At 59.2% G+C, this 114547-nt stretch carries 102 protein-coding genes and 4 pseudogenes (2 of these 106 cut by a window edge); 47 read left to right on the plus strand and 59 right to left on the minus strand.

Annotated elements, in window-relative coordinates; translation table 11 throughout:
• The 4 genes in view from ACZRJ6_RS17595 to ACZRJ6_RS17610 are tightly spaced (at most 50 nt apart) and all read left to right on the plus strand, a layout consistent with a single transcriptional unit that may run on beyond the window.
• On the plus strand, positions 1-567 hold the 3' portion of the coding sequence (locus tag ACZRJ6_RS17595) for an amidohydrolase family protein (RefSeq protein ID WP_463969322.1). It extends 294 nt beyond the left edge of the window; the window shows 567 of its 861 coding nt (coding positions 295-861); its start codon lies beyond the left edge, outside the window; it ends in the stop codon at positions 565-567.
• Positions 564-1337, plus strand: coding sequence for an L-fucose dehydrogenase (locus ACZRJ6_RS17600; RefSeq protein WP_463969321.1), 774 nt, complete (start codon positions 564-566; stop codon positions 1335-1337). Before ACZRJ6_RS17595 ends, ACZRJ6_RS17600 begins: the two co-directional genes overlap by 4 nt.
• Positions 1334-1681: an L-rhamnose mutarotase gene (locus ACZRJ6_RS17605; RefSeq protein WP_463969320.1), complete on the plus strand. Its 348-nt coding sequence runs from the start codon at positions 1334-1336 to the stop codon at positions 1679-1681. Before ACZRJ6_RS17600 ends, ACZRJ6_RS17605 begins: the two co-directional genes overlap by 4 nt.
• Positions 1682-1731: 50 nt before the next feature.
• Positions 1732-2955 carry a sugar MFS transporter gene (locus tag ACZRJ6_RS17610; protein ID WP_463969319.1) on the plus strand — a complete coding sequence of 408 codons (1224 nt, stop codon included), beginning with the start codon at positions 1732-1734 and terminating at the stop codon, positions 2953-2955.
• A gap of 50 nt (positions 2956-3005) precedes the next feature.
• Here ACZRJ6_RS17610 and ACZRJ6_RS17615 read toward each other — a convergent pair whose 3' ends face one another.
• Positions 3006-3257: a hypothetical protein gene (locus tag ACZRJ6_RS17615; RefSeq protein WP_463969318.1), complete on the minus strand. Its 252-nt coding sequence runs from the start codon at positions 3255-3257 to the stop codon at positions 3006-3008.
• Here ACZRJ6_RS17615 and ACZRJ6_RS17620 point away from each other — a divergent pair.
• Complete coding sequence (locus ACZRJ6_RS17620; RefSeq protein WP_463969317.1) at positions 3247-4398, plus strand: MFS transporter; 1152 nt, start codon at positions 3247-3249, stop codon at positions 4396-4398. The two genes, ACZRJ6_RS17615 and ACZRJ6_RS17620, sit on opposite strands and share 11 nt — an antisense overlap.
• A 54-nt stretch (positions 4399-4452) precedes the next feature.
• Here ACZRJ6_RS17620 and ACZRJ6_RS17625 read toward each other — a convergent pair whose 3' ends face one another.
• The 9 genes from ACZRJ6_RS17625 to ACZRJ6_RS17665 all read right to left on the minus strand — a co-directional run bounded on the left by ACZRJ6_RS17625 (position 4453) and on the right by ACZRJ6_RS17665 (position 16242).
• Positions 4453-5415, minus strand: coding sequence for a hypothetical protein (locus ACZRJ6_RS17625; protein WP_463969316.1), 963 nt, complete (start codon positions 5413-5415; stop codon positions 4453-4455).
• Positions 5416-5656: 241 nt separating this feature from the next.
• Positions 5657-6529: a hypothetical protein gene (locus ACZRJ6_RS17630; RefSeq protein WP_463969315.1), complete on the minus strand. Its 873-nt coding sequence runs from the start codon at positions 6527-6529 to the stop codon at positions 5657-5659.
• Between the two features lie 354 nt (positions 6530-6883).
• Positions 6884-9289, minus strand: a complete 2406-nt coding sequence (locus tag ACZRJ6_RS17635) for a TonB-dependent siderophore receptor (RefSeq protein ID WP_463969314.1) — start codon at positions 9287-9289, stop codon at positions 6884-6886.
• A gap of 96 nt (positions 9290-9385) precedes the next feature.
• The gene (locus ACZRJ6_RS17640; protein ID WP_463969593.1) at positions 9386-10357 is read right to left on the minus strand and encodes a FecR family protein; all 972 of its coding nucleotides are present in this window, start codon (positions 10355-10357) and stop codon (positions 9386-9388) included.
• 32 nt (positions 10358-10389) lie between these two features.
• A complete protein-coding gene (locus ACZRJ6_RS17645) occupies positions 10390-10890 on the minus strand; it encodes a sigma-70 family RNA polymerase sigma factor (RefSeq protein ID WP_149413147.1) in 501 nt (166 codons plus the stop codon).
• Between the two features lie 80 nt (positions 10891-10970).
• A complete protein-coding gene (locus ACZRJ6_RS17650) occupies positions 10971-12326 on the minus strand; it encodes an MATE family efflux transporter (protein WP_463969313.1) in 1356 nt (451 codons plus the stop codon).
• 94 nt (positions 12327-12420) lie between these two features.
• Positions 12421-13719 (minus strand): NAD(P)/FAD-dependent oxidoreductase, encoded by a 1299-nt coding sequence (locus ACZRJ6_RS17655; protein WP_463969312.1) that lies wholly within the window; start codon positions 13717-13719, stop codon positions 12421-12423.
• Entirely contained in the window at positions 13716-14804 is a 1089-nt protein-coding gene (locus tag ACZRJ6_RS17660) for a polyamine ABC transporter substrate-binding protein (RefSeq protein ID WP_463969311.1), read from the minus strand. The genes ACZRJ6_RS17655 and ACZRJ6_RS17660 overlap by 4 nt, the downstream gene beginning before the upstream one ends.
• 79 nt (positions 14805-14883) lie before the next feature.
• Positions 14884-16242, minus strand: a complete 1359-nt coding sequence (locus ACZRJ6_RS17665) for a glutamine synthetase family protein (protein ID WP_463969310.1) — start codon at positions 16240-16242, stop codon at positions 14884-14886.
• Between the two features lie 162 nt (positions 16243-16404).
• Here ACZRJ6_RS17665 and ACZRJ6_RS17670 point away from each other — a divergent pair, with 162 nt between their 5' ends.
• On the plus strand, positions 16405-17316 hold the full coding sequence (locus tag ACZRJ6_RS17670; RefSeq protein WP_463969309.1) for a helix-turn-helix domain-containing protein: 912 nt from the start codon (positions 16405-16407) through the stop codon (positions 17314-17316).
• 63 nt (positions 17317-17379) lie between these two features.
• Here ACZRJ6_RS17670 and ACZRJ6_RS17675 read toward each other — a convergent pair whose 3' ends face one another.
• Genes ACZRJ6_RS17675 through ACZRJ6_RS17685 form a run of 3 tightly spaced genes read right to left on the minus strand, consistent with a single transcriptional unit; the run spans position 17380 to position 20522 of the window.
• On the minus strand, positions 17380-18489 hold the full coding sequence (locus ACZRJ6_RS17675; RefSeq protein ID WP_463969308.1) for an acetoin dehydrogenase dihydrolipoyllysine-residue acetyltransferase subunit: 1110 nt from the start codon (positions 18487-18489) through the stop codon (positions 17380-17382).
• Entirely contained in the window at positions 18486-19505 is a 1020-nt protein-coding gene (locus ACZRJ6_RS17680; RefSeq protein ID WP_463969307.1) for an alpha-ketoacid dehydrogenase subunit beta, read from the minus strand. The genes ACZRJ6_RS17675 and ACZRJ6_RS17680 overlap by 4 nt, the downstream gene beginning before the upstream one ends.
• 39 nt (positions 19506-19544) lie before the next feature.
• Positions 19545-20522: a thiamine pyrophosphate-dependent dehydrogenase E1 component subunit alpha gene (locus tag ACZRJ6_RS17685; RefSeq protein WP_463969306.1), complete on the minus strand. Its 978-nt coding sequence runs from the start codon at positions 20520-20522 to the stop codon at positions 19545-19547.
• Positions 20523-20831: 309 nt separating this feature from the next.
• Between ACZRJ6_RS17685 and ACZRJ6_RS17690 the strand changes: the two genes are divergently transcribed.
• The gene (locus tag ACZRJ6_RS17690; RefSeq protein WP_463969305.1) at positions 20832-22697 is read left to right on the plus strand and encodes a sigma-54-dependent Fis family transcriptional regulator; all 1866 of its coding nucleotides are present in this window, start codon (positions 20832-20834) and stop codon (positions 22695-22697) included.
• Between the two features lie 119 nt (positions 22698-22816).
• Here ACZRJ6_RS17690 and ACZRJ6_RS17695 read toward each other — a convergent pair whose 3' ends face one another.
• Positions 22817-23596, minus strand: a complete 780-nt coding sequence (locus ACZRJ6_RS17695) for an acetoin reductase (protein WP_463969304.1) — start codon at positions 23594-23596, stop codon at positions 22817-22819.
• Between the two features lie 203 nt (positions 23597-23799).
• On the opposite strand from ACZRJ6_RS17695, the gene ACZRJ6_RS17700 reads away from it, so the two are divergent.
• Positions 23800-25959 (plus strand): TonB-dependent siderophore receptor, encoded by a 2160-nt coding sequence (locus ACZRJ6_RS17700; protein ID WP_463969303.1) that lies wholly within the window; start codon positions 23800-23802, stop codon positions 25957-25959.
• Here ACZRJ6_RS17700 and ACZRJ6_RS17705 read toward each other — a convergent pair.
• Positions 25949-27088, minus strand: a complete 1140-nt coding sequence (locus tag ACZRJ6_RS17705) for an MFS transporter (protein WP_463969302.1) — start codon at positions 27086-27088, stop codon at positions 25949-25951. The two genes, ACZRJ6_RS17700 and ACZRJ6_RS17705, sit on opposite strands and share 11 nt — an antisense overlap.
• Before the next feature lie 99 nt (positions 27089-27187).
• On the opposite strand from ACZRJ6_RS17705, the gene ACZRJ6_RS17710 reads away from it, so the two are divergent.
• On the plus strand, positions 27188-27952 hold the full coding sequence (locus ACZRJ6_RS17710; protein WP_463969301.1) for an AraC family transcriptional regulator: 765 nt from the start codon (positions 27188-27190) through the stop codon (positions 27950-27952).
• 59 nt (positions 27953-28011) lie between these two features.
• Here the strand turns inward: ACZRJ6_RS17710 and ACZRJ6_RS17715 are convergent, their stop codons facing one another.
• The 3 genes from ACZRJ6_RS17715 to ACZRJ6_RS17725 form a co-directional block, all read right to left on the minus strand.
• A complete protein-coding gene (locus ACZRJ6_RS17715) occupies positions 28012-29454 on the minus strand; it encodes a mechanosensitive ion channel domain-containing protein (RefSeq protein ID WP_463969300.1) in 1443 nt (480 codons plus the stop codon).
• Positions 29455-29665: 211 nt separating this feature from the next.
• On the minus strand, positions 29666-30292 hold the full coding sequence (gene ycaC, locus ACZRJ6_RS17720) for an isochorismate family cysteine hydrolase YcaC (RefSeq protein WP_133100476.1): 627 nt from the start codon (positions 30290-30292) through the stop codon (positions 29666-29668).
• Positions 30293-30427: 135 nt separating this feature from the next.
• Positions 30428-31294, minus strand: coding sequence for a pirin family protein (locus ACZRJ6_RS17725; protein WP_463969299.1), 867 nt, complete (start codon positions 31292-31294; stop codon positions 30428-30430).
• A 106-nt stretch (positions 31295-31400) separates the two neighbouring features.
• Here ACZRJ6_RS17725 and ACZRJ6_RS17730 point away from each other — a divergent pair, with 106 nt between their 5' ends.
• Positions 31401-32309: a LysR substrate-binding domain-containing protein gene (locus ACZRJ6_RS17730; protein WP_463969298.1), complete on the plus strand. Its 909-nt coding sequence runs from the start codon at positions 31401-31403 to the stop codon at positions 32307-32309.
• Positions 32310-32390: 81 nt separating this feature from the next.
• Here the strand turns inward: ACZRJ6_RS17730 and ACZRJ6_RS17735 are convergent, their stop codons facing one another.
• Positions 32391-33626 (minus strand): M20/M25/M40 family metallo-hydrolase, encoded by a 1236-nt coding sequence (locus tag ACZRJ6_RS17735; protein ID WP_463969297.1) that lies wholly within the window; start codon positions 33624-33626, stop codon positions 32391-32393.
• A 68-nt stretch (positions 33627-33694) separates the two neighbouring features.
• Positions 33695-34753, minus strand: coding sequence for a diguanylate cyclase (locus tag ACZRJ6_RS17740; protein WP_463969296.1), 1059 nt, complete (start codon positions 34751-34753; stop codon positions 33695-33697).
• Between the two features lie 240 nt (positions 34754-34993).
• On the opposite strand from ACZRJ6_RS17740, the gene ACZRJ6_RS17745 reads away from it, so the two are divergent.
• From ACZRJ6_RS17745 to ACZRJ6_RS17755, 3 genes are all read left to right on the plus strand, one after another.
• Positions 34994-36382, plus strand: coding sequence for an amidase (locus ACZRJ6_RS17745; RefSeq protein ID WP_463969295.1), 1389 nt, complete (start codon positions 34994-34996; stop codon positions 36380-36382).
• A gap of 95 nt (positions 36383-36477) precedes the next feature.
• Positions 36478-37830, plus strand: a complete 1353-nt coding sequence (locus tag ACZRJ6_RS17750; RefSeq protein WP_463969294.1) for a citrate-proton symporter — start codon at positions 36478-36480, stop codon at positions 37828-37830.
• 101 nt (positions 37831-37931) lie between these two features.
• Positions 37932-39278: an OprD family outer membrane porin gene (locus ACZRJ6_RS17755; RefSeq protein WP_463969293.1), complete on the plus strand. Its 1347-nt coding sequence runs from the start codon at positions 37932-37934 to the stop codon at positions 39276-39278.
• A gap of 60 nt (positions 39279-39338) precedes the next feature.
• Here ACZRJ6_RS17755 and ACZRJ6_RS17760 read toward each other — a convergent pair whose 3' ends face one another.
• Positions 39339-40244 carry a LysR family transcriptional regulator gene (locus tag ACZRJ6_RS17760; protein WP_463969292.1) on the minus strand — a complete coding sequence of 302 codons (906 nt, stop codon included), beginning with the start codon at positions 40242-40244 and terminating at the stop codon, positions 39339-39341.
• 210 nt (positions 40245-40454) lie between these two features.
• Here ACZRJ6_RS17760 and ACZRJ6_RS17765 point away from each other — a divergent pair, with 210 nt between their 5' ends.
• From ACZRJ6_RS17765 to ACZRJ6_RS17775, 3 genes are all read left to right on the plus strand, one after another.
• Complete coding sequence (locus ACZRJ6_RS17765; protein ID WP_350615855.1) at positions 40455-41318, plus strand: LysR family transcriptional regulator; 864 nt, start codon at positions 40455-40457, stop codon at positions 41316-41318.
• 108 nt (positions 41319-41426) lie between these two features.
• Positions 41427-42113, plus strand: coding sequence for a sterol desaturase family protein (locus ACZRJ6_RS17770; RefSeq protein WP_463969291.1), 687 nt, complete (start codon positions 41427-41429; stop codon positions 42111-42113).
• Positions 42110-43207, plus strand: coding sequence for an SMP-30/gluconolactonase/LRE family protein (locus tag ACZRJ6_RS17775; RefSeq protein WP_463969290.1), 1098 nt, complete (start codon positions 42110-42112; stop codon positions 43205-43207). The genes ACZRJ6_RS17770 and ACZRJ6_RS17775 overlap by 4 nt, the downstream gene beginning before the upstream one ends.
• Before the next feature lie 135 nt (positions 43208-43342).
• On the opposite strand, the gene ACZRJ6_RS17780 is transcribed toward ACZRJ6_RS17775, so the two are convergent.
• Genes ACZRJ6_RS17780 through ACZRJ6_RS17790 form a run of 3 tightly spaced genes read right to left on the minus strand, consistent with a single transcriptional unit; the run spans position 43343 to position 47547 of the window.
• Positions 43343-44410: a lipocalin-like domain-containing protein gene (locus ACZRJ6_RS17780; RefSeq protein ID WP_463969289.1), complete on the minus strand. Its 1068-nt coding sequence runs from the start codon at positions 44408-44410 to the stop codon at positions 43343-43345.
• Complete coding sequence (locus tag ACZRJ6_RS17785; protein ID WP_463969288.1) at positions 44400-46877, minus strand: ABC transporter permease; 2478 nt, start codon at positions 46875-46877, stop codon at positions 44400-44402. The genes ACZRJ6_RS17780 and ACZRJ6_RS17785 overlap by 11 nt, the downstream gene beginning before the upstream one ends.
• Position 46878: 1 nt before the next feature.
• A complete protein-coding gene (locus ACZRJ6_RS17790) occupies positions 46879-47547 on the minus strand; it encodes an ABC transporter ATP-binding protein (RefSeq protein WP_350615703.1) in 669 nt (222 codons plus the stop codon).
• A gap of 289 nt (positions 47548-47836) precedes the next feature.
• On the opposite strand from ACZRJ6_RS17790, the gene pmrG reads away from it, so the two are divergent.
• From pmrG to ACZRJ6_RS17805, 3 genes are all read left to right on the plus strand, one after another.
• A complete protein-coding gene (pmrG, locus tag ACZRJ6_RS17795) occupies positions 47837-48511 on the plus strand; it encodes a lipopolysaccharide core heptose(II)-phosphate phosphatase PmrG (RefSeq protein ID WP_463969287.1) in 675 nt (224 codons plus the stop codon).
• A gap of 158 nt (positions 48512-48669) precedes the next feature.
• Positions 48670-50349: a lipid IV(A) 4-amino-4-deoxy-L-arabinosyltransferase gene (gene arnT / locus ACZRJ6_RS17800; RefSeq protein ID WP_463969286.1), complete on the plus strand. Its 1680-nt coding sequence runs from the start codon at positions 48670-48672 to the stop codon at positions 50347-50349.
• Positions 50350-50406: 57 nt separating this feature from the next.
• The gene (locus tag ACZRJ6_RS17805; RefSeq protein ID WP_463969285.1) at positions 50407-51921 is read left to right on the plus strand and encodes an ArnT family glycosyltransferase; all 1515 of its coding nucleotides are present in this window, start codon (positions 50407-50409) and stop codon (positions 51919-51921) included.
• Positions 51922-51959: 38 nt separating this feature from the next.
• Here ACZRJ6_RS17805 and ACZRJ6_RS17810 read toward each other — a convergent pair whose 3' ends face one another.
• Entirely contained in the window at positions 51960-52430 is a 471-nt protein-coding gene (locus tag ACZRJ6_RS17810; protein WP_133100505.1) for an Lrp/AsnC family transcriptional regulator, read from the minus strand.
• A gap of 124 nt (positions 52431-52554) precedes the next feature.
• Between ACZRJ6_RS17810 and ACZRJ6_RS17815 the strand changes: the two genes are divergently transcribed.
• Positions 52555-53802 (plus strand): methionine gamma-lyase, encoded by a 1248-nt coding sequence (locus ACZRJ6_RS17815; RefSeq protein WP_463969283.1) that lies wholly within the window; start codon positions 52555-52557, stop codon positions 53800-53802.
• A gap of 27 nt (positions 53803-53829) precedes the next feature.
• Here ACZRJ6_RS17815 and ACZRJ6_RS17820 read toward each other — a convergent pair whose 3' ends face one another.
• The 3 genes from ACZRJ6_RS17820 to ACZRJ6_RS17830 all read right to left on the minus strand — a co-directional run bounded on the left by ACZRJ6_RS17820 (position 53830) and on the right by ACZRJ6_RS17830 (position 56370).
• On the minus strand, positions 53830-54813 hold the full coding sequence (locus ACZRJ6_RS17820; RefSeq protein WP_463969282.1) for a GlxA family transcriptional regulator: 984 nt from the start codon (positions 54811-54813) through the stop codon (positions 53830-53832).
• Between the two features lie 70 nt (positions 54814-54883).
• Entirely contained in the window at positions 54884-55678 is a 795-nt protein-coding gene (locus ACZRJ6_RS17825) for an ABC transporter permease (RefSeq protein WP_463969281.1), read from the minus strand.
• Entirely contained in the window at positions 55675-56370 is a 696-nt protein-coding gene (locus tag ACZRJ6_RS17830) for an ABC transporter ATP-binding protein (protein WP_463969280.1), read from the minus strand. Before ACZRJ6_RS17830 ends, ACZRJ6_RS17825 begins: the two co-directional genes overlap by 4 nt.
• 173 nt (positions 56371-56543) lie before the next feature.
• Here ACZRJ6_RS17830 and ACZRJ6_RS17835 point away from each other — a divergent pair, with 173 nt between their 5' ends.
• Together ACZRJ6_RS17835 and ACZRJ6_RS17840 are read left to right on the plus strand one after the other, a co-directional pair.
• On the plus strand, positions 56544-57791 hold the full coding sequence (locus ACZRJ6_RS17835) for a DUF1835 domain-containing protein (RefSeq protein ID WP_463969279.1): 1248 nt from the start codon (positions 56544-56546) through the stop codon (positions 57789-57791).
• 175 nt (positions 57792-57966) lie between these two features.
• Positions 57967-58506, plus strand: coding sequence for a DUF1523 family protein (locus ACZRJ6_RS17840; protein WP_463969278.1), 540 nt, complete (start codon positions 57967-57969; stop codon positions 58504-58506).
• A 180-nt stretch (positions 58507-58686) separates the two neighbouring features.
• Here the strand turns inward: ACZRJ6_RS17840 and ACZRJ6_RS17845 are convergent, their stop codons facing one another.
• The 13 genes from ACZRJ6_RS17845 to ACZRJ6_RS17905 all read right to left on the minus strand — a co-directional run bounded on the left by ACZRJ6_RS17845 (position 58687) and on the right by ACZRJ6_RS17905 (position 70193).
• A complete protein-coding gene (locus tag ACZRJ6_RS17845) occupies positions 58687-59265 on the minus strand; it encodes a TerD family protein (RefSeq protein ID WP_149415124.1) in 579 nt (192 codons plus the stop codon).
• A gap of 31 nt (positions 59266-59296) precedes the next feature.
• Positions 59297-59872 (minus strand): TerD family protein, encoded by a 576-nt coding sequence (locus ACZRJ6_RS17850; RefSeq protein ID WP_463969277.1) that lies wholly within the window; start codon positions 59870-59872, stop codon positions 59297-59299.
• A gap of 33 nt (positions 59873-59905) precedes the next feature.
• On the minus strand, positions 59906-60940 hold the full coding sequence (locus ACZRJ6_RS17855; protein WP_463969276.1) for a TerC/Alx family metal homeostasis membrane protein: 1035 nt from the start codon (positions 60938-60940) through the stop codon (positions 59906-59908).
• Positions 60941-60951: 11 nt separating this feature from the next.
• Positions 60952-61401: a tellurite resistance TerB family protein gene (locus ACZRJ6_RS17860; protein WP_133102781.1), complete on the minus strand. Its 450-nt coding sequence runs from the start codon at positions 61399-61401 to the stop codon at positions 60952-60954.
• A gap of 63 nt (positions 61402-61464) precedes the next feature.
• A complete protein-coding gene (locus ACZRJ6_RS17865; protein ID WP_463969275.1) occupies positions 61465-62640 on the minus strand; it encodes a TerD family protein in 1176 nt (391 codons plus the stop codon).
• Positions 62637-63227, minus strand: a complete 591-nt coding sequence (locus ACZRJ6_RS17870; RefSeq protein WP_149415121.1) for a TerD family protein — start codon at positions 63225-63227, stop codon at positions 62637-62639. Before ACZRJ6_RS17870 ends, ACZRJ6_RS17865 begins: the two co-directional genes overlap by 4 nt.
• Positions 63208-63987 (minus strand): HAD-IB family hydrolase, encoded by a 780-nt coding sequence (locus ACZRJ6_RS17875; RefSeq protein ID WP_133102784.1) that lies wholly within the window; start codon positions 63985-63987, stop codon positions 63208-63210. Before ACZRJ6_RS17875 ends, ACZRJ6_RS17870 begins: the two co-directional genes overlap by 20 nt.
• The gene (locus ACZRJ6_RS17880; RefSeq protein ID WP_463969274.1) at positions 63984-64934 is read right to left on the minus strand and encodes an HpcH/HpaI aldolase/citrate lyase family protein; all 951 of its coding nucleotides are present in this window, start codon (positions 64932-64934) and stop codon (positions 63984-63986) included. Before ACZRJ6_RS17880 ends, ACZRJ6_RS17875 begins: the two co-directional genes overlap by 4 nt.
• On the minus strand, positions 64934-66028 hold the full coding sequence (locus ACZRJ6_RS17885) for a cysteine protease StiP domain-containing protein (RefSeq protein ID WP_463969273.1): 1095 nt from the start codon (positions 66026-66028) through the stop codon (positions 64934-64936). Before ACZRJ6_RS17885 ends, ACZRJ6_RS17880 begins: the two co-directional genes overlap by 1 nt.
• Positions 66021-66779 (minus strand): HAD family hydrolase, encoded by a 759-nt coding sequence (locus tag ACZRJ6_RS17890; RefSeq protein WP_463969272.1) that lies wholly within the window; start codon positions 66777-66779, stop codon positions 66021-66023. The genes ACZRJ6_RS17885 and ACZRJ6_RS17890 overlap by 8 nt, the downstream gene beginning before the upstream one ends.
• Complete coding sequence (locus ACZRJ6_RS17895; protein ID WP_463969271.1) at positions 66769-67905, minus strand: phosphoribosyltransferase domain-containing protein; 1137 nt, start codon at positions 67903-67905, stop codon at positions 66769-66771. The genes ACZRJ6_RS17890 and ACZRJ6_RS17895 overlap by 11 nt, the downstream gene beginning before the upstream one ends.
• Before the next feature lie 70 nt (positions 67906-67975).
• Positions 67976-69115 carry a trypsin-like peptidase domain-containing protein gene (locus ACZRJ6_RS17900; protein ID WP_463969270.1) on the minus strand — a complete coding sequence of 380 codons (1140 nt, stop codon included), beginning with the start codon at positions 69113-69115 and terminating at the stop codon, positions 67976-67978.
• A 79-nt stretch (positions 69116-69194) separates the two neighbouring features.
• The gene (locus ACZRJ6_RS17905) at positions 69195-70193 is read right to left on the minus strand and encodes an ATP-grasp domain-containing protein (protein WP_463969269.1); all 999 of its coding nucleotides are present in this window, start codon (positions 70191-70193) and stop codon (positions 69195-69197) included.
• A gap of 146 nt (positions 70194-70339) precedes the next feature.
• On the opposite strand from ACZRJ6_RS17905, the pseudogene ACZRJ6_RS17910 reads away from it, so the two are divergent.
• Positions 70340-70471, plus strand: a pseudogene (locus ACZRJ6_RS17910) (tyrosine-type recombinase/integrase); the annotation flags it as partial.
• A 184-nt stretch (positions 70472-70655) separates the two neighbouring features.
• On the opposite strand, the gene ACZRJ6_RS17915 reads toward ACZRJ6_RS17910, so the two are convergent.
• Positions 70656-72044 carry an outer membrane beta-barrel protein gene (locus ACZRJ6_RS17915; RefSeq protein ID WP_463969268.1) on the minus strand — a complete coding sequence of 463 codons (1389 nt, stop codon included), beginning with the start codon at positions 72042-72044 and terminating at the stop codon, positions 70656-70658.
• A 54-nt stretch (positions 72045-72098) separates the two neighbouring features.
• Here ACZRJ6_RS17915 and glgX point away from each other — a divergent pair, with 54 nt between their 5' ends.
• Positions 72099-74228: a glycogen debranching protein GlgX gene (gene glgX / locus ACZRJ6_RS17920; protein WP_463969592.1), complete on the plus strand. Its 2130-nt coding sequence runs from the start codon at positions 72099-72101 to the stop codon at positions 74226-74228.
• Positions 74229-74282: 54 nt separating this feature from the next.
• Here the strand turns inward: glgX and chrA are convergent, their stop codons facing one another.
• From chrA to ACZRJ6_RS17940, 4 genes are all read right to left on the minus strand, one after another.
• Positions 74283-75488: a chromate efflux transporter gene (gene chrA / locus ACZRJ6_RS17925; protein ID WP_463969591.1), complete on the minus strand. Its 1206-nt coding sequence runs from the start codon at positions 75486-75488 to the stop codon at positions 74283-74285.
• Between the two features lie 227 nt (positions 75489-75715).
• Positions 75716-76768 carry a DUF2955 domain-containing protein gene (locus ACZRJ6_RS17930; RefSeq protein ID WP_463969267.1) on the minus strand — a complete coding sequence of 351 codons (1053 nt, stop codon included), beginning with the start codon at positions 76766-76768 and terminating at the stop codon, positions 75716-75718.
• Positions 76758-77906 (minus strand): HlyD family secretion protein, encoded by a 1149-nt coding sequence (locus ACZRJ6_RS17935; protein ID WP_463969266.1) that lies wholly within the window; start codon positions 77904-77906, stop codon positions 76758-76760. Before ACZRJ6_RS17935 ends, ACZRJ6_RS17930 begins: the two co-directional genes overlap by 11 nt.
• Positions 77899-79431 (minus strand): efflux transporter outer membrane subunit, encoded by a 1533-nt coding sequence (locus tag ACZRJ6_RS17940; protein WP_463969265.1) that lies wholly within the window; start codon positions 79429-79431, stop codon positions 77899-77901. Before ACZRJ6_RS17940 ends, ACZRJ6_RS17935 begins: the two co-directional genes overlap by 8 nt.
• 176 nt (positions 79432-79607) lie before the next feature.
• On the opposite strand from ACZRJ6_RS17940, the gene ACZRJ6_RS17945 reads away from it, so the two are divergent.
• On the plus strand, positions 79608-80117 hold the full coding sequence (locus ACZRJ6_RS17945; protein ID WP_133102813.1) for a transporter suffix domain-containing protein: 510 nt from the start codon (positions 79608-79610) through the stop codon (positions 80115-80117).
• Positions 80118-80244: 127 nt separating this feature from the next.
• On the opposite strand, the pseudogene ACZRJ6_RS17950 reads toward ACZRJ6_RS17945, so the two are convergent.
• Positions 80245-80690 (minus strand): annotated as a pseudogene (locus ACZRJ6_RS17950) (DUF3313 family protein).
• A 256-nt stretch (positions 80691-80946) separates the two neighbouring features.
• Between ACZRJ6_RS17950 and ACZRJ6_RS17955 the strand changes: the two are divergent.
• The 6 genes from ACZRJ6_RS17955 to ACZRJ6_RS17980 all read left to right on the plus strand — a co-directional run bounded on the left by ACZRJ6_RS17955 (position 80947) and on the right by ACZRJ6_RS17980 (position 85390).
• Positions 80947-81543, plus strand: a complete 597-nt coding sequence (locus ACZRJ6_RS17955; RefSeq protein ID WP_463969264.1) for a paraquat-inducible protein A — start codon at positions 80947-80949, stop codon at positions 81541-81543.
• Positions 81540-82196 (plus strand): paraquat-inducible protein A, encoded by a 657-nt coding sequence (locus ACZRJ6_RS17960; protein WP_463969263.1) that lies wholly within the window; start codon positions 81540-81542, stop codon positions 82194-82196. Before ACZRJ6_RS17955 ends, ACZRJ6_RS17960 begins: the two co-directional genes overlap by 4 nt.
• The gene (locus ACZRJ6_RS17965; RefSeq protein ID WP_463969262.1) at positions 82177-83832 is read left to right on the plus strand and encodes a PqiB family protein; all 1656 of its coding nucleotides are present in this window, start codon (positions 82177-82179) and stop codon (positions 83830-83832) included. Before ACZRJ6_RS17960 ends, ACZRJ6_RS17965 begins: the two co-directional genes overlap by 20 nt.
• A 17-nt stretch (positions 83833-83849) precedes the next feature.
• A complete protein-coding gene (locus tag ACZRJ6_RS17970; RefSeq protein ID WP_463969261.1) occupies positions 83850-84401 on the plus strand; it encodes a PqiC family protein in 552 nt (183 codons plus the stop codon).
• 109 nt (positions 84402-84510) lie between these two features.
• Positions 84511-84855 carry a hypothetical protein gene (locus tag ACZRJ6_RS17975; RefSeq protein ID WP_463969590.1) on the plus strand — a complete coding sequence of 115 codons (345 nt, stop codon included), beginning with the start codon at positions 84511-84513 and terminating at the stop codon, positions 84853-84855.
• A gap of 361 nt (positions 84856-85216) precedes the next feature.
• Entirely contained in the window at positions 85217-85390 is a 174-nt protein-coding gene (locus ACZRJ6_RS17980; RefSeq protein ID WP_463969260.1) for a DUF3987 domain-containing protein, read from the plus strand.
• A gap of 119 nt (positions 85391-85509) precedes the next feature.
• On the opposite strand, the gene ACZRJ6_RS17985 is transcribed toward ACZRJ6_RS17980, so the two are convergent.
• From ACZRJ6_RS17985 to ACZRJ6_RS17995, 3 genes are read right to left on the minus strand one after another with little or no spacing between them, the layout of a single operon-like run.
• Entirely contained in the window at positions 85510-86397 is an 888-nt protein-coding gene (locus ACZRJ6_RS17985; RefSeq protein WP_463969259.1) for a LysR substrate-binding domain-containing protein, read from the minus strand.
• Positions 86398-86402: 5 nt separating this feature from the next.
• The gene (locus ACZRJ6_RS17990) at positions 86403-88616 is read right to left on the minus strand and encodes a xanthine dehydrogenase family protein molybdopterin-binding subunit (protein ID WP_463969258.1); all 2214 of its coding nucleotides are present in this window, start codon (positions 88614-88616) and stop codon (positions 86403-86405) included.
• Positions 88616-89080 carry a 2Fe-2S iron-sulfur cluster-binding protein gene (locus ACZRJ6_RS17995; protein WP_133102821.1) on the minus strand — a complete coding sequence of 155 codons (465 nt, stop codon included), beginning with the start codon at positions 89078-89080 and terminating at the stop codon, positions 88616-88618. Before ACZRJ6_RS17995 ends, ACZRJ6_RS17990 begins: the two co-directional genes overlap by 1 nt.
• A gap of 118 nt (positions 89081-89198) precedes the next feature.
• Between ACZRJ6_RS17995 and ACZRJ6_RS18000 the strand changes: the two genes are divergently transcribed.
• The 10 genes from ACZRJ6_RS18000 (at position 89199) to ACZRJ6_RS18045 (ending at position 100519) form a co-directional block, all read left to right on the plus strand.
• Positions 89199-90089, plus strand: coding sequence for a LysR substrate-binding domain-containing protein (locus ACZRJ6_RS18000; protein WP_133102822.1), 891 nt, complete (start codon positions 89199-89201; stop codon positions 90087-90089).
• 338 nt (positions 90090-90427) lie between these two features.
• The gene (locus ACZRJ6_RS18005; RefSeq protein ID WP_090183042.1) at positions 90428-91357 is read left to right on the plus strand and encodes an amidohydrolase family protein; all 930 of its coding nucleotides are present in this window, start codon (positions 90428-90430) and stop codon (positions 91355-91357) included.
• 4 nt (positions 91358-91361) lie between these two features.
• Positions 91362-92267 (plus strand): amidohydrolase family protein, encoded by a 906-nt coding sequence (locus ACZRJ6_RS18010; protein ID WP_133102824.1) that lies wholly within the window; start codon positions 91362-91364, stop codon positions 92265-92267.
• 133 nt (positions 92268-92400) lie between these two features.
• Positions 92401-93786, plus strand: a complete 1386-nt coding sequence (locus tag ACZRJ6_RS18015) for a UbiD family decarboxylase (protein ID WP_463969257.1) — start codon at positions 92401-92403, stop codon at positions 93784-93786.
• Positions 93787-93797: 11 nt separating this feature from the next.
• The gene (locus tag ACZRJ6_RS18020; protein WP_463969589.1) at positions 93798-94394 is read left to right on the plus strand and encodes a UbiX family flavin prenyltransferase; all 597 of its coding nucleotides are present in this window, start codon (positions 93798-93800) and stop codon (positions 94392-94394) included.
• Positions 94391-95428, plus strand: coding sequence for a GTP-binding protein (locus tag ACZRJ6_RS18025; protein WP_133102827.1), 1038 nt, complete (start codon positions 94391-94393; stop codon positions 95426-95428). Before ACZRJ6_RS18020 ends, ACZRJ6_RS18025 begins: the two co-directional genes overlap by 4 nt.
• 92 nt (positions 95429-95520) lie before the next feature.
• Positions 95521-96876, plus strand: a complete 1356-nt coding sequence (locus ACZRJ6_RS18030; protein WP_133102828.1) for a solute carrier family 23 protein — start codon at positions 95521-95523, stop codon at positions 96874-96876.
• A gap of 12 nt (positions 96877-96888) precedes the next feature.
• Positions 96889-98277: an amidohydrolase family protein gene (locus tag ACZRJ6_RS18035; RefSeq protein WP_463969256.1), complete on the plus strand. Its 1389-nt coding sequence runs from the start codon at positions 96889-96891 to the stop codon at positions 98275-98277.
• Positions 98278-98410: 133 nt separating this feature from the next.
• Entirely contained in the window at positions 98411-99577 is a 1167-nt protein-coding gene (locus ACZRJ6_RS18040; protein ID WP_463969255.1) for an XdhC family protein, read from the plus strand.
• Between the two features lie 84 nt (positions 99578-99661).
• Positions 99662-100519 carry a hypothetical protein gene (locus ACZRJ6_RS18045; protein WP_463969254.1) on the plus strand — a complete coding sequence of 286 codons (858 nt, stop codon included), beginning with the start codon at positions 99662-99664 and terminating at the stop codon, positions 100517-100519.
• A 176-nt stretch (positions 100520-100695) separates the two neighbouring features.
• Here the strand turns inward: ACZRJ6_RS18045 and ACZRJ6_RS18050 are convergent, their stop codons facing one another.
• On the minus strand, positions 100696-101511 hold the full coding sequence (locus ACZRJ6_RS18050; protein WP_463969588.1) for an SDR family oxidoreductase: 816 nt from the start codon (positions 101509-101511) through the stop codon (positions 100696-100698).
• A 126-nt stretch (positions 101512-101637) separates the two neighbouring features.
• Entirely contained in the window at positions 101638-102108 is a 471-nt protein-coding gene (locus ACZRJ6_RS18055; RefSeq protein WP_133102831.1) for an FAD/FMN-containing dehydrogenase, read from the minus strand.
• A 230-nt stretch (positions 102109-102338) separates the two neighbouring features.
• On the opposite strand from ACZRJ6_RS18055, the pseudogene ACZRJ6_RS18060 reads away from it, so the two are divergent.
• The 3 genes and pseudogenes from ACZRJ6_RS18060 to ACZRJ6_RS18070 form a co-directional block, all read left to right on the plus strand.
• Positions 102339-102512 (plus strand): annotated as a pseudogene (locus ACZRJ6_RS18060) (hypothetical protein); the annotation flags it as partial.
• 432 nt (positions 102513-102944) lie between these two features.
• Positions 102945-103331: pseudogene (locus tag ACZRJ6_RS18065) on the plus strand (cache domain-containing protein); the annotation flags it as partial.
• A 162-nt stretch (positions 103332-103493) separates the two neighbouring features.
• On the plus strand, positions 103494-104723 hold the full coding sequence (locus ACZRJ6_RS18070) for a methyl-accepting chemotaxis protein (RefSeq protein ID WP_463993554.1): 1230 nt from the start codon (positions 103494-103496) through the stop codon (positions 104721-104723).
• 683 nt (positions 104724-105406) lie between these two features.
• On the opposite strand, the gene norW is transcribed toward ACZRJ6_RS18070, so the two are convergent.
• Together norW and norV are read right to left on the minus strand one after the other, a co-directional pair.
• Positions 105407-106540, minus strand: a complete 1134-nt coding sequence (gene norW, locus ACZRJ6_RS18075) for an NADH:flavorubredoxin reductase NorW (RefSeq protein WP_463969253.1) — start codon at positions 106538-106540, stop codon at positions 105407-105409.
• On the minus strand, positions 106537-107979 hold the full coding sequence (norV, locus tag ACZRJ6_RS18080) for an anaerobic nitric oxide reductase flavorubredoxin (RefSeq protein WP_463969252.1): 1443 nt from the start codon (positions 107977-107979) through the stop codon (positions 106537-106539). Before norV ends, norW begins: the two co-directional genes overlap by 4 nt.
• Positions 107980-108139: 160 nt before the next feature.
• Between norV and norR the strand changes: the two genes are divergently transcribed.
• The gene (norR, locus tag ACZRJ6_RS18085; RefSeq protein WP_463969251.1) at positions 108140-109663 is read left to right on the plus strand and encodes a nitric oxide reductase transcriptional regulator NorR; all 1524 of its coding nucleotides are present in this window, start codon (positions 108140-108142) and stop codon (positions 109661-109663) included.
• Positions 109664-109868: 205 nt separating this feature from the next.
• Here norR and ACZRJ6_RS18090 read toward each other — a convergent pair whose 3' ends face one another.
• The gene (locus ACZRJ6_RS18090; protein ID WP_463969250.1) at positions 109869-111071 is read right to left on the minus strand and encodes a cytochrome P450; all 1203 of its coding nucleotides are present in this window, start codon (positions 111069-111071) and stop codon (positions 109869-109871) included.
• Between the two features lie 200 nt (positions 111072-111271).
• Here ACZRJ6_RS18090 and ACZRJ6_RS18095 point away from each other — a divergent pair, with 200 nt between their 5' ends.
• Positions 111272-111517, plus strand: a complete 246-nt coding sequence (locus ACZRJ6_RS18095; protein ID WP_463969249.1) for a hypothetical protein — start codon at positions 111272-111274, stop codon at positions 111515-111517.
• Positions 111518-111611: 94 nt separating this feature from the next.
• Here ACZRJ6_RS18095 and ACZRJ6_RS18100 read toward each other — a convergent pair whose 3' ends face one another.
• A complete protein-coding gene (locus ACZRJ6_RS18100) occupies positions 111612-111863 on the minus strand; it encodes a hypothetical protein (protein ID WP_463969248.1) in 252 nt (83 codons plus the stop codon).
• 395 nt (positions 111864-112258) lie between these two features.
• Between ACZRJ6_RS18100 and ACZRJ6_RS18105 the strand changes: the two genes are divergently transcribed.
• Positions 112259-112573, plus strand: a complete 315-nt coding sequence (locus ACZRJ6_RS18105; RefSeq protein WP_463969586.1) for a c-type cytochrome — start codon at positions 112259-112261, stop codon at positions 112571-112573.
• A 69-nt stretch (positions 112574-112642) separates the two neighbouring features.
• On the opposite strand, the gene ACZRJ6_RS18110 is transcribed toward ACZRJ6_RS18105, so the two are convergent.
• The 3 genes in view from ACZRJ6_RS18110 to ACZRJ6_RS18120 are tightly spaced (at most 24 nt apart) and all read right to left on the minus strand, a layout consistent with a single transcriptional unit that may run on beyond the window.
• Positions 112643-113155, minus strand: a complete 513-nt coding sequence (locus ACZRJ6_RS18110; protein ID WP_133102844.1) for a nitrous oxide reductase accessory protein NosL — start codon at positions 113153-113155, stop codon at positions 112643-112645.
• A gap of 24 nt (positions 113156-113179) precedes the next feature.
• Positions 113180-114010, minus strand: a complete 831-nt coding sequence (locus tag ACZRJ6_RS18115) for an ABC transporter permease (protein ID WP_463969247.1) — start codon at positions 114008-114010, stop codon at positions 113180-113182.
• Positions 114007-114547, minus strand: the 3' portion of a protein-coding gene (locus ACZRJ6_RS18120; protein WP_463969246.1) for an ABC transporter ATP-binding protein. The gene runs 383 nt beyond the window's last position; the window shows 541 of its 924 coding nt (coding positions 384-924); its start codon lies beyond the right edge, outside the window; it ends in the stop codon at positions 114007-114009. Before ACZRJ6_RS18120 ends, ACZRJ6_RS18115 begins: the two co-directional genes overlap by 4 nt.

A 114547-nucleotide genomic window follows, 5' to 3' on the forward strand; every position in this document is an offset into this window, starting at 1 on the left:
CAGTGGCGTGACCAGCCCCCACTTAAAGGCTTTCGTCATCAGATCCAGGATGAGCCCAGACCGGCGACGTTCATGGCTGATCCAGCCTTTTCCCGCGGCCTGCAGCAGTTGCAACAGCAGGGCTACGTTTATGAAGTGCTGATCCGCTGCGCCGACCTAAGCGCCGCCACTGCCCTGTGCCAGTGCCACGACCAGCATCATCTGGTACTCGATCACCTGGGCAAGCCGGACATTGCCAAAGGCCCCGGCGCCTGGGCCGATCACCTGGCACCCTTGGCCGCCCTGCCCCATGTCAGTTGCAAACTGTCGGGCCTGCTGACCGAAGCCGGACCCGGTCAACGTAATGCCCAGACGCTGCGGCCGTTTATCGAACTGGCCCTGGAGCTGTTTGGCGCCGAGCGCCTGATGTTCGGTTCCGACTGGCCGGTGTGCCTGCTGGCCGGCGAGTACGAAGGCACCTGCCAATTGCTGGAGCAGACCCTCGACCAGTTGTCCCCCAGTGAACACCAGGCTATCTGGGGCGGCACCGCCCAACGGGTCTATCAACTTGAAGGAAACTGCCCATGAATCTGCACTTGCAGGACCGTGTTGTGATCGTCACCGGCGGTGGCTCGGGGATTGGCGCGGCCATTTCCCTGGGGCTGATCGCCGAAGGGGCGATTCCGGTGATTTTCGGCCATCAGCCTTTATCCTCCGCGTTTTGCGCACAACTTGAAGAGCAAGGCCAAAGTCATTTCGTGCGGGTCGAGTTGCGCAATGAAGAGGCTTGCCGTGGGGCAGTCAATGAAGTGTTGCAGCGCTTCGGGCGGATCGACGGGCTGGTCAATAACGCCGGAGTGAATGATGGCGTGGGCCTGGAAGCGGGCCGCGGGGCCTTCGTCGAGTCCCTGGAAAAGAACCTGATTCACTACTACTTGATGACCCACCTGTGCCTCGATGCGCTTAAGGCCAGTCGCGGGGCCATCGTCAATATCAGCTCCAAGACCGCCCTCACCGGCCAGGGCGGCACCAGCGGTTACACCGCCGCCAAGGGCGCGCAATTGTCCCTGACTCGGGAGTGGGCGGCATCGTTGCTGGAACACGGCATTCGGGTCAATGCGGTGGTACCCGCCGAAGTACTGACGCCGTTGTATCAGCGTTGGATCGACGGCTTCGACAACCCCGAGGACAAGCTGGCCGCCATCGTCGAAAAAATCCCGTTGGGCAAGCGGATGACCACGCCGGAGGAAATCGCCGACAGCGTGTTGTTCCTGCTCTCACCCCGCGCCTCCCACACCACCGGGCAATGGCTGGTGGTGGACGGCGGCTACACCCATCTGGACCGGGCGCTGACGTGAGCGGCCAACGCTACTGCCTGGCCCTGGACCTGATCGACGACCCGGTCCTGATCGCCGAATACCAACAGTTGCATCAACGCATCTGGCCAGCCGTGGCCGAGCATCTGCGCAGCCAACAGGTACTGGACATGCAGATCTGGCGCCTGGGTACGCGGCTGTTCATGGTCATGGGCACCGGGCCCGATTTCAGCTTCGACGGGATGGACAGGGCCGCCCGCGACAACCCCGAGGTGCAAGCCTGGGAAACCTTGATGTGGCGTTTCCAGACGCCCACGCCATGGACCGCTGCCGGCGAAAAATGGCAGCCCATGGAGCAGATCTTCAGCCTGATGGAACAACCGTAACCCCGCTGCATCGCACGCCTTGATCCAATAAAAACAACAGGAGAAGCGTCATGTTAAGCAAAGACACACAAGTGGCAGACGGCGCCCGCGCCGTGCCGACCTATCGCTGGGCGCTGATACTGGTGACCAGTCTGTTCTTCCTTTGGGGCTTGTCCTACGGGCTGCTGGATGTGTTGAACAAGCACTTCCAGGAAACCCTGCACGTCAGCAAAGCCCAGTCTGGGCTGTTGCAGAGCGCCTACTTCGGCGCCTATTTCCTGATCGCTCTGCCGGCGGGCCTGTTGATGGATCGCCATGGCTACAAGGCCGGGATCCTTCTGGGCTTGTGCCTGTATGCGGCCGGTGCGCTGCTGTTCATGCCGGCAGCGGCGGCGGCCAGTTTTCCGTTTTTCCTGCTGGCGCTGTTCGTCATCGCCTGCGGCCTGGGCTGCCTGGAAACTGCGGCCAATCCTTACGCCACGGTGCTGGGCGAACCCGAGGGTGCCGAGCGGCGGCTGAACCTGGCGCAATCGTTCAACGGCCTCGGCCAGTTCTTCGGGCCGCTGATTGGCGGTGCAATGTTTTTCAGTGCCGGCAGCACACCCGCCTCAGACATGAGTTCGCTGCAAACCACCTACGTGGTAATCGCGATTCTAGTGTTGCTGGTGGCGGTGCTGATTGCCCGCACGCCACTGCCGGACTTGCGCGCCCAGGAGCAGGCGCTGCAACCGGCTGCCGGCAAGGGACTGTGGCAGCATCGGGAGTTTGTTGGCGGCGTTATCACGCAGTTTTTCTACGTCGCGGCCCAGGTCGGTGTCGGTGCGTTTTTCATCAACTATGTCACTGAGCATTGGGCGCAAATGAGCAGTCAGCAGGCCGCGTATCTGCTGTCGATTGCCATGCTGGCCTTCATGTTTGGGCGTTTCTTCAGTACTTGGTTGATGGGGCGGGTCAGCGCCCAACGGTTGCTGCTGATTTACGCACTGATCAATATCGCCCTGTGCGCATTGGTGGTGATGGGGCTGGACGGTGTGTCAGTGATTGCGCTGATCGCGGTGTTCTTTTTCATGTCGATCATGTTCCCGACGCTGTTTGCCATGGGCGTGAAAAACCTCGGCCCTCATACCAAGCGTGGCAGTTCGTTCATGATCATGGCGATTGTCGGTGGCGCGTTGATGCCTTACCTGATGGGCAAGGTGGCCGATCACAGTTCGGTGGCCATGTCATACCTGTTGCCGCTGGGCTGTTTTGTGATTGTTGCGGTGTATGCCCGCAGCCGGTTGCGTCAGGGATAACGCAGAGGGTTCATCTGGAAGGTGGTAATCCACTGCAAGAAGCCCGGGGTTCACCAGTTCCCAAGCGGATTACGCACCTTCCAGATGACCTCATACAACAAGCGGGTAAGTGCCATACAGATCAGTGATACATGAGTGGCTGGGAAGCTGAATAGTGTTCCATCCCTATAAAAATAAAGATCCATTGCCCCCTGTCCCGGCAAACCGGGGGAACCCTGCTCGCTCGATACGGCCTGATATGCAAGGATGTTGCGCTGCACATCGTCGTTGAACGCAAAGCCAAGGATTTTCATGACCGCCATCAGCACCCCAGCACCCGTGCTCCCCGGGCGGTTGGAACAAATGTCGACCCGCATCGCCTTTTTCATCGCAGGCTTCAGCATTGCCGCCTGGGCGCCGCTGGTGCCTTACGCCAAGGCCCGCGCCCAGCTCGATGAAGGCACCCTCGGTTTGTTACTCCTGTGTCTGGGGGTAGGCTCAATCATCGCCATGCCGGCCGCAGGTGCCCTGGCGTCACGGTTCGGTTGCCGGCGAGTGTTGATTGGCGGGACGATTTTGATCTGCCTGGCCCTGCCACTGCTGGCCACTGTCAGTTCGATCCCACTGCTGATGGCTTCGCTGTTTCTGTTTGGCGCCGGCCTTGGCACCGTGGATTCCACGGTCAACCTGCAAGCGGTGATCGTCGAGCGAGCCAGTGGCAAAACCATGATGTCAGGCTTCCACGGGCTGTTCAGCCTGGGCGGTATTGTCGGTGCGGCGGGTGTGAGCGGATTGCTGGGGTTGGGCTTGTCGCCGCTGCAGGCAATCCTGGTGGTCATCGTGATCATGGTGGTAGCGCTGCTCAAGGCGGCGCCACACTTGTTGCCCTACGGCAGTGAAAGCTCGGGGCCAGCCTTTGCCATTCCCCATGGCGTAGTGCTGTTTATCGGTTGCCTGTGTTTTATCGTGTTTCTCGCCGAAGGCGCAGTGCTGGATTGGAGTGCGGTATTCCTCAGCGCCGAACGCGGTCTGGACGAGGCTTATGCGGGGCTCGGTTATGCCGCATTCGCCTTGACCATGACTGCGGGGCGCCTGACGGGAGATGCCATCGTCCGTCGTCTGGGCGCCACCAAGGTCATCATTCTTGGCGGGGCTCTTGCGGCCCTCGGCATGCTACTTGCCACCTTTTCCTCCGACTGGGCAATGGCATTGCTCGGCTATGCGCTGGTAGGGGCAGGAGCCTCCAATATCGTGCCGGTGTTGTACACCGCCGTCGGCAAGCAGAATGTCATGCCTGAACATATCGCCGTGCCGGCCATCACCACGCTGGGTTACGCGGGCATCCTCGCCGGACCGGCATTGATCGGATTTGTCGCTCATGGCAGTAGCTTGAGCACGGCGTTTCTGTTGATTGCGCTGTTGCTGATGGGTGTGGCAGTCAGCGGAAAAATCCTGCGGGTTTGACAGCTCAGCGCTTGAGATGCTTCGAGGCGTCTCAAGCACCGATGAGAGGATGTGTCACATGTCCTTTTCTTTCTTGTCGTTCTTCAGCCAGCGATCAATGCTGTAGTTCTTTAGCCAGCCATCGTCATTGTGGCTGCCAAAAATATTGGTACCGTTGGCTTTGGTGCTGTCCAACGAGGCCAGCAAGCCAGGACGTTCAACCAGGTTCTTTGCCATGTAAACCTGTTGTTCGCTGTATTTTTTCTTGGGCAACCCATTCGCTGGATCGAGGACCACATTCGCGCTCTTGTCGACTTCGTCAGGGTCCTTGCTCATCTCTATGAGCTTGTCTTTATTCACGTAGCGGTGTTTTTCGAAAAAGAATGACCGGTCTTCTGACTTGTCCCTCAAATCATCAAATACGCCTCTAAACGCCTTGACGAGTTGGGCGTTGCTCATTGAATGAAACGGATCAGCGCTCTGCGTATTGGGGTCGGTGTTGCCCACCAGGCTGTCAGCCGCCTCGGCAAGGCTTTTCTCGGTGATTTTGCCACCATTGCCAAGGATCGCTTCGTTCAAGCGCGGACGATTGAGGATCGCCTTGGCCAGCATGATGTTGCGGTCCTGCCCTTCACTCTCGCCCATTTTTTCAGCAGCGATTTTCTGCAGGGAGGACTGGGTCAATTTGCCATCTTTTTTAAATTTATCCAGCTCTGAGAAGTTGTTCTTGAATGCAGTCGCCAACAGGCTGTCCGACGAGCTGACGTAGGGATTTCCAGAAGTCTGCATCCCGCCATGGATGTTCTGAAAGTCCACGTGACGGGTCTGGGGGGCAGACATGCCTGGAAACTGCAAAGGGGCGGCATAAGCAGTGACCTGACCAGGTGCGCCAAGCGCTCGGACATCCATTCCCGGACGAGTGTAACCCGTGCCACCGAATGCCACGGGGGCTGCGCGCTGCTCCGAACCAAGTATGGCCTTAATATGCGGCGGTACGAAAGATAGTGTGCCGCCGGGGTTGATACCGTTGATAGTCATGATTCACTCCACATATTGGGATTGCAATGCCTTGACCCTGACAACCGTAATATCCGAGAACAGGTCGTCTATTAATGCGGGACAAGCAAAGTCTGTGTGGCAAACCAGCGAAAATGGTTCCTGCCCATTGAGCAAAGCTGACAAGACACCTCAAGTTTATCCAGATGCAGTTGTCAGTTGCCCAAGGCAGGTTATTACGACTTCAATATCTATGAATGGTGTGGGCGAAAACTACTTGGCTTTAGCCTGGCAAAGACGACGTTGTTACTCCGTAACCGTAATACGGATTGCTATTACCCTTGGACTTATCTACTGCAATCTGTAGATTTTTTCGATCAATAAGCCCGTCATACTTTCCGGTTTCAGAGTGTTTATCTGAAAGCCCGAGAAGATTGGGACGCATCAAGTACTCTTGAGCCAGCAGAGTGTCACGATCCTGCGAGAAATTACCGGAAGGATATGGACGATCAGCAATCGCCTTGAGTGATTTTTCAGAGATATATCCACGTCGTTTCGGATCTTCGAACGTGCCAAAGCTGTTTTGCAGTGCTTGGGCAAGACTCGCATCAGACTGCTGGGAGAACTCATTCCTGGGGGGTTGCCCGTAGGATGGCGGCGGGCAATACCCCGGATCCGGCAAAGGCTGCGGGAAAACTCCGGGCCCACAGCCATTCCCCGGCTGGGCGGGCATGCCTCCACCCCAACCTGGGCCGCCCCCACCCATAGGAGGTTGACCCATCATCTGCATGAAAAAATTCATCATATTCATATAGAGCCGCTGGAGCGGGTTCGTATAGGAAGCCTGTGCCTGGCCATAAGAGGGCGCAGCGTTATTGCCCGGTGCCTGGAATGAGTTCGAACTTGTGAAGTCCCTCATATTCGGGGAGCCAAAAACCTGGTTCTGGCGTTGCGATTCAAAGAATTGAAGCCCTTGCGGCGCACCCCCTCCGTTGAATACAAACGGAGCCTGTGTCGATTGATACCCTGAATGCTGTCGCGGGCAACAGGTGCTTTGCATGCCGGACATCGCCTGTTGAGGATCAGGCTTTAGACCGGCAGAAATGGACACAATCACTCCGTTACTACTGCGAAACTCAGTTTGTGCATATGTCATGTGAAACCCTCTGCTCAGTTTGTGAAAGCACACCACCTGCCGACGTCCGGGCGCCAGCAAGTACACGTTATGTGGCAAGCCAGCAGAGTTGGTTCCTCGATATGTTTTTTATGCGTTATTGGCTGAGGGAAAAATCCGATATAAATCTGTTAACAGTCCTTATTGCGCCGTCAGATAATAATCAGCCAATACTCATTGGCAGGAATAGTCCTACCCACTTGAATCACCTAGTCATCACGCCGACTCAATGTCGAGTATGGAACCGATTGGAAAGGCCCAACGTCCTCTATCAAGCTAAATAGACTCCCACAGACCTGCATTGCGCATTCTGTAAGAGTCTGCTTGAGCGGGTACTTAGAAACCTACGCTGGCCTGCACAAAGAACGTGCGCGGTTCGCCCAGGTAAAGCCCGGCATTGTTATCACTGGAACGGGTGTAGTGCTGCTGGTCGAAGACGTTTTTCACACCGACGCCCAGTTTCAGGTTCGACAGTTGCGCACCGAAGTCGTAGCCGCTGCGCACGTTGACCGACACGTAGCCTGGGATATCACCGTACTGACCGTCAGCGGTGGGCTGGGTGACGTAGGTACTGGTAGTACCCGGCGCACGCTGACCGGACTGGGCGTAGACGTCGAGGTTGTGGGTCCAGTGGTTGACGTCGTAACGCAGCCCCAGGGTCGCCACTTCTCGGGAGTACAGCGGCAGGTCACGGCCCTTGAACGGCACATCGCCCTCGGAGGTGGCCTTGGTGTAGGTGATGCCGGCATTGGCGGTCAGGCCTTCCAGGCGCGGGTCCAGGTTCGCCAGGTCGTAATGGGCCGAGGCCTCGATACCGGTGTGTTTGGTGGCACCGAGGTTGGTCCAGCCCACGTCGTTGCTGACGTATTGAAGCTCATCAGAGAAGTCGATGTAGAACAGCGTCACTTCGCCGCCCCAGACGTTGTCGTTGTAGCGCGTACCGATCTCGTAGGTCTTGGCTTTTTCCGGTTGCAGGCCGTTGGCAGTCTGGTCGCCGTTACCGCCCTGGCCGAGCTGAAAGTATTGCAGGCTGCCAAAAGACGTTTCGTAGTTGGCGAACAGTTTCCAGGCATCGGAGAGGTGGTACATCACGCTCAGTGCCGGCAGCGGTTCATTGTTTTTGATCTGGCGACGTTTCTCCTGGACCGTGGTGCCGTTCAGCGCCACTACCGGGCGGTCATGCCATTCGGTGCGAATGCTTTCGAAGCGAATGCCCGGCGTGATGGTCCATTTGCCCACGTCGATCTTGTCATCGATATAAAATGAGTTGGCCTCGGTGCCACCGGTGCGGTCCTGGTAGACATGGCCGTCATTCTGGCCGACCGGCGTGGGCAGGTTGTTGACCAGTGCCAAGCTGGTGGCCTGCTCGTGCATGCCTTCTTTCAGGTAGCGATAACCGATGCTGGCTTCCTGGGTGGTGGGGCCAAGGTCAAAGACATGGGACACCCGTGGCTCGATGCCGAAGGTGTAGTAGGTGCGTGGGTAGGAACTGAGGGCTTTCAGGTCGCGGTTAGCGATGTTGCTGCCACGGAAACTGTCCGAGTAATAGGTCAGCACTTCGGCCTGAGTGCGGTCGTCGATCTGCCGGATGTATTTGAAGGACACATCTTTGCGCCGGCCACTGAAGTTGTCCCAGTCACGCACCGATTGATACGGGTTGGCGTCGAACTGCTTCTGGGTCAGGCCGCCGGGCATGTCGGCACTGGCATCGTAGTAGTGAAAATTCAGCGAGAAGTCGTCTTGATCGGTCGGCGCCCAATGGGTCTTGAAGATCACATCGTCGATGTCGTTGGCGTTGTTGCTGTTGCGATAACCGTTGCCGTTGACTCCGGAGTACAGCAGCGCTGCACCGATGCCGTTGTCGGCCGTGCCACCGATAAAGGCGTTTTCCACATGCTTCCAGCCGCCGTGAGCGGAAGTTTGCAGGGTGGTGCCGACTTCCCCGGAGAACTTCTCGGGGATCGCGCGGGTCACGAAGTTGATCACGCCGCCGACGTTCTGTGGCCCATAACGTACGGAACCGGCGCCGCGCACCACGTCGATGCTGTCCAGGTTGCCGGCGGAAATCGGCGCCATCGACAGCTGAGGCTGACCATACGGAGCAAAGGCCGCCGGTACGCCGTCGATCAGCACCGTGGATCGTGGCGACAGGCGCGACGTCAGGCCGCGCACGCCGACGTTGAGGGAAATATCGCTGCCACCGGTACCGTTGGACTCCTGCACCTGCACACCCGGCACGCGCCGCAGCACGTCACCGACGTTCATCGCGCCCTGCTCCACCATGGCTTCGCGGCGGATCACCGTTCGCGCGCCGGGGTGGTTTTGCACCACTTCGGCATTGGCATCGCCCAGCCAGTCGCCGACCACCTTGATGTCGGTGGCGCCCAGTTCCAGGGGCGAACCGGCTTCACCGGTGCCACCGGACAACGGGCGCAGCGTCACCGACCCGGAATCAATCTGGTAGTCCAGGCCGCTGCCTTGCAGCAATTGGCGCAAGGCTTGTTCTGGCGACAGGTTGCCGTCCACTGCAGGCGCTTGCTTGCCGGCCACCATGTCAGGGCTGAAAAACACTTGCAGGGAAGTTTGCTGCCCCAGCTGGCTCAGCGCCGAACTCAAGGGTTGAGCCTGGATATGAATGGCGTCGTCAGCGTAGGCCGCCGGGATCGCGGCACTGACCGCAAGAGCCAGGGCCAGTGGAACCCAACGGAACAATTTATTGTTTTTCACGGCGAGTTTTTTCACGTCGAACCTAGTCCTGTGATCGCAAGAGAGTGCGTCTGTTAATGCAAACCAGTTGCAGTTGGACAAGAAGACGAAGAACTCGGAAAAAACCTGAATCTAGCGTGAAATTATTTCCTGGCTGCCGTCGGGAAGTGTGCGCAGGGCCACCGGCAATATGTGCGGCAAGGCCTTGAGCAACGCGTCGGTGTCGTTGGATTTGAACACGCTGGTCAGGCGCAGAGTGCTCGCCGCCGTGCTGACCCGAAGCGGTTGCTCACGGTAGCGGGAGACTTCCCGGGCCACTTCACCGAGGGTCGCGTTGTTGAACACCAGCTTGCCCGTGCGCCAGGCTGTGAGTTCTTCTGGATTGACGGCGTAAGCCGCCGCCACCAGCCCCTGGCCATCAATCGCCGTGCCCCGGCCTGCCGTCAGCGTGACGAGATGCTCCGGGGATCGGCCCTGCACCTTGACCGTACCGGCCTCGACCACTACGCGGGTCTGATCCTCATCGCGGCGCACGTCGAAACGGGTACCGGTGACCGTCACCTGCCCTGCTCCGGCCTTGACCACAAAGGGCCGACTGCTGTCGTGCTCGACACTGAACATCGCTTCGCCCTGCTTGAGTTCAATGCCGCGCTGGCCCTTTTCGTAATGCACGATCACCACGCTGCGACTGTTCAAGTCCATCAGCGAACCGTCCGGCAACGCGACCTGACGGCGCTCACCCAGGGTTGTACTGAATTGGGCCTCATAAGCCTGCGGATGATTCAAGCCGCTAAACAGCCCAAGGCCAACGGCGAGCGCCAACACACTGGCCGCCACCGCATAACGCAGCAACGGGCGGCGCTTGGTACATGCCGGAGGCGTATCGCACAACGCCTGTAACCGATCCTTGGGCAACAAATCAGTGGCGCTCCACAGCCCTTGCAACACGTCAAATTCGTACTGATGCTCAGGGCTTTCCTCACGCCAGGCGTCGAAACGGCTGCGCTCCTCGGTGCTCAACGGGCTGTCCTGCAGACGCACGAACCATTGCGCAGCCTCGTCTCGGGTCGTCGCACTGCCGCCGGCACACTCACGGGCATCCATCATGGAAGGTCCTGTTTCAAAACGGGCATGGGTCATGGGGCTATCGCGTCCAGGCGCTCGCGCAGATGCCGCAGGGTGCGGATCATATACTTTTCCACCATGTTTTTAGAAAGCCCCAGGCGCTCGGCGATTTCCTGCTGGGTCAGCCCTTCGATCTTTTGCCAGATGAAAATCTTGCGGCAATTAAGCGGCAACTCGGCCAAGGCCCGCTCGATGGAGGCCGCCAACTGGATCGCGTGCATGAAGTGCTCCGGGTCGCCGCTGGGGGGCGAACTCTGATCAAAGGCTTGCAACGCCATCGCCTCCCGCCGGTCCTCGCGACGATAGGCATCAACGGCGATATTGCGCGCGGTCTGATGCAGATAGGCGCGAGGCTGCTCGACCTGGGTCGATTTGGACTCAAGTACCCGCACGAAGGTATCGTGGGCCAGGTCCTCGGCCTGCTGACGGTTTCTCAGGCGGCGCGTCCAGGTCCCGATCAACTCTTCGTAGTGCTCGAAAAAGCCTGTTCTGCGGGGCGGCTGAGGAGTCATCGGGATGCACTGGGTAGGCGGGGCGCGAATAGTAATGCTTCCTATTAAGCGGAGCAATTGCTTCCCGTCGCCCAGGCCATTCAAACCAACCGCTTAATCTGCTTATGCCGCCAAACCAACCGGTAATACGCCGTCTGCAACGCCAACATCGTCAAATACGTCACCGGAAATGCCATCCACACCCCTTCCAGCCCAAACCGCGCATTGAGCAGATACGCCACCGGCAACTCCACCCCCAGCACGCAGAAAATCGAGATCGCCACCGGCATCAACACCACGCCACTGGCGCGCATGATCCCGCCCACCACCGCCTGGAAGCCGAACACCAGGATGCTCCAGAGCATGATGTGCAGCAGGTGCTCGGCCTTGATCCGCGCTTCGTTGTCGGTGATGAACAGCCCCAGCAACCAGTGGGACAACACATAGCCCAGCACAATCAACCCGCCCGTCAGGCAAGTGTTGATCAAAAGCCCCGTGCGCAAGATCGGCCCGATGCGTTCCAGGCGTCCCGCACCAATGGCCTGGGCGCCGAGGATCGAGGCCGTGATGGCAATCGACAGCGCCGGAAATTGCACATAGTTGACGATCTGCGTCACCGCGCCATAAGCCGCCGTGGCTTGGGAACCATGGCTGTTGACCAGCGCCAGGATTACCAGCTCCGACAGCGACAGCACTACCATCTGCAAGCCAGTGGGCAAGCCGATGCGCAAGACCTTGCCGAGGATCGCCCGGTCCAGGCGCAAGGCCTTGAGCAGTTCGCGATCTGGCGCCATAACGTGCTTTTTGTGGCGCAGGCGCAGCACCAGAAACAACATGGCCAGGGCGTTGCCTACCAGCCCGGCCCACACCGCGCTCTGAATACCCATGGGCGGCAAGCCGATCCAGCCGCGAATCAGCGCTGGGGTCAGCAGCAGGCCCACCAGTGTCGACACCACCAATGCCAACAACGGCGACACCGTGTCGCTCACCCCCCGCAGCAACTGGGTGTAGAGGATAAACACCAACAGCAGCGGCATGATCAACATCATAATCTGTGCATAGCCGACCGCGTCGTCCAGCACATCCGCCGGCGTGCCCAGGGCCTGCATCGCCGGGCGGGCGAACAGGCTGCCCAACACCGCCGCGATCACCCCGATCAACGCACCCAGCGTCAAGGTGGCACCGGTGATCGACTTCACCAGGCCCGTCTCCTGCGCCCCCCAGGCCTGGCCGATCAGCACCGAGGCGCCCGCCCCCAGGCCGATCACCAGGGCGATAAAAAAGAACACGATGGGAAACATCCCCGATACCGCCGCCAACGCCTGGGTGCCGAGCATTTGCCCGACATAAATGCCGTTGAGGGTGCCGGAAAAACTCTGCAGGAAATTGGACAGCACCATCGGTGCCAGAAAGATCAGGTAGACCTGCCACAGCGGGCGTTGCAAAGGGTTTTGCATGAAATGCGGGGCCTCGGGAGAACAAAGCGACCGAGGGGTTATACCGTAAATGGATCCAATCGCGCTGCGCTTTATCCGCACTCGGGCTCGACGATCAATGCAACATCTCCCGCAGCCGATACCACAACATCCCCAGCGCCAGCAGTGGCGAGCGCAACGCCTTGCCGCCGGGGAAGGTCATGTGTGGCACCCGGCTGAAAATATCCAGGCCCTGGCTGTGCCCGGCGTGAATGCCTTCGGCCAACAACCGCGCGCACCAATGAGTAACGTTAAGGCCATGGCCGCTATAGCCCTGGGCGTAGAACACATTGGGGTATTGGCTGAGCCGCCCCACCTGGGGAAACCGATTGGCGGTGATGCCGATCTTGCCGCCCCACTGGAACTCAATGGCGGTGCTGGCCAGTTGCGGGAAGACCTTGAGCATCTTCGGCCGCATGTAAGCGGCAATATCTACCGGGTCACGACCGGAGTAATGACAGGCACCACCAAACAACAAACGGCGATCTGCCGAAAGCCGGTAGTAATCGAGCCCGACCTTCTGGTCACACAACGCCAGGTTCTGCGGGATCAACTGGCTAGCTACTTCAATCGATAACGGTTCGGTAGCGATGATATAGCTGCCAGCGGGAAGCACCTTGCCACTCAAGCGCGGCTCCAGGTCTTCCAGATGCGCATTGCACGCCAGCACCAGGCTGCCCGCGCGCACGGTGCCAAACTCACAACGCACCTGCACCGTATCGCCATGGATCAATTCCAGCACCGGGGTGTTTTCGAAGATTCGCACACCAAGGGATGCAGCGACGCGGGCCTCCCCCACGACCAGGTTCAGCGGATGCAGGTGTCCTGAGCCCATATCCACCAGGCCACCGGCATACAAACCCGAACCCACCACCTGCTGTATATCCTGCGGTCCCACCAGCCGGGTTTCATGGGCATAACCCAAGGTTGCCAAACTCTCCAGCTCACCCTGAAACGCCGCGAACTGCGCTGGCGTGTTGGCCAGTTCGCAAAAGCCCCAGCGCAAGTCGCAGTCTATGGCGTGTTCGCGGATGCGCTCGCCCACCAGCGCCACCGAATCGATTCCCGCCTGTTGCAGGTAACGCACGCCCTCCTCGCCCACATAGCGGGCAAAGCCGGAGACGTCATGGCCGATTCCGCGTATCAACTGCCCGCCGTTGCGCCCGCTGGCGCCCCAGCCGATGCGCCGGGCTTCCAGCAGGATCACCGAAAGTCCGCGCTGAGCCAACTCAATGGCGGTGTTGACCCCGGTAAAACCACCGCCGATCACGCAGACATCGGCGCTCAGGTCAGCGTCCAGTGATGGATGCCGGGGCATGGCGTTGGCCGAAGCCAGGTAGTAGGACCGGGCGTGGTCTGAAGACGAGAGATTCATTGATTGGACTTCACTTTGCTCCAACTGCGAGTCATCACGCGCATGATCGCCGGGCTTGGGGTGGTCGAAATGTAGAGTTTGTCGAGCACTTCCTGGGGCGGGTACACCTCAGGATTGTTCACCAATTGCGGGTCCATAAAGGCCTTGGCTGCAGGATTCGGGTTGGCATAGCCGACGGAGGCGCTGACCTTCGCAATCACCTGCGGGTCCAGCAGGTAATTGATAAAGGCGTGGGCTTCTTTCGGGTTGGCGGCGTCTGCCGGAATGGCCAGCAGGTCGAACCACAGGTTGCTGCCTTCCTTAGGAATCGAATAGGCAATGTTGACGCCGTTGTTGGCTTCCTTGGCACGGTTGGCGGCCTGGAACACGTCGCCGGAGTAACCGAAGGCCACGCAGATGTCGCCGTTGGCCAGGTCGGAGATGTACTTGGATGAATGGAAATAGGTGATGTACGGCCGCAGAGTCAACAGCTTGGCTTCGGCCTTTTTGTAGTCTTCAGAATTCTCACTGAGCGGGTCCATGCCCATGTAGTTGAGGATCGCCGGGAACACTTCATCCGCCGAGTCCAGTACAGCCACGCCGCACTGGTGGAGCTTCTTCAGGTTCTCGGGTTCAAACAACACCGCCCAGGAATCGATATGGTCGATGCCCAGCACCTGCTTGACCTTGTCGACGTTATAGCCAATGCCGTTTGTGCCCCACAGATACGGCACCGAATGCGCGTTGCCCGAGTCGTTTTTCTCCAGCAGCGTGAGCAGTTTGGGGTCCAGATTCTTGTAGTTTGGCAACTGCGAGCGATCCAGTTTCAGAAACGCCCCTGCTTGTACCTGGCGCGCCAAAAAGTGGTTGGATGGCACCACTACGTCATAGCCGGTGCGGCCCGCCAGCAGTTTTCCCTCCAGGGTTTCATTGGAGTCGAACACGTCGTAGATCACCTTGATCGAGGTCTTGGCCTGGAAGTCGACCAGGGTGGTCTCGCCGATGTAGTCGGTCCAGTTGTAGACGCTGACCGTCGGCGCGGCCTGGCTCGTAGCGCTGAACAACACCGCCAAGGCCAGTGGAAGAAGCTTTTTCACACGACGCATATCGACACCCCTTTGCATGATTTTATTGTTATGTAATCGCCCACCCTCGACGACAAGCTGTCGAGGCGTGTTTAGTGCGTTAGACGCTCAGCAACAAAAACTCGCGCTCCCAGGAACTGATCACCCGCTTGAAATTCTCGTGTTCGGCACGCTTGACCGCGACGTAGCCACGGACAAACTTGTCGCCCAGGTACTGCTTGATGGTTTCGCACTCTTCCATCTTGGTCAGGGCGTCTTCGAGGGTGATCGGCAGGCGAAAACTGCGCCGCTCGTAGGCTCGGCCTTGCACTGGGGCGCTCGGCTCGATCTTTTCGATCATCCCCAGGTAGCCGCACAACAGGCTCGCGGCGATGGCCAGGTACGGGTTGGCGTCGGCTCCCGGCAGGCGGTTTTCCACGCGCATGGCGTCGGGGCTGGAAGTGGGCACGCGCAGGCCGACGGTGCGATTTTCTTCGCCCCACTCGACGTTGACCGGCGCCGACGTCTCCGGCAGGAAGCGGCGAAACGAGTTCACATTCGGCGCAAACATCGGCAGCAGCTTGGGGATGTACGTCTGTAAGCCGCCGATGTAGTGCAAAAACAACTGGCTCATCTTGCCGTCACCATCGACAAACACCGGCTTGCCGGTGGCGATATCCACCACACTCTGGTGCAGGTGCATGGCGCTGCCAGGCTCGTCGGCCACCGGCTTGGCCATGAAGGTCGCGGTGACGTTGTGCTTGAGCGCCGCTTCGCGCAGGGTGCGCTTGAACACGGTGATCTGGTCTGCCAGGTCGAGGGCGTCGCCGTGGCGGAAGTTGATTTCCATCTGCGCCGGGCCGTCTTCGTGGATCAGCGTGTCGATGTCCAGGCCCTGGGCTTCGCACCAGTCGTAGACGTCTTCGAACAGCGGATCAAATTCGTTGGCGGCGTCGATGGAAAACGACTGGCGGCCGCTTTCCGCGCGACCTGAGCGGCCTAGTGGGGTTTTCAGCGGCAGGTCCGGGTCTTCGCAGCGCTGGGTCAGGTAGAACTCCATTTCCGGTGCGACAATCGGCTGCCAGCCCCGGTCGGTGTAGAGCTGCAAGACCTTTTTCAGCACGTTGCGCGGCGACAGTTCGATGGGGTTGCCGTGCTTGTCGAAGGTGTCGTGAATGACGATGGCAGTGGGCTCAATGGCCCACGGCACGACGTAGGTGGCGTTGGATACCGGGCGGCAGATCATGTCGATACCGGCCGGGTCCAGCAGGTCGTAGTAGATGTCGTCGTCGACAAAGTCCCCGGTGACCGTTTGCAACAAGACACTTTCCGACAGGCGCATGCCTCGCTCATGCAGGAACTTGTTGGTGGGTGCAAACTTGCCGCGTGCGATGCCAGTAAGGTCACTGATCACGCATTCGACTTTGATAATCTTGTGTTCTTTCAACCAGTCGGACAGCTGATCGAAGGGGGTGTGCATAAAGACCTCGGTCTAGGTTTGAAAAGCGCCGGCAGTTCGATCAGGCTCCAATGGCCCACTTCCCCCGCAGCGCGTTGAGGTCTATCTTGAACCCGCCTCTCGACAGCATCTATCCACTTTTCGCCAACCATAACGCACCATTAGAGTGCGCCCAGGTTACCCATGACACAGGCAACAGCTTTGCGCGTACAGGCCTTCACCACCGGTGATGTGGCCGCCCAATGCAGTGCGACACCCGGCTGGGTGCAGCAGTATCAGCAGATGTCCCCGGGGCATTTTGCCGGGCATATTCGCTATCTCGACCTGCAAGGGGTCCATGTGTACGAAGAGCGGATGAACACGCGGGTGGAGCAGAGTTTCAACGCGCCGCCAGGTTCGTTGGCGTTCTGCTTCGATGGCAGCGACAACGCGCTGTATATGCTCAATGGCGAAAGCCGCAACATCTGGATCACGCCAGAGAACTACCGTGAAGTGGCGGTGGTATTTGGCCCGCAGTTTGTCCAGAGGCATGCCCTGGACGTTGCGAAACTGGAAGGGCTGTTCATGGCCCCGCTTAATTCGCTGCAAAACGCCCTGTTCAGTCGCTGGCTCAGCACAACGCTCACTCGCTTGTCACAAGTAATCGATGCGCCCAGCTGCGATGCCCTGACTCAGCAGTTGCTGGACGATTGCCTGTTCATTCTCGATAACGCTTGCGTATGCCTGGACAAGGGTTCGTTTCAGCGCCGTACCGAAGAGCGAATCATCATGGCGCGGATCGGTGAATGGGCGGCGGATATGCCGGATGAAACCGTCAACCTGATGGAGCTGGCGCGCATTGCCGGGGTGCCGTTGCGCCAGTTGCAAAACGGGTTCAAGTCCTACACCGGAATAAACCCGGCGCAATGGTTGAGACTGCGGCGGCTGAACAGTGCGCGGCGGGAACTATTGAATCCGCCGTCAGTGGAGACGACCGTGACCGAGGTGGCAATGAAATGGTCGTTTTGGCATTTGGGGCGGTTTTCCAATAGTTATCAGGCGTTGTTCCAGGAGTTGCCCAGCGAGACTCTGAAGCGCCACCAGAAACTTCGGTGACATGCTATCCATGTGCGTGGTTTACCTGCGATGGCCATCGCAGGCGAACCCCTTTTTTCTCTACTAGCCTTGGGTTTTGAGAAACGCCGCCATCAACTCATTAACCCGCTCCGCCGCTTCCAACTGCACCATATGCCCCTGCCCCGGCAGGATCTCCACCAGGGCCTCCAACCCCTGGGCATGGCTTGCTGGAATAATTGCGTCGTCACTACCCCAGATCACCAGGCTCAGCTGTTGCCCCACCACATTGCGCAAATCCATCAACTGCCGGCCACCGCTGAACAACTGCCCGATGATTTGCCGCAGCGCCTGATCCACGCCTTCCAGCCGCTTGAACTTGAGCATGTCCTCCAACATCTGTCGATTGACCAGCTCCGGGTCGCTGAACAGTTGGATCAACTGCGGTTTGAGAGCATTGCGGTTGTTCGCCTCGGTGAAACCTTGCAGGTAGTCGCCGTTGATCTCAGTGCCCAGGCCGGCACTGGCGATCAAGGTCAGGGACGCCACTCGCCGGGGTGCCTGACGGGCAATGTCGAGGCACACCAGCCCGCCCATGGAATGCCCGGCCAAATGGACCCGTTCGATGTTCAAGTGATCAAGCAATGCCAGCACGGCTTCGCTCAACTCGCCCAGGTTGCCGTTTTGCAGGGCCTTGCCTGACTCGCCATGCCCCGGCAGGTCCAGGGCAATCACCCGCCGTTCGCTGGCCAACGCCGGGTGGTTGAACAGCCAGTTGTTCAGGTCGCCACCAAAACCATGGACCAGCACCAGTGGCGTACCGTCTTCACCGAGGTCCAGATAACGCAGCAAGCGCCCGCCCACTTCGACCTTCTGCGCTGACGGACCTGAAGCTTCGGCTTGCTCGGCAGTCGAGACAAATCCGGCCTGGAATGCCTCGATCACTGCGTCAATCTCGACCTCACTGGCCTCGCCCTCCACCACAATCGCCAACAGTGCGCCCACTGGCAAGGTTTCGTCAGTCTTCGCCAACACCCTGCGCAACACCCCGCTGAACGGCGCCTCGACGCTGCTGGAAATCTTGTCAGTCTCAACATCCAGCACTTCCTCGCCCTTCTCGACTCGCTCGCCTTCCCGCTTGAGCCAGACATCCACCCGGCCTTCGGTCATCGACAACCCCCACTTGGGCATGGTCAGTGTATGGATCTGGCTCATACAGCGTTCCTCTTGTCAGCGATCTTCAACACCGCCGCTTCGATCTTCGCCGCGTTGGGGATATACAAGTCTTCCAGAGCATCGGAGAACGGCACCGGCGTATGGGGCGCAGTGACCATTTCGATGGGTGCCCGCAGGGACGCGAACGCCCGCTGCGCCACCAAGGCGCTGATGTCGGTGGCAATGGAGCAGCGTGGATTGGACTCATCGATCACCACCAGGCGCCCGGTTTTCTCCACGCTTTCAAGGATGCTGTCTTCATCCAGCGGGCTGGTGGTGCGCAAGTCCAGCACTTCGCAGTCGATGCCCTGGCGGGCCAGGTTGGCCGCCGCTTCCATGGCGATGTGAACCATGCGCCCGTAAGTCACCAGGGTCACGTCGTTGCCTTCGCGCAGAAAGTTGGCTTCACCAAAGGGCACGGTGTACAGCTCTTCTGGCACTTCACCCTGGAGGCTGTAGAGCATTTTGTGTTCGAGGAAAATCACCGGGTCGTTGTCGCGGATCGCCTGGATCAGCATGCCCTTGGCGTCATAGGGCGTGGCCGGGCACACCACTTTAAGGCCAGGGATGTGGGTCCACATCGAGGTGAGCATTTGCGAGTGCTGGGCAGCGGCGCGCAGGCCGGCGCCGTACATCGCGCGGACCACCAGGGGCGTAGTGGTCTTGCCGCCGAACATGTAGCGAAACTTCGCAGCCTGGTTGAGCAACTGGTCCAGGCAGCAGCCGATAAAGTCGACGAACATCAATTCGCACACCGGTCGCATGCCACGGGTGGCAGCACCCACCGCCATGCCGACATAACCGACCTCCGACAGCGGCGCGTCCAGCACGCGGTCGGGAAACTCCGGGTACAGGCCCTTGGTGACGCCGAGCACACCGCCCCAGGCGTCCTGTTCACCAGGCGCTCCAGTGCCGCCGGAGACGTCCTGACCGATGATGAACACGCTCTGGTCGCGGCGCATTTCCTGGGCCAGGGCTTCGTTGATTGCCTGCTGATAGCTGATTTTTCTAGCCATGATGAAATCTCCACGGATTGTTTTTGTAATGGGTGGGTTCTAGCGGTAAGCGACGTAGACATCACTGAGCAGGTCGGCGGCCTGGGGCTTGGGGTCGGACTTGGCCAGGCGCACGGCATCTTCGATCAACTGGGCGACCTCAAGATTGATACGCTCGAACTGCCCGGCATCGAGCCAGCCTTCGGCCATGCAGCGCTGGCGAAACAGAGTCAGGCAGTCTCGGGTTTCCCGCAGGTTTTTGACTTCATCGGGGCCACGGTAGGTCTGCGCGTCGCCCTCAAAATGGCCGTAGTAGCGGCCCAACTTAACCTCCACCAAGGTCGGTCCGCTGCCACTGCGCGCCCGCTCAACGGCCACCCCAAGGACTTGGTGTACGGCGAAAAAATCATTGCCGTCGACGATCACCCCCGGCATGCCGAAACCCACGGCGCGGTCGGCGATGTCCTTGCAGGCCACCGACCAGCCGGACGCGGTGGCTTCGGCATAGCCGTTGTTCTCGGCAACGAACAGACACGGCAGGTTCATGATCGAGGCCAGGTTCATGGCTTCAAACACCGCACCTTCGTTGGAGCCGCCGTCGCCAAAAAACGCCACGGCCACGCCCTGGCTGCCCTTGAGCTTGGCCGCCAGGGCCGCGCCTGCTGCCAGCGGCGCACCGGCACCTACAATGCCGTTGGCGCCGAGCATGCCCTTCTCCTGATCGGCGATGTGCATGGAGCCGCCCTTGCCGCCGCAGACGCCGGTTTTTTTTCCATAGATTTCGGCCATCATGCCAAACACATCCACGCCCTTGGCGATGCAATGGCCGTGGCCACGGTGGTTGGAGGCAATGCAATCTTCATCGTTAAGGTGGGCCATGACCCCGGCGGCACAGGCTTCCTGCCCGGCATACAAGTGGACGAAACCGGGGATCTCGCCGGTGGCAAATTCAACGTGCAGGCGTTCTTCAAAATCACGGATGGTGCGCATCACGGTGTAGGCATGGAGCAATTGATCGGTGGACAGGTGAGTGGACATCTTGTTGTTCTCCAGGTTGTCTCGACACACAAAAGGCTGGATCAGGCCAGCTGCATGGCATTGAGCACAGCCTGTGCCAAGCTGCGCAAAAACCTGGAAAAGCCTTGACCCAGAGCAGTGCCAGACGGTTGTTCCGACGCTCCTGATGCCCGCAGAATGAGACGCGCCGTTGCAAGCTGCCCGCGCTGTCTCAGCCCCGGTGAGACGCTGCGTCTCAGCCTGGCCTGTGGTCGGTACGCGCTTGTCCCCTGCCACCGTTGCGCGCTTAATGGCGGGCATAACAACAAAGACCGAGAACCGGAGGCTTCAATGCTCGCCGTGAACTCCAAGGACCATGTCGACTGCGTCAGTCGCGTGGTTCGTAATGCCGACCGCCTGCCCCAGGCTCCGGTGCCGTCGCTGATTTGCGATTCCTGGCGGCGCTCCATGGAGCAGCACCACCTCGACCCCGGTTCCCTGCAAGGGCCGCGCATCCTCACCGAATCGCTGCTCAAGGAATGCCGCGAACGCGCCGAACTGTTCCTGCGCATTGCCAGTGAAGAAGTCGGGCAGATCCACAGCCGGGTGCGCCATGCCGACTACTGCGTGATGCTCACCGATGCCCAGGGCCAGACCATCGACCACCGGGTCGACGCCGCCATTCGCACCGATTGCCGCAAGGCTGGCCTGTACCTGGGCACCTGTTGGTCGGAAGCCGAGGAAGGCACCTGCGGCGTGGCCACGGTGCTGACCAGCAAGGCTGCGGTGACCGTGCATAAGCGCGATCACTTTCGCGCCGCCTTCATCGGCCTGACCTGCTCCGCCGCGCCGATCTTCGATCCCCAGGGCAACCTGCTGGGTGTGATGGACGCCTCGGCCCTCAAATCCCCGGATGACCGGCGTAGCCAACACCTGGTGCGCCAGATGGTGGCGCAAAGCGCGCGGGCCATCGAGAACGCGTTTTTTATGCACAGCGCCCGCCAGCATTGGGTATTGCAGGCCCACAGCACGCCCGGTTATGTCGACAGCCAGCCGGACCTGCTACTGGCCTGGGATAACGATGGCCGCCTGCAAGCCCTCAACAGCAAGGCGCGCCAGGCCCTACGCCTGCGCTTTGGCAAGGTACCGGAGCATATCGGCGAGGTGTTCAACTTGGACGCCTTGCGAGCGGTCACCGCTCAGTCCTCGCAGCACTTGCACTGGCTGGGGGAACCTGGAGCGTTGCAGGTGCGGGTCAGTGCGCCCCGGCGCAAACCGCCGCGCGCCTTGGTATCGGCCAATAGCCAGATCGACCCCCGCATGGAAGAACACCTGCGCCTGGCTGTGCGGGTCAAGGACCGCAACCTGCCTGTGCTGGTGCAAGGCGAAACCGGCGCAGGCAAGGAAGTCTTCGCTCGTCAGTTGCATGAACACAGTGCTCGGCGCGACGGGCCTTTTGTCGCGGTCAATTGCGCAGCGATTCCGGAAAATCTGATTGAAAGCGAGCTATTCGGCTACGTGGCCGGCGCCTTTACCGGTGCGTCGACCAAGGGCGTGACCGGGCTGTTGCTACAGGCCGATGGCGGCACGCTGTTTCTCGATGAAATCGGCGACATGCCGCTGGCCTTGCAAACTCGCTTGCTGCGGGTGATGGCCGAAGGCGAAGTGGCGCCGTTGGGCGCAGCGAAAACCCAGGCTGTGGATATCCAGGTGATCTGCGCCAGCCACCGCGACCTGGCGGCGCTGGTGAGCGGCGGAACCTTTCGCGAGGACCTGTACTTCCGCCTGGGTTGCGCGCGCTTCTGCCTGCCGCCGTTGCGTGAGCGTACGGACAAGCTGGCATTGCTCAATCAACTGCTGGAGCAGGAAGCCCGCAATAGCGGCGTGTCGGTGGGCATCGGCGCGGCGGCGTTGGAATTGCTGCTGGGTTACGCCTGGCCAGGGAACGTTCGGCAATTGCGCCATGTGCTGGCCTATGCCTGTGCGGTGTGTGACGGGGCAACGATTCAGGTGGCGGATTTGCCGGTGGAGATTCGTGGTGAGCATGCGCAGGCCCAGGTGCAGGAGAGTGTCAGCCCTGAGCGGCAGTTGGTGTTGGATGCATTGATTCGTCATCGCTGGAAGCCAGTGCCAACAGCGCAGGCGTTGGGAATTTCACGGGCGACCTTGTATCGACGGGTCAATCAGCTGGGGATTGATATGCCCGGGAAACACTGATCAAAAGCCGCTGATTTTGAAGCTTAGAAAACCTCCTGTGGCGAGCGAGCTTTCCCCAATGCCGCTCCTAAGGGGATCAATGCTCAGAAGATGTGTAGGTTCACCACAGGAGGAATGACTCAGCGGTAAAGTATGCCGCCATCAATCAACGGCGCCTGCCCGGTCATGTAGTCAGAATCCGGCCCCGCCAGGTACGAAACGAACCCCGCCACATCCTCTGGCGTTTCTGCCCGCCCGAGGGCAATCCCGCTCACAAACTTGTCATACGTCGCCCCCACCTTGGCCCCGGTAATCTCGGCCATCCGCTTGTCGATCTCAACCCACATATCGGTCCCCACCACGCCTGGGCAATAGGCGTTGACGGTAATCCCATCGCTGGCCAGTTCCTTGGCGGCAGCCTGGGTCAAGGCACGCACAGCAAACTTGCTGGCCGAGTACACGCCGAGCAAGGCAAAGCCGTCATGGCCGGCGATGGAGCAGGCATTGATGATTTTGCCCTTCTGCTTGAGCGCCTTGAATTTCTTGCCCGCGGCTTGAATCCCCCAGAGTGTGCCCTGGACGTTGATGCGCAGGGTGCGGTCGACTTGCTCGGGCGTCACGTCCAACAACGCGTCAATCTGTGCCACCCCAGCATTGTTGACGATGATGTCAAAGCCGCCCAGGGTCTGGTGGGCATGTTCGACCGCCGCGACCACTTGCTCCAGTTGCGAGACGTCGGCGACAAACACCGACGCTTTACGCCCAAGGGCCACGACCTCGGCCGCCACCGCCTCGATCTTGGCGCTGTTGATGTCCACCAAGGCAATGTCGGCGCCGTCCGCCGCCAGGCGCAGGGCGATGGCCCGGCCAATCCCCTGCCCGGCGCCGGTTACCAGTGCAACCTTTCCAGCGATGCTCATGACGATCTCCTTTAACGGTGACAGAAGACTTGTCTATCGCAGATGCAAGGGCTGGGCGTCGAGGGCTTTGCTGATTGGCGTGGGACCTGAGACGGGATGTCTCAAGGGCTCATCCCAAAGCGAACCATTGTCGAAAACTTGTAAACCAGCGTCGTTATGCCTAGTTTAGGCGCCCTTCGCTCTGCGCTCTCAGGCCTTCCCCCATGGTTTTGCGTTTTCGTCCTGCCGTTACCTCGCGTTTTGCCCTTGATGTGCTCACCCTTGGCCTGCTGCTCAGCGGCGGCATAAGCAGCAGCCTGGCCGCTGAAATAGAGCTGCCAGCGGTAAAAATCCAGGGGCAGGACACGTCCGGCTACCAGAACGACACCGCCTCGGTGGGCGGTTTCGACGAAGCGCCGTTGCTGGACACGCCCTCCTCGATCGCGGTGTTCAACGAATCCTTGATCAAGGATCAGCAGGCGCGCTTGCTCAGCGAAGTGCTGCGCAACGATGCCTCGGTCGGTGAAAGCTATGCGCCCATCGGCTATTACGAAAATTTCGTGGTGCGCGGTTTTTCCCTGAACGCCGCCAGCAGCTACAAAATCAATGGCCGCACCATCACCGGCGAGCAGAACGTCGCCCTGGAAAACAAGCAGCGGGTGGAATTACTCAAGGGTTTGTCGGGCCTGCAAAGCGGGATTTCCGAGCCCAGCGGCGTGATCAACTACGTGACCAAGCGCCCGGAAGATGTGCGTTCGGTGACGGTGTCCACCGATGATCGTGGCAGCGGCTATATCGCTACCGATGTCGGTGGCTGGTTTGGCAGCGAGCAGCAGTTCGGCCTGCGAGCCAACGTCGCCCATGAAGACCTCAACTCCTATGTCGAACACGTCAATGGTCAGCGGGATTTCCTGTCCCTGGCGTTTGACTGGAACATCAGCCCCGACGCGGTGCTGCAACTGGACGCGGAGTATCAAAACAAGGAGCAGCGTTCGGTGCCGGGGTATCAGTTGCTTGGCGGTACCGAAGTGCCCCACGACGCTTCGCCGAAAAAGCTGCTGGGCCATCAGAGCGGCGCCAAGCAGGTGGGCATCGATTCGCTGAACCTCAATGGCAAGTTCGAGTACCGCTTCAGCGATCAGTGGAAAGGCAGTGTCAGCGCGGCCCGCAGCAAGGTGGTGATTGATGATTACAGTTCGTTTGCCTGGGGTGGCGATACTGCCGGCAACGGTAATTACTTCAGCCCGGAAGGCGACTACGGCATCTACGACTTCCGCAGCCCCGATGACACCCGACGCAATGACGAAATCCAGGCGGCAATGACCGGGTTGTTCAACACCGGTGGCCTGGGGCACGAATTGACGTTTGGTAGCAGCGCATTTCGGCGAGTGGTGGATAAACGTGAGCCGATCAATGAGTGGATTGGCACGGGCAACATCAATCAGGAGCCTGAGAACTTCACCCGCTACGACGGCCCACTGAAAGACAGCCACCGCCGCCTCGACAGCCGCCAGTACGGGCTGTTCGTCACCGACCGCATCAGCTTCAACGAGCAATGGCAGACCGTATTGGGCGGCCGTGAAGTGCGCCTCGACGAACAGGCCTACGACAAGGACGGCAACGAGTCCCGCCATACCCAGCAATATGTATTCCTGCCTCAGGCGGCGCTGATCTACAAGCCGATAGAAAACCTGTCGCTGTACACCAGCTACAGCAAGGGCCTGTCCCTGGGTGGCGAAGCACCGTGGTTTGCCCTCAACAGTTTCGAAACCCTCGCCCCAACCGTCTCCCGGCAAATCGAAGCCGGCGTCAAATACGACTGGCGCCGTATCAGCTTCGCCGCCGCCGTTTTCCAGACCCGCCAGGCCTACCAATACGCCAAGCCGGATGCAGCCGGCGACTACACCTACGTCCAACAGGGCGAACAGAAAAATACCGGCCTGGAATTGTCCGCCAACGGCTGGGCCACCTCGCGCTTGCAGATTGCCGCCAGCGTGGCGGCGATTCGCGCCCGCGTCAGCGGCAGTGGCACGCCGGAGTACGAAGACCATCAGGCGATCAACGTGCCCAAGCTGCGGGCCAGCCTCTACGCCGACTACGCCCTGCCCTGGGTTGATGGCCTGGCCGTGCTCGGTGGCGTGCAATACAGCGCCAGCAAGTACGCCAATCGCACCGGGCAAGTTGAGGTGGGGGATTACGCGGTGGTCAATGTCGGCAGCCGCTACAGCACACGCATCGACGGCTATGAAACGGTGTTTCGCCTGAGCGTCGACAACCTGTTCGACAAGCGCTACTGGCGCGACGCGGGCGAGTACATGGGCGATGACTATCTGTTCCAGGGCGCACCGTTGACGGCGCGCTTGAGTGCATCGGTCAACTTTTGATGGCTGTTGCACGGAGGGAAAACCCCAGGCATAACGCCGTCACAGCGCAGGCCACCAGGGTCCACTCCAACGACTGGACCCAGGCCACCACTGTCAACCCGACGCCGATCACCAGGTAATACATCAACCCGAACAGTGCCCCAGCCGTGCCGAGGCGGTCGCGATAAGCAACCAGCGCCGCCCCCAGCACATTGGGAATCGCCATGCCGAAAGCCATCACCACCAGTAACATCGGCAACACAAACAACCAACGGTCTCGCAGTGCCAATACCAGAATACCGCCCAACAGCGCCACCGCACCGGCCGCCAGGACCAACTGCTCACCGCCGACCCCACGCTTGAGCAGCCATTTGTTCAGCCACGCCCCCAGCCCCGAGCCCAACGCCAGGAGGATGCCGCTGTAGCCAAATTGCTCGGCCGACAAACCCAGGCGTTCAAAGATGAATGGCCCCAGGCTGTAGTAGCTGAACAGCGCAATATTGAAGGCCGCTACTAGACAAACCGAACGCCACAACGCCAAGTCCTTGAGCATCAGGCTCAACGTACCCAGCAATGGCACAGTGGGCAACGAGGCCGGACGGGTTTCCGGCAAAGCCCACAGGCACCAGACCCAGAGCGTCAACGCCAGCAGCAGCAAACAACCGAGCATGCCGCGATAACCAAAGTGCTGCACCAGGTTTGCTCCGGCGAACAAACCAATCGCCGGACTGGCCGCCAGGGCAATGCCCATCACCGAAAACACCTGAGCCAGTTCGGCACCATTGAAACGGTCGCGCAGCACGGTTTGGGTGACCACCGAGCCTACCGCCGCGCCAAATGCCGCCAGGGCCTGGGCCACCAGCAGCCCGTTGAACGCTTTGGCACTCAACGCAAGGCATGTGGCACCGACATACAGAGTCAGCCCCGCGAGCATTACCGGACGCCGCCCGAACCGATCACACAGGCGTCCCCAGACCACCACGCCCAGGGCGAACGCCAGAAAGTAGACCGACAAGGTTTGTGCCGCCACATGCGGACCCACGTCAAAGGCCTGGCCGATATCCGAGAGTGCGGGGCTGTAAAGGGTTTGGGCGATTTGCGGAAACATCAGCAATGCCACCGCCAACACCAATAGATTTTTCAGGTTCATCGAAAGGTACTTCCCAGGAAAACAGGGAAGGGATTTTAAAGAGAAGCAAATGGCGTATTATCCGACTTTCGACAACTTACCCATGAAATCGGACAATCTATGGCCTGGCTTGCCGCCAACGCGTCCTTCGACCCCGACAATTTCACGGCACCGGTCATCGGCATCGGTGCCCTGCTCGGCGAGCATGACTCCGGGCTGCACCACCATCAACGCGGCCAGTTGCTGTTCACCCAACAGGGCTGCACGCGTATCACTCTGGCCCATCAAATGTGCCTGCTACCGCCTACCCGTGCGGCATGGATTCCCTGCGGCGTACCTCACCGGGCGGTGATGCAGCAGGCCGTCGACTACCGTTCGGTGTATATAAGCCAGGCGTTGGCCGAGCAGTTGCCAGCGCAGGTACGGGTGATAGAGGTCAGCCCGCTGTTGCGAGCGGTGCTGGAGCCAATGGCGATGGCGGCCTTCGATACCGATTGGGAACAGGGCAAATATGCTCATTTACTGGCGCTGTGTTTGAGCGAGATTGGCGAGGCTGCCGAACAACCCTTGCTCCTGCCCCTGCCCCAGGACAAACGCCTGGCACCATTACTGAAAAACCTTGAGCAGTTGCCGCCAGCACTGCAAACCTTGCAAAGGCAGGTCGGCGCCAGTGGCAAGACCATCGGCCGCATCTTCCTGCGGGAAACCGGCATGGGTTACCAGCAATGGCGTCAACAGTGGCGCCTGATGCGCGCCATCGAGTTGCTCGCCACCGGGCGTAGCATTGCCTACTGCGCCTTTGAACTGGGCTTTGCCAGCGACAGCGTGTTGATCGCCTTCTTCAAGGCCATGACCGGTACCACACCACGGGGCTACTTCAAGTAAGCGCCGCAGCTTCTTACTTGGGCATCTTGCGAAAACCCAGGCTGCTACGCAAAACAGAGTCAGGTGCGGCTGCGCAACCACTGCATAAAGCCCTTCTTCACCGGCACCACAGGGCTTTCCTGAGTCAGGTTCTGCGCTGCGTGCAAGCGGAAATCCAGCAGGTTTTTCATCGCCTCACTGATGTCGTGGCGCGCGTCCAGGCACGGTTTGAGGTATTCCTTTTCAATACGGTACAGGGTGCAGTAGGTCTTGGCGGTGAAGTCCGCCTGCATGGCCTGGCCCGACAATATCCCGCCCTCCCCAATCACTTCGCCCGGCCCCATGCGACCCGCTTCAAACTTGTGCCCGGCCTTGCTCAGGATTACCGAAATAACCCCGGACTCGATGATAAACAGGTGATCGCTGATCTCGCCTTCAGGCAGGATCATGTCGCCGGCGCGGAAGGTTTGCAGGGTCATGTTCTGGCTGAAGGTTTCTTTCTCTTCCTGGCGCAGGGTAGAGAAAATGTTCGAGTTTTCCAGCAGCGCCCGTGCCCGAGAAGTGTGAGCAGGCGTGGCGCTTTCGGCGGATGACAGCAAGCTCACCCCCGCCGCCTGCAAGTGCCGATAAGCCAGGTCGTAGAGCTGGTTGCGCACCTCGCGCTTGAGGGTCATGGCGGGTACGAAGCCGCTGATCTCATACTCCACGCCACCGCTGGCGGAGGTCTTGAAGGCGACACTGGGTGCAGGTTTGGCCAGCAGCGGCCGGCAGCCTTGCATGGCCCGCTCCAGGGCATCAAGGACGGTTTGTGGTCGCGCATGGGGGCTGACTTGCAGGCTCACCGCCAGGCCGAACATGTCTGCCGGGCGCGAGAAATTAATGATCTTGGCCTTGGCCGCCAGCGAGTTGGGAATCACCGCCATGCTGCCCTGGGAGGTTTGCAGGCGCGTGGCGCGCCAGTCGATATCGGTGACCCGGCCTTCGGTGCCGTCGATAGAGATCCAGTCATCAAGCTGATAAGGCTTGGTGGTATTGAGCACAATCCCGGAAAACACGTCGCTCAAGGTACTTTGCAACGCCAGGCCGACGATGATCGCCACGGCTCCGGAGGTGGCCAGCACGCCCTTGACCGGCAGGTCGAGCACGTAGGCCATGGCGGCGATGATGGCGATCAGGAAAATCACCGCGCCCATCAGGTCCTGCAACAACCGCCCGGTGTGGCCGACCCGTTGCATCATCAGCGCACCGAGCAACACCGTGAGGGTGCGCGCGGCAAACAACCACCAGCCGATCTGCAAGGCCGTGGCAGCCAAGTGCAAGGGCGTGTTGTCGGCATAGGGCGCGATCAGCATCGGGTTCATGCCGTCGTTGAACAGCACGGCGCTGAATACGGCAAAGATCACCAGGCGTGCCACCAACTTCCAGTTGCCGGGGTTGACGGAGAAAAGGCGCCAGACGGCGATGTCGATGAGGATCAACACCACGGCGCAGAGCATCGGGTGATCGGAGATAAATGAGAGCATCCAGGCGACTCCAGGGCGAATGGGGTGAAGATCGCATGAAAAGCGGATGGCGGGTATAGGGCCAGAATGCAAATACCCGCAACGCTGCAAAACAGTGTGGTTTGCCCGCGATGCGGTCACTGCATAGGTATGGCTGGCGGACTCCCTGTGGCGAGCGGGTTTGCCCGCTCGCCACAGTAAGCCCTGCCCACATGAGAGCGGCAGTGTTGTTTTATTTGGCGCCAGTCAACGCGTTGTAGCTGGTAAACAGGTTGCGATAGTCCGGGATGTGGTTGGCGAACAAAGCCCCCAAACCTTCCACATCGTTGCGCCAGTCGCGATGCAGCTCACAGGCCAGGCCGAACCAGGTCATCAGTTGCGCGCCGTTGGCCGACATGCGGTCCCAGGCCGAATGACGGGTGATCTCGTTGAAGGTGCCGGACGCATCCGTCACCACAAACACCTCAAAACCTTCCGCCAGGGCCGACAGCGCCGGGAATGCCACGCACACTTCCGTCACCACGCCCGCAATGATCAGCTGTTTCTTGCCGGTGGCCTTGATCGCCTTGACGAAGTCTTCGTTGTCCCAGGCATTGATCTGGCCTGGGCGGGCGATGTACGGCGCGTCCGGGAACAGCGCCTTGAGTTCCGGCACCAGCGGGCCGTTGGGGCCGGTTTCGAAGCTGGTGGTGAGGATGGTCGGCAAGTTGAAGTACTTGGCCAGGTCGGCCAGGGCCAACACGTTGTTCTTGAATTTGTCCGGTTCGATGTCACGCACCAGGGACAGCAGGCCAGCCTGATGATCAACCAGCAGAACGGCGGCGTTGTCCTTGTCGAGACGTTTGTAGGCTGTAGTCATGGGGTAGTCCTCGTTTCAGTGGTTATGCCGAGTCGGTTCGGCGTGGGTGAATCGGGTGCAGCCGGGCGCCGCCCACCAAAAGGTCGGCGCACGCAAAATTAAGGAGTAAAGGCCATCCATGGCCCCGGCGAACGCTTATCCGTGCATCTGGCCGAACTGACCGGACTGGAAGTCGGCGAAGGCCTGGTGGATTTCCTGCTCGGTGTTCATTACGAACGGACCGTGGCCGACGATAGGCTCGTCGATAGGCTCGCCGCTGAGCAGCAGGACCATGGCGTCGTTGTTGGACTCCAGGCTGATCTGATCGCCATCGCGTTCAAACAGCGCCAATTGCCCTTCGCGCACCAGTTCCGAACCGTTGACCTGCACCGTGCCCTTGAGCACTACCAGGGCCGTGTTGCGTCCGGCGTGCAGGTCCAGGGTCACGGCCTTGCCGGCGTTGAGTCGCACATCCCACACGTCAATCGGCGTGAAGGTGCGCGCCGGGCCTTGAGTACCGGCGAACTCACCGGCAATCAAGCGCAGGCTACCGGCACCATCGGCCAGGGGCAGCGACGGGATATCGCCGTCGAGGATGGTCTGGTAACCGGCGTCGGCCATTTTGTCCTTGGCCGGCAGGTTGACCCACAACTGAACCATCTCCAGCGCGCCGCCACTGCGGGCGAAGGCCTCGGAATGGAACTCCTCGTGGAGAATCCCCTTGGCGGCCGTCATCCATTGCACATCGCCCGGGCCGATTTTGCCGCCGGCGCCGGTGGAATCCCGGTGCTCGACTTCGCCCTTGTAGACGATGGTCACGGTTTCAAAACCGCGATGAGGGTGCTGGCCTACGCCGCGACGTTGTTCGGTGGGGGTGAAATCGGCAGGGCCGGCGTGGTCCAGCAACAGGAACGGGCTGATGTGCTTGCCCATGGTGTCGTAGGAAAACAGGGTGCGAACCGGAAAGCCGTCGCCCACCCAATGGCCTCGTGGGCTGGTGTAGATACCGATGATATTTTTCATGGTGTGTCTCCAAATGGGTGAAAGCAGTTCATGGACACACCTTAAATCCGTTACCTTTTCAGCACTAGACAGCAAAAATGACCCTTAGCGTTCTATTTGGAGAACGATGGTGGAAGACCTCAACACCCTCTATTACTTCACCCAGGTGGTTGAACACCGTGGTTTTGCAGCGGCAGGCCGGGCGCTGGACATGCCCAAGTCCAAGCTCAGCCGACGTATTTCGGAGCTGGAAGAGCGCCTGGGTGTGCGCTTGATCAACCGCTCCAGCCGCCATTGTTCCCTCACCGAGATCGGCCAGGCCTATTACCAGCGCTGCCTGGCGATGCGTGTGGAAGCCGAAAGCGCCGCCGAAGTGATCGAGCGCAACCGTTCCGAACCCCAGGGTATCGTGCGTTTGAGCTGCCCCACCGCCCTGCTCAACTCCTGGGTCGGGCCAATGCTGACTCGCTACATGCTCAAGTACCCGCTGGTGGAATTGCATATCGAGAGCACCAACCGGCGGGTCGATGTGATCCACGAAGGCGTTGATGTCGCCCTGCGCATCCGCTTCCCGCCACTGGAAAACACCGACCTGGTGATGAAGGTGTTGGGCAACAGTACCCAGTGCCTGGTGGGCAGCCCGCTGTTTGTGTCACACCTGTCGAACCCACCGCTGCCGGCCGACCTCAATGGCTTGCCGAGCCTGCATTGGGGCTCGGCGCAGCGGGAGTATCAGTGGGAGTTGTTTGGTGAGAACGGCGCCAGTGCGGTGATCCGGCATTTCCCGCGAATGATCACCGATGACCTGCTCGCCCTGCGGCATGCGGCGTGCTGTGGTGTCGGCGTGGCGCACCTGCCCAGCGTGGTGGTGCGCGAAGACATCGCGGCGGGCCGCTTGGTGAGCCTGATTCCCGGCTGGTCGCCGAGAACCGGGATCGTCCATGCAATCTTCCCGTCACGCCGGGGCTTGTTGCCGTCGGTGCGCACCTTGATCGATTTTCTTGGCGAAGCGTTTGCGCAAAGCGATATGGCGTAGATAGGTATCCACCTCTATGACGGTCAACGCTCGCGAAGCTAATGACGAGTATCAAAGATGAGCCAGTACTTATTCTTCATATCAGCGCTTGGAAAGCTCCATGATCATCCGGCTCAACAGGTAAATCCGTGGCGCCACGCTCTCCACTTCGGCATATTCCTCTGAAGTGTGGATATTGCCCCCAACAATCCCGAAACCATCCAGTGTCGGCGTACCCACGCCTGCCGACAGGCTGGCATCCGCCGCGCCGCCGCTGCCTTCGATGGTCAGCTTGCGGCCCAGTTCGCCATAGATCCCCTGGGCGATGGCCACCAACTTGTCCGACTCCGGCGTTTGCGGCATCGGCGGCAAGCCGCGTTGCAGGGTGGTTTTAACTTCGGTTTCCGGGATCAGTTTATTGGCCGAAACCCGCGCCAGATCCTTCTCGATGCGATCAAACTCTTCCGGTAACGCCGCTCGCACGTCAGCCTTGGCGATGGCCTGATCGGGGATCACGTTGGTGCGGTCGCCAGCCTTGAGCACGGTGAAGTTGATAGTGGTCTTCTTCTCCTCGTCCCCCAGCTTGCCCAGTTGCAGGATCTGGTGCGCCACTTCCATCGCCGCGTTGCGACCCAGTTCCGGCGCGACACCGGCGTGAGCGGCCTTGCCCTTGACCTCAACCACGGCGGTGGCGCTGCCCTTGCGCCAAACCACCAGCCCATCGGCCGGGCGACCCGGTTCCAGGTTGAGGGTGACGTCATGGGCCTTGGCGGTTTTTTTGATCAGATCGGTGGCGGCTTCGGAGCCGGTTTCTTCGCTGGCGTCCAGCAGGAAGGTGATCTGCGCGTAGTCCTTGAAGTTCTGGTTTTTCAGCACTTTCAAGGCATAGATCCCGGCAACGATGCCGCCCTTGTCGTCCATCACCCCTGGACCGTAGGCGCGGCCATCCTTGATATGAAACGGCCGCTCGGCCGCCGAACCTTCCTTGAACACGGTGTCCATGTGCGCCATCAGCAGGATTTTCGCTTTGCCGGTGCCCTTGAGGGTGGCGATCACATGGCTGTTGTTGGCGGCGGCATCCGGCACCAGCTCGATGCTGAAACCGAGTTGCTTCAGCTCATCGACGGCGATGTCCCGCACTTGGGTCAGGCCGGGCTCGTAGCCGGAACCCGAATCGATATTCACCAGGCGCTCCAGCAGTTTCAGGGCATCGGCCTTGTACTGTTCGGCATCGGTCTGGATCAGTTTGTGAGGTTCGGCGCTGAAGGCCGGCATTGCCAAGCCAAAAGACAGCGCCAGGGTGGCGGCCAGTAAGGTGCGGTGAAAATTGAAGGTCATGAACCGATCCTTGTTTTTGTTGGAAGGTAGCGCCACACCCTACCTGACAAAAACCGGTTTGTTGATCCTCAAACCGACCTCAGCCAACTCCCCTGCACTGCACTGACCCGATTGCGCCCGCTGCTCTTGGCCTCGTACAACGCCTGGTCGGCATCGTTGAGCCAACTGGTGGCATCGTCGTGAGACGGTTGATACGGCGCCAGGCCGATGCTCAGGCTGGCGCGCAAAGTCGGGTCCTGGGCGTAGCCGAGGGAACTGAAGCGGTCGCGCAAGGCCTCCATCACTTCGGTGGCGCGGCCCAGGGGCATGTCCGGCAGAATCACGCAAAACTCATCGCCGCCATAACGCCCGGCCAGGTCAGTGGCCCGCAGGTTCTGGCGCAGCACTTTGCTCAACTGGCGCAGCACAATATCGCCGGTGACATGGCCGTAGGTGTCATTGATGACCTTGAAGTGGTCGATGTCGATCAAGGCGATGGCGGCGCCCTGCTGCTCTTCGCGGCAGCGTTGGAACTCGATTTCAAGGTGGTCTTTCCAGGCACCGTGATTGAGCAAACCGGACAGGCTGTCAGTGCGACTCAGGGCCAGAAACTCGCGTTTGTGCTGGGCCAGGGTGATGGCCTGGCGGTAACAAATCCAACCCAGGGCCAGGGGATAGATCATCAGGATCGGCAGGCAGGCGTAGAGCTGGGTTTCGCTGGTCAAGGCGATGAATGTCGGGGTGAATATCAACATCGACACGCCTATCCCCAGCGCCTGGGCCAGCCAACCGATGAGCATGAACCGTGGGCCGCCGATGGCGACGTTGTTCATGGTCATCATCGACAAGGTGGTGACACTGGGCAGCGGATTGAACTGCATGGCAGCGACCCAGAAACCACCGCAAAACGAATCGAACAGCAGGTTACGGTGCTCGCTACGCAGGGAGTTTTTGGCGCGGCGCGACCATTGGTAAGCCAGGTGCGGCCAGACAAAGGCGTTGATGATCATCCAGGCCCAGACCCAGTTGGGTGGGGCCAATGGATACATGCCGGCAACCACGCAGATAAACCCGAGGCTCAGCCCAAGGCCGCGGGATTTGTACAGGCGTTTGGCGAGCGGAAGTCCTTTTCCTCCTGTAGCTGGCATGGTCTCGTTGATCCTGAATGAATGCAGGAAGTCTATCAGGGCAACGGCCAATAGCCACTACCGCTCAGAGGGTTAATCGCCACTGAGATAGGCGCGCCAACTTGCTTGCGCCACCCCGAGTGCACACAAAAGCGCAACACCGCCCTGCCTCGTTTGTGATGGCCGATCCCCCAAAGGGTTTATATAGTCCAGACCAATAACCACCCGCCATGAGCCCAGGCCCATCCAAGGAAGCGCTCGATGACTGATCTGCACACCCTCACGGCCGCGCAACTGCTGGAGCAATTTGCCAGCCGGCAACTGTCCCCCATCGACTACTACGACCACCTGCTGGCCCATATCGACCGCTGGGAACCAAAAATCCGCGCCCTCTACGCCTTCGACCCGGGCCAGGTCCGCCAGCAAGCCCAAGCCTCCACCGAGCGCTGGAACAAAGGCCAACCCAATGGCGTACTCGACGGCGTCCCCGTCACCGTCAAGGAACTGATCGCCACAAAAGGCACCTCGATCCCCCTCGGCAGCGCCGCCACCCGCCTCACGCCGGCCTTGAACGATGCCCCTCCTGCCGCACGAATGCGCGAAGCCGGCGCCATCATTCTCGCTAAAACCACCGCCCCCGATTTCGGCATGCTCTCCTCCGGTCTGTCGAGTTTCCACGGCATCACCCGCAACCCGTGGAACATCGCCAACAACACCGGCGGTTCCAGCTCCGGCGCCGCCGCTGCCGCCGCTGCCGGTTACGGCCCGCTGCACATCGGTACCGACATCGGCGGCTCGGTGCGACTGCCCGCCGCCTGGTGTGGCCTGGTGGGTTTCAAACCGACGCTGGGACGAATCCCCATCGACCCGTACTACACCGGCCGCACCGCCGGCCCCATGACCCGCACGGTCGACGACTGCGTATTGATGATGCAGCACCTGGCCCGCCCCGATGCCCGCGACGCCACCAGCCTGCCGCCACTCACCACCGAGTGGAGCAACCAGCCGCTGTCGGTCAAGGGCCTGCGCGTCGGTTTGATGCTCGAACCCGGTGCCGGTCTGCAACCGGAGGGGTTTGTCTGCGAGGCGGTCGAGCAAGCCGCACGGTTGTTCGAGGCCCATGGCGCCAAGGTCACGCTGATCCCTCCGATCATGGACCGTGCGCAACTCGACGGCCTCGACCACTTCTGGCGCGCCCGGCAATGGGGCGACTTGTCGGCCTTGAGCAGCGAGCAGTTCGACAAAGTCTTGCCCTATATCCGCGACTGGGCCGCACCGGGCGCCGACATCACGGGCGTGCAAGCCGTGCAGGGCTTCAATCAGACGTTCGAAATGCGCCGTCGCGCAGCGCAAGCATTCAGCGATCTGGACCTGATCCTCTCGCCCACCAACCAGGTCAACGCCTTCCCCGCCGAGTGGCCGTCACCGAGCAATGACCCGCAACAACCGTTCGAGCACATCGTCTTCACCGTGCCGTGGAACATGGGCGAACAACCGGCGCTGTCGATCAACTGCGGTTTCGCCGCCGACGGCATGCCCATCGGTTTGCAAATGATCGCACCGCGCTTCGCCGATATCTGGCTACTGCAAATCGCTAAAACCTATGAGAGCTGGCGTGGCGCAATCCACCACTGGCCGAACCCGTCCTGACTTTAATGCTGTAACTGAACTGCCCACCCACACGCCTGTTCCTCGGCCACCCGGCCGGGGTCTGGACGACTTATAACTAAAATCGAGGGGCTGGTATGCACACTGAACAATTGACCCGATCCGACCCGGATCAGACACCCGAAATACCGTCCCCGGACGCTGGCAAAAAGAGCATCTTTGCCGTGGTGCTGGGCAACGCGGTGGAGTTTTTCGACTTTGGTGTGTACGCGACTTTCGCGGTGATGATCGGCCACACGTTTTTCCCCTCCGACAGCGCTTTCGTCAGCTTGATGCTGTCGGTCACAGCCTTCGGCATCGGCTTTATCGTCCGGCCGTTGGGCGCCGTGCTGATTGGCGCCTACGCCGACCGTGTCGGGCGCAAACCGGCGATGTTGCTGACCCTGGTGATGATGGCTGTGGGCACCGGCAGTATTGCGATCTTGCCCGGCTACGAGACCATTGGCATCGCCGCGCCGATCCTGCTGGTGGTCACCCGCATGATCCAGGGCCTGGCCTGGGGCGGTGAAGCCGGCCCCGCCACCACTTACATCCTGGAAGCCGCACCGCCACACAAGCGCGGCACTTATGCCTGTTGGCAAGTGGTCGCCCAAGGCGTCGCGGCGATGGCTGCAGGCCTGGTGGGCTACACCCTGACCAAAGTCATGTCGCCCGAAGACCTCAACAGCTGGGGTTGGCGCGTGCCGTTCGTGTTCGGTCTGCTGGTGTTGCCCATCGGCATCTACATCCGCCGCAACCTGGCAGAAACCTTCCACGGCCACGGCGAGCAGACCAGCACCGGCGAGCTGGTGCGGGAAGTCTGCGGCAAACATCGGCGGGCGCTGGTGCTGGGCTTGCTGATCCTCTCCGGCAGCACCATTACCCAGTACTTCCTCAACTATATGACCACCTTCGCCCTCACCGAACTGAAGTTGCCCACCAGCATTTCCATGCTCTCCACCCTGGTGGCCGGGGCGGCGATGGCGGTGTGCGCAATCGCCGGCGGTATGCTCTGCGACCGCTTCGGCCGCCGCGTGATTCTGATGACGCCACGGGTGGTGTTGCTGCTGATCCTGTTCCCCGCGCTGCAACTGATGACCGAACACCCCAGCCCTTCGACCTTCCTCATCACCCTGGCTGTACTGTCGGGCCTGCATGGCATGAGCGGCGCGGCGTTGATCGTGTTGCTGGTGGAGAGCTTTCCCAAGTCGGTACGCTCCACCGGTTTCTCCATCGTCTACGCCTTCGGCGTGGCGGCGTTTGGCGGCACCGCGCAGATCATTATCACCTGGCTGATCGGCACCACCGGTGACCCGATGTCGCCGGTCTGGTACTTACTTATCGCCAACGTGGTGTGCCTGACCGCCGCCTGGTTTGCCAAGGAAACCCGGCCATCGCTGCCTGGCCAACCGGCCCGCGAAACCCGGCTCGCAGAAGCCCCGGTTCGCTGATACCGCTTCCCACTGTCCCGCGTCTTTTCGCCACTGACCGGTCGAGCCCATGGGTTTGGCCGGGACGGTCGCCTTACGTCTTATTTGTGTGGGGATTCACCATGTATCCACGTCTTTTGCTGGCCGTCACCCTGGCCACAAGCACTCAGGCTTTTGCTCAAGAGAATGCCCAGGCCAGCGCGCCCGGTTTTCTTGAAGGCAGCACCCTGGACCTGAACCTGCGCCACTACTACTCCAACCAGCACACAAAGCGCACCACCCACCTGAGCATCAAGAAACCCAGCGGCATCGAGCCGACCCGCGTGCGGGAGACCTGGGTGCAGACCAGCATGCTCAAGTACAGCTCCGGCTACACCCAGGGCCTGATTGGCGTCGGCGTGGACGTGGGCGTATTCAGCGCAGTCAACCTGGAACGCGGCCATGGCAAGGTGGCCAATGGTGGCGACCGCGTGCTGGTGGACAGCGACGGCGACGCCATCCCGACCTGGAGCCGGCTGGGGGTGGGCGATGTGCGCTTTCGGCTGTCCAGCACCGAACTCAAGGCCGGCCGCCTGATGACCGACAACCCAATCCTGCGCTACAAGGACAACCGCGCCCTGCCCTCCAGCTTCCAGGGCGTGGGGCTGTACAGCAACGAACTGGATTGGCTGTCGATTCAAGGCGGCAGTTTCGACCGGGCGATCCCCCGCACCGGCACCGGTGCCGAACGCCTGACCACCACCTTCGGTAACCGCGCCTACAGCGGTGCGCGCATCAGCTACCTGGGCGCCACGATCAAGCCGGGCTATGGCCTGGAAGCCAGCCTCTACGGCTCGCGCTTCGAAGACATGTGGGACCAATACTATGTCGGCCTGACTCACCGCATCGGCGACAGATCCGACCTGGCCCTGAAGACCGCCTTCAACTACTACCACACCCGCGATTCTGGCGAGCAACGCCTGGGCTACATCGACAACAACGCCGCCAGCCTGGCCGTCACCGCCACCCACCAGGCCCATAGCCTGACCCTGGCCTGGCAGCAGGTGTTCGGCAACGAGTACTTCGACTACGTGTGGGAATCCACTGGCAACTACATGGCCAACTCGCTGTACTCGGACTACAACGGCCCCAACGAAAAATCCTGGCAACTGCGTTACGACATCGACCTGGCGGCCTACGGTGTTCCCGGCCTGACTGCCAGCCTGTGGCACGCCAAGGGCTGGGGCATCGACGGTACTCACTACGACGGCGACCGCAACGGCCACAACACCGGCTACAACGTGCGCGGCCTGGACAATGCCAAGCACAACGAAAACGGTCTGATGCTGGCCTATGTGGTGCAGTCCGGAAAACTGAAAAACGCCGTGCTGCGCACCATCGTCTACAACCACCGCGCCAGTGGTGGACAGATTGATGGCAGTTACGATGAATTCCGGATTGTCGGCAACTTCCCGATCAACCTGTTCTAAGTCGAGCCCGTCAGCCGTCGACAGGTTGACGGACATCGAATGGCGCATCGGATTGATGACTCACTCCACCAACGCATAGTGCTGCATGGCACTGGCCAACATTTCCTGGCACTTGAGCACCGCCACCGAACGGGGGCGATTGCGGTACACACACAGGTCGATGCGAATCCGGCCCAGGTATTCATCGGCAATCGGCACGGCCACCAGACCATCCCCCAGGTCCCGCGCCTCGGCATCTACCTGAGGCAGGATCAACACTGCCGCCCGCTGCCGGGCCAGGCTTTTCTGCACCTCCAGGGAACTGGTGGTGAACACCGCTTCAAGGGTTACTCCACGCTTCCTTGCCGCCACTTCCAGGGCCTGGCGCGCGCCATAGGCGGAGTCGGGAATGGCCAGGGGTTGGCCTTCCAGTTCGCTCAATTCAATGCTGTCGCGCTGGGCGAAGGGATGCTCGGTGCTCACCAGCACCCGGTGCCACAACTCACATTGTGCGGTGACTTCGACGTCGGCCCGCTCCTGCAGGTAGAACGCCAGCCCAAGGTCGGCCTCACCGCTGCACAAGGCATCGAGGGTGGCCGATGCACTGGCGATGACGATATTGAAGGTGACCTTGGGATGAGCGCGATAAAACGCGGCGAGCACCGGCGCCAGCACGGTGGAAACGATACTTTCTGACACATGGATGCTGATATTACCCGCCACCTGGCTTTGTCGGCTGGCAATCACATCACGCACTTGATCGAGGCCGCGCAGTGTGGAAGTTACCTGTTCGGCCAAGCATTCGCCTTCCACCGTCAAACGAATACCTCGGGGCCCGCGCTCAATCAGGGCGGCACCAAAGAAGTGCTCCAGGTGCTCGATCTGCCGGCTCACGGCCGTCGGCGTGACGTACAACCGCTCAGCCGCCTTACGCAACGAAGCGCAGCGCGCGACCTCGTGGAAATACCGCAAGGCTCGTAATTGCATGGTCGGGTTGCTCCTGCATAAAGACTGAGCGGTGAAGGGAGGCAATTACTGCGCCAGACCTGTTTGCGACCCTTCTTGACTGAAAACGAGGGTATGTACTCAATCAAATCCAGCATCTCCCGACCGGCTACCAGGCCGCCATCGAAGGCAAGCCAGCCCCCACATTTGATCTGCTCTACAATGCTCGTCCTACTCACCCTCGGGACCGACATGGACATCGAACTGGCACGCACCTTCCTGGAAATCACCCGCTGCGGCAGCCTGGCCGCCGCGGCCGAGAAACTCCATGTCACCCAGACCGCCATCACTGCCCGCGTGCAAAAGCTGGAAAGCCAACTCGACAGCACGCTGTTCGTGCGCAACCGTGCCGGCGCCCGGCTGACCGCAGACGGTGAGGCCTTCGTGGTGTATGCCAATCAGTTGGTACAGACCTGGGAAGCGGCGCGCCGCGACCTGCCGCTGCCGGACGGTTACCGCAACGTGCTGCACATCGGTGGCGAAGTCAGCCTGTGCAACCCGCTGATGCTCAGTTGGGCCCAGGCCCTGCGCGAACACATCCCCGGTCATGCCCTGCGCACGGAAATCCGCGACGGTGAATACCTGTTGCGCCAATTGGAACTGGGAGTACTGGATGCTGCGCTGGTGTTCCAGCCGCAGTACTGGCCGGGGTTACAGGTGGAACAAGTGCTGGAAGAGAAGTTGATCCAGGTGCGGCTGGTGGCTCGGCCCGATCCCTATGTGTATATCGACTGGGGCCCGGGTTTCCGTAAGCAGCACGACGCGGCCTTGCCGGACAAGGCGCGGGCGGCGGTGAGTTTCAATCTTGGGCCGTTGGCGTTGCAGTACATTCTGGAGAACGGCGGCGCCGGGTATTTTCGCACGCGGGTGGTGCAGAGTTATCTCGACAGTGGGGTGATGGAGCGGGTGCCCAAGGCGCCGGAGTTTGGTTTCCCCACCTACCTGGTGTATTCGCGAGAGCGCGATTGTGCGGTGTTGCAACAGGCGCTGGTGTTGCTTCGAGGCGTGGTCAAGGCGGAGAGTGATTGGTCACAGCGCTGGGACCCGGTGATTTGAGCCACGGGTTGCCCGCGGCTGGTCGACCCTAAAGCCGCCACGAGCTCGCATAATCCCCACAAGCAACTAACCTCACCCCCAATAAAAAAACAACAACGAGCCCCGCCCATGAACCACCCCACCGAGGCCTTCCGCACCCGCTATCGCGCCAGCGTCCACCCCCGCTACAACCCCTGGCTGCATGCCAGCTTCGTACTGGGTTACGGCCTGCTATGCATCACCCTATCCTGGCGCAGCACTCACCAGATCCAGCCCTGGGAATGGCTGACCATCCCCCTGGCCCTGGTGTTCTTCAACCTGTGCATCTACCTCGTCCACCGCTACCTGGGCCACCACAAACACGGCTTTGCCAAGCTGTTCTACGCCCGCCACACCGGCGACCACCACAGCTTTTTCACCCCCGGCCACATGACCTACGACAGCCCGAAAGACTGGCGAGTGATCCTGTTTCCCGCCTGGCTGATCGTCCTTCACAGCCTGGCCATTACCCTGCCCGCCTGGTGGCTGCTCAAACAGCTGAACCCCAACGTCGCCGGGTTGTTCGCCGGGTGCATGATCCTCGGCTACCTGTTCTATGAAATCTTCCATGCCTGCGAACACCTGCACGAGAACCATCCCCTGGCCCGCCTGCCATGGATCAAGCAGATGCGCCAGTTGCACGCGCTGCATCACCGCCGCGAGCTGATGCAAGGCCGCAACTTCAATATCGTGCTGCCGCTGATGGATTACCTGTTCGGCACCCTGCACTGGGAGCCGGCCGCCCCTCAACCCAAAGACTCACGGAAATTGTCATGAGTACCCGTTCAAGAAAAGTTCGCCATTTACTCCTGCTGATCCTGATTTTGGTCGTTGCCTTCCTGCTGTTGATGCCCACCAAGGTCCAGCCCGTCAACTGGTCGCCCCCCAAGGCACCGTCGATGAAGGATGGGCCCTTCGCCGAAAATCAGCGCCTCAAGGACGTGCAACGCATCGGCGCCCAGGAGATCGCCGGGCCCGAAGCGTTGCTGGTGGATGCCCTGGGGTTTCTCATTACCGGCCTGCATGACGGCCGCATCATCCGCACCTCGCCCGAAAGCAAAACCCTGGAAGTGCTGGCCAATACCGGTGGCCGTCCCTTGGGCCTGGCACTGCACCCGGACGGTCGCCTGATCATTGCCGACGGTGTCAAAGGCCTACTGGCCCTGGATACCCAGCACAAGCTCACCACCCTGAGCACCAGTGCCAACGGCCTGTCGTTCGGTTTTACCGATGACGTTACCGTGGACGCTGCCGGGCGTTATGCCTACTTCAGCGATGCGTCGAGCCGCTGGGGTTATGGCGAGGACGGTGAAGCAGTGATCGAACACGGCGGCGATGGTCGACTGTTGCGCTACGACTTCAGCAACAACCAGACCGAAGTGCTGCTCGATCAGTTGCAGTTCGCCAATGGCGTGGCGTTGGGCCCTGACGAGAACTATGTGCTGGTCAACGAAACCGGTGCCTATCGCATCAGCCGCTATTGGCTCAAGGGCGGCAAGGCTGGCACCCATGACCTGTTTATCGACAACCTGCCGGGACTGCCGGACAACCTCAGCTTCAACGGCCGGGACCGTTTCTGGGTGGCCCTGTATTCGCCGCGCAACCCGCTGCTCGATGGCTTTGCCGGTTATCCGCTGATGCGCAAGGTGATGGTGCGAGCACTGATGGTGGTGCCCAAGCCGATAGAGCGCAAAGCCTTTGTCCTGGGGCTGGACGTCAATGGCCAGGTAATCGCCAACCTGCAGGATGGCAGCGCCGGCAACTACTCACCCATCACCACCGCCCGTGAATATGGCGACTGGCTCTACCTGGGCTCGCTGAAGAACACCAGCATGGCACGCTTGCCGATGAAGCTGGCGCTGGCGCACTAACGAAAAAAGGTAGTTGTCGAGCTTTAGCGAGGCTACGTTGGCCGCACACTGCCATCAAGCCAGGCAAAGGAACCGCGGCGCGCCTGACGCAGCCTCGCCAAAGTTTGACCATGAGCAGAGTTACGGCCCGCAGACCTAGTACCCAGTCATCTCCAGATACCCCACCCCACCCTGGAACTTCACCGGCCCTTCCCAATAAGGGATGCTCAGGTTCATCCACGCCTTGGGATTGACTGCTTCGGTGGTGATATCAAGATTTTTGCCAGGGACTTTCAGCGACCAGCGCGTGGGTACGCTGCGCCCGTCGATCTCGGTACTGGTCAACGGCGTGAGCTGGATATCCTGATTGTGCAGGATCTGGGTGCGGCCCTGATGGTCGATCCAGGTGCCCGTCAGGTAGGCCGCGCCTTCTTTTTGCCGCACACGAAACAGCATCAACTGCTCGCCGCTGTCCAGGTGCAGGGAGAACCAGTCCCAGCCGGTCTGGTTGGCGGTCAGGGGTTGGCTGCTCCACTCGCGGTCGAGCCAGGCGGGGCCGCTGACCTGATAGCGTTTACCGTCGATAGTGACCGTGCCATGGGCCCGGAAAAACGGCTGGCTGTAGTAATACGACGCCTGGCCCTGATCGGATTTGCGGCTATAGCCTTGGTCGCCCTGGAGTACCAAGGGGCGACTGGAAGTCAGTTGCAGGTCGTAGTTGAAGTGCTCGCCGCTGGCCTTGAGTTGCATGTCGGCCAAGGGGCTTGCAGCACCGGCGCGGGTGGCAAAGTTCCAGTCGTCGATCCAGGCATTGAAGGGCAGCGCGTTGGCCCCCGCCTGGCCCACACCGCCTCGGGCGTAGCGCTCGGCGGAGTAGTGGCTTGTGGCCGAGGTGACGGCGGCGTGGCCCAGCCAGACGGTAGAGTCGCGCCAGCCCGGCTGCACGGGGCCAGCCTTGAGGGCATTGCGAAACAGTGTCCATTGCACGCCGAACAGGTTGCCTTCAGCGTCCTTCAGGTTGGCGGTAACGTACCACCACTCGATGCGAAAGCCGTCATGTGGCCCGTGATCCTCGGGAAAGCTGAAGACCTTACCGGGCACTACCTGGGCAAAGTCCGAGGCGTCGCTGCCAAGGCCGGCGAAGCTTTCCTCGGGCGGCGCCTGCTGGTCGCAAGCAGCAAGCGACAACAGCAAGGCAGCCCACAGCAGGCACTTAATCTTCATTGGCAAAGGTCCTCAACAAATCCGCTGGCCGGCTGCGGTACAACTGCCACAGCGGCCAGGCCGAAGCCAGCAACGTCGCTACCATCGCCAGCCCCAGCAACTGCGCCAACTGCCAGGGAAAAACCTGCAACGGCAAGCGCCAGCCAAAAGCCTGGACGTTGATCACCGCATCCAGACACCAGGCCAGCAGCAGGCCCAGGGGCAACGCCAGCACCAGGGTCAGCACCGCCAGCAGCCAGGTTTGCCCCAGATTGAGCAGCATCAATTGGCGCCGCGTCACCCCCAACGCCCACAACGGCGCCAGTTGGCCGAGGCGGCTTTGACTCTGGGTCAACAGGCTGATAAACAGCGCAACGCCGGCTACGCCCAGGGTCAAGCTATTGAGCGCAGCGGTGGCGGCGAAGGTGCGCTCGAAGACCTGGCTCGACCAGCCCTTGAGTTGCTGTTGATCGACGATGCGGCTGTCTTCCAGCGCGAACTGCTTTTGCACTTCACCGATCAGCGCCGGCACATTGGCCGGCAATACCCGCAGATTGAATCGCGCCGGCGACAAGGCCGGCCAGTGCTGCAACAGGTGCTGGGCATTGACCAGCAGATGGCCCTTGGGGTTGCCGTAGTCGGCATAAATCCCAACGACTTTGGGCGACCACGGCCCCTGGGACGTGGGGATCGTCACCACATCGTTCAACTGCACCTTCAGCCGACGCGCCAGTTGTTCGCTGAGCATCAGCGTGTCGCTTTGCAGCAACTGATCCCAGGGATCGCCAGCCACCGCTTCCAGTAGCGGCCAGTGCTGGCGATAGGTCGGGTCATCGACCACGCCAAAGACCTCCGCCGGCCAGCCCTGCAATTGCACCGCGACTTGCCAGGTGGGCAATACGGCCTGGACCAGCGGTTGCTGTGTCAGCCAGCTGTGCAGGTGTTCGGTCTGAGCAGGGTTTTGCGGGTTGAGGTACAGCTCGGCGGTCAGGCGTTGCTCCAGCCAGTTGTTGAAGGTGTGACGAAACCCCGAGGTCATGGAGCCGGCGCCAATATTTGCCGCCAGCGCCAACAGCAACGCCATCAGGGCCAGGCTCAGGGCCGGTAACTGCTGACGGCAATCGGCGAGAAACCATTGCCCCAGCACCGAACGGCTGCGCCCCAATACCGCCTTGAGCAGGCCGTTGAGCACTACCGGCAAACCCAGGGCCGCCCCCAGTAACAAGGCGGCCATCAACACAAAACCGCTGGCCAGGCTGTCACCCAGCAGCAGCGCCAACAGAGCTATCAGCAGTGCCGTGCCGGCCACCCAACCCTGACGCCGCAACCAGCGCCCGTGGGCCTGGTGCCAGGCTTGTGCGTTGGCCAGGGCCAGCAACGGCAAACGCGCCGCCCGCCACAAACTGCTGGCGCCGGCGAGCAAGGCGCCCAGCACACTCAAGCCCAGGCCACTGGCCCACCACAGCGGGGTCAGGCTCAGTTGGCCCGGCACCTCGGCGCCATACAAACCCCGCAAGCTGGCCGCCACATCCGCCAGCAACAGGCTGGCCAGCAGGTAGCCGCTGGCGACACCAGCAAGACCGCCCAACAAGGCCAGGCCACCCAACTCGACGCTCAGGCTGACAATCAGCATCCGCGCGCTGACCCCACAGGCACGCAAGGTGCGCAGCAGGCCGCGCCGTTGCTCCAGGGCCAGGCCGATGGCGGCGTGGACGATAAACAGCCCTACCACGAACGACAGGAATCCCAGGGCATCGAGGTTCAGGTGGAAGCTTTCGGTCAGGCGCGACAGGTTGTTTTCTTCGCCGTGCTTGAGTTGCAGTTGCCCACTTAACTGCGCCGGCAATGCCGGATCGCTCGCGGCAAAGTCCTTGTCCAGCAACAGCCGCGACAGGCGCTCGGGCATGCCCAGCAGCGGTTGGGCGAAGCCGATGTCTGTCAGCAGCAAACCGGGGGCCATGTCCGGCTGTGCATGCAGCGGTGGCAAGGCTTGCCCGCTGGCGCTCAGCGGCTGGTCGCCCTCGTGCAACCCCAACGCCTGGAGGGTCTGGGGCGCGATCCAGGTGCGTCCTGGCGGATTGAAGAAAGCGATCATCTGCGCCCGATCCAACGTCTGCCCGGCGACCGTTCCACCACCAGGCAGCGAGACGGGGTCGATACCCATCAGTTGCAAACGTTGCTCTTCATGGCCCTTGAGGATCAACCGCCCCTGCACCACCGGCGACACCGGCCAGCCGGCGCGGCGCAGAGTAACGAATAACGCTTGAGGGAAACTGGCGCCGTCCGGCGTGCCGAGGCTGGCCTGGGGCTCGCCGCCAATCAACTGGCTGGCCCGTGCGTAGCTGTCCCGCGCCTGGCTGTTGAGGGCTTGCACGCCGGTCAACAACGCAGTGGCCAGCCACAGGCCAGTGAGCACGCTGAAGAACTGCACGGGGTGGCGGCGCCAATGGCTGAGTAACGCGCGCAAGGTCCAGTAGAAGACACGCACCTCAGTGAGTAGCCGCAGTCAATACGTGGCCGCGCTGCAACACCACCTGCCGGTCCAACTGCGCCGCGATGCGTGGGCTGTGAGTGACCATCAACAGGCAGGTCGGGCTATCGCGCAGCAGGTCCAGGAGTAATTTCAGCACTTCGTCGCTGGTAGCTTCATCCAGATTACCGGTGGGCTCATCGGCCAACAGCAGGCCGGGACGGGACGCCAGGGCGCGGCCCACGGCCACCCGTTGCTGCTGGCCGCCGGAGAGTTGTTCGGGATAGCGCTTGAGCAAATCCCCCAGGCCCAGGCGCTCCACCAATTGCGCCTGCCACAGCGGATCAAAACGCCCGGCCAACCGCGCCTGGAAAGCCAGGTTGTCCTCCACCCGCAAACTGCCGATCAGGTTGAACTGCTGGAACACCAGGCCGATGTCGGTGCGCCGCCAGTGAGCCAACTGCGCCTCGCTCATCTGGTCCAGGCGCTGTTCGCCCACCTGGATGCTGCCGCGATCAACACGGTCCAGCCCCGCCACCAGATGCAGCAAGGTGCTTTTACCGCTACCGGATTCGCCCATCAGCGCCAGGCTGCTGCGCTCGGCCAGGTGCAGGTCGACACCCGCCAGCACCGCCAACGGGCCCTGAGGCGTGTCGTAGCTTTTGAAGACACCTTGCACCTGAAGCATGGAAAGACTCGCTTGCCGATGGACTGCGGTCGAGGATAACGGCTGACTGTCCAACCCATGCAAATTTTTCACATTGATTTCACCGAGTTGCCACCTGCCGCACTTTAAATTACTCACCAAGCGCAGGTAACTACACCGCTACCTGAAACTTGTTAGTTACCTCACGCGCACAATTTTAATACCCACATGTTCAGCAAAAAGACAGCGGTCCTATGACAGGCTTTAGCTTCACCACAGGCAGTTGTCTGTTAGCTGCGCCTGTTCAATTCAACGCCGCCAACAGTGCCCCATGGTGAAGAGTGTGGTTGATCTGACCCTGACCAAGCCCCGCTCCCGCCGGGCCCCTGTAAAACGCCTGAAAAAACTCTGCCTGGGCCTGGCCTTTATCGGCTTGCTGGTGGCTGGCGTGATGTTCTGGCCCTCTTCGCCCCTGGACCTGGGCGTCGGCAATCGCCTGCTGACCTCGGGGGTATTGGCCAGTTGGCACAATGGCGACCTGATCGTACTGGTGCGCCATGAAGAACGCTGCGACCGCTCCACCAATCCCTGCCTGGGCCCGGATGATGGCCTGACCCTGCCGGGCAGCCAGTCCGCGAGCGCCCTGGGCAAGGCTTTCCACACCCTGGGCATGGACAACAGCGATGTGCTGAACAGCCCCACCACCCGCACGGCGCAGACTTCATTGTTCATGTTTGGCAAGACCCAATTGTCCCCCGGCCCACTGGCCATCTGCGGCAACGCCATGGGCGAGGAAATCCTCGGCCACAAGATCCCTGGGCGCAACCTGCTGCTGATCACCCACAGCGCCTGTATCAGCGACTTTGAACGGGCCCTGGGCTTTGAGCATGCCGACGCCGCTGAATACGGCAGTTCACTGTTTGTCGAGGTGAACGCCGACGGCACGCTCAAGGCCCTGGGCATCATGAACAGCCAGGATTGGGCCGCTGCGCTTAAACAACTCTAGGCACTTTTTTACAGGTAATAACACCGGGAATGTTCAGCAAAACGACAGCCACGACGTGGCATCGTTAGTTGCTGTAACTCAGGCGCATGTCGAGCCCTGCAATAGTTCACTAACAGTTATGACTTGAAGACTTATTTAAATTACCGAGTGGACACTCTGTGATTCCTTTCCCTATTAGCCCACACGCCCGCCTTAAACCATTGCTGCTACTGGCATTGGCATTTGTCCTGTTTTTCCTGTTGCCCCTGGGCAACCACGGCCTGTGGATTCCCGACGAAACCCGCTACGCCCAGGTCAGCCAGGAAATGCTCATGAGCGGCCACTGGGTAGCGCCGCACTTTATGGGCGTGCGCTATTTCGAAAAACCCGCCGCTGGCTATTGGCTGATTGCCGTAGGCCAGGCAGTGTTTGGCGACAACCTGTTCGGCGTGCGCATCGCCTCGGTCCTGACCACCGCGCTGAGTGTGCTGCTGACCTGGCTTATCGCCCGCCGCTTGTGGAACGAGCCGCGTAAAAGCTTCTCCTGCGCACTGCTCTACCTGAGCTTTGGCCTGGTAGCCGGCCAAGCGGGCTATGCCAACCTCGATCCGCAGTTCAGTTTCTGGGTCAACCTGAGCCTGGTGGCGCTGTGGTTTGCCCTGGACAGCAGCACCCGCCGAGCGCGACTCGCGGCCTGGGCCTTGCTCGGCCTGGCCTGCGGTATGGGTTTTATGACCAAGGGCTTTCTGGCCTGGCTGTTGCCGGTGCTGATCGCCGTGCCCTACATGCTCTGGCAGCGGCGGCTGGGTGAACTGCTGCGCTATGGCCCGCTGGCAATGGGCGTGGCCGCGTTGGTCTGTCTGCCCTGGGCCCTGGCAATCCATCTGCAGGAAGCCGATTACTGGCGCTTCTTTTTCTGGCATGAACACATTCGAAGGTTTACCGCCGACAACGCGCAACACGCACGGCCCTGGTGGTTTTACCTGCCGCTGATGGTGGTGTCCGCTCTGCCCTGGGCCGGGTTGCTGCCGATGACTCTGCTCAAGACCTGGCGCGAAAAAACCGACCCGCAAATCCTGTTCCTGGCGCTGTGGCTGTTGCTGCCCCTGGGCTTTTTCAGCCTGAGTAGCGGCAAGCTGGCGACCTACATCATGCCGTGCCTGCTGCCCCTGGCCCTGCTGATGGGCCATACCCTGATGGACCTGCTGGCACGAGGCAAACCTCGCGCCATTTGCCTCAACGGCCTGCTCAACTTTGCTATCGGCATGGCGGCGATGGTCGGCCTGCTGTACCTGCAAATCGCCGATCCGCTGTACAGCAACAGCCACCGGGAAATGTTCAGCCTGTCCCTGGCCTTTATCGTGCTGATGGGCTGGATGCTCACCAACCTGCTGCAAGCCTTTCGCCCGCTGACCTTATGGGCCATGCCGGCACTGGGTATCTGGTTGCTGGTGGCACTGTTGCCGGCGGGAATGCCGGCCATGGTGGCGGATAACGAAATGCCCGACCAGTTCATCCTCGAACACCTGGATGAACTGCAACAAACCCGCTCACTGCTGAGCAATGAACTGGGCTCTGCGTCGGCCCTGGCCTGGCGTCTGCAGCGGCCCGACGTGACGTTCTACGACACCGTCGGCGAGTTGCGTTACGGCCTGCAATACGCCGACGCCATCCATCGCAAGGTGGACCTGGACAGCGTGCAGGCGTGGATGAGCGACGCACGCCGGCGAGGGTCGGTGGGGGTGCTGCTGCGGGTCAAGAGCACCAGCGAAATGCGCGAAGCCGGCCAATTGCCGCCAGGAGGCAAGCGTTATCGCAAGGGCAATCTGGTGATCACGATTTACCCGCAGTCGCCGTAACACAGCGGCGCTATTTTGATTCGGTTTGCACCTCAAAACCTCAACCGGACATCACCCATGACCTTCTGGAAAACTGAACGAGGCGCCCTGTTCCTGCTCCTCAGCGTGTCCGCCATGATCCTGTTGCTGGGCCTGGGCAGCCGTGATGTGTGGGGGCCGGAAACCCGCTGGGCGAACATCACCCTGCAGATGCTGCAAAGCGGCGACTACTTCGACCCATACCTCAAGGGCACGCCGTACTATGACAAACCCCTGCCCTCATACTGGTTGATCACCGGGTTCGCCAAGCTGATGGGCGGCCTCGGGCCATGGTCGTTGCGCCTGCCCTCGGTGATTGCTGCCTGGCTGAGCATCTGGTTGGTGTACCTGATCGGCGAACGCCTGTATCGCAAGGGCACCGGGCTGATGGCTGGGTGGATGCTGGCGACCACCTTCTACTTCATGTTCTGGGCCCGAGTGGCCACGGCCGATGTGCTAACGGTGTGTGGCGTGCTGGCGGCGGTCTGGTGGTACTGGCGCGGCCCGGACGACACGCGACTGGGCCGCTACACGGTGTTTTTCCTGCTGCTGGCCGCGACCTCACTGTTCAAGGGGCTGATTGGCTTCGTGCTGCCGGGGCTGGTGTTGCTGCCGCACCTGCTCAGCGAGGGACGCTACAAACGCCATCTCAACCTGCGCCTGCTGCTGGCGCTGGTGATCGCCGGGGCGTTCTACGCCATTCCCTTTGTGCTGTCCCATCTCTACGGCGCACCCACCTACGGTGAAAGCGGCCTGCAATTGGTCTTCCGGGAAAACGTGGTGCGCTTTTTCGACCCCTTCGACCATATGGGACCGATCTACACCTACCTGATCTACCTGCCGGCCTACACCTTGCCATGGGCGCCATGCTGGATACTCGGCTTGTGGCTGGCGCTGCGGCACTGGCGCCACACCGAACCCAACGTGCGCTGGCTGGTCTGGGGCCTGGGTTTATTATTCCTGTTCTTCACCGCCAGCGGCAGTCGGCGCAGCTACTACGTGTTGCCACTGGTGCCCTTTGCGCAGTTGCTGGCCGCGTGGTGGGTCAGTGAGCGCGTTGCCCGCAAACACAGTGCAGCCGTTTGGAACCGTGGCTTCGCTGTCGCCGCCGTCGTATTGATGCTGGTCCTCGGGGTGCTCTATCCATGGACCAACGGCAACGGCGGCGTCACCCGTTTCGCCGCCGACGTGCAAGAACAGGCAGTTAAACGCGCACCCTGGGACCAATGGCGGATAGTGATGGTGGAAGTGGATAACAAAGTGCCGATGTACCTGCAAAACCACGGCGCGCCGTTCTACTACGTGGCGCAAACCCAGGACTTCCCGCGCGAGGGCGACAGCGCGGCGTTCATGGCCTGGCTGGACAAGGCCAGCGGCCAACACTTCGATACGCAACGCACGATCATCGTCGCGCAGTATTCAAAAGATGACCCGGCGCCACTGGCTTATCTGGGCAGCGATCATCAGGTGATCCGCACCCAGCCGGACAATGGCGAGCGACTGTTTCAGAGGCGTGACGGCGGGAGCGTAGCGTTTGTGCCAAGCCCGCACTAACGCTGGATAACGTTTGTTAACTCGATGCCTCCCCAGGGTTAACCCGGCAACGGAATCACCCGCAACGGCCGCACCGACTTATAAGAAAAACTCGAATAGATTTCCTTCACACACGGCAGCGTCTGCAACACCTCCCGCGCAAACTCGCCGAAAGACTCCAAATCCTTGGCCACCACTTCCAGCAAAAAGTCATAACGCCCGGACACATTATGGCAGGCCACAATCTCGGGGATTTCCAGCAAGCGCTGTTCAAACGCCCTGGCGATTTCCCGCGAGTGGGTGTCCATCATGATGCTGACAAACGCCGTCACCCCATACCCCAGCGCCTTGGGCGAAAGGATTGCCTGGTAGCCGCTGATCACCCCGCTGTCTTCCAGGTTCTTCACGCGGCGCCAGCACGGCGAGGTGGTCAGGGAAACCCGTTCGGCCAACTCGGCGACGGTGAGGCGGGCATTACCCTGCAACGCGTTTAACAGGGCTTTATCGGTACGGTCCAGGCTTGCAGGCATGTCTTGCCTCAAAAAGTCATTTTTATTGGTTTTCATACCAGACTGGAGGGATTTACCAGCAAAGTATGGAATGTTCAGCTTTGATTATGAGCATAGCATTGTAGGAAATAAGGAGCCTGAGACCATGAAAAATAAACACAATACGTTCGGCTTTTCTACACGTGCCATCCACCACGGCTACGACCCGCAAGACCATCACGGCGCGCTGGTACCGCCGATTTATCTGTCGGCAACCTTCGCCTTCCCCACGGTCGAATATGGCGCCGGTTGCTTTGCCGGCGAGGAAAACGGGCACTTCTACACCCGCATCTCCAACCCCACGCTGGCCCTGCTGGAATCGCGCATGGCGACGCTGGAAGGCGGCGACGCGGCAGTGGCGTTCAGCTCCGGCATGGGCGCCATTGCGGCGACGTTCTGGACCCTGCTGCGACCGGGGGATGAGGTGATCGTCAGCCAGACGTTATACGGCTGCACCTTCGCCCTGCTGCACCACGGCATCGGCGAATTCGGCATCAAGGTGCGCCACGTCGACCTGACGGACCTGGCCGCCCTGCGCGATGCGCTGTCCCCCGCGACCCGCATGATCTACTGCGAAACCCCGGCCAACCCCAACCTGCAACTGGTGGATATTGCCGCCGTGGCCGAGATCGCCCACCGACAAACCGGTATCACTGTGGTGATTGACAACACCTATTGCACGCCCTACCTGCAACGTCCCCTGGAACTGGGCGCCGACGTAGTCGTGCACTCCGCCACCAAATACCTCAGCGGACACGGTGATATCACCGCGGGCATCGCCGTCACCAGCCACGCCCTGGCCCAGCGGATTCGCCTGCAAGGCTTGAAGGATTTGACCGGCGCAGTGATGTCGCCCCAAGACGCCTTCCTGCTGATGCGCGGCCTCAAGACTCTGGCTCTGCGCATGGATCGCCATTGCAGCAACGCCCAGGCCGTGGCCGAAGCCTTGCAGGCGCACCCGGCAGTGGAATGGGTCACCTACCCCGGCCTGCCGTCCTTCCCGCAATACGAACTGGCCGCACGGCAGATGAAATTACCCGGCGGCATGATCGCTTTTGAACTCAAGGGCGGCATCGAAACCGGTCGGCGCTTCATGAACGCGCTCAAGCTGTTCACCCGCGCGGTCAGCCTGGGGGATGCCGAATCGTTGGCGCAGCACCCGGCGAGCATGACCCACTCTACCTACACGCCGGAGCAGCGCGCCCACCATGGGATCAGTGAAGGTTTGGTGCGGCTGTCGGTGGGGCTTGAGGATGTCGCGGACTTGTTGGCGGATGTGCAGCAAGCCCTGGCCAGGAGCACGAAAATCACCGCTCCCCGCCAAGCCTTGATGGCGTCGCATGCATCGAAGTGACAGGGCTGGCGCAGCACGGCGGTGAGGCTACTTGATCAGGCGAGTTTCTTTCGACGGCCTGTAGCCAAAATACGCGCTATAGCATTTGCTGAAATGGCTGGGGGAAACAAAACCGCAGGCCACCAGCACATCGACCTGAGACAGCTCGGTGTGTTGGAGCAGCCGCCGCGCCTCAGTAATACGCAGTTCCAGATAATAACGTTGCGGCGTTGTCCCGAGCTGCTCTCGGAACAGCCGCTCCAACTGGCGACGTGAACGGCCCGCGTAGCCCGCCAATTGTTCCAACGCCAAAGGCTCTTCGAGGTTGGCGTCCATCAGCCTCACCACCTCACGCAATGGCGCGCTCACACAGATATTTTCAGCAGGCTTTATGCGCCGATAACGAGACTCCTCAAATGCCAGGATGTCCTCGATACCCTCCACCAACGCCTTACCGTGCAACCCCTTGATCCAGTCCAGCGCCATATGGAAAGCACCCGAAGGACTGGACGCGGTGAGCCGGTCGCGATCAATCACATAGGGCTCACTGCTGACATGGCTGACCTTGGCGATCTCTGTGAGTGCGGGCCGATGTTCGGGGTGGATGGCGCAACGATAACCGTCAAGAACGCCGGCCTTGCCCAGGAACCATGCGCCATTCCACAACCCGGCCAGGCTGACACCCTGCTGCGCCGCGGCTTGCAGCAAGTGAATGAACGCATCATCAGCCTTCAGCGCAGTCCGGTAGCCGCCGCAAATGACCAGCAGGTCGAGGTCTTGAGTCACCGAACAATTGATACGAGCATCCGGGCGAATGACCAGGCCCAAATCGCTGATAACCTCTGCTTCGGTCAATCCGAACGTGCGCGAAGCAAACAAGCCGGGGCGCAGAAGGTTCGCGGTAATGATCGTATCCAGGGCCTGGGTAAACGCGGGCAACGAAAAGTGTTCAAGCAGCAGAAAGCCTGCTCGAACCATTCGCGGCACCTGGCCTGGATTTTCATTCAGATAGCGCAGGTTCTTGCCCTTCATGCCTGTGCTGAATTGCCGTCTTTGCGTCACTGTTCCAACTACTCCTCGCCAACGAGCGTAACCGTCACGGTTAAGGCCGCTCTTCTAGCCTGTACCTCAAGAAACGATGATCGGCTGAAAACAGCCGTCGGTAGGTGAGCAGTACAGCCCCTACCGTGCCCAATGCCGATGACGCGGCGATCAGAAACATGATGACGATCTGGTAACGAACCGCGTCCGCCGGGCTCTCTCCCGCCAACACCTGCCCGGTCATCATACCCGGTAGGCTGACAATGCCGACCACCGTCATCTGGTTGAGGGTCGGGATCATGCCGGCCCTGACGGCCTGGCGGATGGCGTCCTGCGCGGCCTCCCAGCGCGACCCGCCCAACGCCAGGATCATTTCGATGGTGTTGCGCCCCGAGGTCAACTCCTGGGTCATGCGTTCAATCCCCAGGGACACGCCAGTCAGCGTGTTGCCGAGGATCATCCCCAGGATAGGGATCGCGTACTGCGGCTCGTACCAAGGATGAATGCGGATGACGGCGAACAACCCCACGGCAGTCACCAGCCACGAACTGCCCCACACTGACACAATGCTGTCGACACGCTGGCCCGCATACGTGCGCTTGCCCCGCCCCGCTGCCGACATGCCGGCGATCAGGGTCATCAAGCACATCAGCGGCAACACCACATACCAGTAGGCAAACTCGAACACCCAGCCCAGCAGGTAACCAATCGCCAGCAGTTGAACCACCGTGCGGATAGCGGCCCAAAGAAGTTGTCGCTCAAGGCCCAGCTTCAGCAGCAGTGACAGCGCACCGTTGATGAGGATCAACGAGGCGGCGATAGAAATATCCAGCACCGACAGGTTTTGATAGTTCATGACGGGACGGCTCCGGTTAACACACCGGCGCTCATGTGCAACCGGGTGGTACTCATTCGTTGCGCCTGGGTCTGGTCGTGGGAAACCCAAATGTAGGCATGGGCCGATCCCGAGCCGTTGTCGAACCAGGCCTGTATCAAGGCCTCAACCTCTAGAGACGATGCAGGGTCGAGTGCCGCTGTCGGTTCGTCCAGCAGTAGCACCTGCGGGTCCAGTTGCAGTGTTCTGATCAACGAAACGACCTGCGACTCGCCGCCCGACAGATCACCCGCCCTTTTCGACAGGAATCCTGGCTCTTTTCCGGCATGGGCCAGCAGGACTCTTACCGCTTCCAGATCGAAGTCCAGGTGCTGCAAGAGCTTGAGGCTGTAGGGAAAGCGCAGGTTATCTTCCACCGTACCGTCAATAAGTGCCGGCCGCTGCGAGAGGTAGCAGATGCGACTGCGATACCTGGGTATTAGCGCGTTGGGGACGGGTTGGTTGTTCCACAGGATATCTCCAGACGTCGGCGCGTCCAGCAAGGCAAGCGCCCTGAGGAAAACGCTTTTTCCCGAGCCTGATGAGCCGATGATGGAGATACGGTCTGTGCGGTACAGCTTGAAGTCAGTGGTGTGAAGCAACTGAGCCTGATGGCGCTCATCCATTCGCGTCAGTGCCCTGGCTTCGATCAACGGGTAAACGGTGTCCGTCATGGACTCAATCCTATACTGAACGGCTTGCAATCAAATACGCCACTGCCTATATTCCCGCAAGGCGCCATCTACGCCTCCATCCGCGGAAAGGGCTGCGCCCAGGACCTTGACTGAATACCACATCTCTACGACTCCCAACCTTAAAGCGGACAAGGTTTGTGCAAGGAGATCGTATGTCGCAACATCCAGCATCCTCGTCCCATGACGGCCGTATCAACCTTGAGCAGCAACGCAAGCGCGCCAAGGAGCTTCTGCTGCGCATGAAAAGTGGTGCGGCGCCCGAACAACTTTCCCTGATCCCTGGCAGCCCTCCATCCTCACCGCCCATTTTGTCCGACGCCCAGTGGCTGATCGCCAGACAGTTGGGTTTCAGTAGCTGGCCAAAACTCAAGGCACACGTGGATGCGGTTGATTTCGCTGCTCGCCATCCAGATTTTGCGGCTAGCGATGAAGCCCTGAGCACCCACTGGCGATGCGGCAACGATATTGCGCATAGCCTGCAGTTGGCGGGGTTCAAGGGCCACTTTCGAATGCTGTCCGATCCGTTATGCATGGGGCCTGTTCCAAACCTGCCTGCCGAGCAATACCGGGCAGTACGCAGCCGCTATATCAGTGAGGCGTTTGAGATGGACTGCGCCGATGTAGCGCGCAGGCTCGACGACGAATACAACCACCTCACGTTATTGGCCAACGACGAACACAGCGTGCTGTGGTGCGAGGCAGACGCCTACGACCAACTGTTCCTGATTCGTGCCCTGGCAGGCCTAGAGCGCGCACCACTCAAGCTTGAGCTGATAGAAGTCGACCGTATCCCCGGCGTCCAGCGCTTCATCGGCATCGGCCAACTGGCTCCCGACGTATTGGCCTGGTTATGGCCGCAGCGCCGCCCCATTGATGAGCAAACCGTGCAACTGGCCCGGCAGGCATGGCTGGCCTATTGCGACAGCTCACCGGTCAAACTTGCCGAACTCGCCCACGGCACGCATCGCTGCTTGCCACTTCTAGCACCGGCACTGCTGCGCCAGCTGCAGGAGCTTCCGGGGGTTCGGGACGGTTTATCATTGACTGAACACCTGGCGTTACAATTTATAGAGGAAGCTGGCCCGGTGGCATTCTCCAGAGTGTTCGCCGAGTTAATGGCCCAGCGCGAGCCACTGCCTTATCTGGGGGATTTGATGTTCCATGCGCTTATGCGCCCGCTGATTGACTGCGAGACGCCGCTGTTGACCGAGTCAGATACCCATCTGCAATGGCCCCGGAGGTTGCTGACGCTGACACCGCTGGGGCATCAGGTGCTGAAGGGAACGGCGTATTGGCTGGACCATGGCGCCAGGGAGCGTTGGGTAGGTGGCGTATGCATACAGGCCGGCCAGCCTCATTGGATGGTTGATGACCGGTGCATGCCTGTGTGGCGTAATTGACCCGCAGTGTCTGGAAAACTTCACCGGCGGCTGTTTCACCCAGCAATGCTAGCGAACCAGGATTTTTCCGCTTCCTCTATCTTCCCCATGCAACACTGACGATAGCTATCAACTAAACATGCCCTCTTGCGAAGAAAACGGGCAAAATTCCTACCTTCTAAAATGGAGTGAATGCATGAAGTTGCTCAAAGGCGTAATTCTAGTTGCTGTACTGCTTATAGTGAGCGCTGGCGCACTGGGGCTTTTCTACGTCCTCCCTCAACATGATGTGGTGCTGATCACGGGAGTTGAAGTCAAGCGAGTCGACCACGATGGCGTCATCAATGCTGAAAACCCAGCTGATGGCCCGACCAGAGACGTTTATTTCATCAACACCGAAGACCCAGACTCCAAGAAAGTCATGGTCTACCGCAATGAAGATACTGGCTGGTCCTTCCCCTGGTATTTCAAGTTCGACTCTGCAGACGTCCAAGCGAAGGCCCAAGGCTACTCTCGTGATGCTGAGCAGTTGGCGATCATTCGGTACTACGGATGGCGCATTAAGATACTTTCGGTTTTCCCAAACATCACCGCTATCGAATCCACGAACAGCCGTGCGGAGCCATTCCCATGGTTCAATACGGTGTTCTTCAGCATAATGACACTAGTGCTTATTTTTGTAGCTCTGTTCGTAAAGCGTCGCCTGAAGCGACGTCACCAGGCCTTGATAAATTGATCAAAGTCCTACAGACGACATGACCCTGTTATAAAAAATCCGGCCATCCGCCGGATTTTTTGTATCTGACAATTGATCAGCCGCGTGATGGAACGACAGGCACCGCCAGCCATGCATGCGTAAAAGGCAGACAAGAAAAAGCCCCGCTCGAAAGACGGGGCTTTTTTTCAACCCTTTGGGTTAGCCAATGCTAACGCCGTGGGCTTCAGCCAGAGGCTTCAAGCCGCCAGCAAAACCCTGACCGATCGCCTTGAACTTGAACTCTTCACCGCTGCGATAAAGCTCGCCGAAGATCATCGCGGTTTCGGTCGAAGCGTCTTCGCTCAGGTCGAAACGCGCCAGTTCTTTACCGTCAGCCTTGTTCACCACACGAATGAAGCTGTTGGCAACCTGGCCGAAGGTTTGTTTGCGGGTTTCGGCATCGTGAATGGTGACAGCGAATACCAGCTTCTTCACCAGCGGAGCCAGGGAAGTCAGTTTCACAGTCACTTGTTCATCGTCGCCTTCGCCAGCACCGGAGCGGTTGTCGCCCATGTGCTCAACGGAGCCGTCAGCCGTTTTTTTGTTGTTGTAGAAAATGAAGCTGTTGTCGTCTAGCACTTTACCGTTTTCGCCCACGACGAAAACCGATGCATCGAGGTCGAACTCGGTGCCGTCAGTGACGCGAGGATCCCAGCCCAGGCCTACGACTACTTCGGTCAGGCCTGGTGCTTCTTTGGACAGGGATACGTTGCCGCCTTTGGAGAGACTTACAGCCATGATCAATTTCCTTGCTCAATAGACGTGGGGGTTAGAAGTTCATGCCGTACGAGTTGGCCAAAGCCTTCAGGCCACCGGCAAAGCCCGAACCAACGGCGCGGAATTTCCACTCACCGTTGTTACGGTACAGCTCGGCGAAGATCATCGCCGTTTCGGTCGAAGCGTCTTCCGCGAGGTCATAACGCACAATTTCAGCACCGCTGATCTCGTTGACTACGCGGATGAACGAGCCACCGACCTGACCGAAATTCTGCTTGCGAGCGTCAGCATCGTGAATGGTGACTGTGAAAGCGATCTTGTCGATATCCGCAGGTACGCGGCTCAGATCGATTTTCAGCACTTCGTCGTCGCCATCGCCGGCACCGGTGCGGTTGTCGCCGGCGTGCTCGATGGAACCGTCAGCGCTTTTGAGCTGGTTGTAGAAAATAAAGTCGGCGTCGCTACGTACTTTACCGTTGGCACCCAGCAGGAACGCGCTGGCGTCCAGGTCAAACTCCGTACCGTCGGTAGCGCGAGGATCCCAACCCAGACCGATCAGGATCTTGGTCAGTGTCGGATCGGTCTTCGAGAGGGACAGGTTGCCGCCTTTTTGAAGGGTCAGTGCCATGAGTACAACTCCTTGTGGGTAATGTGTTTGACGTTAAGGTTTGTCAGCTTCTGTTTCTTCCTTTTGCGGGAAGAGCACGCTGGCAAAAATACCGATAGCCAGAACCACGACAACGATGATCAAACTGGTGTTCGGATCAATGGTGTAGCCGTGTTGGAAAATATGGTCCGTCGCACTCAAGCCAAGTTTTACGGCAATGAAGAACAGCAGTGCGATGACGGCTTTTTCCAGGTGCACCAGATAGCGTTTCAGGGCTTCCAGCACAAAGTACATGGTCCGCAGACCCATAATAGCGAAGAGCATGGCCGAGAAGACGATCAATGGTTCGCGGCTGACGGCGATGATTGCCGGGACAGAGTCGAACGCAAACAGCACGTCGGAAACTTCCATCACCACCAGGCAAAGGAACAACGGAGTGGCGAACAAACCGCCTTTGGCGGCCAGGGACATGCCCTGGTTTTCTGGTTTGGTCAGTTCGGCTTCCAGGGTCTTGCGACGCACGAAGAAGTCATGACCATGCAGTTTTGGCCACACAGGGAAGAGTTTCTGGGCGAAACGGTAAGCCATGTGCGTGGAATAATCCTCTTCTTCTTCGTCGTCTCCACCGCTTCTGAGCATCATCACAGCGGTCCAGGCAACGATCAGGGCAAAGACTACCTCGACCCACGGCCCCAAGGCCAACAGGCCGGTACCAATGGCCACGAAGATCAGGCGGAACACGATCGCCCCGAGAATGCCCCAGTACAGTACGCGGTGACGCAGACCATTGGGCACCTTGAACCAGGCGAAGATCGCCATGAACACGAACAGGTTGTCTACGCTCAGGACTTTTTCAAGGGCGTAACCGGTGATGAACAGCGTAGCGACTTCTGAACCGTGCTCGAAGTACAGGAACCCTGCAAAGGCGAAGGAGATGAGGATCCAGAACACCGACCAGGCCGAGGCCTGGGCCAGGCTGATGGGTTTGTCACCACGATGGGTAAACATGTCGATAATCATGGCGCCGAGCGCCAACGCCACGAACACGGCGATGGTCAGCGGGGGGAAACCCAATTGGCTAACTTCCACAGTGTCGTTCCTTACAGTTCAAAGTCAGCTGGGGGAAGGCCCAGCTCAAGGCAGATCAGGCGGCAAACGGCTTTTTCCTTGTCGTCGAAATTGCCGTCCGAGGCACCGATGGCGCAGGCGACACGAACGAGCAAGCGTCCAGCACCGTCCTTGCCTTTGATCTTGCTGATGTTTTTCAGGGCTTCGGCCTGACCGATCTGGAAGTCGAACTCGAACTTGGCACAAGCGTCGTTGAAGACCTTGATAACGTCGGTCAGGTTGAACACTTTCAGTTCGGGCGAGTTGCTGATGAACCCGGCCATTTTCGTTTTTTCTGCCGAGCTGACTTCACCATCAGCCGCTGCAACCATGGCACAGCTGTTGGCGACCGCTTCCATGAACTCTTTGTTCTTGAACTTGGCCACCTCGGTGGTCAGTTTCTCGCGGGCAAGCGCCGCATTGGTTTTCAGCCATGACAACATGTTGTTCACCTCAAGGGCGGACCGGAATGGTCCGCCGCATTCAACTTTAGTTTGATAATCGGATTACTTGGAACCTGCCGACCAGCGCATGCCCCAACCGTAAGCCTTGTCCATGGCCGAATGTCCATTGTGGAAGTCCACGCGTCGGCTCACCTTGACGCCGCCGCCAACATTTTCCAGCAGGGCAATTGCACACATGCCCTGACGGCCTCCTTCTTCATTCAGCCGAACTTCAATCGGCGGCTGGCCCGGGACATGAATGGTCACAACACCATCGGTTTCCCGCCAGTTTGGTGCACCTTTGTAAATGAAAGCAAACACCAGAACCCGTCGAATATTGCCCCAGTGTTTACCGTTGATATGAAGCCATTCGCCATCACTGACGGCGCCGGTACGGTCATCACCCTTGAGCTGAATGTAGGGGTCGTAATCCAGATCGCCGAAGCAGTTGCCCAGCGCCTGAACGACGCCCTTGGAGCCGTCCTGCAACTCGTAAAGGCACCCGACATCCAGGTCGATGGAGGTGTTGCGCGCAAAAAAGCCACCACCGCCCTTGCCTTTGTTCCAGTTCAGGTTGACCTTGATTTCGCCAAAGCCCTCGGACGTTTTTTCCAGACTGATCGACGAGCGCGTCTTGTCGAGGGTGATTTTGCTGAGACTGACCGGAGACTTCGGCGCCGCTACCGGAACGGGCGCAGGGGCCGGAGCAGGTACAGGCGTTACGACCGGAGCAGGCGCCGCAACTTCAACACCAAAGTGCTTGGCCAACGGCTCCAGGCCACCGGCAAAACCCTGGGCCACACAGCGGAATTTCCACTCACCCTGGCGACGGTAAAACTCGCCAAGAATCAACGCGGTTTCCTTCATGCCCGTGGTGGGTATCTGCGCCTCGATACCGCCCGTGACGGTCAGCGCAAGATGAGATACGCGATCAAAACTGGCTTTGTTCTCGTAAATCGTCGCGGTCAGCGCCACTTTCTCGACCACCGCCTCAAGGCGCGACAAGTCGAGGGTGAACACTGCGCGACCGGCCGAGAACTCGGTCATTTGCACCGTGCCGCCCAGTACAGTGGTCTGCCCGTAGAAACACATGTCGGTGTCGCCACGGACTTTCCCGGCGGCCCCCAGAACAAACGCAGACACATCAATATCAGCGCCCGGAATCGGCGAGTAGCTGATCTCGACCTGCGCCTGACCGGTGGCGACCGGAGCGTTTGCGCCGGGTCCCAGGGTCGTCATGAGCGCACTGCCTGAACGGCCAGGCTGACCAGATCGTCAGCGGTGCGGCCGTTGGTCACTTGACCGATGGCCTTGAATTCCCAGTCGCCGCCCTCGCGCACCAGGCTTGCCATGACCACGCCGGTATGACGGCCCTTCTCGGACAGATTGAAGCGCGCCAATTCGGTCTTGTTGCTCGCATTGACAATGCGGCAGTAGGCATTGGCAATTTTTTCGAAGTTCTGCCCCGTGAAACTGTTCACGGTGAACACCAGCGATTTGACCGTGGCCGGCAGGCGCTGCAGGTCAACGGTGATGGTTTCGTCGTCGCCATCGCCTTCACCGGTACGGTTGTCGCCGGAGTGTTTGATCGAACCGTCGCGCGATTGCAGTTGACGGAACCACACCAAGTCAATCGGCTTGAGGTTTTCATCGAACAGAATGCAGGAAGCATCCAGGTCGACTTCACCGCTATTGCCCATCAATCGCCCCAGGAACCCGGACTTCTCTGGGTCCCAGCCCAGGCCAAGGCTGATCGATGTAAGACCACCACCGCCCGCTGTTTTTTCCAGGGAGATTGTTTGGTTTTTAGTCAGAGTCAGGGCCATCTGTACGCTCCTTGTTGATCGTCGTTTTCTGGTGTTTATCGTTGTTGCCTTCAGCCGGGTGAGTTGCAACGGCCATAATGCCTGCACCTCGATCCCCGGCCTTGGCTACCCGCATACGCCCACGGCGCCATACGGGGTGAAAGTGTCGCCAGTGTGGATCTTGTGCTGCGGCCAACAGTTCTTGATCGCCGCGCGTATCGCCCCAGGCGCGCAGCCGGTATTGGGTCAAGTCGCCGTACACAGCTTCAAGGCGATGTACCTTGGCTTCACAGCGGCAGTTATTACCCGATATACGTCCTGTCAGACGTCCATCAACAACCTCTAGTTCAGTGCCGATCAATTTGATATTGAGACGATCGGCAAACGGCTTCAAGACTAACGCTGGGGAAGCAGAGCAGAGCGTGACCTCATGGCCAGCCTGTCTTTCGGCCGCGACAGCGGTCAAACCAACCGGGCGCATCAGGCGAGCCCAATACAGGCCGCAGAACTCTGCAGCCTTGTGCCGTACCCATTCTTCCTTGGTATCGGTCAGGAAAGCAGCAATCAGCCTTGCCTTGAGTTCGTCCCGCGACAAACGACGCGTCAGGTAGCTCACGCTCGGGCCCAGGAGACGCGGCAGGCGCTGGATAAATTCTCGCTTACCAAATGCAAATCTAAGAAACGGTACAAAGCTGTCATGGCGCGTCAACGTGCCATCAAAGTCAAAGACCGATAGCACTTTAGCTCCCGCAGGGCCACGCTCAAGCATTTCCTGGGTCATCGGCCAGCCTCTGCAAGGCGGATTAACGGGTCGGCATGACCCGCGTCGACATGCCTGACACCGTGCCACTTGGCGCGTTCAAGGATATTGGTTGCCCATTTGAGGTGAGTCGCTGGTTCGCACATGGCGTCATTGTGTTTGAAAACAGCGGGCGCAATTTCATTCAGCATTAATTTGGCACAATTTAGATCCTCCAGACTAACGCGCAAGCTGTCCTGGATGGTGTTGATCTGGCTTGGATGAATCGCGGTTTTACCCACCAGACCATGGGCAATATCGAGATTCAACTCTTCCAACAGCAGATGGGGTGTCGCCAACTGCTCGAACACCGGCGCGGTCAAGGCAAACCCCTGGGACCCCATCACACCGGCAAGCATGGGGATTACATAGCCCATGGGTGTGTCATACAGGGTCGTGGCCGGATTGCGTCGTAAACCCAGGCAGCCCATTAAGTCGTTACCGCCGATCCGCAGCGCAATGATCCGCGGGAACAGCGCTTCCTTGAGGGCCTCGCCCAACTCGACCATCGCCCCCGGGTTGAAGACTTCTCGGGTCTCCAGGGTCGGCATGAGCAGAATTTCCGGGTTAGTGACCGCCGACTCCCAGGCGCGCAGGTTCGACAGGCTCAACTTGGGCACGACAAAACCGTCGACATGGACCATCAGCGGCCACTCGTTCAGCACCGCGGCCATTTGCGAGTCCCGCGGGCGCACGAACAGCATCGGCCCGTCATCCGAACGCCCGCCCTGCTGTTCAATGGCACTGAGCAGGCGGTGCAGGTTGCGCAATGCCGTGTCGACATCTATTTCGGCAACCGCATCCTCAAGGCACACCACCATGGACCGCAGTTCAGGCAGTTTTTTGCGAAAAACCACGTCCAGGATGTCCTCCCGGGTGGCCGGCATGTAAAGCGTGGCGCCGAGGGCGTAAGGCGAAAATCTTTTCATCAACTCAAACTCCGAATCACGGTCACGGCACGGTAAGGGCCAAGGGCCGCACCGACTTCCTCTACCGTCACACCGGCCCGTTCGGTCAGGTGCATCAGCAACTGCACGTCCGGGTCACTGCGATCACGCACCAGAACCTGATCCGGCACACGGCGCAGTACGGCCCGCGTGGCCTCGGCAATACCGGGTTTTACCCGATTCAGATTGGTAATGCCAAAACGCCCGGAAATAACATCGATCACCTCCAGCGCCGCAGACTGCAACTCGGTGCGTTGCGCTTGCGTCCACGGGGCCACAGCCTCGACCGCAGGCAACGTACGGCGCACGGCCTCGATCTGGTCGATGAAGTCGCGAGTCACGTCGTGTTCGTGGAGGTGGTCGTAAACCACGCAACCATGCAGCCCGCCCTCGGCAGGCCAGATGGAGCGCGAGACCAGGCCGGAAACCGTGGCCCCGAGGATGCCGGATGGAATCACCCAGTCCTCGGCCGAAGCCGCCATCCAGGCGCGCCCACAGGGGTCGGCCAGCACCACAAGGCGTGGCTGCTCAGGAAACCGCGCATCGCCCTTGAGGCTACGCTGGATCTCGCCAGAGATCGCGCCCTTACCCGTCCAGCCATCCACGAACACAATGTTTTCAGCGCCGTGAGCTTCGATGACGGCTTGCAGGGCGATCATGTCGATACCGCGATCACGTACGATGCTGATGCCGTAATGATGGGCCTCACGCCCCAGGTCAAGTAGCGCGCGGCGCAGCAGCACACCCAGCGGAAGACCCGCACGAACGAAAGACACGAGCGCAATCGAAGGGCCCTTGCAGGCCTGATCCAAAGCGATGGCCAGGGACTGCACGTCGCCAGCCATCCTGGCCGCATTCTGCTGCATGGCGCGCTGGTACAGCTCTTTGTGAACCTCGGTAGGCGCCGACTCTTGGCTGATCATCTCCGAGTAATGCTTCTGTTGTGTCTGGATCAGGCGCTCTTTCTCCTGAACATCCGTCACTTCGATCTCGACGGGCTGCAACAGGAAGAGCACGTCGTCGGCCAGGTAGCTACCGCTGCCGACGGTTGTCAGATGGGCGAAAGCATCAAGCATGGATCATCGCCTCCACAACCTTTGCCAGCTGGCTATTGGCCGGCGTCGCCCAGAAGTTGCATTCGTTCATGAAACCCAGGTCGGTGACACTATCGCCAAACCCCAACACCGGGCGTTCGCCATTAACGGCTCGGTCTCGACGCAGTAATTCCTGGACCGCCTGGCGCTTGGCCAAGCCATTGGGCAGGAAGGCCAGGTTGTTGCCATTGCCGTGAATATGCAGACCTTCCAGCAGGCCGCGGGCCTGAACTTCAGCCAGGACCTTTTGCAGCACCGAGTCGTCGGACTCGTTGTGCTTGGTCACCACGTAGTTGAGCAGGCCTTGTTCTTCGACCACCCAACCGCGCAGGGAGAACCCCATTTCCTGGCCAATGGCCAAGGTCGCCGCGCTGAGCGCAGGCAGCCGACTTTGATAGGCCGCAAGCACATCAGTCATCTGCCCATGCCAGTCCATGTCCAACGTCCCATCGGGCTGAAGGATCACGCCACCGTGGGAGCACACCGCTCCCGCGACAAAGGGCAATTGCACACGACTGTAGGCTTCGACACTACGCGCCGTGACCGGGACCACATCGGCTGATTCCAGCAGCCACTCCACGAAGGTTTTCTGCACCGAACTCATGTAGCCATTGGGCTGGCCATCGACATCCAGCGTCGCCGTATGCCGGGCTGCGCCTTCGGGCATCTTGCGGGCAGTCTGAAACAGCGTGTCATCGAGGTCGATGAGTATCAGGGGACGCTTACTGCTCATCGACAATGACCTCTGCGCTCAGTGCGTCAATCAACGATTGGGGAACCGCTTCGACAGGTGTTTCGCTACAAATCAATACCCGATCGAATTGCCCTGGCCGCACGTTGTAAAGAAAATTAGGAATACCTAGACCGTAGTTGTCGGCAAACGACAATGCGCTCCCGATCTCATGGCCCAAGGCAATCGGCGAACGAGTAGTGGAGCTGAAATGGACGTCAGCCCCTGCCTTTTCAAGGCGCTCAGCCAACAGGAACGGACGCCACACGAACTCGCCAGTCCCCACAACGATGATCCGCTCACCCGGCTTGACCTGAATATCCGGTGCCAGCGTGTCATCCACATGACGCACGCCCAGACGGCCCCAGTCATTGCACGGATCAATCGGCCACTCACCCACCGCAACCGCCCCCACATCGGGCATTTCCGGCAATGGCGCGCTCACATCCTCAAGGAAACGATACGTGCCCTGCAGCAGGGACACCTCATCGGCGGTCTCGCCCAGCGCATTGCGCACAGCGCCCTGGGACCAGTCGGTAAGCACGCAGGTCACTACCCGCTCTACCTTGCTCAGTCCGGCCTCTATCAGTGCCCGGTGCAGATTGATGAACGTCTTGCCGGTCGAGGCTTCATCGTCCACCAGCACCAGGGAGCGCGCTTGCTGCATCATTTCCCGAATATCGGGGTCGGTGGGCTGATGGATCAGGTGTGCACTGGCGTGACTGTGCTCTTCTTCAAAACGGGCGAACATTTCAATGCCCACCGGATGGCGCGTGCTCACCAGATAAACCGTGTCCGGGCGAGTCTTGCTATAAGCGCGGTGTACACCGGCCCCCAGGCCCACTGCGGTCTCGGCCATACCGATCACCAGCACTGGCCCCGGCAAGTCGGCGGGAATCTTGGCGGCCAGGCTTTCGTAACTGGCCTGCATAGTCGATGGGCGCACAGGAATATGCTTGCCCAGCACGCGGGATACAAACAGGAACGCACGCTTTGGATTACGGCGCTCGGCGAACCCGAACAAGGATTCGGGGGCGATGGAGGATTGCTCTACATCAACTTCCATTAACCCGCGCTTGAGCTGCGCGCTGAGTCGATAGATCGGTGCTTTCACTACTGCGGCTTCCATGTACAACATTCCTAAAAGAGGCGTTTTAGTGAGTCAGACATCGCTCACTATTGTTTCAAGCAAGATGCCTCTACGGATTTCTGGCCTCGATCCGCCAGAGCGAGGATTGTGCTTCACGGGCCATTTGCGAGGTCGAATACAGGCGGCCCGTTGGCGATTTGGAAGGGGACACCTGGCAGGCATCCAGGAAAGCCAGAAGCAGGCCGGCCTTGACGGCAAAGTTCATGTTTTGCGCGTCCGGCAAGGTCGACGTCACCATGGCGATGACCGCGCCGCTGGTATCAAACAATGGGCTACCACTGGACCCAGGTTGAATCGCTGCGGTGAATTGCAGCAAACTGGCATCGTTGTGTAGCCCAAACAGGCCCGACACCCCTCCCTGTGTCACATGAACGCCACCGCCTGCCAGGCCCGCCATCGGAAAGCCAAGGGCAATCACCGATTCACCCAACGCGCCGCTGGCGCCTTCCTTGAAGACCACTGGCGCCAGTGGCGGGCAATCCTGAACCCGCAACAGGGCAATATCATTTCGTTGATCGACCACCACCACTTCGGCGCGGTAACGACCGGCAAAAGAGGAAATGTGCAGCTCCTGCATGTCCTCAATCACATGGGCACACGTCATCACATGACTGGGTGAAACGGCAAAACCGGTGCCCGTGGCAGAACCACGGTTTCTCGGTGAATCGCCTGAGTACGAACGGCGGGTCGGGTGTGCGTCATCGATGACAATGCCCATCCGTCGCCCCATCGCGGCAAGGCCATAGGCCGAGCCTTCGGCGAGCGCGCGGAACTTCCACTGGTTGTTGCGTTTATAAAACTCGCCAATGACAATGGCCGATTCGCCGTTATTGCGCAAATCGAGGGACAGCTCGACCTCGTTGTCGACCTGTAAACGCAACTCCTTGAGTTCACTGACAGGGCCTGCTGCGGCAAATGTATAAACGACCAGCAACACCCCCTCACTGCCGCCGGGCAGCGCTGACAAATCAAGGGAGCAACCAATTGAGGCTGGCGTGCCGCTCCACTCCATCCATTTCTGGGTGACTTGAAACAGCGCAGGGTCCCCTGTCGGCATACGCTTCTCGGTGACAGGGAGCAACGCCACGGCGGCGTACTCACCGAAGGCGCTGGAGTTACTGCAGTCCAGTGTCCATGTAGTCTTTACACCTGAAATCGCGGTGTTTGCTCCGGGTGTAAGCGCCTTCATCCTGGTCTTCCTTGAACGATGTGGTGGCAATTATGCCAACACATCAAGAATCATTCACTGTCTGTATGGCGCTGTAATATCAGGAAGAGGCTATCACGGCAACCGTGATGGGCTTCACGCGCACGCCCTCGACCCACTGCTTCGCAGGCTCCGGCAGACCCAGCCGACGAGTGGCAAATATTCCGGCCAGGTTCACCCCTGTCGCCCGGGTGTAGCCAATACCTCCGGAGTAGCGCGGATTGATCTCCAGCAGATGGGGAATACCCTCGTGGTCATCCCGTGTCTGCACGTTCACCAAACCATCGCACTTAAAGTGCGCGGCTGCCTTGAGGGCTAACTCCACGGCGACCGACTCGCGCTCGAATGTCTGGTGAACACCCTGCTTTCTTCTGCCCACAAATGCCACGGGCCTGCCCGACTCGCAAACCATGTCCACCGAGCACTCGTTGCCGGCCAGATAAGGCATGACCAACATGGGCACCCGCTCTGCGCCGGACATGTAAATCTTCAGGTAGGTATCAAAGTCGACTTCCCGCGCGTCTGGGTTTTCCAGACAGCGGAACGGGTCGACACCCGACTTAAACCGCCAGAACCCCTGGCCATAGATCCCGACTACAGGCTTGATGCAAACCTCTCCCTGGCTCGACAACACCTCATAGGCAGCGGCCAGTTCCTGGGCATTGGTCACCGTCAGCGCCGGCGTGCAAGCGAGCCCCGCACGCTCGGCCTCGGCAGTGAACAGGCTTTTATCGTCCACGTTATTGAAGGTATCCATGGACATACCGCCCGTAACAAGGCGCAAGCCAGCAGCGTCGAACCGATCTCGGGCCGCTTCGTACAAACTGCCGATACGACCAGCAAGCACCACCTCGATGCGGTGCTCAAGTGCCGTTTCAATCACCCAGTCAATACGCTCCTGGTTGTCTTGAGGCTCTTGAAAGCAAACGTCGGCCTGCCCTGTAATTTCGGGCCGGTCCTGACGATGGGAGGCAAAAACCCTGACACTCGCCGGCAATGCTTCACGCGCGCCCATAATAATGTCGCGCTGGCTGGATTGACCTTCAAGAAACCAGATCACGTGTACGCTCCTAAATGAACATCGGCGGAAATTGCCGCACTCGTCGGGTAAGAACGCCCAACGCTAGGTAATTTTTCCGACACGATAACGGACATCAAGCAAAAGGCTACTTAAATCCTGTGTCGCCATATCACTGGCTGGAAATCGGCGGCCGAGAGCAGGAAGCGTGCAAGCTGCGGTGGGAATGGGAGATACGGGGGCAGGATCTACGCACCAGCGTGTTTCTGATACTGGCCGGTTTCGGCGGGAGAAGTGACAGAGCCGGAGTGGAGGACGGCGTGTCGGTCAGCTTTTTCTATCGTTATCGGTGGGGCGACCAGAACAAAGAGTACTCCAGAGGAGTCCTGGCCGCGCAAATCCCTGACTGACATCCGCAATCTGGCACTCGGCAAGATTGGTGCGCCAGCCTGTCGATCTATCAGCATCCCTTTAGATAGGTAAGGACCTGGTTCTTAACGCCAATTAAAAAAGCACGCCGGCCTCAGCAAGCACACGAACCTGATCGTGCTGGGTACCGCTGTCGCCAAAGGTTGAGCCAGAGGTGGCCTCCTCGGCGCGCACGTAGGCGAGTTCGCCGCGCACGAAGAAGCGACCGTCTTGATAGGTGGGCGTAGCGGTCAACGACCAAGCGTTGGAGCCTGTTCCATAAAGCAGGTTGGTGGGCGAGCAGTCCTCGTCGGCTCCGCAGCCGCCGCCGTTGCTGTCGAGGTATTCGGCGCGGGCGCCGATCGACCAGTGGCTAGAGAAGCTGTACTTGGCAAGGAACGCTGCCCCGTACGTTTGCGCTGCGCGATCTATACCTGCTTTCGAGTCCTTATCGACCCGGGTGTATTGCAGGTAAGGCGTGAGCGTCAATGCCCCATCGGTGTGGGTGAAGATCACGTTGTAAATCTGGCTGTTGTTCTGCGCCGTGGGTGTCGCGGCCGAGGACTTCGAGTTGCTGGAGACGTTTGCTCCCCCGATCACGCTCAAGGTGTTGGCGGCATCAAAGGCATATGAGAAGGAGCCCGTCACCCAGTTGTACTTGCCGGAATAGAAACCGTCGTTCAGCGATAGCGCTGCATTGGTCTTGCCACCGGAATAGTTGACCTGCACACCACGGCTGATGGCAGGTTCCTGGTTCCACAGCAGCCCGCGCTGGATGTTGATGTTCTGGAAGGTGAAGGTCGACTCGGCCCCGATCATTGTGGGCAGCGAGCCGGCCATCACGGAGATTTCCGGGCTGATCACTGCCTTCAGGTAACCAACGGGGACGTCGCCGTAAAGCCTGTCCACGGTCTTGCTCGACTTGAGATAGGCCGTACCAAGGGAGGGCAGCGCATACGATCCGACCTGAATGTAGAACTGCAGCGGCCCCTCGATCGTCTGGATTTCCACCTGGGCGTTGCTGACATCGGCCAGCGACCGCGAATTGCCGGTGTCGGGTGCATCGACCACATGGTTTTGCCACAGGGCAATTCCTGTCAGTTGCCCGCTTACGTAGACTTTCCCCAGAGGGCCAGCATCAATGGCAAAAGGGTTGTCGTTCGGCTGTAACGTGCTGGAAAGACTAGGTGCGGACAGTGGGTCGGCTGAAACACTGGTGACCGCAAGCAGGGCTGCAACACCACCATATGTACGGAGAAACATACTGGTTTGGTTCGAACTTTTTTCCGAAACGAGGAGACAACCATCAATACCTGAAAAACGCGTGACGCACTGCTTCATAGTGATGCTCTCGATACCTTGGATAAACAGCGAGAGAGCGTATTGGAATCGCGTATCAAGGCGCTGTTGTCTTTTTCTTTGTCCGCATAAATTTTCAATAAAAAACAATAGGTTGTTATGGTTTAAACAATGCAATGCCTTCAAGGTCACTCTATTCCAAGTCAATCGACCCAACGCCATGTTGCAGGGATCTCATCAATGCATTCACGTGTTCAGGAAGGCCAACCCTATCCACTCGGAGCAACATGGGACGGTTCCGGGGTCAATTTTGCAATTTTCTCGGCCCACGCTACAAAGGTCGAACTTTGCTTATTCGATGCCGACGGGAAAGAGGAAATCGAGCGAATTGAGCTGCCAGAGTTCACTAACGAAACGTGGCACGGTTACCTACCCGACGCCCGGCCTGGCACTTTATATGGCTATCGAGTGCACGGGCGTTATGAGCCGAAAAACGGCCATCGTTTCAACCATCACAAACTTCTAATCGACCCGTACGCCAAGCAGATCGTGGGTGAACTGCTGTGGGACGATGCGCTGTTTGGTTACACCATAGGCCATCCCGATGCTGACCTATCGTTCGATGAGCGCGACAGCGCGCCGTTCATGCCCCGCTGCCGGGTGATCGATCCAGCGTTTACCTGGGGCAACACGCCCAAGCCAAATATTCCATGGGCCCGTACCGTTTTCTATGAAGCCCACGTGCGCGGTTTTACCAAACAACATCCCAGTGTGCCGGAGGTTGCGCGCGGTACGTTTGCCGCTTTCCACGAAAGTGATGTAGTGGAATACATCAAGTCACTAGGCATAACTTCGGTTGAGCTGATGCCCATCCATCACTTCCTGGATGACAACCACCTGCTTGAGAAAGGCCTGCGAAATTATTGGGGCTACAACACGTTGGCGTTCTTCGCGCCGCATGCACGCTACATGGCTGGCAGTTCTATCGGCGAATTCAAGATTATGGTCTCGCGACTCCACAAGGCTGGCCTTGAGGTCATTCTTGATGTTGTCTACAACCATACTGCCGAAGGTAACGAGATGGGCCCAACGCTCTCACTCAAGGGCATCGACAACGCCAACTATTACCGCCTGATGCCGGACGATGCGCGCTACTACATCAACGACACCGGTACGGGTAACACCCTGAACATGAGCCATCCTTGTGTACTGCAGATGGTCACCGACTCGTTGCGTTACTGGAGTAACGAGATGGGCGTTGACGGCTTCCGCTTCGACTTGGCGACCATCCTGGGCCGCGAACCCCACGGCTTCGATGAAGGCGGTGGCTTTCTCGACGCCTGCCGCCAAGACCCTACCCTGAACCACGTCAAATTGATTGCAGAACCCTGGGATTGTGGCCCTGGCGGCTATCAGGTTGGTAATTTTCCCCCAGGCTGGATGGAGTGGAACGACAAGTTTCGCGACATTTCCCGCGCCTTCTGGAAAGGCGACGATGATCGCCTCGGTGATTTCGCCAAGATGTTCCTGGCCTCTGGCGATCAGTTCAACCGACGCGGTCGCGAGCCGGCCTCCTCCGTAAACTTTATTACCGCCCACGATGGCTTCACGCTCAACGATTTGGTGTCTTACAACGATAAGCACAACGAAGCCAACGGCGAAGATAACCGCGATGGCCACTCGGACAACCGCTCCTGGAACTGCGGCGTCGAGGGCGAAACCTATGACCTCGAGATCATCGAATTGCGCTACCGACAGATGCGCAATTTACTCGCCACGCTGTTCCTGGCTCAAGGCACGCCCATGCTGCTCGCCGGCGACGAGTTTGCAAGAACTCAAGGCGGTAGCAACAACGCTTACTGCCAGGACAGCGAGATCAGCTGGATCAACTGGGACATCAGCGAAAAAAGCGCCGAGCTGCAGGACTTCACGCGATACCTGATCGAGCTACGCAAGCGCTACCCGTTGCTGCGTCGCAACCGGTTCTTCACAGGCGTCTACAACGAGCATCTGGATATCAAGGACGTCAGCTGGCTACAGCCCAATGGCCAGGAGATGGGCAACGAGCAATGGAGTGATGGTAGCAACCGATGCATGGGTATTCTGCTGGATGGCCGTGCACAACCTACCGGCATTCGCAAAGCGGGCGGAGAAAACTCGCTCTTGATTATCGTCAACTCACATTTCGACGTAGTTGCCTTCGTCTTGCCCGAAGTGCCGCAAGGGCAACATTGGAAATTACAGTTAGATACCAACCAGCCGGAACTGGTGGCGGAGGAAGTGTTCAAGTTTGGCGACCACTACCAAGTGACTGGACGTTCGACATTGCTGTTTGAACTGGCCGTCAGCCAGAAAAGGAAACGTCGATAGCCTCCCCCTGAGCGATCCTGACGATTGGAAATACCTGACGGACTGAAGCGAACGTCAAAACACCACACTCAGCAGCCATCCGGCCACACCACTACCGATCACGACCAACCATGGCGCTAGCTTCCAGAACATCAGAGCGACCAGGCACGCCAGCGCCAAGCCGAAGTCCTGTGGTTGGTGGATCGCGCTCGTCCATACCGGCTGATAAAGCGCCGCGAGCAGCAAGCCCACCACCGCTGCATTGATACCAAGCAACGCTGCCTGAGTGTGTACGCTGCGTCGTAACTGCTCCCAAAACGGCAAAGCGCCAACAATCAGCAAAAAAGACGGCAGGAAAATGGCCAGCAAGCAAATGAATCCACCGATCCAGCCAGAGGGTGCGGTGCTCATCGAGGCGCCAAGGAATGCAGCAAACGCTAACAGCGGCCCTGGGACAGCCTGGGTTGCCCCATAGCCAGCCAGAAAGGTTTCATTGCTGACCCAGCCTGAAGGCACGACTTCTGCTTGCAACAACGGTAAGACCACATGCCCGCCACCGAACACCAGGGACCCGGAGCGATAGAATGCATCCACCATGGCGAGCGTCTGACTGGGGAGTAACTGACTCAAGATCGGTAAACCAACCAGCAACGCGAAAAATAATGACAACCAGAATAAACCTGCCCGGTAACCGACCTTGATCGGCAATGGATCATGTTCGGCGGCTTGTGCCGGCTTGAACAGGAATAAGCCGGCAACAGCGGCTACGGCAATTGCACCGATCTGCCCCCATGCAGACGGCACCAGCAACGCCACACACGTCGAAATCGCCATGATGGTAATCCGCAACGCATCCGGGCATAGATTGCGAGCCATTCCCCATACCGCTTGAGCAACTACCGCTACAGCCACGACTTTCAGGCCATGCAGCACACCAGGCGCGATGATTTCACCGTAGTTGGAAATACCTAAAGCAAACAGGATGAGAAGGATCGCCGAGGGCAATGTGAATCCCGCCCACGCAGCCAGCGCCCCACGGTAACCCGAACGTGAAAGCCCAAGTGCCATGCCAATCTGGCTACTCGCGGGTCCCGGCAGGAATTGGCAAAGAGCAACCAAGTCGGCGTAACTGCGCTCAGTTAGCCATTGTCGGCGAGTGACAAACTCGTCGCGAAAATACCCTAAGTGTGCAATTGGGCCGCCGAAAGATGTCAGTCCTAGACGCAAAAAGATAAGAAATACAGAGAGCGGTCCACGATCATTCGTGCTGTTTATTGTCATGCGCATGCGTTCCGCATATAGAGGTCAAATCCTCACATCTGTTTACAGGAGATTGATGAACATCACATTGTTAAAACATCCCATCGTTACGTATTCAGGGTGCACGACTGGACGGGGCTTCAAATCCCACAGGTTCTACCAAAAAAGCTATACAAACGAGCGCAGCAAAAGACCACCGCGAGAACCAATTCATCAGCCTATTCAAGTTGCTTGCAAGGACGGGGTTATCAGGTTGATCCCTGAGTCTCAGTGAGAGAGTTGCCGGAGCTTCGATCTTGCTTACGTTGCACAAGCAGGTGAACCATCAGGCAGGCATACAACGTCACCAGGATAAACAGCCCCATGCGCACGGCGGCTGCAGTGTAGACGTCCTTGCCGGCGGCGCTGTCCTGCACCGACTGGCCCAGCAGAATAATCAGGGTGATCAGGCTGTTGAGCCAGAATCCGGGGCTGAACCGGGTCGGGCTCAGGGCATAGAGTTTGCGCGCCAGTACCAGGCCGAACAGCAGCATCCACAAAAAGAACATCCAAAGGTGCACAAACAGGCTCAGGGCGCACCAGAACAGGATCGCCAATGCGCCGCCGAGCAGCGTCGAGCCGAGCAACTCGCGACCGGTGTTGCGCACGGTCGTGGTAGAGCTCTGCTGACCGAGGCTGACTGCTTTCAGGATGATCGGCAGGTAGCTGGCCGGATCGATCAGCGCCAGCAGGAACGTCGGCAGCACGATCAACGTGGCGCGCAAAGCGATCCGGTCGACGTCTTCTGCCGGCAGTGTCGGGGCGGCGGATGCTGGCGGTGCATTGGCCGGCTCGGGAAACAGACCATGACTCAACGTCACTACGATCACGGCAAGCAGCAACCCCTTGACCAGCGCACCGATGACCATCAGTGCCAGGTCGAAACCAGCGATCCCGGCAGCCGAAATCATGGTCAAGCCAATTACCAGAAACGTCACGATCAGGTTGTTGCCACCGCGCAGGCCAAAACGAAAAACCACGAACAGACCGAGGCTAATCAGCAACAGCCCACTGACCGGGTAATAGCGCAGCAGCGGAATCAACAACAGCCCGATGCCGGTGGTCAGCATCGCCACAAACGCCAGCGCCACCCCGGTCTTGAACGGTAGCGGCTGATTAAGGGTCGCAAGGAACAGCAGCGTCAGCACTGGCGCGAGAAAAGGAATCGGCAACGCCAGACCGAAACTGGCGGCCAGGCACAACGCCGTACCCGTGGCCAGGCGCAGGGTGCGCTGATCCCGGGCGGTGCGCTCAGTAGGCATACGACAACCAGCTCATCAGACTCAAAAATACCCGCCCGAGCGGGTTCAGAGGGTTGCCTTGGCTCGGGAACGCCATGACTTCAGCCTGACCGCCAGCGCGTATGGCGCGGATGCCGCGACTGTCGCGCAGGCTGTTCAAGGCGTCTTCGCCGAACTCGATCACCACCGGAAAGCGCTGGGCCGGGCGCAGCCAGTCACGGCTGTTCTGAATACTCGGCAAGGTGCCGGGCGCTGTCGCTTGGCCAACACTGACGCCATAACCGACACTGCGCACACGGCCCTCGAAGACTTCGCCCGGCAGCGCATCCAGCACGATAGCCACCGGGGTCTCGGGCTGGATCAGGCCCAGGTTGTTTTCGGTCATTTCGGCGCTGATCCACACATCGTGGATGGCGATCAGTGTCATCACCGGGCTGCCGACTGCGGCGAACTGTCCGGCGTCGGTGCGCAGGTCAGTGATCAACCCCGCTGAACGCGCGTAGATGCGAGTATTGGCTAAGTCCAGCTCGGCTTTCGACAACGCCGTCGCAGCGCTGCGTAGCTGTGCGTTCTCCGCCTCGTTACCGCCCTCCTGCTCCTTCGCCCGTTGAACTTCGGCACGGGCCGCCGCCACTTGGCTGGCGGCCTGTTCGAGATTGGCCCGCGACACTTCCAGCAGACGCACAGACACCGTTCCCCGGTCTTCGCGATACAAGCCTTCCAGCCGCTGATTATCCTGTCGGGCCTTGAGCTCGTTGGCCTGGGACGATCGCAACGACGCTTGTGCCGAGGCTATGCCAGCGGTGCCGGCGCCGATCTGGCGACGGGTCGATTCTAGGTCCGCGCGGGCGCGATCAACGGCGATCTGATACGGCTGCGGATCGACCTCGAAGAGAATGTCCCCGGCCTTGACGTCCTGATTGTTGCGCACGTTTACGCGGATCACCCGCCCCGCCACTTCCGCCGCCACCGGAATGACAAACGCCCCGACCCGCGCCTGCTGCGTGTAAGGCGTGAAGCGGTCGGCGAGCAAGTACCAGACGAGGCTGAGGATGATCAACAGCAGCACCCACTTGATGCCTTTTTTCGCCGGGTCGGCGGCCGGTGCCGTTGCTTTCGGCGCCGGCGCTTCGACAGGGGGCGGTGCGGCTTCACTCATGGTTGTTCACCTTATCGGGCAGTGGATAGGCGGGCTGCGCAGCGGCGGGGTCGTCCAGCAGGTCGTCCCAGTCCGTTCGTTTTTCCATTTGCTTGCGCGTGGCGCTGTCAATGGTTGGCTGGGCGGCGTACCAGCCCCCGCCAAGGGCTTTGTACAGGGCAATCAGGTTGCTCACGGCATCGCTGCGGCTGATCAAGTAATTGTCCTGTTGGTCGAGCAGTGCACGCTGGGCATCCAGCACCCGCTGAAAGTCTGAAAAACCTTCGCGATACTGCGCGCTGGCCAGCACCAGCGAACGTTTGGCCGCCACCTCGGCCTGGCGCAGGATGCGTTCACGTTCCAGGGATTTGCTCAGGCCGCTGGCGGCATCGTCAGCCTCGCGGGCGGCCTGGCGCACAGTGTCGCGGTAAGACTCAATCAACTGCTGCAATCGCGCGTCCTGCACCCGCACGTTGTTGCTGATCTTGCCGTGATCAAACAGGTTCCAGCGCAGGCTGGGACCGCCGATAAAATCCAGGTTGTTGGACGTGCCTCCTACCGAACTGGCCGACCAGACGATGCTCCCAAGTAAACTCAGCGACGGATAAAAGTCGCTTTCGGCCACGCCGATCAGCGCCGACTGGGCGGCAACGTTCAGCTCAGCCGCGCGCACATCGGGCCGGCGCAGCAGCAGGTTAGCCGGCACATCCTGCAGCACCGCGCGGTCTACCAGCGGGATCAGCCCTTCATTGTCCGTCACTTGCGGCAACTCACCCGGCGCTTGCCCGGTCAGCACCGACAAGGTATTGCGGGTTCGATGCAGTTGATCTTCGAGGTTGGGAATGCTCGCCAGGGTGCCGAGGTACTGGGTCTTGGCCTGCTGCAGGTCGAGCTCAGCCGTCTGGCCGCTGTTGAACAGTTTGCGGGTGATGTCCAGGCTGCGCTTTTGCTGCCGGGTGTTGTCGCGGGCGACGCGCAATCGCGCCTCGGTGGTGCGCAGCGAAAAGTAGGTGTCCGCCACTTGGGCACGCAGCAGCACGAGCGCGTCTTCGTAGTTGGCCTGGGCGGCGAAGTAGCTGGCGTCGGAAGACTCAATGGCCCGGCTGAAGCGGCCCCAGAAATCCAGTTCCCAGCCCACGTCGACGCCTTCGCTGAACTGCAAGAATCGGCTGTTCTGCGGGTTGCTGCCGCTGTACTGACGGCGTTCCACGTAGAGGCCATCAACACTGGCCTGTTGCAGTTGCGGGTAACGTCCGGCCTGGGCGATGCCCAATTGCGCCCGGGCTTCCATTATCCGTAGACCGGCAATTTTCAGGCTGGAGTTGTGCGCATCTGCGTCGACAATCAATTGGTCGAGCACCGGGTCGGCGAAAACTTGCCACCACTGACGGATATCCGGGTTCGCCCCCCGCTCGCTGGTCTTCTCCAAAGCCGGCGTGCTCCAGTGTTTGACCCAGTCTTCGCCGGGTGACTGGAAGTCCGGCCCTACACGCATGCAGCCGCAGAGGCCGAGCAGCAGCAAGAGCGTCCCCGATCTGATCAGCATGACTGCACGTGAATGCATAACGGGTTCCAACCAGATAGATCACTGGAGCATAGCCGGCCGAATAAAATCCGAGCGGAGGTCATTCAAACGTAGTTTGACTCGCTGCCATGTATCAGCTGCTACGCTTTTCAGCGTGCCAACAAACTGCAGCGATCCATCAAAAAGGTGCAACCATCATGACTATCCAACCCCATTCGGCCGGCTGGCGTTTCAAACTGGGTATCGTCATTCTTTGTCTCATGCTGGGATCGTGGCTGATGGTACCGCTGGGTGCTGCCTTTGGTGTGCAGGGATCAAAAATCGCCGCGCTGACGGGCGTCCTGTTTATCAGTAACAAGGTCCTGCTGATCCTGGTTATCGCCATCATGGGCAAGGCTGGGTTCCAGCAGTTGAAGCGCAGCGTGTTCGGTTACGTGACGTCACTGGCACCCAGTTCAGAAACTGAAGTTGGCCCGATGCGGCATCACATCGGTCTCGTCATGTTTTGCCTGCCGCTGATCTCGGCCTTTCTTGAACCCTACGTCGACAGCATTTGGCCGGGGCTGCGGCCAAACCTCTGGCAGCTTCAGCTGTTGGGTGATCTCATGTTGATCGGCAGTTTTTTTGTGCTGGGTGGAAATTTTTGGGACAAGGTGCGAGCCTTGTTTATTCGCACAGCGCGAGTGACCAATGTAGAAGCAGCGTGACTTTACAGATCATCATTTGGCACAAGGTAACTTGCCATTTTCTCGATCAGGCGACCCGTAAAGTCGCCTGATCCAAGCGAGAGCGTTGGAATCAGCCCATCGAAAATATGCTAATCCATGCTATGTATCATTTTGCTTTGAGCTTCATGTAGGTTTGGTTCAGGTCATTTGCCCAGCCGTCCAATACCTTTTCATATCAGTGGCTTTCATTACCTTACTATCATTTTCCAGCGGCGCCCCCGTGCCCTTGCGTACCACCTGCGCGACGACTTGCTGAGTCGCACCATCGAGAAATACCGCTTCTGTCGCAATATTGGTTTCTTGATCACCGGCACCGGAGGCAGTGCTGACGGCCGTTGTTACTAACGTGATATAGAAAGAGGTGTACCGACTCAAATCTAGCTTGGGATCAATCCATCGCATAACCGGCACGCCGGAGGCCGATTGGGACTCTGTCAACCGGCTGTAGTCTTTCAGAAAGCCAGAGTATTCATCAGGTTCGCTTAACTTATTCGCACACCCCGTCGTCGTCAGCGAAGCCACACAGATGAACTCAACAAAAACCAGTCTCATTCTTGAATCGCCTTGACTGCCGCGCCAATGGCAATGACCGCTCAGTCAATGTGCAAAATGAAAAGCAGACAGGTTTCACTCGTTCATGAGTTTCGAAAGACAAGAGCACAGAGGCATAAGGGGTATAGCAAATATTTGGACTTGTGGTGAGGCGACATTAGGTTTTTTATTTCCTTCAATAGAATTTGCTCAATCGCGATGCGCTTCTATATTGAGGAAGTGCTCTGACTTTCCTATCTCCTGGCGAGTGCGGCCTATGGCTACGACTGACCAACTGATCATCTGCGAGCACTGCGATTGCGTGTATGAAAAAGTCATGCTCGCCAAACATCAAAAAACTCTGTGCTCCCGCTGCGGCGGCGTGCTCCAGCGCTATAACGGCCTTACATTGGAGCAGCGCCTGGCGTTGACCTTCACCGCATTGGTGCTGTGGATTTTCGCCAATTTATTTCCGGTTATGAGCATCAGTCTCAAAGGCCTGAAAAACAGCGCCACGCTTTGGGATTCGATGCTGGCCCTGAGTCTGGGACCGATCACCTTCATCGCCATGGTCGCAGCAATTGCCATGATCATCGCGCCGATCTTCCAGTTATTGCTGCTGATCTGGGTATTGAGCTTCGCCCTCGCCCGCCAGCGCGCGCCCGGCTTTAAATTCTGCATGCGTTGGCTCGAAACCCTCAGGCCCTGGAGCATGCTCGAAGTCTGTCTGCTGGGGGCGATGGTTGCGGTGATCAAGCTCGCCGGGGTGCTGAATGTGCTGCCCGGTATTGGCCTGTTTGCCCTGGCCATTCTCAGCCTGATGATGATCCGCCTTGCCGGGCGCGATATTCGCGAGCTGTGGGACACCTTATGACAACGCCTCCGCTCGCCAGCGAACTCGGCCTGTGCCTGTGTCACTCCTGTGGTCTGGCTTGTGACATCACCCTCGCCCCTCATGAATGCGAGCGTTGCGGCGCCCCGCTGCATCGGCGTAAGACCAATGCTCTGGCCCGGACTTGGGCCTATATGTTCACCGCGCTGGCGTTTTACGTGCCGGCCAATCTGCTGCCAGTGATGAACACCAAGATGGTCGGCAACAGTGCCGACAGCACCATCATGAGCGGTGTATTGGAGTTTTGGCAGCATGGTGCGTGGGACATTGCACTGATTATTTTTATCGCCAGTATCGCGGTGCCCGGCATTAAGTTCGTCGCCCTGACGCTATTGCTGATTACCGTTCAACGCGACAGCCAATGGGCGCGCAAGGAGCGCTCGAAACTGTACCGCTTTGTCGAGGTCATCGGCTATTGGTCAATGCTCGACGTCATTGTGGTGGCGTTGGTTGCCTCTTTGGTGAAGTTTCAAGCCCTGGCCGATATCGAACCGCGCCCGGGCATTCTGTTTTTCGGGCTGGTGGTGGTGTTCACCATGCTCGCGGCCATGAGTTTCGATCCGAGAATGATCTGGGATAACCCGCCGGACAAACCACACAACGAGGAGGTCACGGATGAAGTCCCAAGCCACTGACGGGCCGCAAGCCCCAGGTCAGGCCAATATCAAGACCCGACGTTTCAGCGTATCGCTGGTATGGATCGTGCCGATTGTGGCCGTGCTGGTGGGGATTTCCCTGGTGGTACACAGTCTCATGCAGGAAGGCCCGACCATTGTCGTGACCTTCAAGACAGGCAACGGCCTTACCGCCAACAAGACCGAAGTCAAATACCGCAATGTGGTGATCGGCCTAGTCTCGGACGTGGAGTTGAGCAACGACCAGAAGAGCGTCGACGCCACGATCAAGCTGTCCAAACAGGCCGCAACCTTTACCAGCGAAGACTCGCAATTCTGGGTCGTGCGCCCGCGTATTGGCGCTGGCGGTGTGTCGGGCATCGATACATTGTTGTCCGGCGACTACATCGGTGCCGATATCGGTCACTCCGACGGTCGCTCGAAAAACTTCAAAGGCCTGGAAAACCCGCCGCCCATTACCTATGGCGAGCCGGGCAAGCGCTTCACCCTGCATTCCCAGGACCTTGGTTCGCTGGACATCGGCTCGCCGGTTTATTACCGCAAGATCCCGGTCGGCCAAGTGGTGGCCTATGCGCTGGATCCCGACGGTAAAGGCGTCAACCTCGAACTGTTCATCCACGCGCCCAACGACGCCTATGTCACCGAAAACACCCGGTTCTGGAACGCTAGCGGTATTGACCTGAACATCGGCGCCAACGGCTTTGCGGTGAAGACTGAATCACTATCGTCATTGCTGGTCGGTGGCATCGCTTTCCGTGCCCCGGACTATAGCCCCAACGATCAACCGGCCACCGCAGAGAAATCCTTCGAGCTGTTCGACGACCAGCAAACTGCCCTCGCCCCGCCCAATGGCAAGGCGCAGTATCTGAGTCTGCGATTCGAGCAGGCCCTGCGCGGGCTCAAGGTCGATGCACCGGTGGAATTCCTCGGCATGGAAATCGGCAAAGTGGTGACGATAAATCTGGATTTCGACGAAAAAAAACGTAGTTTCCCGGTCAACGTCGGCATCGTGATTTACCCGCAACGCCTCGGTCATGCCCGCCTCAAAATGATTGAAGCCCTAAAGCATGACCCCATTGACGAAGCCGCTAGCATACGGCTAGTGGGTACCTTCATCGAAAATGGTCTGCGTGCCCAAGCCCGTAGCGGCAATCTGTTGACCGGTCAGTTGTACATCTCGCTGGATTTCTACCCTAAAGCGGAAAAAGTCACGTTCGATCCAAATGCCCGGCCGGTCAGCATCCCGACCATTCCTGGCAGCCTCGAGCAATTGCAGGAACAACTCCAAGCCATGGTCGACAAGATCAACAAGCTGCCGGTGGAACGAATTGCCAGACACCTCGACAGCAACCTCGTCGAGTTGCGCAAAGGCCTGGCGCAATTCAACGCCAAGACCCTGCCCGGCGTGCAAACCACCCTGGCGGACGTCAGCAAGACCTTGCAGTCGACCAGTTCGACCCTGGCCGAAGACTCGCCGCAGCGTGAACAACTGACCCAGACCCTGGATGAACTCAAACGCATGTCGCGTTCCCTGCGTGAACTCTCGGATTATCTGGGACGACACCCGGAATCGCTGATTCGTGGCCGTCCCGACAATGCGGCGCCGTCGGATCTGCAAGGGCCACCGCGTAACTGACCACAGGAGCAACACCCATGGCTTTTTCGCCAAAGCTTACGTTAGTCGCCGCGCTGCTAATGCTCACCGCGTGCCGCAGCGATCCGATTCACTTTCACACCCTGACCCCGGCACAACCGGCGCGAGGCAGTGGTGTCGAAATCAAGATCGAAGGCCTCAGCGTGCCGCCTCAGGTTGACCGTCCGCAGATCGTCATTCGCCAGGGCAATAGCAGCTTGGCGATCCTCGAAACCGACTGGTGGGGTGCAAGTCTTGCGGATGAATTGCGCAGTGCACTGGTGGACCAACTGTCGAACGCCAACCCGCCACACAAAGTGTCGTTGCGGGTGGATGTGCAGCGCTTTGACTCGATTCCCGGCCAGTATGGCTTGATCGACGTCAAGTGGCGCCTGCGCCCACTCGGCGCTGGCAATAACACGCTGGTCACCTGCCGCAGCACGTTGCAGACGCCGTCAGGACCGTCGATCGAAGATCTGGTGACAGCCCAACAGAACAACGTCAAACGCCTAGCCGCGTTGATCAGCGAGGCAGCCAGCAGGATATCGGATGGCTGCCCTGCGACGCAGTAATAACGTCTGAATGGGCCAGCTAAGTCCGGCACGCAATTTAATTGGGCGATACATTTGGGCGTTATATACCCATCCGCTTGCAACACATCTTAATTTAGGCATATCGACTATGCGGCATATTTGGAAGAGGTATCTGGAACTGCTAGAGCTCGATCTGAGTTCGCAAATCTTTGACAACATTAAGAATTTGGTTGTATGTGCTCTTCTTTTTGCAGCGGGTACCAGCGCGCTGAGAGGAAAACATGATCTTTTTATTGGGGTCTTGGTTTCCGGTATGGCTGGGTGGGGCCTAATCGCTTTATCAACCATCCTTTTGGTGCTCAATATAAGTGACGGAGTTCGCAGGCTCGCCAAGCTACGGTTCCCCCTTTTCCTCCAACTTTCCCTTATCGCTGCTTATGTGCTGATCGCAGAACGACTTGTAGAGTTAGTTTGGGGCTTTCGATCATTCTGAGACGAACGGCATAAAAGCTGCCGCTGCCTGACACTTGCTTTGCGCGCCCAAACATTTCACCCCCAAAGTGCCCCCTCTAGACTCTATGATCCAGCTTGATGCAGTCTCTGATCACTGATTAATTGGTTAAAAATTTTGTGAGGTAAATGTGGGGGTATTTTTTAGACATGAAAAAGCCCAACCTTTTCAGATTGGCCTAAGTCATTGAAAAATATGGTCGGGACGGAGTGATTCGAACACTCGACCCCTGGCACCCATGCAAGCGGCCCCTATTTCGTCGTCGCTGAGGTAGAGGCTTGGCTGGAGAAAAAATTCGAGCGCGAGATGGAGACGCGCTGGACATCTTAGGGCGAGATGAACAATGACCAAATACGAGCAGTTCCCTACATTCACAGCAGAGATGTTCGATGGCAACTGCGCATTCACTTACGACCGCATTGGTGGAGGTACCATTTTCATCGAGTCATGCTGCTTGTCGTTGATCGGCTGTATTCAACCATCGCGAATTGCACCCCTAGTGCGCGACGCAGGATGATGGGCTAATTCAACGTATGCAGCTCGCCGTGATAGCCGACATTGCCCAGAATGGCGAATCGTATATTCACCGGTTCGAAAGTGAAATCAAATCCGCGTTATGGAATTGAGGAGGGGTTGCTAGCGCTCTTCGAGAACTCGCTCGCGCAACGTATCGAGAAACAGTTTGAGCACCGGCGAGTCATCGTCTGCGCGGTAAGTGGCATACAGTGGCACTTCCGGCAACGCTGGGATCAAGCGGCGAAACACCAACCCGGCTGGCGCCAACTGCTCGAGGGACGCTGGTAATAACGCCACACCGAAACCGGCCTGCACCAGGCTGAACAAGGTTTGAACCTCGATCACCTGTTGGCGGATTTGTGGGATAAAACCGGCCTTGATGCAGCACTGATAGAGAAAATCAGCAAACCGCGACTGCTTGAGTTCCAGCGCCACAAAAGGCTCCTGTGCCAAGTCCGCCGGCGCCAGGCTTTCCCATCGAGCCAAAGGATGATCGACAGGCATGACCACGCGAATCGGCTCGTAGATCAGCAGTTCATTGCGCAACTGCGGATCGTCATAGCCGACCCGGAACACACAGGCATCAATGCGTTTCTCCTTCAACGCCATGACCTGTGCCGCCGGCGTCATTTCATGCAGCCGCAAGGACACCTGAGGATAGCGCTCGCAGAAGAGGTGTAAAGCCCGCGGCAGCACGCCAACCATTACCGAACTGATCATGCCGATTTCCAGCTCGCCCAACTGACCACGACCGGTCTGACGAGTCAGGTCCAGCGCGCGGTTCAGTTGTTCGAACACCAGCGGCGCCTGTTCCTTGAGCATCTGCCCGGCCGCCGTCAGCTCGACCCGGTGATGACTACGCTCGAACAGAGGCGTACCCAGTTCCTCTTCCAACAGACGAATCTGCTGGCTCAGCGGCGGTTGGCAAATGTGCAAACGAGTGGCAGCCCGGCCAAAGTGCAGCTCTTCAGCAAGGGCCATGAAATACCGCAGCAATCGCAAGTCCATGACGGCTATCCCAGGGTCAGTGGCGTCGAACGCTGGCGCAGACCGGTCAAGCTGAACAGCGCATTGGCGATGGCCGGGGCCACCGACGTGCTGCCCAGTTCACCGACACCTCCAGGTTTGCTCGGCTCGCCGTCCAGTACCAGAATATCTATCGCCGGCATGTCCGACATCCGGGGCACCCGGTAATCATGGAAGTTGCTCTGCACCACCCTGCCCTGTTTGATGTCCATGCGGTCGAACAGCGCGTGGCCGAGGCCCCACATCAAGCCGCCGTAGATCTGCTCTTCGACACCGCCCGGCGACACCGCCAAGCCGCAATCGACCACGCAGGTGAGCTTATCGACCTTGATCACACCGTCTTTTTTCGAAAGTCTGGCGACCACCGCGATGAAGCTGGTGTAACCCTGATTGGTGGCGATCCCCAAGGCTGTTCCTTGCGGCAATGGCTGACCCCAACCGGCACGTTCGGCGGTGTTCTTCAGCACCGCGACGTGCCGGGGCCGGCCTTGCATGTTGGCTAGGCGAAAGGCCAACGGATCCTGTCCCGAGCTGTGTGCCAATTCGTCCATGAAACTTTCGACGGCAAACACATTGGGAATGAAACTCACGGAGCGATACCAACCGCTGGGCACGTTGCTTTCGTGCCTGACCCAGACCAGGTCCAGATTCGCAGGACGATAAGCAAAGTCCCACGCGGTGATAGCCTCGGTAGTGCTGTAGTCCATGTGGTCGGGGCGTTCGAAATAGCCTGGTTCCCACTGTTCCGGCGAAGCCGGTGAGACAGCGTCAAGTTTCAACGCCATGAGTTTGCCCTGAGCATCCAGCGCACCTTTGACTCGATGCAGTGTCGCCGGGTGCATGAACAGCGAACGCATTTCGTCTTCACGGCTGTTCATCAACTTGACTGGCACCTTGGCCTGCTGCGCCAGGTATGCCACTTCGAACAACCAGTACTTGGCCTCCCGCGCCCCGAAGCTGCCACCGGACACCAACTCGTTGATGGTGACCTTGTCCTTGGCGATCTTGCACACCGTTTGCGCAGCTTCCAGCGCCGAGGATGGCACCTGAACGCCGCCCCAGTAGGTGATGGCGTTATTCTTCACCTCGGCGGTAATGCAGATCGGTTCCAGCGGGTTCTGCACCTTGTACGGCATGAGGTAATCGGACTCGAGCAGCTTCGCGGCTTTCGGCCACTGGGCGCTCACGTCACCTGCAACCATCGCGGACACCCGTTGTGCATTTTTGTCGTGGATGGCCGCCGCTTGCGCCGTCGCCAGTTGATCGCTGTCGAAACCGTCCAGGGGTGAATCGCTCCATTGCACCTTGAGCAACGCACGACCCTGTTGGGCGGCCCAGTAGCTGTCTGCGAGCACTGCGACGCCTTCCTGATTGCCGCCGAGCACATCAGCCCTGCCGGGAATCGCGATCACCTTACGCACGCCCGGTACTTGCAACGCCGTACTGGAATCCACCGAGACAACCTTGGCGCCGACCACCGGCGTGCGCTGAATCACCGCCACCAGCATCTCGGGCAATTCCACGTCGATGCTGTACTTGAAGCGCCCGCAAACCTTGGCCGCCGCATCGCGCTTGTGCCGCAGTTTGCCAATGTACTTGAACTGCTCGGGGTCCTTCAGAGTGACCTTGGCCGGTGCTGGCAATTTCGCGGCAACACTCACCAGCTCACCGTAACCCAGGCTGCGTTTGCTGGCGGAGTGCACCACCCGGCCCTCTTCGGTTGTGCAACTGTCGGGACTGACTTTCCATTGCTTGGCCGCCGCAGTGATGAGCAGTGCGCGCGCCGTGGCACCGGCCATCCGCAGGCGATCGTATTCCAGCGAAACACTGGTGCTACCACCCGTCGAGAAGACTTTCCATATCGGGTGAATGTAGGTTTCAAAGAACGGATTTTCCGGCGATATCACCTGCACGGTCATCGGGTTGACGTCCAGTTCCTCGGCCACGCAAGCGGCCAATGCGGTGTGGGTGCCTGTGCCGGAATCGTGTTTGTGCACCACCAGTTTCACCGTGCCGTCGGGCAATACCCGAACCCAGGCGTTGGGCTCGAATTCACCCGCAGGCGCAGGTCCTTTCAGGTCCGTAGCGGCGATACCTGAGGGCAGATAGAACCCAATTGCCAAGCCGCACGCAACAGTGCCAGCCTGCTTGAGAAAGAGACGGCGCGGCAGTTCGATCTGAGTGTCGTCGATAAACGTCATCACGCCTCCTTCGGCGCGGCAGCTGCGCGCTTGATGGCTTTATTGATTCGCCCGTAAGTGCCGCAGCGGCACACGTTGCCGGACATGGCGTTGCGGATCGAGTCATCGGTGACTGTGGCACCGGTGTTGAGCAACGCGGCCGCGGACATGATCTGCCCGGATTGACAGTAACCACATTGAGGGACATCTTCGGCAACCCAGGCCAGTTGCAGCGGATGCTGTTCGGTGGGCGACAAGCCCTCAATGGTGGTGATGCTGTGCCCCGCCACGGCGGCGACCGGCAGTTGGCAGGAACGTACTGCGACACCGTCCAGGTGCACGGTACAGGCACCGCACAGGCCCATGCCGCAACCGAACTTGGTGCCGGTGAGTTTCAAGTGATCACGCAACACCCATAACAAGGGCATGGAGGGCGATGTCTCTACCAGCTCGTGTCGTTCGCCGTTTATCGTGAATTCGATCATTGTCAGGCTCCAAGAGAGCGGCCCGTCTTTGTGCAGGCCTAGTCGCCGATTATTGGGAGTCTGTGGAAAATCGGGCCAGCGACGATTTCTGCCATCGTGTGTAAGTAGGACTAACAGCATGTACAAGCGATACCCGTCGGTGCAGTCCATGAGTGCATTCATCCAGGCCGCGCGCAGCGGAAGCTTCTCCAGTGCCGCGCGCAAACTCGACCTGACTCACAGCGCTATCAGCCAGCAGATCCGCAGCCTGGAAGACTTCGTCGGCCAGCCGCTGTTCGTCCGCGAAGGTGGCGGCAGTAACCTGACCGATGCCGGGCAATTGTTTGCCAGCGTGCTGTCCGACGGCCTGGCGCAGATCGACCGGGCGCTGTCCTCGGTGAAAAACTGCAGGGTCGCGCAGCGGCTGACCCTCGATGTCGACAGTGAATTGGCCCAAAGCTGGCTCAATCCACGGCTACCGGAACTACTCGATTTATTGCCTGACCATGAAGTGGTATTGCTGTCGATGCCGCGCTCGGATCGCAGCTCGTTCGAGCGGGTGGACCTGGCGCTGCGCTACGGGTATGGCGATTGGGAAGACTGCGAGATGACCCAGATCTGCAGTGATCGAGTGACTGCGGTGGCATCCCCGGCGTTGCTTGAGCGCCATGGGCTGCAGGTGCCAATTACGCCGGCGCAGGTGCTGGAATTACCGCTGCTGGGGTATACGCGGCGCTCGTGGATTCCCTGGCTGGATGCAGCAGCAATGGCGCCGACTGAGCCGAATGCGCGGGTGGTTTTCGATAATGCGGCAAACCTGATTGCAGCGGCCGAAGCCGGGGTTGGCGCGGGTCTGGTGCGCGGGTTGCTAGCGGCGGATGCGTTGCGCGCGGGGCGTTTGGTAGAGCTGAACGCGGCGCAAATTCCGGCGCATTACAACCTCTACGCCGTGTGGCCGCCGGGGCAGGCCGAGCGGGTGGCTCCGGTGGTTGAGGTGATCCGCCAGTTGGCTCGGCAAACACTGGACTGACGCCATCGCGAGCAAGCTCGCTCCCACAGAGTTCTCGGGAGTGACTACGATCTGTGCCGTAACAAAAAACCCTGTAGAGCGAGCTTGCTCTCGATGGCGCCGGCACATCCACCACAAAACCCTGCTCCATATCGAACACATATCAACACCCCGCCCAATTAATATTGTACGAACCCCTCCCCCCCTTCCAATACTTCCCCCCAAGCAGCCAGCGTCCCGAGCCGGATGCGACCAGGCGAGGGAATGCGCAGCAGTGCGCATAGAAATGGCCGATTGCCCGGGACGTGGCTGCTGCGAACCGCAAGGTTCCCTTCCCCGCTATCAGGAGATCGACTTCAATGATCATCGATATCAGTTGCTATCCCACCGACCTGGTGGACCTCGCCTGGAGGCATGACGGTGACCCGTTCACCGGCGAGCGTCTGCTGGAGATGATGGATGGCCCGTACATGGTCAACGGCAAACCTCGCCGCATCGACAAAGCCTTCATCCAACCGCCACAAGGCAACACCATCTACACCTGGACCGACGGCGACCTCACCGGGCGCGAGTCCATCGACGCCTACATGGCTTACACGCTGAAGATGGTCCAGACCTACCCGGATCGCTTCATTGGCTGCTTCGTCTACAACCCGCGCTGCGGCGTGGAAAACGGTGTCGAGGCGATTGAGCGTTACGTCAAGGAACACGGTTTCAAGATGGTCCAGATGCAGGCCAACATGCACGCCTATCGCCCGGACCGTGCTCTGGACTGGGTCCGTCCAGCCTTCGAGAAATGCGCCGAGCTGGGCATCCCGGTCAAACTGCACACGGGCGACGGGCCGTACAGCATCCCGTCGGAATGGGTGCCGATGATCAAGGAGTTCCCCAACGTCGATTTCATCATGGCGCACTTCGGGGTGCAGACTGGCGGCGTCTACGTGTTCGAACCGATGCAGTGGGCGATGGAGCTGCCCAACGTCTACTGCGAATCGGGCTGGTGCCTGCAATCGCGGATCGTCGAGTTCGCCAAGGTCCTGCCGACCCACAAAATCCTTTTCGGTACCGACACCCCTCCGAACGAGCCGGGCATGTGGCTGCGCCTGCTGGAAGTGCTCTGTCATGAGCCGCCGCAAGGTCTGAATCTCGACGAGGACACCCTCGAAGAATACCTGGGCAACAACACCGCACGGATGATCGGCCTCGAACCGACCCCGCCGCCACGTTCCGTGTCCGAAGCCGAGGCGCAGTTGAAGCGCCCGGTCACTACCCAACTGGCCAGGAGTTGAACCGATGATTATCGATACCCATCTGCACCCCACCAACCTGGTCGATGAGGCCTGGCGCCACACCGGCGAACCGTTTACCGGCGAGCGCATGCTCAAGCTGATGGACGGCCCGTACATGATCAACGGCAAACCGCGCCGCATCGATATGGGCTTCATCCAGCCGCCACCGGGCAACACCGGTTATCGCGACGGCAACCGGCGGGGCCGCGAAGGCGTGCGCGACTACATGTCATACATCGCCGAGCTGTGCATGAAGTACCCGGATCGGTTCATTGGCAACTTCAATTTCAACCCGCGCTGGGGACCGGAAAACGGTGCGGCAGAGCTGGAGTTTCATATCAAGGAATACGGTTTCAAGATGCTCAAGCTGCACGCCAACATGCACGGCTATCGTCCCGATAGGGCACTGGACTGGCTGCGGCCGGCGATGAAAGTCTGCGCCAAGTACAACATCGTGGTGCTGATCCACACGGGTGACGGTCCCTACACCATCCCGACGATGTTCTACCCGATCATCCGCGAATTCCCGATGGTCAACTTCATCATCGGTCACTTCGGCATCCAGACCGGCGGCAACTACTCGTTCGAAGCATTCTGGATGGCCATGGACACGCCGAACGTGTATTGCGAATCCGGCTGGTGCTTCCAGTCGCGGATCGTCGAGTTCGCCAAGGATCTGCCACGCAACAAGATCGTCTTCGGCACCGACTCGCCGCCGAACGAACCGGGCATGTGGTTGCGCGAACTCGAAGTCCTGTGTTCGCCAGCGCCACAAGGCCTGGGGATTGATGAGGATCACCTTGAGGATTACCTGGGCAACAACATCGCCCGGTTGTGCGGCATCGAACCGACACCACCCCCCAAGGACCTTATCGAGGCGGACATTCGCCTGACCACGACCTACCTCTAAGCGTTTTAAAACCAGAGCACAGCGACTTTACAGGCGTACAGATGACCCGGCGTTCGATCGACCGGCAGGCCAACGGTTTGTCGATCGAACGTCGCCCTCAGCCCTGCGCGCCTGCTTTTTACGAGGTGAAACCATGACCCTCTCTACGCTCGGCGATACCCAGGATTTTCACGATTTTATCGACGCCTATCGCCGGCAGTACCCGGACGATGTGTTGACCGTTCACGAAAAACTTTCCGCCGATCAGGACGTCACCGCCTTGGTCGATGCCCTGGCCACCCAGGGCCTTGACCCGCTGCTGATCTGCGAAAAGGTCGGCCAACTCGGTGTGCCAGTAGCCACCAATGTGTTCGCCTCCCGGACCCGCATCGCGCGGATCTTCGGTGTCACGCCGGCGCAGCTGCACGAAACCTTCCAGGCCCGCGCCAATCATCCGATCGCGCCCCGTTACGTCGAAACCGGTCCGGTACTGGACGAGATCTTCGAAGGCGAAGCCGTGGACCTGGCGCTGTTGCCAATGCTCAAGCACTTCGACAGTGACCGTGGCCCGTACATTACCAACGCGATCATCATCGCCGAAGACCCGGTCACCGGAATTGCCAACATGAGCTATCACCGCTCAATGCGCCATGCCCGGCAGACCCTCGCCACCAGCCTGCATTCGCGCGGTCACTTGTGGCGCATGCTGCAAACCGCTCGCGAGCGCGGTGAAGAATTGCGCGTGGCCATGGTGGTCGGCGCCCATCCGCTGTTTATGCTTGCCGCAGCAGCACGTTTGCCGTTCGGCAGCGATGAACGCGCAGTGGCAGGTGGCCTGTTTGGTGCCCCATTGGAACTGGTCAAGACCCCGCTTTATGACATCGGCGTACCGGCCTATGCCGAGTTTGTACTGGAAGGCGCCATCGATCCGGCGGCCTATGCCGAGGAAGGTCCGTTCGGCGAGTTCAGCGGCTATTCCTCAGACCGTTCAACCAATAACGTGCTGCGGGTCGACACCCTCATGCGGCGCAAGGACGCTTGGCTGGTGGACGTGGTCGGCGGACGGTACGCCGAACACCTGACCCTGGCGCGCCTGCCACGGGAAGCGGAAATGAGCGAGAAACTCAAGGCACGCTTCCCCGCCGTCACCGCCGTGCACTACCCCAACTCCGGCACGCACTTTCATTGCTACGTGGCGCTGGATCAAAGCCGCGACGGCGAGGCGCGGCAGATCATGCTCGCCCTGCTCGGCTGGGACCCGTACCTGAAAACCGTGATCGCGGTGGACAGTGATATTGACATCAGCGACGACAGCCAGGTGCTGTGGGCATTGGCCACGCACTTTCAGCCGCATCAGGATATTTTCGTCATCGACGGTTTGCCCGGCAGTCCGCTGGACCCATCGTCCTCGGTCAACGGCACCACCTCGCGAATGGGCCTGGACGCAACACGCGGTTCAGGCTTCGACGGGATCAAGGCGCAGCTGAATCAGGACGTGGTCGAGCGTGCCCGCACTCTGCTCAAAGGCTATCAATCGTGAACCGCCAGCGCATGGTGGTCGGCATCAGCGGCGCGTCGGGGTTCATCTACGGCGCGCGCCTGCTGGAGTTGCTGGCTGAACTGAACATCGAAAGCCACCTGATCATCAGCCGGGCCGCGCTGCTGACCATGGCCCATGAAACCGACTACAAACTGGCGGACGTCACCGCGCTGGCCAGCCACTACCACCGGGCCGACGACGTGGCTGCTGGGATCGCCAGCGGTTCGTTTCGCTGCCTGGGCATGGTGGTCGCGCCGTGCTCCATGCGCACGTTGGCGGAGATTGCCACCGGCTCCTCCTCGGGACTGATCGGCCGCGCTGCCGACGTCACATTGAAAGAACGCCGGACCCTGGTGTTGATGGCCCGGGAAACGCCGCTGACCCTCGCCCACCTGCGCAACATGACCGCCGTCACCGAAATGGGCGGGATCATCGCCTCACCGGTGCCGGCCTTCTACGCCCGTCCGCAAAACCTTTCGCAAATGGTCGATCACAGCCTCGGCCGTGTCCTCGACCTGTTCGGCCTCGACGCCGGGACCGCGCTGCGCTGGGGTGAACCCGGCCCATCGGCCACTGGCCATTTCGCAACAACAAAGGAGCTCGCATGAACAGCCCATTCAACGCCCCTACCCCGAACCGCAAAATTCCCGTGACCATCCTTACCGGCTTCCTCGGCGCCGGCAAAACAACCCTGCTGAACTACATCCTCAGGGAAAACCACGGCCGCAAGATTGCCGTGATCGAAAACGAATTCGGCGAAGTCGGCATCGACGGCGACCTGGTGCTCAGCTCTGAGACCGAAGAGATCTACGAGATGGTCAACGGCTGCGTGTGCTGCACAGCCGAGGTTCGAGAGGACCTGGTGCGCATCGTCCGCGAACTGGTGGCGCGTCCGGTGCGGCTGGATCACATCTTGATCGAGACCAGTGGTTTGGCCGATCCGTACCCGGTGGCGCAGAGCTTCTTTATCAACGACCCGATTGCAGATGAAGTCGAACTGGACGCCATCGTGACCATGGTCGACGCCAAGCACATCGCCCAGCATCTGGAGGATTTGCAGCTGGATGGCGTGGACAACCAGGCAGTAGATCAGATCGTCTGCGCCGACCGCATTGTGATCAATAAGGTCGATCTGGTGAGCGAGGACGACGTGGCAGCGCTGCGCGGCAAGATTCGTGGGTTAAACGCCACGGCGGATCTGGTGACCTCCAGCTACGCCGAGATCGACCTGTCGAAGATTCTCGGCATCGGTGCGTTCGAGTCGACGCAAAAGCTGATGGAGATCGGCTCTGAGCACGATCACCACGCCGACGAACACCACCATGATTTGGATCATGATCATGATCCGAGCGTATCGTCAGTCGGTATCGCCGTGGACGGCGCCGTGAATCTGCTCGCCTTCCACCAATGGATCAGCGAGTTGCGCAATGAGCAGGCCGACAACCTCTACCGCATGAAAGGTGTGCTGGCCGTCGCGGATCAGGATCAGCGTTACGTGCTGCAGGGCGTTCACAGCCTGGTTGAGTTCCGTGCCTCCACCTCATGGGGCACGGAACCACGCTCAAGCAAGATTGTGTTCATCGGCCGCGACCTGGACCGCGCTGCGTTGAACCAAGGCTTTGCCGCCTGCCTGGCAGGCTGAAAGAACGGCATCGGAGCCGGTGGATGGCGGCTCCGGGCACACAGAACGAATACCCCTCTCTACAGCATAAAAACAGCAAGAGGTGATTCTCCATGTCGTCAGCCACTACCCCTTCCACCGTCCACCCAGTCGACCAGATTCTGCCGGTCCGCCAAATGCTCACCCTTGGCCTGCAACACATGGCCGTCTCATACATCGGCGCCATCGCCGTGCCGTTGATTGTCGCCAGCGCCCTGAAAATGTCCCAGGCCGACACCGTGGTGCTGATCAGCACCACGCTGTTCTGCTCCGGCATCGCCACGCTTTTACAAACCGTCGGCTTCTGGAAATTCGGCGTGCGTTTGCCGATCTTGCAGGGCGTGGCGTTCAGCAGTGTCGGCCCGGTCATCGCCATCGGCACCAACCCGGAGGTGGGGTTCGCCGGGGTCTGCGGGGCGGTGATCGGCGCGGGGATCTTTACGATGCTCGTCGCGCCGTTCGTGGGCCGATTGCGCCGGTACTTTCCGCCGGTGGTCACCGGCTGCATTGTCACGGTGATCGGTTTGCAGCTGTTCCCAATTGCCTATGAGTGGATCGGTGGTGGCCGCAACGCTAGTGATTTTGGGGCCCCGGCGTACCTTGCCGTCGCCGCCGTGGTGCTTTCGACCATTCTGTTGGTCAACCGCTATGGTGGGCCGATGATGCGCAACATGGCGGTGCTGATCGGGATGCTGGTGGGTGCGGGACTGGCTTACGGTCTGGGCATGGGCAGTTTTCACAGCGTGCAGGACGCGCCCTGGCTCACCGTGCCCTACCCGTTCTACTTCGGCCTGCCGACCTTCAGCCTGATCCCGATTGCGACCATCGTGGTGGTGATGATCGTGCAGATGGTCGAGTCCATGGGGCTGTTCGTGGCCATCGGCGACATCGTCGACAAACCGGTGGAAGAAAAACAGGTGATCAATGGCCTGCGCGCCAATGGCCTGGCGAGCACCATCGCCGGGATGTTCGCCGCGTTTCCGTTCATTGCCTTCATGGAGAACGTCGGGCTGGTGATTTTGACCGGCGTGCGCAGTCGCTGGGTAGTGGCGATCAGTGGTTTGCTGATGTGTTCCGTGGCGCTGGTGCCAAAGGCCGGGGCGATCATCGCGTCGATGCCGACCGCCGCCCTCGGGGGTGCCGGGATTGCCATGTTCGGCGTGGTCGCCGCAGCGGGCATTCAGACCCTTGCCAAAGTCGATTACGAGCGCAACCGCTTCAACGTGTTGATCGTCGGTTTCACCATCGCCGCCGCCTTGGTGCCGGTGCTGGCGCCTGCCCTGTTCAAGCAAATGCCCGACTGGTCCCAGCCGTTCCTGCACAGCAGCGTGGTGATTGCCTGCCTGGTGTCGGTGCTGCTCAACGCGGCGCTCAACGGCGTCAGCGTTCCCGACAGCGCAGCCTCCAAGCCTGCGCCCCACAGCCTCTGACCGGAGAAGCACATGACTCAACTTCAAAACATTCTGATCAAAAACCCGGTGGCGGTGATGACCGGCTTGCGAGGCCCGCGTGCCCGGGCAGGCAACGTGGACATTCGCATCGTCAACGGTCGCATTGCTGAAATGGCTACGGACTTGGTGGCACAACCCGGTGAACGGGTGATAGATGCCCGTCACTCAGTGGTCTACCCAGGCTGGATCAACACCCACCACCACCTGTTTCAGAACCTGCTTAAAGCCGTGCCCGAAGGTTTGAATCAAGACTTGCAAGGCTGGCTGGCCAGCGTGCCCTACCCGCGCCTCAACCGTTTTACACCACAACTGGCGCAGATCGCCGCGCGATTAGGCATGGCCGAGTTGCTGTTGTCGGGGGTAACGACCTGCGCCGATCACCATTACCTCTATCACGCCAACGGCACAACGGAGACCGGTGACCTGCTGTTCGACACGGCTGACGCGTTCGGGATGCGTTTTGTGCTGTGCCGGGGCGGCGCACTGGAGTCCGCCAGCGCTCATCCGGGATTCTCGAAAACGGTGCTGCAACCGGAGACGCTTGAGCAGATGGTCGGTGACATCGAACGGCTCAAATCGCTGTACCACCAGGACACTCCGGACGCGATGCGTCGAGTGGTGGTGGCGCCGACGACGCCGACGTTCTCGCTGCCGCCCACCTTGCTGCGCGAGCTTGCGCACACCGCTCGCGGCCTCGGATTGCGCTTGCACACGCACCTTTCGGAGACGCAGAACTACGTCAACTTTTGTCGCGAGAAATACAACTGCCTCCCGGTGGAATTCGTCGCCGAACACGAATGGCTCGGCCCCGACGTCTGGTTCGCCCACGCGGTGCATTTGCAGCCGGGGGAAATCCGCATGCTCGCGCAAACCGGCACCGGCATTTCTCATTGCCCGGTGAGCAACGCACGGCTGGGCAGCGGCGTCGCGCCGGTACCACAAATGTATGAGGCCGGGGTGCCGATATCGCTTGGGGTGGATGGCGTGGCATCGAACGAATCCGGAAGTATGGTCGGTGAGGCGCACACGGCGTGGTTAATTCATCGGGCCGAACAAGGCGCTTCAGCGACCACCGCCGAAGATGTGATTCATTGGGGCTCGGCCGGCGGCGCGCAAGTGTTGGGGCTGGGTTCGGTAGGAACGCTGGAAGTTGGCCAGGCTGCGGATCTGGTGATCTATGGCCTCGATCATCCACGGTTCTTCGGCTTTCACGATATCGCGCTGGCGCCGGTCGTCGCGGGTGAGCCGATTGCCGTGCGGTACAGCATGGTCGGGGGGCGGCTGGTGGTCGACGACGGCGTGATTCCGGGGCTGGATCTGGAGCGCATGCGCGCTGAAGCGTGGGAAGGGGTGCAGCAGTTAATGCATGTCGTCGACTGATCTAACGGCAACAACCTCCCCTGTTGGAGCTGGCTTGCCAGCGATGACGGCCTGAAGGAAAGTGCCAGGTTCAAAGGCCCCCTCAGTAAGCCGGCTCCTACAGGTCCCGCACCAACCTTCGGGATAACACACCATGTCCGGCCTCAACGACCTCCTCCAAGCCATTGAAACCTGCGCCCGGCAAGGCGAAGAAACCGTCCTCGCCACCGTGGTCAAGGTCGAAGGTTCCGCCTACCGCCGCCCCGGCGCACGCATGCTCATCCCCCTCCACGGCCGAACCATCGGCACCGTCAGCGGCGGATGCCTGGAACAGGACCTGGCCAAAAAGGCCTGGTGGCTAACCGACTCCGGCGAGCCTGTGGTGCGCCGCTACAGCACCGGCGCCACCGAAGATGAAGACGACGACCAAAGCGCCCTGACCTTCGGCCTCGGCTGCAACGGCACGGTTTTCGTCATGCTCGAACGCCTGCGCGCGAAGACCCCGTCATTGGCCATCGAACTGTTGCGACAGGTGCGTGACAGTCTGCAACCCGCGGCCATGGCGACCATCATTGCCACGTCTCGCCACACGTCAGTGCGGGTCGGTGATCGGGTGGTGTCGCACTCAAGCCCCGCGCTGCGCAATCGCGCACTCGACAGAAGCATCCGCAAAGACCTGCGCCAAACACTCACCGAGAAAAAATCATCTCTGCGGCTCTACACCGATGCCCGTGGAGAAGTCGAAGTGTTCTTCGAATACGTGGCTCCGCCCCCGCGCCTGGTGATCTTCGGCGCCGGTCACGACGCCCAGCCACTGGTGCGCATGAGCAAACTGCTGGGCTGGCACGTCAGTGTGATCGACAGCCGCAGCCACTTTGCCCGCCCTGAACGCTTTCCGCAGGCCGATGCGGTCATCGTCGCGAACCTCGACGCCTCCATCGTCCTCGGACCGTTGATCGAGGGGGCCGCAGTGGCCGTCATGACTCACAGCTACCGCCAGGACCGACACTGGCTCGGCCAATTGCTGCAAGGCGCACCGGCCTACATCGGCCAACTCGGCCCCCGCGAGCGGACCGATCGCTTGTTGACCGACATTCGCCAACATAGTCCTGCCCTGAATGCATTGCTACAGCTGCACTACCCAATGGGGCTGGACCTTGGTGGCGATGCGCCCGAAAGCGTCGCGCTCTCGATTCTGGCGGAGATGACGGCGGCGTTGAATCTGCGTAACGGCGGGATGCTCAAGCATCGGAGCAAACCGATTCATTACGTGGATTTGCTGGTGTGTGAAAAGTTGGAGGCAGCGGCAGCGGTCGATTGAGCTGGTTTCAAACGGCGACAGTTTCTCGGCACCGATAAAAAAGTCCCTCAAGCCGAAGTGGACGACTACTCAAGGAAATGAAAGATGCAGAACCGCACGTTTCTCGTTCGGCAGACCTTTGCCATCAGTACTTTGTTATTGACGACGGCCACTTCATTGCAAGCTGCCGACTGGAGCGATAACTCAATCAGTTACTGGTATGGCACCCACTTCGCTGAGCCGGGCATCGATGGCCCGATCGCCAAGCACATCGTTGAGTTCACTCACGTTGACGGATACAAATACGGCAGCAACTTCCTCGACGTGCAGGTGTTGTTTTCCGGTAAAGACGATCCAGCCGACGGCGGCGGCGACGGTGCTACCGAGGTGTATGCGATATATCGCCATCAACTTTCACTGAGTAAAATATCCGGCCAGGATTTCAAGTGGGGACCCATTCGGGACTGGTCACTTTCGGGTGGCGTCGACTGGAACACCAAAAACACTGCCTTCGCGCCGGCAAAACGCATGCTCGTCATCGGCCCGACTATCAACTTCAACGTGACAGGTTTTTGGGACTTCAGTGTGATGTACCGCTCCGAGCGCAACCACAACGGCTTGCCGTTCGCCCAGGAGCACGATATTCGCTTCAACAACACGTACTACCTGGAAACCGCCTGGGAGATTCCATTCCAGCTCGGCTCAGCACCGCTCAAGTTCAAGGGCTTTGCCAACTTCATCCCGCCCAAGGGCAAGGACGGCTTCGGTAACGACACCGTGAGCGAAACGCTCGTGCACGCCACTTTACTTGTGGACGTGGGCGAGCTCACTTTCGGCAAGAAAGATACTTTCTTTGCCGGGGTGGGTTACGAATACTGGAAGAACAAGTTCGGTAACAACTCAGCCAACACACCTGGCACCGAGGCCAATACGCCGTTTCTGAATCTGGAATGGCATCTGTAATGCTCCAATCAGAAGGCGCACCGCCTTACACGGACAGTTGCATTGAGCTTACCGACTCCATGGATAATACTTTGTGAGCCCTATGCCGGATTCGCTGATTAGTGGACTGCAAGGGTATTCAAATTACTTTAGGCTGACGACCAAGCCGCACGGGGCACTAGTAGCCTGGCTGTTATTCAATCCACGAACAGATCCGACATCAGATTGTCAGTGGTATCTAGGGCGAACCTATAGTGTTCAAACTCGGTGACGCCGGTTTCTCGTAGTATTTCCTCATCAATCAACAAGCGTCCGGTTATCCTGCGGTCGTTGCTGGTAAGAATTGTGTGAGCGGCATCCGCCATGATTGCTGGTGTTCGGGCATACTTGAACGCTTCGCGTGCCCCCAACTGAAACTCGATCGCAGCAGTGGCAATCATGGTCTGTGGCCACAGTGAGTTAACACTGATGCCATGGGCCTTAAATTCCTCGCTCATTCCCAACGTCAACATGCTCATGCCGTATTTGGTCACGGTGTAGGGGCTGTATTGGGCAAACCATTTGGTGGAGAGGTTAAGCGGTGGCGAAAGATTGAGAATGTGCCCGCCGGACTTTTTCAGATACGCAAGCGCCGCTTGGCTGCACAGCAGCACGGCACGGGTGTTGATCTGATGCATGAGGTCGAAACGCTTGAGTTCGATGTGCTGAACCCCAGTCAGCTTGATCGCGCCTGCATTATTGATCAGTCCGTCGATGCCACCGAAGTGCTCGGCAGCAAGGGCAAGTGCCTCGCGCACGTTGGTCTCATCGCGCACATCCACTTGCAGGGCGAGCGCCCGGCCTCCTGCTGCTTCGACTTCCTGGGCGACACTGTAGATGGTGCCGGGCAGTTTGGGATGAGGCTCAGCACTTTTGGCGGCAATAACAATATTGGCACCGTCACGCGCAGCCCTTAAAGCAATCTCACGGCCTATCCCACGGCTCGCGCCCGTTATTATGGCCGTTTTTTTCATATGATCGCCTTGAGGCTGTTGTTTAGCCATTTAACCTGCTCAAAATCTACTACCGGGTGCTTGCCAAAAGCATTCCTTTGGACCTTATCCCCCTACACCTATTGCCCCAAGGACAGATCATCGAAATCATTGAGCTGGCAACTTTTCCAACGCTGAACGCAGTTCATCAGCATTGGTAAACTCCTGCTGGGCCACCAGGATTCCGTTATCCAGTTGCAGCCACAGCACCTTATCTTCTGCACCTGGGTAATTAACCGCGACACTACCATCGCGGTCGAGGACGACACGGTAGCTATAATTACGCATGGCCGGGATCGCGATAAATTTTCCGATCAACGAAGGCATACGCTGCACATCAGCGAGAAAGGCGACATTGCGTGCTTCCAGATAGCCTTTGGGTTGATCTTCCAACGCGGCCTTTACCAACTTGGAGCCGTCCATATTTCGAGCTACCAGCAAGACGTGGGTTTTCGCGTCCAGGGTATAGGGTTGGTCGTGCTGATCTTGTAAGGTCCAGGGTGTCAGGCGTTCACCCATATTGGCCGCCAAGGCCTGCATGGACAGCGCACTCAATAGCAGCACAAGTACAATTCTCACCGTTTAATACCTCTTGTTTCAGGTTGTATATTCGAGTCGTGTTTAGCCTGATAGGCGCCAGGCATAAGAGAGGGCATGGTATCTGCGCAAACGGGATAACGACACTTGCATTGTTACAGGTCGTGTCGAGGACATGTTTGGCCCAGAGTTTTCGACGAACTAAGAGGGTTTTCATCTGTGTCGTACCGTGGAAAAAACACAGCATGGCGCAGGTCAAGGGGACGTTATAGGTGGCTGAACTGGAGGTTACGTTGCGCGTAGGTAACGAGTTCGAAGGGAAGACCGAGTTGTTCACCCACGAGGCCAACACGTTAAGCACGCTTCAGGCTGAACTGGACGCGACGAAGACGGCACGGAAAAAATACAGGTTCATTGAGGTCGTTTCGGTCAAGCCTGCGAAGTAGAGATAAATATCCTACGCGATCGGGCCACCGATCAGCGGCCGCAAGGGTATCCATCAACTGGCCTCAAATTGGCGGACACGGCGGCTTGATGACCGTTCAAAGGTGCAGTTTATTGGGCCGGCGCCCTCATGATCCCTGGCAAGGCGCCGATAGCCCAGATGATACTGTGTTTGCCGTTCGCCTAGGGCGCCGGTTCTCTTACTCCTCAAGGAGACGGCCATGCGCCTGCTGCCTGTAAAAATCATGCCGCGCTTCAGCTTGGCGATGGGCGCCATCGTGCTGGTCACCGCCGGCTCCATCTACGCGGTGATGGTGCTCAGTGGCGAGCCCAAGCTGATCGCGTCGAATACCCAGAGCGCCCAGCAATCGGCGGTGGCCATCGCGCGCCAGTTGAGCATCAAGCTAGCCGAAATCGACGGACGGGTGGGTGCCATGGCCAGCCTCGGCGCGACCCTGCCCAACGACGTGGAACTGATCAAGCCGAGCCTTGCGCGCATCATCGACTCCCAGGGCGACGCGGCGGTGGCCGGTGGTGGCCTCTGGCCCGAGCCGAATGCCTTCACTCCCGGTGTCGAAAGACGGAGCTTCTACTGGGCGCGCAACCAGAGCAGCCTGGGCTACTCCGAGGAATACAACGCGCCACAGGCTGAGGCCTACCATGCAGCCGACTGGTACGCCCAGGGGAAGACCGGCAAAGATGGCCACTGCAACTGGTCGGACGCCTATGAGGACCCGGTCAGCAAGATCCTGATGACCACCTGCAGCATCGGCTACACCCGCGATCAGCGCTTCGCCGGGGTCGCCACCATCGACCTGACCCTCATCGGCCTGGCAGACTTTCTCAAGGCAAACGGCAACGTGACCGGCGGCTATGCCTTCGCCCTAGACGCCTCAGGCAAGGTGCTCTATTTCCCAGTCGGCCAAGGTCAGGCTGTAGCCGACGAAACCGGCTTGCTGAACAGCGCGCCATGGTTCAACAGCGTGACGCAATGGCGCAAGACCGGCCAGCAGCAGGCGCATACCTTCGCCATTGAGGACGACAGCCGACTCGGCTCGGCCGGCTACGTCAGCCTGACGGGCATCAACGCCAGTGGCTGGGTGATTGGCCTAGTCACGCCGAAAGCACAGATGACCGCGATCGCCAGCCGCCTGACCATCGACATCCTCACTACCCTGGTACCAGTGCTGCTGCTTATTTTCGGCTTGGCATGGCTAGCGGGGCGCACGTTGCTAAGGCAGATCGACGAAACCACTCTGCAAATCAACCGTCTGGGCGAGCAGCAAGGTGCCGGCGCGGCCGAGCTGGAGATTCTGCGTGCGGATGAAATCGGCCTGCTGCGCGGCGCGGTCAACCGCTACGCCGGCAGCCTCCGGCTGATGCTACGCACAATTGCCGATGAGTCCTCGAAGCTGCTGCGCCAAGCCGACGACGTTGCGCGGTTGTCGGTAGTCATGACCGAGCGGGCGGAGACCCAGCGCCTGGACAACACCTTGCTCGCCACCGCTGTAACGGAAATGTCGTCGAGTGCCCAGGAGGTCGCACACACCACCAGCGACTGTTCCAACACTGCCGAAAAATCCCTTGGCACAGCGCGCGAAAGCCAGGGCCACGTGACCCAGAACAGCCAGGCCATCGTCTCCCTGAGCAGCGACATCGGCAGCGTGGCCACCGCGATCACCCGCCTCGGCCAGGATATCGAAGGGGTTAGCGGAGTACTCGACGTAATCAAGTCGATCTCCGCGCAGACCAACCTGCTCGCGCTCAATGCCGCCATCGAGGCCGCCCGGGCCGGCGAACAGGGCCGCGGCTTCGCCGTGGTGGCCGACGAGGTGCGCACCCTGGCTGGACGCACCCAGGTTTCGGCGGACGAAATCCAACAGATGATCGCCGAATTGCGCCAGGCTTCGGTCACCGCCGTCAGCACCATGCTCGCCGGCCAGGAGCGTACCCGTTCGGTGGTAGCCCAGGCCGATCTGCTGGCGACCTCGCTGGGCACCACGGTGCTCGGCTTCGACGATATCGTTCAGCGCACGCAGCAGATTGCCGTGGCGGCCCAGGAACAGAGCCATGTGACTCAGGAAATCAATGAGCTGGCCGTGCGCATCCATACCGCCAGCGAGGAAGGCGCCCGCGACGCGGCCAGCCTAAGCACCCTCAGCCAGGGCATGCAGGCATTGTCGCAGCGCCTGGGCGGCATGAGCCGTCAGTGATATGAGCGCATGAACCGCCCGTGTTGAGTCCTAAGTGTCACCGCCAATGTAAAAGTGACCCCCTGGAGGTCACTTTTTTGCTGGCGTTGACACGCACCCATCTCGGCGCTTTGATTGCCCTGAGGAGAGTGCTTGAAAACACAGTTCATTACCTTATCACACTCAACTCCATGAAAAACTCCTGGCGCTAGAAGCAGTACGGCAGCCCTCAAAACGGTGAGCAAGCCCAGACTTTTTTCACTCCCGAGCGCCTCGATAAAAGCCCTTTCACGCCTAGCGAAGAGTAATGAGCAGAGTGATACGGCCCAACTCATAAATCTGATCGAGCATGCCAATGAGAGCCACCGCGCCGCACAGAACAATGTCCGACAGCAGTCCGCCAAGGAGAAAACAGCACTTCGAGGCGAGAGAGGCAGAAGTCAGCCCGCTATAAAATGCAGCTGGACATCACCACGAAGTACCTAATCAGCCATACCTCTCTACAGTGCTACTTTGACAAAAGTCGCTCGGGCCTAGAAAAACTGCGCGAAACAGATATCAGCTTCCCCCGCCCAATCAAATTCGGGCAGAGCAAACAGACTGAAATATATTTTGTCGTCGCAGAGGTGGAGGCCTGGTTGGAGAGGCAAATTTTCGAACGAGATGAGGAAGCGCTAGATCCGGGTGAGCACTGCCAATTTGATTTACAACGAGAGTTGCCGTAGTAATGTAAAGGCCTGCTTCATTTGGTCCTCACTGACGACGAACGCCCGTAGCTGCCCTGCCATGTCCAGCCCTTTGGCTACCAGCCCCTGTGACTCAAGGCTGATCTGCCATTGTAAGTCCTTCCGGTTGGTTTCTCCGGCCAGGTGCATCGGCATTTCCGGGGTCTTGATCTTCACCAGCATCGCCGGGAACTTCACTTGCTCATCGCCACCCAGCACATTACGCGCCAGGGTCATGGCGCTTAACTGAATGGGTTGCAGAAACGGCAGCAGCTTGCCTTGGATTTGCGCGCAATCGCCAACGGCAAATATGTGTGGGTCAGCGGTGCACATGCGGTCATCAACTTCAATGCCACGATCAACCCGTAGGCCAGCCTGCGCCGCTAACCTCGTATCAGGTTTCAATCCGATTGAGGCAATGATCACATCGGTGGAGATTTGCCGACCATTGGACAAAGTCGCCAACAGGCTATCGCCTTTCTTTTCAATGGATTCCAAAGCCTGGTTGAACACCATTTCCACCCCCATCTGGCATAACCGATGCTGCAAGCGGCTACTCACCTCAACAGGCAGCAACGATGCCAGCAGGCTGTAGGACTTATCCATCAGTACCACCTGCTTTCCGGCACGATTGACATCCATTGCCAGTTCACTGCCAATCAAGCCGGCTCCGAGGATCAGTACGCGCTGTGCAGCTCGCAGTGCATGTTGTGCATGACGGTATTCCTGCTGACTGTTCAAAGTCACCATCCACTCCCGTCCGGGAATCGGCGGAACGATGGCTTGCGCACCCGTGGCAAGAATCAGTTTGTCATAGCTGAATGCCTCACTGCCGGCGCTGATACGCTTGTTTTCGCGATCAATTGCAGTCAGTTGGCAACCAGCATTCAGGGTTAACCGATACATCTCGGCAAACTCCGCCGCAGACTGACGAGTCATGTCGTCCGCTGTCTGATTGAGACTGATGACGTGACTCAGGTCGGGCTTGTTGTACTCATCGCAACTGTCTGCAGCGATCAACCGAATGGGCACCGCTGCATCGAGCCTGCGCAAGTTCTTGACCACCTGACGAGCCGCGAAGCCGGAGCCCACAATGACGATTTCCTTGTTCATTTCGCCTCCGAAGCAAGCTCATCGAATACCGATTTACCCAGTGAACATTCAGGACACAGGAAGTAATCAGGCACATCACACCAGGCCGTACCGGCCTGTACATCCTGCATCGGCTCCCCGATCGCCGGGTCGTAAATCCATTGGCAGACACTGCACTGCATGCGCGGGCCGTTGTCCGCGACTGGTTCTGCCTGGGCAGTTGCGGTGGCTGCAGGTCGTGCGACTTGTGCGTCCGTCGATGGATGCAGCGCCCATTGCCGAGCGATTTCGCGGCCATGAGCTCGGCAAACCTCAAGCGAGTCACCGTCTGGCCGCCACTTGGCTTTGAGCGCCAATGTGGTTTCAAAACCAGCGTCCATCAAGCGCGTCTGGATACGGTCTACCGCCCCGCCATTCCAGCCGTAACTGCCAAACGCCGAAGCCTTTTTGTTGCGAAAACGCAGCCCGGTTATTTCCTCCAGCAGGGCGGCGACTTTCGGCATCATGACGTTGTTCATGGTGGACGAGCCCACCAGAACACCTTTTGAGCGGAACACGTTGGTCAGAATTTCATTCTTGTCGTGACGCGCGACGTTGAAAATCTTCACCGCCACACCCGGATCTACTTCGTGAATGCCTTGTGCGATGGCATCGGCCATCATGCGGGTGTTGTTCGACATGGTGTCGTAAAACAGTGTGATGCGGTCCTCCTGATAGTCCGCCGCCCATTCCAGATAGCGGTGCACAATCTGCGTCGGATTATCACGCCACACCACGCCATGAGCGGTGGCAATCATATCGACCGGCAGATTGAAACCGAGGATCTCGGTAATCTTCGGAATGACCAGACGACTGAATGGCGTGAGGATGTTGGCGTAGTAGCGTTGGCACTGATCGAACAGTTCGTTTTGATCCACTTCATCATTAAACAGGTGTTCGTCGCAGTAATGTTGGCCAAAGGCGTCGTTACTGAACAGTACGGCATCGCCGCTCATGTACGTCATCATGCTGTCTGGCCAATGCAGCATCGGGGTTTCCACGAAAACCAACTGTTTGCCATTGCCGACATCCAGGGTGTCGCCGGTATATACAACGTGGAAATTCCACTCTGGATGATGGTGATGACCGTTGATCGAGTCCACGCCATTGGCGGTGCAATAGATCGGCGTATTCGGGATCAGCGACATCAACTCTGTCAGCGCCCCTGCATGGTCCTCTTCGGCATGATTGATGACGATATAGTCCAACGTGTTCAGGTCGATTTCCATCACCAAGTTCTTTATGAACTCCCGGCTGAACCTGTGATCAACCGTATCAATGAGTACGGTCTTTTCTTCACGGATCAGGTAGCTGTTGTAACTGCTACCTTTGTGGCATTTGTATTCTGTGCCATGAAAGTCCCGCACTTCCCAATCGCGCTGACCGACCCAATGAATGTTGTTCTTGACGTGAATTGACATGACCTACCTCGGTATAGAAATGATGTTCTACACCGAAGATGGCAATGTTTATGCCAGATCATAAGCTGTTGATAAAAAAGGATAAATAAAACAACGATTGTCAATATGACATTGCCCGATTATTGTCTTTATGACTAATTCATTGTCAAAGTGACAAAATATGAGTCTCTCCGTTGAATCCCTGGCACGCATCGCTATTCAGTTGCAGAGCGGCATTTCCCATCAGGACCGATTTCAACGTTTAATCAATACCTTGCGCCAATTGCTGGGTTGCGACGCTTCTGCCTTGTTGCGTTATGAACAGCGACAGTTCCGTCCGCTGGCGATTGACGGCCTGGCACCGGATGTTCTGGGGCGTCGCTTCAGCCTTGATGCACATCCGCGACTGGAAGCCATTGCCCGCGCCGGTGACGTGGTGCGCTTTCCGGCAGATAGTCATTTGCCTGATCCCTATGACGGACTGATACCGAACCGGCAGGACCTCAAAGTGCATGCCTGTATCGGATTACCGTTGTTCGCGGACCAGACACTGATTGGTGCGCTGACGATCGATGGCATGGACCCGGCACAGTTTGATCACTTCAGCGACGAAGAGCTGCGACTGGTGGGAGCCCTCGCTTCTGCTGCCTTGACCAATGCATTGCTGGTGGAGCAACTGGAAAGTCAGACCATTACTCCTCTCTCCATCAGTAATATCCCGGCGGGCAAACCCGGCACCGAAATGGTCGGGCTCAGCGAAGTCATGCGACAGTTGAAAAGAGAGATCGAAATGGTGGCAGGTTCCGACCTGAACGTCTTGATCACTGGAGAAACCGGAGTCGGCAAGGAACTGGTCGCCAAGGCCATACATGAAGGTTCATCACGCGCCGGTCAGTCTGTAGTCTATCTGAACTGCGCAGCGCTGCCGGAATCAGTGGCTGAGAGTGAGTTGTTCGGCCATGTCAAAGGGGCTTTTACCGGCGCTATCCATCATCGCACCGGCAAATTCGAAATGGCTGATAACGGCACACTGTTTCTCGACGAAATCGGTGAACTGTCACTGAGTCTGCAAGCGAAACTGTTGCGGGTACTGCAATACGGCGACCTGCAACGGGTCGGTGACGATAACGTCTTGCGGGTCAACGTACGGGTGCTTGCCGCGACCAATCGTGATCTGAAGCAGGAGGTGTTAGACAATCGGTTCCGTGCAGACCTGTTCCACCGTTTAAGCGTATTCCCGATTCATGTACCACCACTGCGTGAGCGAGGGCAGGACATCACATTGCTAGCGGGTTTTTTCTGCGAGAAGAGCAGGGAACGCATGGGATTGAAACGGGTGGCTCTGGCTGCCAACTGTCTATCGTTGCTCAAGCAGTATACGTGGCCAGGAAACGTTCGCGAACTGGAGCATGCTGTTTATCGAGCGACAATCATTGCTCGTGCGACCCAGCAAAGTGACGAGCTGCTGCTTGAAGCACAGCATTTCAATCAAGTACCCGAGCAGATGGATACGCCGCCTGTTGCTCTGGATGTTCCTTCCCTCGGCGTTGACCAGGGTCTGCGGGATGCGACGGATGACTTCCAGCGTCAGTTGATTGACAACACGCTGAATAATTGCGCAAGGAAATGGTCTGCCTGTGCTCGAATGCTGGATATGGACGTAGCCAACCTGCACCGACTGGCGAAGCGGCTTGGTTTGAAATAACACTCACGGCCGATCAAGGCTCAATTCAGCCAGAACCAAGCATTGATCGACTGACCTATTGTAAGTCACTCAAGGCCGCTATCGACACCGGCGTTGCGAAGCTGCATTACCCGACGCAGCGCCCGCTCTAAACTGACGTCAATCATGCTGACCCACATGTTGGTCTCGCCGCCAAGCCGTCCAGTATAAAAGGCCTGTCCCGGGATCATCGGATCTCAGGGGTCAGGCAGGTTCCCAAAGCTTGGGAAGACGGTTTTTGAATCCGCAGGGGTAGAGAAGAAAACCCGCTGGCAGGGAAAAACGCGTTCACTGGTTCCTTATCCGGCGCCAGTATAATCCGGCTGGTGCGTCCAAGCAGTTCTTCCATCACGATCCGTAGCTCCAGTCTGGCAAGCGGTGCACCGGGGCAGGCATGAATGCCGGCACCATAGAGCAGGTTCAGCTCGGGATCGCGATCGAGGCGCAATTCATCGGAATCTCCAAAGACCGCTTCGTCCCGATTGGCGGACGCCCAGTTGAGGGCGATACGCGAACCCTTCGCCAGCGTGCGCCCGCCCAGCGAGACCTGTTTCGTAGTTACCCGACGGTTCATGATCAGTGGTGCATGAATACGCAGTATTTCATCAATGGCGGCAGGTAACAGCGCGGGTTGTTCGCGCAATTTCTGCTGCCACCCGGAGTTGATGGCCAGATAATGCGCGAGAATGCCGACTGAGGCGGAAATGGTTCCGAGTTCACCGACCGTCCAGTTACGTAAAATGCTGACGATCTCGTCGTCTGTCAGGGGCCTTCCCAAGGACTGATCGCGTAACAAAATGGTCGTGATGTCGTTCGGCGCAGCAGCGCCGGCTGTACGGCGCACGTCCAGCAGATCCTTGATGTAACCGTCAAACTCGAGGGCCACGGCACTCAGGGCGGCGTCGTCTCTGGACAGGGTGGCCGAGTGATTCTTCAGCGTCCACAGGCGCAGCGGTTCATGAAGATCCGCCGGCCAGCCCAGCCAGGCACACTGGATCTGCAACGCAAAGATCTGAGCAAATTCGCCTATCAGTTCTGAAGGGCCTTCATCCGGTAACGCCCTCACCAGACGAACCGCTATGTCACGGCACGCCGGGGCAAAGGCATCCATATGTTCCGGGCTGAAATAAGGTTCTATGAGGTTCCGGTACACCGTATGCACGGGCGGATCCATTCCATTGGGGACCGAGGGGAAACGCGAGACGGCATTACTGAAGGTCTCATGATCCTTAAGTACGCGCAGCACATCCTCATGCCTGAATAATGACGTATAGCCATATTGACTGTATGCGACCGGGCAACGGTGGCGCATGTCGTCGTAGGCTGTCGTCTGATCCTTTAATACGGCTTCAGACCTGGGATCCCAATCAGGTAGCGATTTCTTGTCCATCGTTTACTCCATAAACCCGTCCCGCTGAATCCGGAAACATGGTAGCAAGGTTTGTCGACCTACCCGTACTGGGTCCGGATATGTCGGAAAAGCCCGCTAGACTGAAACAGTGCACGACGTCCACTATGTCGGCATCATCAGGGTGAAGTCTGTACGAGAGTGTAGGGAAAGTCGGGCCACTAGCTGACCTGGGAGACGTGATGAGTAAGCTTCAGCAGTGGTTAAACTCGCAGGGCAGCACTGCACTGTGGGTGGTGTTCTGGCTCTACGGCGTAGTGCTCAGCAATGCTGTATGGCGCAATGCGGATAATGTCTGTGACCCCATCTACGGTCAGATCGCTCGTTTCCTCACGGTGGCCTGGTCAATCAACGCGGTATTGGTTTCGGGGTTTCTCTTCCTGGGCCATCTGAATGCTATTGCCTTCCCCCTGCTGCTCCCTTTTTAAACCCAAATAACCAGGGCCCTCAATGTGGGACTTGAACGTTAAAGCCCTGACTATTTGCCTTCTCGATCTGGTCAAGCCTCAGCAAACCCCTCAGCTATTGCGTCGAAAACAGCGGCAGGCGCGCAATGTCAGCCTGGGCGATTTCAATCTCGAGAATGGCATCCCGGGCGTGATCGGCCTTTACCCAAGTCATTGCGGAGTCACCGATTATCGCGCCAATTGATTGCCTGCATAGTTGATCAATATCAAGGCAAGGATGAAAAACGTCTTTTCGAGAAGCGATTTTTAATTTAAACACCGCGGACATATTGCAGAGCGTACACAAGGCTTTGCTGACGTCCAACATATCCTTCCCGCCATACTTTAAACTCAATATATTTTAGTGACTTACGCAACACCAACTTAAAGGAGCGATTATCAAGGTAAATCACCAGCACTCAACTCCGGTAGTTACGAATACGACACACTTAGCGCGCAACAATTAATTATCCACTGGCGACAATTAACCACACGTATTCCAATACATCCTGATAAAATTGAACGATTGCTCAAGATGGCAAATCTAATAAAGGTGTAAAGAGCGTTTTTACACCACTCGGCTCCCCGCCGACAATCATCAACACCTGAAGAAATGAGTTTGTATTGCCGAAAAACTCACCCTAATAATAATCAATGCGATGCCTTTTGAACAAACCGGAAGCGGGTCGTTTCGAATCTGCTTCTTTGTCTGAGGAGACACTGATGAAAAGTATTCTTGTTCCACTGCTGGCCCTGGGTGCCGCGCTGACTTTGCAATCAGCTCAAGCCGTTGATGGCGAGACGCTCTTCAAGAGCAAAACCTGCGTTGCCTGCCATATGATCGACGCCAAAATGGTCGGTCCAGGTTACAAGGAAGTGGCGGCCAAATACGCCGGCCAGGCCGACGCATCGACAACCCTGGTCAAGAGCATCAAAGAAGGCAGTACGGGCAAATGGGGGCCGATAGCAATGCCAGCCAACCAGGTGACCGACGAAGAAGCGAAGACCCTGGCCGACTGGATCCTGACGCTGAAGTAAGAGTGCCCCAGTAAAAAAAACCACATCGCAGAAGCGAGCCCGCTCTCTTCTGCGAAACGGGCCGCTCGGCTACATCGTCGGGGTTTGCTGTAATAGCGCCAAATCGATTTCATCAAAACGCAACACCCTGCCCCCCTGCTCGCTGGCCAGTTTGCGTGCGGTAGCCTCCTCGGAAAATGACGCCAGAACGACACCCATGGAACCTTTAAGCGAGGTGCCGGCGACATAGTAGGCTTTGGTCGCATCAATCAGATAATGGTCGTCGGGTTTCTCCCAAGTACTTTTCCCCATGTCGTGCACATATAATTTCGCTTCAGTGTGGTGATTCTCCGGTTGAAGCCACCATCCGAGCATTTCCGCAGTGGAGCAGAATTTCTTGACCGTGCCTTTTTCCACGACCTGACCTTTGGGGCCCGGAAAGTCGGCGATGACCATCCCGCAGACATGACACTCGTCACTCTGATGGAAGGCCACGGGCCCAAGGGTTTGCTTTTCCTCTGCGCGATCGTTGCACGCCGCCAATCCCAAACAGGTAATGATGACGACCAGGACACGGGCCCCGGCCAGGTACAGAGTGTTCATATCAATTGTCCCGAGCGTAAAAAATCAAGTCAGTCGACGGCGAAACATCCAAAAAGCCAACAGCAACGAAACGCCTACCCAGAGCAGCAGACAGAGCCATAGCAACGAAGTCGGCACGGGTAAATCGCTGCTCAACGCCATAAGGCCGACGGCATTGCCGCTGCCCTCGAAACCGGAGAGATTGATCAAGCGGTAGACGTCGGTCGGGTTGAGCAGCAGCAACCACGGCAATAAATCCGGGTTGAACGTGCCTTTGCTGAGCACCAGCAACGCCAGCAGCGCCAGATCGAATACCAGCACGAAGAGAAACCACACGCCCAAGGCCATTCCGGCTGCGCTGGATTTTTCGCTGGCCTTGCTGCTCAGCACGTAAGCCAGCGCCAGAAACACCCAGCCCAGTAGCGTGGAAGACACCATGAAGCGGCCAAACGCCCAGAGCAGCATTCCCAAATCAACATCATCGACCAGCAAGGCAATGGCCACGGCGGCACAGCCAAATCCGATCAGCGTGGCCAGCGCCAGGATCAGACCGTGACCCACAAACTTGCCCAACAGGATTTGTCCACGCCCCAAGGGGTAGGTCAGCAACAGCATCAGCGTTCCGCCCTCGTCCTCGCCGACGATCGCGTCATAGGCCAACAGCAAGGCAATCAGCGGCATCAGGAACGTCGCCAGGCTGGCGAGGCTGGCGATGGTGGCCGGAATGGAAGTGAAGCCCACTTGCCCGGACGCCGCCGCGCCGAGCCAGGCGATACCCACCGCCAGAATGGCGAATAACAGACTGATTGCCAGCAGCCAGCGATTGCGCAGCCCGTCGCTGAACTCCTTACCGGCGATACTCCAGATCTGCATCATGGCTGGGTGCCTTCTGTGCCGGTGGTCGCACGACTCATGTAGTAGCCGTAGAGGTCTTCGAGGGACGGTTGCAGTATCTCGATGTCCTGCGGTTGATCCTCGTGGAACAACTGGCGCAGCAGATCAACTTTGTGGCCATTGACAGCCATCACCTCGACCCCGTTGCCGCCCATGGCCGTAGCGATGTGCCCGGCGGCATTCCAGCGCTGCAACCATTGCTCGCGTCGGCAAAGACCACTGGCCCGGATCCGCGCCGGCAAGTCGGCGTCTTCACGCAGCCTGGACAGACTTCCGATCGCCTGTAAGCAGCCATTGGCCAGGATGGCCGCACGGTTGATATGCGCTTCGACGCCTGCCAGCACATGGGAGCAAAGGATGATACTCGCGCCCTGTTGGCGCAGACGGTCGATCAACAGGTAAAGATCCTGGGTAGCGATCGGGTCCAGCCCCACCGTCGGTTCGTCCAACAGCAACAGGCGCGGCTCGCCGAGCACCGCCTGAGCCAGGCCCAGACGCTGGCGCATGCCCTTGGAATAG

The organism is Pseudomonas sp. C321, assembly GCF_055407105.1.

Coding starts and splice junctions, on each gene's coding strand:
- ACZRJ6_RS17880 (WP_463969274.1), bottom strand. CDS start 64,934: ATGAAAAGATTTTCGCCTTACGCCCTCGGCGCCACGCTTTACATGCCG.
- norV (WP_463969252.1), bottom strand. CDS start 107,979: ATGTCAATTCACGTCAAGAACAACATTCATTGGGTCGGTCAGCGCGAT.
- ACZRJ6_RS17765 (WP_350615855.1), top strand. CDS start 40,455: ATGGACATCGAACTGGCACGCACCTTCCTGGAAATCACCCGCTGCGGC.
- ACZRJ6_RS17760 (WP_463969292.1), bottom strand. CDS start 40,244: ATGCAATTACGAGCCTTGCGGTATTTCCACGAGGTCGCGCGCTGCGCT.
- ACZRJ6_RS18010 (WP_133102824.1), top strand. CDS start 91,362: ATGATTATCGATACCCATCTGCACCCCACCAACCTGGTCGATGAGGCC.
- ACZRJ6_RS17610 (WP_463969319.1), top strand. CDS start 1,732: ATGTTAAGCAAAGACACACAAGTGGCAGACGGCGCCCGCGCCGTGCCG.
- ACZRJ6_RS17930 (WP_463969267.1), bottom strand. CDS start 76,768: ATGCCTACTGAGCGCACCGCCCGGGATCAGCGCACCCTGCGCCTGGCC.
- ACZRJ6_RS17675 (WP_463969308.1), bottom strand. CDS start 18,489: ATGAGCCAGATCCATACACTGACCATGCCCAAGTGGGGGTTGTCGATG.
- ACZRJ6_RS17750 (WP_463969294.1), top strand. CDS start 36,478: ATGCACACTGAACAATTGACCCGATCCGACCCGGATCAGACACCCGAA.
- ACZRJ6_RS17790 (WP_350615703.1), bottom strand. CDS start 47,547: ATGCTTCAGGTGCAAGGTGTCTTCAAAAGCTACGACACGCCTCAGGGC.
- ACZRJ6_RS17815 (WP_463969283.1), top strand. CDS start 52,555: ATGAAAAATAAACACAATACGTTCGGCTTTTCTACACGTGCCATCCAC.
- ACZRJ6_RS17840 (WP_463969278.1), top strand. CDS start 57,967: ATGAAGTTGCTCAAAGGCGTAATTCTAGTTGCTGTACTGCTTATAGTG.
- ACZRJ6_RS17995 (WP_133102821.1), bottom strand. CDS start 89,080: ATGATCGAATTCACGATAAACGGCGAACGACACGAGCTGGTAGAGACA.
- ACZRJ6_RS17810 (WP_133100505.1), bottom strand. CDS start 52,430: ATGCCTGCAAGCCTGGACCGTACCGATAAAGCCCTGTTAAACGCGTTG.
- ACZRJ6_RS17990 (WP_463969258.1), bottom strand. CDS start 88,616: ATGACGTTTATCGACGACACTCAGATCGAACTGCCGCGCCGTCTCTTT.
- ACZRJ6_RS17945 (WP_133102813.1), top strand. CDS start 79,608: ATGACTATCCAACCCCATTCGGCCGGCTGGCGTTTCAAACTGGGTATC.
- ACZRJ6_RS18025 (WP_133102827.1), top strand. CDS start 94,391: ATGAACAGCCCATTCAACGCCCCTACCCCGAACCGCAAAATTCCCGTG.
- ACZRJ6_RS18000 (WP_133102822.1), top strand. CDS start 89,199: ATGTACAAGCGATACCCGTCGGTGCAGTCCATGAGTGCATTCATCCAG.
- ACZRJ6_RS17685 (WP_463969306.1), bottom strand. CDS start 20,522: ATGTCCACTCACCTGTCCACCGATCAATTGCTCCATGCCTACACCGTG.
- ACZRJ6_RS17805 (WP_463969285.1), top strand. CDS start 50,407: ATGACCTTCTGGAAAACTGAACGAGGCGCCCTGTTCCTGCTCCTCAGC.
- ACZRJ6_RS17860 (WP_133102781.1), bottom strand. CDS start 61,401: ATGTTGTCATGGCTGAAAACCAATGCGGCGCTTGCCCGCGAGAAACTG.
- ACZRJ6_RS17640 (WP_463969593.1), bottom strand. CDS start 10,357: ATGGATGCCCGTGAGTGTGCCGGCGGCAGTGCGACGACCCGAGACGAG.
- ACZRJ6_RS18115 (WP_463969247.1), bottom strand. CDS start 114,010: ATGATGCAGATCTGGAGTATCGCCGGTAAGGAGTTCAGCGACGGGCTG.
- ACZRJ6_RS17825 (WP_463969281.1), bottom strand. CDS start 55,678: ATGAACTATCAAAACCTGTCGGTGCTGGATATTTCTATCGCCGCCTCG.
- ACZRJ6_RS18105 (WP_463969586.1), top strand. CDS start 112,259: ATGAAAAGTATTCTTGTTCCACTGCTGGCCCTGGGTGCCGCGCTGACT.
- ACZRJ6_RS18040 (WP_463969255.1), top strand. CDS start 98,411: ATGTCCGGCCTCAACGACCTCCTCCAAGCCATTGAAACCTGCGCCCGG.
- ACZRJ6_RS18030 (WP_133102828.1), top strand. CDS start 95,521: ATGTCGTCAGCCACTACCCCTTCCACCGTCCACCCAGTCGACCAGATT.
- ACZRJ6_RS17935 (WP_463969266.1), bottom strand. CDS start 77,906: ATGAGTGAAGCCGCACCGCCCCCTGTCGAAGCGCCGGCGCCGAAAGCA.
- ACZRJ6_RS17710 (WP_463969301.1), top strand. CDS start 27,188: ATGGCCTGGCTTGCCGCCAACGCGTCCTTCGACCCCGACAATTTCACG.
- ACZRJ6_RS18035 (WP_463969256.1), top strand. CDS start 96,889: ATGACTCAACTTCAAAACATTCTGATCAAAAACCCGGTGGCGGTGATG.
- ACZRJ6_RS17690 (WP_463969305.1), top strand. CDS start 20,832: ATGCTCGCCGTGAACTCCAAGGACCATGTCGACTGCGTCAGTCGCGTG.
- ACZRJ6_RS17900 (WP_463969270.1), bottom strand. CDS start 69,115: ATGAAGGCGCTTACACCCGGAGCAAACACCGCGATTTCAGGTGTAAAG.
- ACZRJ6_RS17600 (WP_463969321.1), top strand. CDS start 564: ATGAATCTGCACTTGCAGGACCGTGTTGTGATCGTCACCGGCGGTGGC.
- ACZRJ6_RS18015 (WP_463969257.1), top strand. CDS start 92,401: ATGACCCTCTCTACGCTCGGCGATACCCAGGATTTTCACGATTTTATC.
- ACZRJ6_RS18020 (WP_463969589.1), top strand. CDS start 93,798: ATGGTGGTCGGCATCAGCGGCGCGTCGGGGTTCATCTACGGCGCGCGC.
- ACZRJ6_RS17850 (WP_463969277.1), bottom strand. CDS start 59,872: ATGGCACTGACCCTTCAAAAAGGCGGCAACCTGTCCCTCTCGAAGACC.
- pmrG (WP_463969287.1), top strand. CDS start 47,837: ATGGTGAAGAGTGTGGTTGATCTGACCCTGACCAAGCCCCGCTCCCGC.
- ACZRJ6_RS17650 (WP_463969313.1), bottom strand. CDS start 12,326: ATGCAAAACCCTTTGCAACGCCCGCTGTGGCAGGTCTACCTGATCTTT.
- ACZRJ6_RS17980 (WP_463969260.1), top strand. CDS start 85,217: ATGACCAAATACGAGCAGTTCCCTACATTCACAGCAGAGATGTTCGAT.
- ACZRJ6_RS17775 (WP_463969290.1), top strand. CDS start 42,110: ATGAGTACCCGTTCAAGAAAAGTTCGCCATTTACTCCTGCTGATCCTG.
- ACZRJ6_RS17630 (WP_463969315.1), bottom strand. CDS start 6,529: ATGACATATGCACAAACTGAGTTTCGCAGTAGTAACGGAGTGATTGTG.
- ACZRJ6_RS17770 (WP_463969291.1), top strand. CDS start 41,427: ATGAACCACCCCACCGAGGCCTTCCGCACCCGCTATCGCGCCAGCGTC.
- ACZRJ6_RS18110 (WP_133102844.1), bottom strand. CDS start 113,155: ATGAACACTCTGTACCTGGCCGGGGCCCGTGTCCTGGTCGTCATCATT.
- ACZRJ6_RS17740 (WP_463969296.1), bottom strand. CDS start 34,753: ATGCCAGCTACAGGAGGAAAAGGACTTCCGCTCGCCAAACGCCTGTAC.
- ACZRJ6_RS17725 (WP_463969299.1), bottom strand. CDS start 31,294: ATGAAAAATATCATCGGTATCTACACCAGCCCACGAGGCCATTGGGTG.
- chrA (WP_463969591.1), bottom strand. CDS start 75,488: ATGACAATAAACAGCACGAATGATCGTGGACCGCTCTCTGTATTTCTT.
- ACZRJ6_RS17975 (WP_463969590.1), top strand. CDS start 84,511: ATGCGGCATATTTGGAAGAGGTATCTGGAACTGCTAGAGCTCGATCTG.
- ACZRJ6_RS17615 (WP_463969318.1), bottom strand. CDS start 3,257: ATGGCGGTCATGAAAATCCTTGGCTTTGCGTTCAACGACGATGTGCAG.
- ACZRJ6_RS17885 (WP_463969273.1), bottom strand. CDS start 66,028: ATGCTTGATGCTTTCGCCCATCTGACAACCGTCGGCAGCGGTAGCTAC.
- ACZRJ6_RS17985 (WP_463969259.1), bottom strand. CDS start 86,397: ATGGACTTGCGATTGCTGCGGTATTTCATGGCCCTTGCTGAAGAGCTG.
- norR (WP_463969251.1), top strand. CDS start 108,140: ATGAGTCTCTCCGTTGAATCCCTGGCACGCATCGCTATTCAGTTGCAG.
- ACZRJ6_RS17735 (WP_463969297.1), bottom strand. CDS start 33,626: ATGACCTTCAATTTTCACCGCACCTTACTGGCCGCCACCCTGGCGCTG.
- ACZRJ6_RS17620 (WP_463969317.1), top strand. CDS start 3,247: ATGACCGCCATCAGCACCCCAGCACCCGTGCTCCCCGGGCGGTTGGAA.
- ACZRJ6_RS17845 (WP_149415124.1), bottom strand. CDS start 59,265: ATGGCTGTAAGTCTCTCCAAAGGCGGCAACGTATCCCTGTCCAAAGAA.
- ACZRJ6_RS17645 (WP_149413147.1), bottom strand. CDS start 10,890: ATGACTCCTCAGCCGCCCCGCAGAACAGGCTTTTTCGAGCACTACGAA.
- ACZRJ6_RS17715 (WP_463969300.1), bottom strand. CDS start 29,454: ATGCTCTCATTTATCTCCGATCACCCGATGCTCTGCGCCGTGGTGTTG.
- ACZRJ6_RS17625 (WP_463969316.1), bottom strand. CDS start 5,415: ATGACTATCAACGGTATCAACCCCGGCGGCACACTATCTTTCGTACCG.
- ACZRJ6_RS17895 (WP_463969271.1), bottom strand. CDS start 67,905: ATGGAAGCCGCAGTAGTGAAAGCACCGATCTATCGACTCAGCGCGCAG.
- ACZRJ6_RS18095 (WP_463969249.1), top strand. CDS start 111,272: ATGAGTAAGCTTCAGCAGTGGTTAAACTCGCAGGGCAGCACTGCACTG.
- ACZRJ6_RS17865 (WP_463969275.1), bottom strand. CDS start 62,640: ATGACGACCCTGGGACCCGGCGCAAACGCTCCGGTCGCCACCGGTCAG.
- ACZRJ6_RS18090 (WP_463969250.1), bottom strand. CDS start 111,071: ATGGACAAGAAATCGCTACCTGATTGGGATCCCAGGTCTGAAGCCGTA.
- ACZRJ6_RS17890 (WP_463969272.1), bottom strand. CDS start 66,779: ATGAGCAGTAAGCGTCCCCTGATACTCATCGACCTCGATGACACGCTG.
- ACZRJ6_RS17670 (WP_463969309.1), top strand. CDS start 16,405: ATGACACAGGCAACAGCTTTGCGCGTACAGGCCTTCACCACCGGTGAT.
- ACZRJ6_RS18100 (WP_463969248.1), bottom strand. CDS start 111,863: ATGTTGGACGTCAGCAAAGCCTTGTGTACGCTCTGCAATATGTCCGCG.
- ACZRJ6_RS17665 (WP_463969310.1), bottom strand. CDS start 16,242: ATGCACACCCCCTTCGATCAGCTGTCCGACTGGTTGAAAGAACACAAG.
- ACZRJ6_RS18045 (WP_463969254.1), top strand. CDS start 99,662: ATGCAGAACCGCACGTTTCTCGTTCGGCAGACCTTTGCCATCAGTACT.
- ACZRJ6_RS18050 (WP_463969588.1), bottom strand. CDS start 101,511: ATGAAAAAAACGGCCATAATAACGGGCGCGAGCCGTGGGATAGGCCGT.
- ACZRJ6_RS17830 (WP_463969280.1), bottom strand. CDS start 56,370: ATGACGGACACCGTTTACCCGTTGATCGAAGCCAGGGCACTGACGCGA.
- ACZRJ6_RS17680 (WP_463969307.1), bottom strand. CDS start 19,505: ATGGCTAGAAAAATCAGCTATCAGCAGGCAATCAACGAAGCCCTGGCC.
- ACZRJ6_RS17700 (WP_463969303.1), top strand. CDS start 23,800: ATGGTTTTGCGTTTTCGTCCTGCCGTTACCTCGCGTTTTGCCCTTGAT.
- ACZRJ6_RS17695 (WP_463969304.1), bottom strand. CDS start 23,596: ATGAGCATCGCTGGAAAGGTTGCACTGGTAACCGGCGCCGGGCAGGGG.
- norW (WP_463969253.1), bottom strand. CDS start 106,540: ATGAACAAGGAAATCGTCATTGTGGGCTCCGGCTTCGCGGCTCGTCAG.
- ACZRJ6_RS18005 (WP_090183042.1), top strand. CDS start 90,428: ATGATCATCGATATCAGTTGCTATCCCACCGACCTGGTGGACCTCGCC.
- ACZRJ6_RS17820 (WP_463969282.1), bottom strand. CDS start 54,813: ATGAAGGGCAAGAACCTGCGCTATCTGAATGAAAATCCAGGCCAGGTG.
- ACZRJ6_RS17870 (WP_149415121.1), bottom strand. CDS start 63,227: ATGGCCCTGACTCTGACTAAAAACCAAACAATCTCCCTGGAAAAAACA.
- ACZRJ6_RS17940 (WP_463969265.1), bottom strand. CDS start 79,431: ATGCTGATCAGATCGGGGACGCTCTTGCTGCTGCTCGGCCTCTGCGGC.
- ACZRJ6_RS17970 (WP_463969261.1), top strand. CDS start 83,850: ATGGCTTTTTCGCCAAAGCTTACGTTAGTCGCCGCGCTGCTAATGCTC.
- ACZRJ6_RS17745 (WP_463969295.1), top strand. CDS start 34,994: ATGACTGATCTGCACACCCTCACGGCCGCGCAACTGCTGGAGCAATTT.
- ACZRJ6_RS17660 (WP_463969311.1), bottom strand. CDS start 14,804: ATGCGTCGTGTGAAAAAGCTTCTTCCACTGGCCTTGGCGGTGTTGTTC.
- ACZRJ6_RS17960 (WP_463969263.1), top strand. CDS start 81,540: ATGACAACGCCTCCGCTCGCCAGCGAACTCGGCCTGTGCCTGTGTCAC.
- ACZRJ6_RS17875 (WP_133102784.1), bottom strand. CDS start 63,987: ATGACCCAGGAAATGCTTGAGCGTGGCCCTGCGGGAGCTAAAGTGCTA.
- ycaC (WP_133100476.1), bottom strand. CDS start 30,292: ATGACTACAGCCTACAAACGTCTCGACAAGGACAACGCCGCCGTTCTG.
- ACZRJ6_RS17705 (WP_463969302.1), bottom strand. CDS start 27,088: ATGAACCTGAAAAATCTATTGGTGTTGGCGGTGGCATTGCTGATGTTT.
- ACZRJ6_RS17730 (WP_463969298.1), top strand. CDS start 31,401: ATGGTGGAAGACCTCAACACCCTCTATTACTTCACCCAGGTGGTTGAA.
- glgX (WP_463969592.1), top strand. CDS start 72,099: ATGCATTCACGTGTTCAGGAAGGCCAACCCTATCCACTCGGAGCAACA.
- ACZRJ6_RS17835 (WP_463969279.1), top strand. CDS start 56,544: ATGTCGCAACATCCAGCATCCTCGTCCCATGACGGCCGTATCAACCTT.
- ACZRJ6_RS17655 (WP_463969312.1), bottom strand. CDS start 13,719: ATGAATCTCTCGTCTTCAGACCACGCCCGGTCCTACTACCTGGCTTCG.
- ACZRJ6_RS17965 (WP_463969262.1), top strand. CDS start 82,177: ATGAAGTCCCAAGCCACTGACGGGCCGCAAGCCCCAGGTCAGGCCAAT.
- ACZRJ6_RS17780 (WP_463969289.1), bottom strand. CDS start 44,410: ATGAAGATTAAGTGCCTGCTGTGGGCTGCCTTGCTGTTGTCGCTTGCT.
- ACZRJ6_RS17955 (WP_463969264.1), top strand. CDS start 80,947: ATGGCTACGACTGACCAACTGATCATCTGCGAGCACTGCGATTGCGTG.
- ACZRJ6_RS17755 (WP_463969293.1), top strand. CDS start 37,932: ATGTATCCACGTCTTTTGCTGGCCGTCACCCTGGCCACAAGCACTCAG.